This is a genomic window from Lysinibacillus sp. UGB7 (assembly GCF_049058285.1).
Taxonomy (GTDB): domain Bacteria; phylum Bacillota; class Bacilli; order Bacillales_A; family Planococcaceae; genus Lysinibacillus; species Lysinibacillus sphaericus_B.
In genome coordinates, this window is record NZ_JBMGUV010000002.1 from 230,687 (window position 1) to 313,888 (window position 83,202).

Genomic DNA, 83,202 nt, shown 5'->3' on the forward strand with positions numbered 1-83,202 from the left:
TATGATCATTGTAGGCTCCTTATCGGAGGCCTGGGGGAGAAAGTCATTAATGACGATTTCTATTTTTGCAGCATCTGTACTGACGCTAGCACTAGCTTTTTCTCCTAACTTTGAAACGATACTAGTTTTGCGCGTTATACAGGGCGTTGTTTTTGCAGGATTACCTGCGATTGCAATGGCCTATTTAGGAGAAGAAATGGACCCCCAGAGCCTCGGTGTTGCTATGGGTCTCTATATAAGTGGCAACTCAGTAGGTGGACTTAGTGGCCGTGTCATTATTGGTACTTTAACCGACCTTTATAACTGGCAAGTGGGGATGATTGTGCTTGGCATTATTAGCCTTATTATTAGTGTGCTATTCGTATGGATGTTACCGAATTCTACGCATTTTTCGCCACGCCCATTGCAATTTAAAGCATTGACGACATCGCTTATTCAACATGTAAAAGATCCATCGATGCTTTGTCTTTTTGGCATTGGTTTTGTGTTAATGGGGAGCTTTGTCACACTTTATAACTATATTGGTTTTAAATTGATGGCACCGCCGTATAATTTAAGTGCCACAATTGTTGGTTGGATTTTTGTTATTTATTTGGTCGGTACTTTTAGTTCAGCTTGGTTTGGTAGTTTAGCAGATAAATATGGACGACAAAAAATGTTACTATTGGCGATTGCGATTATGTTTGCAGGCGTACTCGTGACATTAAATGGTCTGCTCAGTTTGAAAATTATCGGTATTACAGTATTTACTTTTGGTTTTTTCGCTGCACACTCAATTGCCAGTGGCTGGGTTAGCAAACGTGCCACTCATGATAAAGCACAGGCATCTTCTCTGTATTTATTTTTCTATTATTTTGGCTCTAGTGTAGGGGGCACGGCAGGGGGCATATTCTGGATGCACTACGGTTGGATAGGTGTCATAGCCATGATTACGGTCTTTTTAGTCGTGGCTTGTTTGCTATCGTTTTTATTAAAGACAATCATAGCTAAACAACGTTTGGTTACAGGTCATTAGTGTTTAAATTAAAATCCACTTCAATAGCCTACTGTATTTTTATCTACCTGATTAGCTTACTGTTCCAATTATCGATTGAAGGTACAAGTAAAACGGTTTGGATGAATAGCTTGTATGCCTACCTCTTGTCCTTTTTGGTCTAGTTTTAGGACAATTCCTATTTAAGAAGCTTACTCAAAAACTATTTACAAAGATGATTTATATCCTGTTACTTGTTGTAGGTGTATTCTTACTGGGATAAAGTGTATTAGCGATGTTTTGATTATGCTTTAAGGGTTAAAGTTAAATGAATGTTATAACGAAAAGAAGCATGTCAGACCAAGGATGATCTGACATGCTTTCTTGTGTTTAACCCATAATATTGTAGCCTGCGTCGATGTAGATTGTTTCGCCAGTAACACCACGTGATAGGTGAGATAGCATCACAATTGTCATATCTGCCACTTCGTCTTGCTGAACATTTCGTTTTAATGGTGCTGTTTCTTCGATTTTGTGTAAAATCGTGTTGAATGAAGGCACACCTTTTGCTGCAAGTGTGCGAATCGCTCCTGCAGAAATGGCATTGACACGAATATTGTCTTGACCAATATCAGCAGCTAGGTAGCGCATGGAAGCTTCCAATGCAGCTTTAGCGACACCCATAACGTTATAGCCATCAAGTACTCGTTCAGCACCGAGATAACTCATTGTTACAATTGAACCGCCTTCGGTCATGTATGGATGAGCGGCTTTTGCTGTTGAGATAAGTGAGTAAGCACTTGTATCTTGCGCAAATGCATAGCCATCACGAGTTGTCTCTAAAAAGCGGTTGTGTAAATCTTCTGCATTAGCAAATGCTACAGAGTGTACAATTCCGTGGATAACGCCAACTTTAGCGCCGATTTCATCGAAGGCTGCCTTTGTGCTTTCGTCACTGTTGACATCACATTGAACAATAAAGGCTTCAGGTTGACCAAAATTTTCAAGTTGTTTTTGTAATTTTTTTAATGAACGTTCTTGACGATACGTGAAGATAACATTAGCGCCGACATCAAATAGACGTTTCGCGATTCCCCAAGCAATACTACGATCATTCGCTACGCCCATTACGACGATATTTTTATCTTTTAGCTGTAATAAATTATCCATCATCTATAAGAACCCCTTTGCAAAATAATATCTGTTATTAGTACCAACTACTAAAATCTTATCATACATAAATTATGGTTGCAATAACAATCTGAAAAGAGTGTCTAACTTTATATTACTGGTAGTTCACACAGTAATTTATCCAGACGTTTGCAGAATGCCATAGTATTCAAGTAGAAACGATAAGCGATAGGGTGAATGGTTAAAACGAAGCCGCAATGAGTCATTGTCGATTGGAGATTTCAACAAAAAAATTCACCTCAAATCGTTTGAGATGAACTTTATACAATAGGAGTTGCGTGGATATGGCATAGAACCAAGGAGCACGGTTATAGTTACAATAAAAAGGCACCCGATTAAGGATGCCTTGTGGTACAGGAGCTGAATAAAACTATTCGAATTTTAGCGAATCGCCATCAAATGTTTCATCGGCTACCTTGATAGAATCAGTTGGGCAGCCTTCGAAAGCGTCTTGCATGTCTTCTAGTAGATCTTCTGGAACTTCAGCAGTTCCCATGTTATCATCTAAAATGACGAAGGCAATACCTTCATCATCATAATCATAAATGTCAGGTGCTGCGGCTCCGCATGCGCCACAAGCGATGCATGTATCTTTATCAACAATTGTGTATTTAGCCATTTCTTTCTCTCCTTTTACAATGTTCCTACAAAGCTTCATACTCATTTTAAAGATGTTTATCTTACATTTCAACATAATACTATTAAATTGGAGGAATTTGCTGCAATGTTTCATCAAATTTTATTGCAAATTTTTCAGAAGCTCAATAACGAACGAACCGTTTCAGCAGCCTATCATGTGTTAAGAGGGAAACGTTCTGGCCAGACGATTCAAGACGTTGGACTCTTTCAGCTACATAACTATTTTGGATTACTTCCAAAGTTACCTCGAGCAACATTCGATGAGGCCGTTTCCACGTTTTTGCAATATAGTTGGTTAAATATGCAGGAATCTGGTCACTATTCCATGAAAAAGCTAGGTTTACAGCGTGCAGAGCAGACAACAACTTTTTTGTTTGATGGTTGGCATTACCGAGGCAATGAGCATATGTTTGTTGCTCGACTAGCACTGATTGTACAAAGTTTATCGTATCAACGAGCTGATATACACTCATTTTCTCCTATTAGCAAAGATCCACAGGTACAGGTGTGGGTACGTGCTTTCTTGATCAATCATAACTATCGGTCTGGGCATTTGCAACAACAGCTATTCGAGGAATGTCAACAGGTACTGGCTGTGTTGCCTTTATCTGATCGAAACAAACAGCTAGTTCTCTATCGTTTAAGCGGTGATGGCTTACCAGGCTGGACGTGGCAGCAACTTGCAAGTGATCGCAAGGAAACCGTTTTAGATAGTCAATTAGCATTTATTGAATTGCTACATACACTATTGAATGAAGTACACAAGACCAATCGTTATGTGCTGCTTGGTCAAATAGCAGATGGGTTACGAATTAAAGCGTTGCTGACCGATTCCACGCAACAAACTGCTCATTTATATGAGCAAGGCTATTCGATTGAGCAAATTGTCCAGTTGCGCAATTTAAAACAAAGTACGATAGAGGATCATTTAGTTGAAATAGCTATGAATGAACCGAACTTTTCCATTGGCCCTTTCGTCTCATATGAGGAAGCGGAAAAAGTTTGGCAGGCATCCAAGCAATATCAAACAAAAAAACTAAAGGCATTGCACGAAGTGGTTGAAGGGATGAGCTACTTCCAACTCAGACTTGTCCTTGCGAAGGGAGAAGTATAAATGGAACTAGAACAAACATTAGCGAAATATTTTGGCTATACAACTTTTCGCCCTGGACAAAAGGAAGTAATTGAAGCAATCCTTGCTGGAAAAGATGGGATTGCATTGTTACCAACAGGGATGGGTAAATCACTTTGCTATCAGTTACCAGGATATATGTTGCAGAAGCCGGTTTTAATTGTGTCGCCATTATTATCATTAATGCAAGATCAGGTGGAGCAATTAAAACGTATGGGGGAAAAAAGAGTAGTTGCCTTAAATTCATTTTTATCACTCGACGAAAAACGTTATGCACTGCATTTTTTAGAGCAATATCGTTTTATTTTTACGTCGCCAGAAATGCTACTGCAACAACAGGTTCAAGATAAACTGGCAACAATGGAATTAAGCCTAATTGTGGTCGATGAAGCACACTGTATTTCGCAGTGGGGTTTTGATTTTCGTCCAGATTACTTACGGATTGGTGAATGGTTTTTACAAGAAAAACGTCCGCCAGTGCTAGCATTGTCGGCAACTGCCACGCAAAAAGTTGTCAATGATATTCAAACAACTTTATCGCTAAATGCACCATTTGAATTTATGTATAGTGTGGATCGACCTAGTATTTCTTTGGGGCGTGTCGTATTTGCAGATCGTGCAGATAAAGCAAAGTGGATACTGCAGCATATTAAAGAAACAGCGGGACCGGGTATTTTATACATGTCTTCGCGAAAGCGTGCGGAACAATACAGTGAAGCATTTACACAGGCGGGGATACGTGTGGCTGCTTATCATGCCGGCTATGGGGCAGAGGATCGTCAGTTTATTCAGCAGCAGTTTATTGACGGAGAGCTGGACTGGATTGTGGCTACCAATGCTTTTGGCATGGGAATCAATAAGTCAGATATTCGTCAGGTAATCCATGAAACAATGCCAGCGAATGTCGCCAATTATATGCAAGAGATTGGGCGAGCAGGACGTGATGGTGAGCCTGCACTTGCGATTCTACTGTATTGTGATGGGGACGAAGAGCTTGCTAAATTTGTCGTGACAGGCGATTTACCGTCATCCAGTCATGTAGATCGTTACCAAGAGCTTGTTATGCAGCATGTGCAACCATCGCAAATGCTAAAAAATGGAGAGCTGAGTGAGACGGCCTTTCGGGTACTCGCATACTGGTTACAGCAGGAGTCTGTGGAGCAAGTGAAAGCACGTCTAAATCAATTGGTACTAGAAAAATATCAAGCAGTTGATGAAATGTTAAAAATTACTCAGACAAAAGACTGTATTCGTGCACAGTTAGTCGGGTATTTTGGGCAAAAATTGCAGGAAAAGCCTGAAAACTGTTGTGAAAATTGTGGAATCCATTATGATGAAATCAATAAAGAACGCTTAAAGGAAAAGAAAAAAGTAGAAATGATATCTTGGGAAAGTCGATTAAAACAACTCTTAATGGGCTTTTAGACTATAATTGACGGTCATTTACTTTTTTCGCAAAATTCGTCATAATAGAATGATAGAAAGCGTAGTAAGGTTGGGGGTACGGACGAATGAGTAAAGAAGACTATCGTGATAAAATCGAAGAACATCGTCAATCATTTGAAGAAGAACAACAAGAGCAGCAAAATCTATCCAGAGTTTCAAGAATGACCAAAAATGGAAGCACTAACAAGAAGCCAAAAAATACGAAACGTAAAACGCCGTTAATGACCATTCTTTTAGTAATTTTTATACTAATCCCATTAACGATATTAATCTATTTGGTGAAATTCTATGAACCTGGTAAAACGATTGAGGAAGCCGAAAAAGATTCCATGGATTCTATTGTTGAGATTGACAAGTCGGGAGATGAAGCAAAAGCTTCTGCGGCATCAGATTCAAAGGATAAAGAAGAAAAAGATAATAAAGCAAATGAAGAAGCAAAAGAGCAAGCAAAGAAAGACGCTGAGAAGCTAGCTTCTCAACAAAAGGCTACTGAAGATGCGAAAAAAGCAGAAGAAGCTAAAAAAGCAGAAGAGGCTAAATTAGCACAGCAACAGGCTGAGGCGGCAAGAAAAGCGGAAGCAGCGAAGAAGGCCGAGCAAACACGTAAAGCAGAAGAAGCTGCGGCAAAAGCAAGTACACACACAGTCAAAGCAAATGAAAATCTATATCGTATTGCATTGAATCACTACGGAAATGGTAGTGAAGCAACGCTTGCAAAAATCCGTGCAGCAAACGGCATGACTTCCGACACAGTCATAGTTGGCCAGGTTATTAAACTACCATAAGGAAAACAAGTGTCATTCATTGGCAATGATGTTTTTCTAGTATAAAATAATGGACAAACGTCAACACCAAGTAAGGCTAAGGCGGACGTTTGATTTAGTGAAAAGGCGATTCTTCATAAAACGAATCGTCTTTTTGCTTTCGTTAGGAGGAGTAAGAGATGATTTATATCGGTGTATTTCTTTTAGTAGTCATCGCCTTCCTGCTCTATATGTGGAAGGTTGCGTATGAAAACAATGTTTTACATCATCAACTAGTGTTGAAGGGTAAACAAGAAAATATTCGATTATTTTTTATATCTGATACGCATTTACGAAAAATTAACCGTCAAATGATTGAACAGTTAAATGGCCCATTTGATGCAGTCGTAATCGGTGGGGATTTTGCAGATAGCCGTACACCTATTTCACGTATCCATGAGAACCTCGATTTATTGACACCGCTAGGACCTACCTATTTTGTTTGGGGGAATAATGACAGAGAAGTTGGTGAGCAACAACTCCGTAATATTTTACAACAACATGGCGTGACCATTTTAGCCAATGATGCTATCCTACTTCCCCAGGAAAATCGTTTTTGGTTAAGTGCCATTGAAGATACATCTACAAAAAAATATAGCTTTGATGCAGCATTTGAAAAAGTTGATGAGAAGGATTTAGTGGTCTTTATTTCGCATAACCCTGGTGTCTTTGCCCGTGTACGTGCAAAATATAGAGCAGATTTAATGATGGGTGGTCATTTACATGGTGGTCAAATTAGACTTGGTCCGTATGGTGTGCATCCAAATGGGTCTTATCGCGAGCGTGATGGTGTGATGACACTTGTGAGTAACGGCTATGGGACAACATTACTACCATTTCGCCTTGGCGCAAAACCACAATGTCATATAATTGACATTGAAATTTCGGGTAAATAAACAGCTAAAAAGGTGTGGAAGGCGTATAATGTAGATAATCGTCGATTTATAGAATTACCCACTAACAGCAGATGTATCGCAAATAGGAATGTGCTATGCGGGCAACTGAAGCGTCAGCGAAAAATACGCTGGTGCAATTTTGATAGGAGTGTCAAACAATGCAACAAGTAGATGCAATTATTGTTGGAGGAGGCCCTTGTGGCTTAGCAGCAGCAATATCTTTGCAAAATATTGGTTTACAGCCGATTGTGATTGAAAAAGGAAACATCGTAAATGCGATTTACAATTATCCAACGCATCAAACTTTTTTTAGTACGAGTGAACGTTTAGCCATTGGTGACGTGCCGTTCATTATTGAGGGACGGAAACCAAAACGAAATCAAGCGCTTGTTTATTACCGAGAAGTGGTGCGTTTGAAAAATATTCAAGTGAACCGTTTTGAAGCAGTCGGAAGTGTTGTGAGAAATGGTGAGGAGTTTACAGTAACGACAGATAAAGATGTGTATAAGACACCTTATGTCGTGATTGCAACAGGTTACTATGATCATCCAAACTTTTTGGATATTCCGGGTGAGGAATTACCGAAAGTGTTCCATTACTTTAAAGAGGGACATGAATTTTTCGATACAGATGTCCTTGTTATAGGCGGTAAAAACTCAGCAATAGACGCCGCGTTAGAGTTGAACAAGGCTGGAGCTCGTGTAACAGTGGTTTACAGAGGTAGGGAGTACTCACCTAGCATTAAACCTTGGGTACTACCAGAGTTTGAAGGAATTGTGCGTAACGGAGAGGTCTCAATGCGTTTTAATACAAATGTCAAAGAAATTCGTGACCATGAGGTTGTAGTAGAAGTCAACGGTCATGAAGAAATCTTAAAAAACGATTTTGTTTTTGCCATGACAGGTTATCATCCAGATCATTCTTTTATTAGAGCGATGGGTGTAACCATTGACGAGGAGTCAGGTCGTCCGTTCTGTCAACCTGAAACAATGGAGACGAATATTGAGGGATTGTTCATAGCTGGTGTCATTGCAGCGGGGAATAATGCCAATGAAATCTTCATTGAAAATGGCCGTTTCCATGGTGATTGCATCGCTAAGGCAATCGCCCAAAGAAAATAATAACATGAAGCTGTATAGGCATGAACTGCCTATACAGCTTTCTTTAACTTTATTGATAGCTTAGACGGATAACATGCGTAAAGTGACGGATAAAGTCAGAGAAGTGACGGATAAAACCAGCAAAACGTCGGATAAAACCAGCAAGCAAACACCTATCGACAAGGGGGGGAAAGAATGATTGGGCTATATTGGCTTTTAAGCTACGGGATTGGAAACTTTATGACTGCTTATTTCGTTGGAAAAGGATATGGTGTAAATTTACAGGAAGAAAGAAGCAAAAACTTAGGTGCTCGTAACGCTGGGAGTGTAATTGGTAAGACAGCATTTCTATTGACGTTACTTGGTGATTTAGTAAAAGGTGTCCTTGTCGTTGTGTTGGGACGTTTATGGCACTTTGAAGAGTGGGTAGTTGTAGTGGGGGCGGGCCTTGTAATTGTCGGCCATTTATATCCGGTTTGGCTGAGATTGAATGGCGGCAAAGGGGTGGCCACTTTTATTGGTGTTGGACTTGCATTATCCCCCAATTTATTTGTAATGATGATTGTCGGGACTGCTATGGTGCTTGCTGTAACAAGAAGTCTGACGCTCGGTATGATAGGTGGCTTCATTTTATACGTAGGAGCAATTGTATTGACAGGCAATTTGCTAGTATACATACCGTTGATAATTGCTATAATCTGTATGCTCATTAAGCATTCATCGAATATAAAAGAGTCTTTGGAACGAGGGAAGTGAGTGTATGTATTGGTGTAAAGTAGCGCAAACAGAAGCGGAGTTTGATGCTATTGCGCAGTTGAATTATGAAACTTTTGTTGAGGAAATTCCCCAACATGAGCCGAATGCAAACCGAAGAAAGATTGATCGTTTTCATCATGAAAATACGTATTTAGTAGTTTATAAAGAAATAGAGCTAATCGGTATGCTGGCCTTTCGAGATCAACGTCCATTTTCTATTGATGAGAAAATAGGCGAGGTGGAGCAATATTTACCACAAGATATTTGTAGTAAGCTATGTGAAATTCGCTTGCTTGCCATAAAAAAGCAGTATCGTACAGGACGAGTTCTTCTGAAATTAACACAAGCTTTGAATGCCTTTGCCTATGAAAAAGGCTATTCCGCTGCCGTTATTTCCGGTACGACTCGTGAGGAGAAGTTATATAAGCAAATGGGTTTCACACAATTTGCACCAGCAGTTGGATCGGAGGCTGCAATGTTTTTACCAATGGTATTAACAAGACAACAATTTGAAGCGTCTTTACAGCACAGACTGGCAAAGGCGAGTTATACATTTTATCCTGGGCCAGTGAAGCAGCAAGGAATGATGTTGTATTCGGAGCTATCCCATCGTTCGCAGACCTTTGAAGCGTTGTATGAGCGCATGACAAACAGGCTGCTGCAATTATCAGCGGCCAAATTTGTTGCCACATTCGTAGGTACAGGTACGTTGGCAAATGAAGTCATGCTCGGACAATTAAAGGAACAGCAGCTGGGGCGAGGGCTCATTTTAACGAATGGTGAATTTGGGGAGCGCCTTCGCAAGCAAGCGCAACGCTGGTCATTGGATTTTGATGTCATTGAGCAAGATTGGGGAATGAAGTTTGAAAAACATCACGTAGAATCTTATTTACAAACAAATGCCTATCAATGGTTAGTCGCTGTGCATGGGGAAACTTCTACAGGAACATGTAATGATTTAGAGGTACTCATTCAGTTGACAAAGCGTTATGACGTAAAGTTATGCGTAGATTGTATTAGTTCCTTTGGCGCGATGCCGTTTTCGTTAGAACAATGTTATCTGGCAACAGCCGTGAGTGGTAAAGCGATTGGGGCCCTTAGTGGATTAGCGTTTGTTTTTTCCGAGGAACTTGCGAAGCCTTCTTCGACTTTACCGGCTTATGTAGATTTAGCCAATTATCAGCTAGGCACTGTTCCATTTACATTACCAGCCGTTCTTGTTGGGAATGTCGAATCGGCGTTACAAGCTTATCCAGCGCGTTACGGGCAACTACAGCAACGCTTTGACCGATTGCTGCAGCTACCGTTTATGCACAATCAGTTAGCAACGTCACATTATCCAATGATTATGACGTTGCGTTGCCCAGGGGCTCTAGCATACTTAGCAACTGATTTAAAATTGAATGGCTTGTTTGTTCATGGTGATAGTAAATATTTGCGTCAACGAAATTTAATCCAGCTTTCGGTTATTCAGCCCGATTATGAGGAAGCGATCGTAAAATTGCATGAAATTTTACGCTTTTATGAGCAAATCGTAGTTGCATAAGCTGACGTAAATGTTGAATACATTGTATTTAAAGGAAAAATTCCTTTAGGTTTAGTGGTGCTCCTACTGTATTTAGACCGATTAATAATTTTAATCTTGCCTTTTGCCCGTTTATCCCTGTTGCAAAAAGTGCACCTAAGTCTTCTAACATCTTGCCGCCACCAACGTAGCCATAGACACCTTCTGCAATGCCGTTAAAGCAACGGGATACGAGTACGACTGGTATACCGCGTTCTAATAGACTTTCAATGCCTTTGACAACTGCTGGTGGAACATTGCCTTGACCGAGTCCTTCTAAAACGACACCGTCATATTGACAGGCCAGCACAACATCAAGTAAATCAACTTCCATCCCAGCATATACTTTTAGCATGGCTACTCGTTTTGATAACGAATGGACGTCTACATAATGACGACGAATGGGGGCATGATGAAACAAAATGCGTGTTTTAGTAATGAGGCCAATCGGTCCATATTGTGGTGATTGGAACGTATTGACTGAACTTGTACTCGTTTTCGTTGTATTGACTGCAAGGTGTACTTCGTCATTCATGACAACTAACACACCTTTATCACACGCTTCGTCATCCACTGCGACACGTACAGCTTCAACTAAATTGTAGATTCCATCTGCGCCTATTTCGTTGGACGAACGCATGGCACCTGTTAATACGATAGGGATATGCAAATTCGTCGTTAACTCTAAAAAGTAGGCCGTTTCTTCTAAGGTATCTGTACCATGTGTAATGACTACGCCATCGATTGGGGCAGCTGAAACTTTTTCCATAATTAAGTTACGTAAACTAAGCATTTCGTTTGGCGTAATATGTGGTGACGGGAGGTTAAAGGCCTCCATTTCTATAATGGATGCAAGGGCATCGAGCTTATTACTCTCTTTCATAAGCGGATTTTCTTTGTTTGGCATGACGGCTCCTTCAGCACTCATAGCCATGGAAATTGTCCCGCCAGTATGAATTAGTAAAATTGTTTTTCTCATAAAATAAAATCTCCTTTTTAAAATCTTTTTTGTCATTACATGGTATAATAATTACAGTCTATCTTCACACAGTAGATGTATTTTGTGGCGAATGCGCAGTGTGCCACAGAACACTGAAGGAAGATATAGCCACCGGCAAATGTCACGGATTTTGATAGGAATGAAGGAAGCTAGCCTAAATTCATCGCATCCATGCGAAACGGCCAACTGACCTACATTGGTAAAAGCGCCACGAACTGTGGCTTTACCGAAAAGACCGACATCATGTCGTCCTTCACGTAGGTTAGCACAATCCAATAATCCGAACACAATAAGCCAAGGCAAAATTGATGGTTGAAAGGGGCCGGCATCATGATCATTCTTTTATCAGCTGCCATTGCTCCCGGTCTAGCGCTTTTCAGTTACTTTTATTTGCGCAATCAAATGGCAACGGAGCCAAGAAAAACTTTACTTCAAACGTTTTTATATGGTGCATTTTTAACGTTCCCGATTCTGTTTCTACAGTATGTGCTGACAGAGGAAGGGGTTTTTCGATATGTTTATTTACAAGATGTTCTTTTTTCCAGTGTCGTTGAAGAATTTTTTAAATGGTTCGTTCTATTAATAGCGATTTACAATCATGTGGAATTCGATGATCCCTATGATGGCATTTTATATGGTGCAAGTGTATCTCTTGGTTTTGCGACGATTGAGAATGTTTTATATTTACTATCTTTCGGCCTTGATACTGCATTTATGCGCGCATTATTACCTGTGTCGAGCCATGCGCTCTTCGGTGTGGTAATGGGTTATTACTATGGACGTGCCAAGTTCTTGAAGTTTGCAAAAACAAAAGAAATGATTGCTATGGCGCTTTGTGCACCGGTAGTATTACACATTTTATACAATACAATATTATCATTTAAAGGACACTGGGTATATTTAATGATACCGTTTATGCTTTTTTTATGGTGGTTTGGCCTACGTAAAGTAAAGCTTGCGCATTATCATCTTGTCCAACATCTGCATATGCATAAAAAAATATAAAAGCGTAGAAATTGAAATAGATTTCTGCGCTTTTATATTTTTTTTAGTATAAAATACGTGGATTGCTTCAAGCTATTTAAAAAAGGAGTGATGATAGTGCGTTTATTAAGCATACTTTTTTGCTTGATGTTTGCGGTTAGTATAGTTTCCATTCCGCAAAATGATGCCATTGCGTTTAGCGAACAACAGATTACTCGTGGAGCTTACGGAGATGATGTCATTGAATTACAGGCTAGGCTACAATACTTAGGGTTTTACACAAGTAAAATTGATGGCAAGTTCGGCTACAACACATACTGGGCTTTACGTAATTTCCAAGAGAAATATGGATTACCAGTAGATGGTGTAGCCGGTGCAAAGACGAAAAAAGCGTTAGCAGGTCATTCAGATTATGATGAAAAATGGGTAAAGGCACAGCTAAAAGCAGGCAATCAATTTACCTATTACGGTGGGAAGCCACTTGATCAGCAAGTGAAAAAAAATAATTCTGGCGGAGGTAATACAGCAAGTGGTAAAAATAGCGGTAGTAGCAATAATAATGGTACCGATACGCAAATACCTCCAAAATATACGGAACGTGAATTACAGCTTTTAGCGAATGCAGTGTATGGAGAAGCGAGGGGAGAACCGTATGAAGGACAAGTAGCGGTAGCAGCTGTTATTTTAAACCGACTCGAGAGTCCAGAATTCCCAAATACAATTTCAGGTATAATTTTCCAACCTTTGGCGTTTACAGCTGTTGCTGATGGTCAGATTTGGCTTGAACCGAATCAACGTGCAAAAGAAGCGGTTATCGATGCTATGAACGGTTGGGATCCGTCGGAAAATGCGCTTTATTATTTTAATCCGAAAACAGCAACAAGTAAGTGGATTTGGTCACGACCTCAAATAAAACAGATTGGTGAGCATATTTTCTGTTCATAGATAGGAGGAAAACACAATGAGAACAATGCTCGTTATCTTAACTGCGGCAGTCATTGGCTTAGGTGCGTACAGCATTAATTTGCACGCTGATAAGCAAAGTCTACAACGTACCGTGCATGCGCAGTACACAGAAAAATTAACCGATGCCTCAGAAAAATTATCGTACTTACAAAGAGCTGTTTCGCAGTCCTTATTATTTCAGGATGAACAAGCAATCCATAGTGAGTTGGATTCTGTTTGGCGTCTGAGTTCTGAAGTCCGATCATCCATATCTAATATTCCGATTGGACAAGAGCTTTCGAGCGAGTGGCTTGGTTACTTAGGGAAGCTTGGAGATGAGGCAAGGAAAACGGCCAAAACAGGCGATTATGAGGCATGGCGGGAAAAAATGCCGCAAGTCTCTACAAATTTACAAGCACTATCCGATGAATGGACGACTGCCACGGTCGATTATTATAAACAGGATGGCAAAATGGATGTTTGGTTGAAACAAGTAGACAACAAAAATCCAAATACCTCGTTTGATAATGTGAAAAATACATTAAAGGATTATGGCGAAAAAGACTTCCCTCTGACATTAAGTGAATCGGATTGGCAGAAAAAAATTGAGCTAAAAGCACTGCAAGATTCAGTGATAACAGAAAAAGAAGCATTAGAAAAAGTGAAATATTTATTCCCATTAATTAAAGATGCTACGTTTACAGTAACAAAAAGTAGTGATACTGCTCCGTATCCGTTTTATCATATCCAGTTCCATCAAGGTATTCGTCTTGGATACGTTGATTTAACCGAAAAAGGTGGGCATTTACTGTCCTACTTAGTCGAGCGACCTGTCGGTGAGGCAAAACTTTCACAAGAAGACGTGACGAAAAAAGCTCAAGAGCATTTAAAGAGACTTGGGATGAAAGATGTTGCATTTGTAGAATCCAGAGAAAACCATTTGGCATGGCATGTTACATTTGCCCGTGTTAACCCAAGTGACAAAGCGTTAATTTATGCGGATGGCGTCCAATTAAAAATTGCAAAAGACACTGGCGAATTACTCGGTGCCAATGCGATGGAATATATTCAAGAAGAAAAGATTAAACCGCAAACTGCAAAACCGATTGATTGGAAAACTTTCTTCGATGAAGATGTACAAGTAGAAGAAGTGAAAAATATTTACACGGATAATGGTCAATTCGAACAACGTCTTTGTTATGAAGTAATTGCCGTTAGAAATGGCAAGACGCAGGAAACATTCCGAATTGTCATTGATGCTGAAAATCATAGTGTTTTAAAAGTCGAATATTTAACGTAAAGTCAAGAAAATGCTTCCAGTTCATATAGCAAAAATTTGCATCTCATGCGATAATGAATATATATTTTATGTTCAGGGAGATGCTCATGGAAATAAAAATTGGTACGCAATTACAACTTGAACCTACGTACACAGAGCACGTAGAAAAATTCCGCTGTAAAGTCGTAGAACAAAAAGACAATATTATTTATATCGATTATCCAACGAATGTAGTGACAAAGAAAACTGCTTTTTTGATAGATGGTTCAGAATTTAGAGCAACTTTCCGTACGGAAGACAAACATTCCTTTGCTTTTAATACAGAAGTGATTGGGCGAAAAGCTGGCAATATACCGATGATTATGCTGCACTGCCCAAAAGCAGATGAGTTCATTAAAATTCAACGTCGTGAATATGTACGTGTGGAGACACCTGTTGATGTAGCAGTTCAATTTAAGGATTACAAATATCAACTGGTAACATCGGATATAAGCGCAGGTGGATTAGCACTTATCTTAAAAGGAGAACTAGCCTTTAAAGACGATGATGAAGTAAAGTTAACCATTGTACTACCATTTGCCAATGGGGAAGTTAACTATGTAACGACAGACGCGCTGGTTGTTCGTATTTTCGAAAAAGATGAATTGACGTTTGCAACGATTCAGCTAACGGATACGGATGACGTCGATCAACAACATATTGTCCGTTTTTGCTTTGAACGACAGCTAGTGAATCGACGGAAAGAATTGAATCCATTTGAAGTGTGAATTTTCATGAAAGCCCTCTTCTCAAAGAGGGCTTTTTTTGGTTATTATGATACAATATGGTGGATAGAAAGTAGGGAAGCACAGATGAAAAAAAACATTCAAATTGCGATTGATGGACCCGCAGGCGCTGGCAAAAGTACAATCGCGAAAATTGTTGCAGAATCACTAGGGTTCACATATATCGATACGGGTGCAATGTATCGTGCAGTTACGTATAAAGCGATGCAACAAAACATACATTTAGATGATGAAGCAAAATTAGCAGAAATGTTAGCAGCTAGCACCATTGATTTAAAGCCTTCTCCGCAAGGACAACTTGTCTATTTAGATGGGGAGAACGTGTCAGCAGAAATTCGTTCTAACGAGGTAACATCATCTGTTTCGCAGGTGGCTGCACATGCCAAGGTACGTGAACTGTTAGTGGCGCAACAACAAAAACTTGCAGCAAATGGTGGCGTTGTAATGGATGGACGCGATATTGCTACTCATGTGTTAAAGACAGCTGAACTGAAAATCTTTATGTCTGCAACTGTAGAGGAGCGAGCAAGACGCCGTTTTATAGACAATGAGAAACGGGGTATTGAGTCCTCCATCGAAAAGCTGCAGGAGGAAATCGCTTTGCGCGATAAAATGGACAGTGAACGTGAAGCGTCACCACTTATTCAAGCTGAGGATGCAATATTTTTAGACACGACAGAGCTATCAATTGATGCCGCGGCGCAAGCCATTTTAAAATTAGCACAAGAAAAAATGGCATAAAGCCTAAAATTTCAGACATTTTTTGAATTTAAAGGATTTATTTTTGTCTTTGTCATCAATATCGAATAAAATAGTAAGGGAAGATGCGAAGGAGGGTTACATATGTCTGAAGAAATGAACTATGCAGAACAAACGTTTAACGAAGGTGATATCGTCAAAGGTATTGCAGAGCAAGTTGATGAAAAAGCAGTAACTGTTTCAATTCCAGGTGCACCGTTTGACGGGATCGTACCAATTAGTGAATTATCGAGCTTACACATTGAAAGAGCGTCTGACGCTATCTCTATTGGGGATGAGTTAGAGTTGATGATTACAAAAGTTGAAGATGAAAACTATGTATTATCAAAACGTAAAGTCGATGCCTTAAAAGCGTGGGACACACTTGAACAACAATTTGCTTCAGGGGAAATATTTGAAGCGGAAGTAAAAGATATTGTTAAAGGTGGTCTTGTCGTAGATTTAGGAGTACGTGGCTTCGTTCCGGCATCCCTTGTAGAAGATTATTTTGTTGATGATTTTGAGAGCTATAAAGGTCAAACTTTAAGTTTTAAAATTGTTGAGCTAGATAAAGAAAAAAATCGTTTAATTTTATCTCACCGTGCAGTAGTAGAATCTGAAAAAGCTTCTCAAAAGAAACAAGTCATTAACCAAATTAAAGCTGGTGATGTGTTAGACGGTAAAGTTCAACGCATTGCTTCATTTGGTGCATTCATCGACCTGGGTGGTATTGATGGGCTTGTGCATATTTCACAAGTATCGCATGAGCATGTGAGTGATGTGAGCGAAGTTTTATCGGAAGGACAAGGCGTACGGGTTAAGGTTCTTTCTGTAGACCCAAAAAATGAGCGTATATCGTTATCCATTAAAGATACGCTTCCTGGACCTTGGTCAGATATCGAAGAACGTGCTGCAAAAGGCACAGTATTTGATGGCAGAGTAAAACGCCTCACTTCATTTGGTGCATTTGTGGAAGTTTTACCAGGCGTAGAGGGCTTAGTGCATATTTCGCAAATTGCCCATAAGCATATTAACACGCCGCATGAAGCATTAAAAGAAGGACAAGAGGTACAGGTAAAAGTACTTGACGTGAATGCAGATGAAGGTCGTCTTGCACTAAGCATCAAGGACTTACTGGAAAACCCACAGGCTGAAGAAGTAATCGACTATGAATTACCCGAAGAAAACACAGGGTTCTCTTTCGGTGATGTCATTGGCGATCAACTAAAAAACTTTAAATAACTAATAGCAGCGAGGATACGTTATGTATCCTCGTTTTTTTTATAGAAAAGTTGGAATGACGGATAAAATAGAGGAAGTGACGGATAGAACGGCTGAACTGACGGATAAAACCGCAAAACTGACGGATAGAGCTGACACAACACAGATAAGAATCAAAAATCAAAAATATTGCAGTAAAAAATGCCTAACTAATAGGTAGAACAGTAAAAAGCGGTCCCTTTGATGGATATGATATGATATAATGGCATTTTTCGTGTATAATAGCGAAAGACAAGAAGTTGGAAGGATGAAGTACAGATGACGAAACCAGTAGTAGCCATCGTAGGTCGTCCGAACGTAGGTAAGTCGACGATTTTTAATCGTATCGTTGGAGAACGTGTATCGATCGTGGAAGATATTCCAGGCGTAACACGTGATCGTATTTATAGTTCGGCAGAGTGGTTAACACATGACTTTAATATTATTGATACAGGTGGTATTGAGATTGGAGACGAGCCTTTTTTAGAACAAATTCGTCAACAAGCAGAGATTGCCATTGAAGAAGCGGACGTTATCATTTTTATGACAAATGGTCGTGAAGGTGTAACAGCGGCAGATGAGCAAGTCGCTAAAATTTTATACAAAACGAAAAAGCCAGTCGTATTAGCCGTTAATAAAATTGATAATCCAGACATGCGCGAAATGATTTATGATTTCTATGCACTTGGCTTTGGCGAGCCTTGGCCAATTTCAGGCTCCCACGGTTTGGGCTTAGGGGATTTATTAGATGAGTGCGCGAAGCATTTCCCACAAGAAGATGAAGAACAATATGGAGAAGAAGTCATTAAGTTCTCTTTAATTGGTCGACCAAATGTTGGGAAATCTTCACTAGTAAATGCATTCTTAGGTCAAGATCGCGTGATTGTAAGTGACATCGCTGGGACAACACGAGATGCCATTGACACGCCTTATGAATATGACGAACAGGAATATGTCATTATCGATACAGCAGGGATGCGTAAAAAAGGTAAGGTATATGAAACGACAGAGAAATATTCTGTGTTACGTGCATTGCGTGCAATTGAACGTTCTGATGTTGTTTTAGTTGTTCTAAATGCAGAAGAAGGCATTCAAGAACAAGACAAAAAAATCGCGGGCTACGCACATGAAGCAGGTAAGGCGGTTATTATCGTTGTCAATAAATGGGATGCCATTGAAAAAGACGAAAAAACGATGAATTTCTATACACACCAGATTCGGGAGCATTTCTTATTCTTAGACTATGCACCAATTATTTTCGTATCAGCGAATACGAAACAGCGAGTTCATCAAATTTTACCAATTATCCAACGTGTAAGTGAAAATCATGCAATGCGTATTCAATCATCTATTCTTAATGAGGTAATTGAGGATGCTGTGGCACGTAACCCAGCGCCAACGGATAAAGGGCGTCGTTTACGCCTTTATTACGCAACGCAAGTGGCGATTAAACCGCCAACATTCGTGATCTTTGTAAACGAAACGGAACTAATGCACTTCTCTTATGAACGTTTCTTAGAAAACCGTATTCGTGAAACATTTGATTTTGAAGGAACGCCAATCCGTCTAATCACACGCGCGCGTGCTTAACGAATATTCATACACACAGTACGCCAACCTGACATTATGTAGGGTGGCGTCTTTTTACAAGGAGGGGTTTTTGATGGAACGAGTTTGTGTATTAGGGGCAGGCTCATGGGGCACAGCACTTGCGATGGTACTTGCCGAAAATGGGCATGATACGCTTGTATGGACGCATAGAGCCGATCAGGCAGAAGAAATTAATAAACAGCATACAAATAGAAAATATTTACCAGAAACGGAGCTACCTACGAATTTACATGCTACAAGTCATATTGCAGAGGCGGTAGCGCATTCTAAAACGATTATTGTTGCTGTTCCAACAAAGGCTATTCGAGAAGTATGTGACAAAATGATTGCCACACTTGATAAAAAGGTGCTATTTGTTCATGTTTCAAAAGGCATTGAGCCTGATTCATTGAAACGAATTTCTGAAATTTTGGCTGAGAGCTTACCGGCTGAATTTGTGGAAGAAATAGTAGTGCTCTCTGGACCAAGTCATGCCGAGGAAGTTGTTTTGCATCACCCTACAACGATTACAGCTGCTTGTGCAAATATTGAGGCTGCTGAAAAGGTGCAGGATTTATTTATGAACCAATTTTTCCGTGTCTATACAAATGAAGATGTCATTGGCGTGGAAATGGGTGGCGCCTTGAAAAACGTGATCGCATTAGCTGCAGGTATTACGGATGGCTTAAACTATGGTGACAATGCAAAGGCTGCGCTTATTACGCGTGGACTTGCGGAAATTACGCGACTAGGCGTGAAAATGGGCGGCAATCCATTTACGTTCGCAGGACTTACGGGCATGGGTGATTTAATCGTGACATGTACAAGTGTGCATTCACGAAATTGGCGTGCAGGAAACCTGCTAGGCAAAGGCATGAAGCTTAAAGAAGTGCTAGATCAGATGGGCATGGTGGTTGAAGGTGTACGGACAACAAAGGCAGCCCATCAATTGGCGGAAAAATATGATGTGGCTATGCCGATTTCTACGGAGCTTTATGGTGTGCTTTTTAACGATGTTGAGCCAAAAGTGGCGGTCGATGCGTTAATGATGCGTGTTAAAAAGCGAGAAATCGATGAGCTGACACAATGATCGCAATAGTATTATAAATCAACTTGTCTATTTCGTCTTAAAATGGACACAAATGAGGTGTCTCGGAATTACTTCTGAGGCGCCTTTATGTTGTACTAAACGCCAATTTCCTGGCTTCTCTGCCCCTTTAGCTACAATAAAAAGGTTGTTAAAGTAAGGGACAGTTATTTCATTTTTACGGAAGCGCATAGTATAATATACGTTGATTGTCTCATGACATTGATGAAAGGTGGTTGTTCTGAATGGGTCCGTTAGCACATATGCCAGCACTCGATATAATGTGGGTATCATTTTATTGTATTGGCTTTATGATTATTTCAGTCGGTTTAATTTATTTAAGTAGAAATAAGATTTCAAATGGTTTTTTACGTATCATCGTAAATTTAATCGCATACATACTGTTTGGACTGGGTACATTTTTAATGGTACTTATTGTTGCCACATGGCCAGCTTAACAACAAGGGGGAGTAAATGACATGAAAAAACGAAGTGCCTTTCTTTTGATGGCGATAGCAGCAGTACTACTAGTTGGCTGTGCTTTTCCAGAAGATCAAAAAGTAGCTAACAAAGTACCAGATGTTGACCAACTTGCAGCGGTGCAACGTGCGGTCAATGAGTATCGTGAAGCAACTGGTGGCCTTGTACCTATTAAAAATCGTGATATGGATACAGATATTTATATAAAATATTTAATCGATTTTGAAAAACTTATTCCGAAATATATTGCACAAATTCCGGGCAATGCTTATGAAAAAGGTGGCATTTATCAATATATTATTTGGGATCCTGAAAACACGGCTCAAGTAAAATTAGTAGATTTAAACTCCGCGGAGCGTATGCGAGAGTTAAATATTCGCAAAATCGGCATGAAATATATGCCGATAGAGGGTGCTATTTCTGATAATGTGTATCAAATAAACTTTGGTAAATTAGGCTATGAATCAGAAGTAACCGTGAAAAGTCCCTATTCAGGTGCTGAATTACCAATTTTTATGACTGGTGATGGCGAATTGCATGTTGACTATGCGATTGATTTAAATCAATTATTAAAAGAAGACAAGCCTGATGTACAACCAGGTGATGATATTCGTCAACTTCTTGTCGATAAATATCCGGTGGTACCTGCTTATTCTGTACCATATACAGTAGATGAAAATGGAGAACCGACATTTATGATGGAAGCTTATAAAGCGGACAGGCAAAAAGCGCAGGATGACACAGAGGCGACACAAGAGAAAGAAACAGAATCAAAGTAATGTACAGCTCCTTACACAAATTGTAGGGAGCTTTTTCATATTTATTGGCATGCTCGCATATAGTGAAAAAGCGTAGATAAAGGAGGCAGAAACCTTGAGTGAAGCAGTATTTAAAGAAATTGCAGAGCGCACAAATGGCGATGTTTATATTGGTGTTGTCGGTCCAGTACGTGTAGGTAAATCAACATTTGTAAAAAAAGTAATGGAAGCGGTTGTGTTACCGAATATTGTGGATACTACAGAAAGAATGCGAGCACAGGACGAGCTGCCACAAAGCTCGCCAGGCCCAGTCATCATGACTGCTGAGCCGAAGTTTGTGCCTGCCCAAGCAACACGGATTGCAGTTGGTGAAGATGAAATGACATTCCAAATTCGTTTAGCAGACTGCGTCGGTTATGTAATTGATGGTACAAAGGGCTATGAGGATGAAAACGGTCCAAAATTTGTGCATACACCTTGGCACACAGAACCAATTCCTTTCCAAGAAGCAGCAAAAATTGGTACGGATAAAGTGATACGTGATCATGCGAATATCGGTATTGTTGTGACAACAGACGGTACAGTAAATGGTATTCAACGTCATGCCGCAGAAAAAGCCGAAGAGGAAATCGTAGGGCAGTTAAAGGAAATTGGTAAACCATTTGTCATCTTGTTAAATTGCCAAATGCCAGCACGGGAAGAAACTGTACAGCTTCGTAACGAATTATTTGAACGCTATAATGTGCCCGTAATTGCGATTTCAATCGATCAAATGCGTGCATCAGATATTCAATATATTTTGCAAGAGGCACTTTTCGAATTTCCAATACGTACTATTGAGGTTGAGAAACCAGATTGGTTAGATGTATTAGATGCGTCACACCCGTTAAATGTGGCGCTCATTGATTCGATGGAAGAAGTACTCTCATCAGTGATGAAAATTCGAGATGTGCAACAGGCTTCAGATGCCTTTAAAGCCATTGATTTTATTGATCAAAGTGAAGTGGTACATGTAGATGCTGGGATTGGTACAGCAGTTATTCGCGTATCGTTGCAAGGAGAACTGTATAAAGCAGTTTGCAATGAATGGTTGGATGAGCCGATTGAGACGAAGCGAGATTGGCTACTATTTATTAAAGAAGCTGCTGAAGCAAAAGAAGCTCAAAAACGCTTTAAAGAAGCCATTAATGAAGCAGATAAGAGTGGTTATGGCGTAACTTTACCGATGATGCAGGAATTTGAACCAACAGCACCAGAACTGATTAAACAAAATAATTTCTACGGTGTACGTATGAAGGCAAAAGCGCCATCTTATCATATTATTCGAGTTGATATGGAATCTGAATTTGCACCGCTTATTGGCTCAGAGTTCCATAGTCAACAGTTACTTAAGGATTTAAATCATGCTTATTTACATGATCGTGATGCCCTATGGCAAACACAACTTTTTGGTACACCGCTGCATGAAGTGTTAAAAGAAGGGATACGCTATAAAATGAATGCTGTGCCACCTACAGCTAAAAAACGTATGCGTCAAACAATTGAACGCATGGTAAATGAAGGTGAAAGAGGTTTAGTGACATTTATTTTATAGTGAAAAAAAGGAAAATAAAGCGCAAAAAAATATCTTAGGGCTTTTCGTTTTTATGCGAAAAGTCCTTTTATTTTCGTATTTTGGGTAAAAAAATGCTTTTTTGGTTATAATCATGGATGAATACAGTTGCGTCGCGGTTTTCTATGTGTTACTCTTTTTACAGAATTGATTCATGACCCTTTGAGAGGAGGTGAATGGTGTGAATAAAACAGAATTAGTAAACTCTGTTGCTGAAGCTGCAGGTCTTTCTAAAAAAGACGCTTCTAAAGCAGTTGAAGCTGTATTTGATACAATTCAAGATGCTCTTGCAAAGGGTGACAAAGTACAATTAATCGGTTTTGGTAACTTTGAAGTACGTGAACGTGCGGCTCGTAAAGGTCGTAACCCACAAACAGGTAAAGAAATCGAAATCGCTGCTAGCAAGGTACCTGCTTTCAAACCAGGTAAAGCGCTTAAAGATGCTGTAAAATAATACACGTCTTCAGTTACATAGAGCAGTCTTCATGTAAACGAACATGAAGGCTGCTCTTTTTGATGAGTAGATGTATACATAGAGTGCTACACGTAATTTTTAACTTCTTTCAACAGAAGTCTCCCACCTCTATAGGTGGTGAGATGAATGCGGGTTTAAGTTACTTTTCAGCGGGTGTCTAAACACCTGCTGAAAGAAAAAGCTTCCGGCGGATGTCGCGGAATCGGAAAGGAGTTCTTTGTGCAAGCAAAACCGAATCCGGACGCAATTATGCCGAGGCATAATTGATTGAGATATGTTGATTTTGCTGTGAATCAGGTAAGTCATTTTGCGCTTACCTTTTGGATATGCTACGATGCAAAGAGAAATGTGTAATGTTTTGATATGCAGGAGGGTTTTTACGGATGTCGAATGTTGATTTATTGAAAATAGAACAAGCAGTTAAGATGATTTTAGAAGCGGTCGGTGAAGATGTAAACCGTGAAGGGCTACTTGATACGCCAAAGCGTGTTGCTAAAATGTACGCAGAAATGTTTAGTGGCTTACATGAAGATGCAAAGGATTATTTTAAAACCGTTTTCCATGAAGATCATGAGGAATTAGTACTTGTAAAGGACATTCCATTTTATTCAATGTGCGAGCATCACCTGGTGCCGTTTTACGGAAAAGCACATGTAGCTTACATACCAAACGATGGCATTGTTGCAGGGCTTAGTAAATTAGGGCGTGCAGTAGAGACGATTGCCCGTCGTCCGCAGTTACAGGAGCGTATTACTTCATCTGTGGCAGATACAATTATGGAAATGCTATCGCCACAGGGCGTTTATGTAGTCATTGAAGCAGAACATATGTGCATGACTATGAGAGGACTTAAAAAGCCGGGTTCGAAAACAGTGACTTCTGTGGCGCGTGGCATTTATCAAGAAGATGAAATAAAACGTAGAGAAGTCTTATCATTTATTCAAATGTCTTAAATTGCATGTCTAATTGTGTTATGATGTACTAAGAATTTGTCGGATTTAAGGAGTGTACAGACGATGGCGCAAGATTATATAGTTATACAGGCAGAAGAAGATGGCGTGCATGTGATTGGTTTAACACGTGGGACGGATACAAAATTCCATCATTCTGAAAAATTAGATGCTGGTGAAGTAATGATTGCTCAATTCACTGAGCACACATCTGCTATGAAAATTCGGGGTAAAGCACAAATCCATACAGCACATGGTGTAATCCAGAGTGAAGGGAAAAAGTAACGTCGCTTTGTAAAGATACCTTCTATTCCACGGTAACAAACGCACAGTGTGAGTGTAAATATTACATTTGTGCATGTATTTCTATGGCTGAGTAGGTGGGGCCCGCAAGCTGCGGTCACATATACAATATAACAAAAGTAAAAACGAGTATGTGTTCTTTAATTCGGTTTACGGGCAGTTGGGTTTCCTACCATTTTTTTCTCAGCGTCTCTGTGGTGGGGGTCTTACTGCCCGTTCATGCTGGTAAGCAAAAACTTTTTATTCCGAATCGTTGCTTATGCTATAATGACTCAGTAAGCAAGCGTTGTATCATGCATATGATAAACGTATTCGAAAGTGAAATGGAGTAAGGTCTATGAATGCAACATACATTCAAAATTCAATTGCACAGTTAAAAACAGAGATTTTCATGGATGTTCGTCATAGAACTTTGCAAAAATACACAGGAGTGCCTGTGCTCGATGAAAATCAATTGTTTCACTTGTTAGTTCCCTTTTTGAATGGTGAAGAGTGGCAACAAGAACAAAGAGAAGCGGCAATTACTGTTGGCATTGTGTACGCAGCCCTAGCGGCTCACGATCATATAAAAGAATTAGACGCCACTTCAAAAGAACAGCAGCTAACCGTTTTAGCCGGAGACTTTTATAGTGGTCGTTATTATGAGATTTTGGCGATGTCGGGAAATGTCGCATTGATTCGAAACTTGTCTCAAGGAATTGTATCGCGTTGCGAGCATCAAATTAAAGTATATGAGGCAGAAAAACGTACGGTCGAACAATGGTTTTCCTCAATCAGCAATATAGAATCAGGTTTAATTGCGCAGTTTTTTAAGCTCTATGCGTATAGAGAATATGTACCGATTATGGAAAAGAGCTTATTAATTATACGCTTGGAAAGAGAATTTCTTTCTTACCAGCGTGGACAGGTATCCATAATGAGTAAAGTGCTTGAACAAAGTGCAGAACAGGCAGGCGCGACCTACAACAGCGTTATGCAAGACAAAATTGCGCGTTTAAAAACAGAGTTGTTGCAGTTTTTAGACCAAGCATCATTTTTACAAAGTGATGTGAAACAAGCTCTACAAGCGCGCGTAGAGGCATCTATCGCCTCTACTAACGGATAAGAGGGGTTTTCAAAATGGCTAAATCGAAAGAAGAGCACGTACACGAAGTATTTGAAAGTATTTCGGAAAGCTATGACAAAATGAATGGTGTTATCAGCTTCCAAATGCATGTCGGCTGGCGCAATGATACGATGAAGCGTATGGCTGTTAAACCTGGATCGAAAGCTTTAGATGTTTGCTGTGGTACGGCAGATTGGACAATTGCCTTAGCTGAGGCTGTTGGAGAACAAGGTGAAGTAAAGGGCTTAGATTTCAGTAAAAACATGCTGAAAGTCGGAGAACAAAAGGTAACTGCCTATCCGCAAATTGAGCTTATACAAGGGAATGCAATGGAATTACCGTTCCCGGACAACACATTTGATTATGTGACAATCGGTTTTGGGCTTCGTAATGTACCAGATTATTTACAAGTGTTAAAAGAAATGCAACGTGTTGTGAAACCAGGTGGAATGGTTGTATGTTTAGAAACATCACAATCTGAAATTCCAGGCTATCGACAACTATTCCGATTTTATTTTAAATATATTATGCCGTTATTCGGTAAAATGTTTGCGAAAAGCTATAAAGAATATTCATGGTTACAGGAATCTGCAAATGATTTCCCAGGCATGAAGAAGTTAGCACAAATGTTTGGACAGGCAGGTTTAGAAAAAGTAACGTACAAAGCATACAGTGGCGGCGCTGCGGCAATGCATATGGGCTTAAAAAAAGTACGTTAATGGGGGAAGGTTTTCACGCGTGGAAAAGATGAAGTTAAAACTACTCTATTCCGATTTGAAATCAGATATAGATATCATCGAACAAGAATTAGAAAAAGCGGTGAACTCGTCTTCACATTTGATTAATGATGCTTCTCTCCATTTATTACAAGCTGGTGGCAAACGAATACGACCAATTTTTGTGTTGCTTGGCGCGAAATTTGGCGATTATAATATCGAAAAGATGAAAGATGTGGCTGTGCCTCTAGAGCTCATTCACATGGCGTCACTAGTGCATGATGATGTGATTGATGATTCCGATATGCGAAGAGGACGACCGACTGTCAAATCGCAATGGAATAACAGAGTAGCAATGTACACGGGCGATTTTATTTTTGCGCGTGCACTTGAATATATTACAAAGCTCGAAGACCCACTTGTACATCAAATTTTGGCGCGGACAATGGTGGAAATTTGTAACGGTGAAGTCATTCAAATTGAAGATAAATTTAGGTTGGATCAGGGCTTAAAGGATTATTTTAGACGAATAAAACGAAAAACGGCTTTACTGATTTCTTCTAGTTGTGAGCTTGGTGCAGTGGCAGCAGGCGTTGATGCAAAAACGGTGAGCCATTTAAAACGCTTTGGATATTTTGTTGGCATGAGCTTCCAAATTATCGACGATGTCTTAGATATCATGGCAACCGATAAAGAATTAGGGAAGCCTGCAGGTAGTGATTTATTGCAAGGAAACATTACATTGCCGATTTTATTATTAAAAGATGACCCACAGTTGCAACCTTATTTAGCGAAAGTGTTTGCAGGTACGTTAACAGAGCCGGAACGTCAAAAAATGTTGCACTATGTGCGTAAATCTGATGCTATTGCGCAAGCTAATAAAATGAGCGATAAATATTTAAAAAAAGCATTACAAGAAATAGATGCTTTGCCAAAACACCCCATAAAGAAAAAATTACGTGACATTGCTTTATTCATGGGCAAGCGTAAATTCTAGCTTTTTGTTGTACAAAGGCTCATTTTTTGTTAATATTTATCGGTAGGTGTAAAACCTGTTAGACGAATTTAAGGAGTGTTTTAAACATGGCAATCGAACAAACTTTTTTAATGGTTAAGCCAGATGGCGTAAACCGTCAAGTAGTAGGTGACATCGTTGATCGTTTTGAACGTCGCGGTTTTGAAATGAAAGGCGCTAAATTAATGGTAATTCCACAAGAATTAGCTGAAAAACACTATGCTGAGCATTCTGAGCGTCCATTCTTCGGTGAATTAGTAGAATTCATCACTTCTGGCCCAGTATTCGCTATGGTATGGGAAGGCGAAAACGTTATCAAACTTGCTCGTACAATGATGGGAGCAACTAAACCGGAAGAATCTAATCCAGGTACAATCCGTGGAGACTATGCAACAACTGTTTCTCACAACATCATTCACGGTTCTGATTCACTTGCTTCTGCTGAGCGTGAAATCGGCTTATTCTTCGGTGAAGATTTAGTTTAATTAGCAAATAGATCAAGCAATCTCAATTTTCATTGGGATTGCTTTTTTTATTGTTAAGATGAAGGAGGATAGGATAAAGTTTTGGCGAAGTGGCGGATAGGATTGGAGAAGTGACGGATAGAACAGGAGAAGTGACGGATAAAACAGGCAAAGTGACGGATAAAAGCAGCGAAACCATGGATAGAGATACATATATATATTTGTTAAAAACTTCTTACTCTAGTAAAATAAATGCTATAATATTCTGATAATTGGATATTGTTAAATAGTTTAAGGTGGGGAATATATTTTCTTATATGTAAATACACTTTAACGTATTGTATGAATGCAACTATGGTTTGAGAGAATTGATTTGGTAAAGGGGTTTTTTTATGAGAGAAGTTGTGATTGTAGCAGCTGTTCGAACAGCTATAGGGAGAAGTAAGGGAGCATTAAAAAATGTCCGCGCAGACGATTTAGCAGCAGATGTGTTACAGGAAGTCGTGCAACGTGCGGGTATCGATAAAGGGCAGGTAGAGGACGTCATTTTTGGCTGTGTGACGCAAACTGCCGAACAAGGCGCTAATATTGCGCGCACAGCTTTATTAATGGCAGGCTTCCCGGAGACGGTGCCTGGTGTAACAATTGATCGGCAATGCGGCTCTAGCCAACAGGCAGTGCATTTCGCATCACAAGCTATTTTAGCTGGTGATATGGATATTGTCATTGCTGGTGGTGTGGAAAGCATGACAAGAGTGCCAATGTTTTCGAATATGAAGGACGCTCATAAAGGTAACCGCTTACAAGAAAATTATACAATTATACATCAGGGGCTATCGGCTGAAAGGATGGCTGAAAAATGGCAGCTTTCAAAAGAGCAGTTGAATAACTATGCCTACCAAAGCCATAGACGAGCTCTAGCAGCAATTGAAGCGGGTCATTTCAAACAGGAAATCATGCCTGTTCAGGTAACGCAAGAAGATGGTTCAGTTACATTATTTGCAGTAGATGAAGGACCCCGTGCTGAAACGACGGTCGACATCTTAAAGGGTCTAAAAACTGTCTTTCAAGAGGATGGCATCATCACAGCAGGCAATGCAAGTCAAATGAGTGATGGGGCTTCCGCTGTTGTTGTCATGTCATTAGAAAAGGCACAGGAGCTCGGTATTCGACCACTTGTCAAAATTGTAACGAGAGTTGTAGTAGGCTCTGATCCGACACTTATGCTAACAGGCCCTATTGAAGCCACGAGACGTGCACTTGAGCGCTCTGGACTGACAATAGAAGATATCGATACGTATGAGGTGAATGAAGCTTTTGCACCGGTGCCATTAGCTTGGCTGCATGAAATTGGAGCAAATCCAACTAAATTAAATCCTGATGGTGGCGCCATTGCCTTGGGACATCCACTAGGCGCAACTGGCACAAAGTTATTGACGACGATGCTGTACCGGATGGAACGTGAGAATTTGCGTTACGGTTTACTAGCAATTTGCGAAGGTATGGGCATGGCAAATGCCACAATTATTGAAAAATTGTAAAGGAGTTGTGTCACATGAAATGTCATGAGGTAGTAGCGGTTGTAACAGGTGGCGCGTCAGGCTTAGGTGAAGCAACAGTACGTAAAATTGTAGGAGAGGGTGGCAAGGCTATTATTTTTGATGTCAACGATGAGCGAGGACATGCAATTGTAGAGGAACTAGGTGAAAATGTCCGATATGCACGTGTTGATGTTACGAAAGAGCTAGATATAGCAGCGGGACTAGAGCAAGCACTAGCATCATTTAGCACCATTAATGTCGCTGTAAACTGCGCAGGAATAGCCGATGCGAGTAAAGTACTGTCAAAGCGTGGTGTACATACGCTTGCTTTATTTGAAAAGGTGATAGCAGTTAATTTAATCGGTACATTCAATGTTATTCGTCTTGTAGCTGAAAAAATGCAGCATAACGAGCCAAATGAGGATGGTCAACGCGGTGTAATTATTAATACTGCGTCTGTTGCAGCTTTTGACGGTCAAATTGGACAAGCAGCATATAGTGCGTCCAAGGGTGGTGTAGCGGCGATGACATTGCCGATTGCACGTGAGCTTGCGGAAATTGGCGTACGTGTGATGACCATAGCGCCAGGATTAATAGAGACCCCGATGTTTGGATCGTTACCAGAGCAAGCGAGAACGGCACTTGCTGCAATGACACCGTTTCCTAAGCGCCTAGGCAGGCCATCCGAATATGCAATGCTTGTGGAAAGTATTATTCACAATGGCTTGTTAAATGGTGAAGTGATTCGTCTAGACGGAGCTATTCGCATGCAACCGAAATAGGGTCGTTGCAATATTAAGTAGGAGCATTGAAAAGAATAGGACTTATAAAATCATGAAGAGCTAAAATATTGGTTTGTAGCAGCAAGCAGCCTTGGGCGTTATAAAGTTTATAAACGAAAGGGAGCGATAATATGCATATGATGGACACACCATTATTACTAACGAGTTTTTTGAACCGAGCAGAGCGTTATTTTCATGCAAAGAAAATTTATTCTCGTACAAGCCCTACAACGATACACGAGTTTACTTACAAAGAATATGTAAAACGTACTCGTAAACTAGCGGATGCCCTCACGAAACTTGGGATGGCACGTGGCATGAAAATTGGTACTTTTGCTTGGAATCATCATCGCCATTTAGAGGCTTATTTTGCCGTACCATGTGCTGGTGCCGTTTTGCATATGATTAATATTCGATTGACACCTGAGCATATCGCATATGTCATTAATCATGCAGAGGATGAAATCTTGCTGATTGATGATAATTTAGTTCCACTGCTTGCGCCGATAGCCTCTCAACTTACAACAGTGAAGCATTTTATTGTGATGGGGGATAATGTCGCGTTAGATAGTGTGCCATTACCGAACGCGCGCTCTTATGAGGAATTACTAGCGGAAGCAAGTGATGAATATTCTTTTCCAGAGAATTTAGATGAAAATGCACCTGCTGGCATGTGCTATACAAGTGCAACAACAGGCATGCCAAAAGGTGTAGTCTATACACATCGGAGCATCGTGCTCCATAGTATGACGGCAGGACTCTCTGATAGCATTGGTATCTGTGAAAACGATGTCGTGCTGCCTGTTGTACCAATGTTTCATGCGAATGCATGGGGCTTGCCATTCGCCAGTGTCCTGTTCGGATCGACTCAAGTATTACCAGGACCTATGTTTACACCACAGCTTTTACTCGATTTGTTTGAACAGTATAAAGTGACTTTAACAGCAGGTGTGCCGACAATTTGGCTAGGAGTGTTACAGGAGCAACGTACTAATCCACGTGATTTATCATCGTTGCGCTCAATTGTATGTGGTGGTTCAGCTTCTCCAATGGGACTTGTTCGGGGTTTTGAGGAGGAGCATGGCATTCCGTACTATACAGGCTATGGTATGACGGAGACATCGCCGCTCGTGAGCTTATCGACATATCTATCGCATATGCAAGACTATTCATCGGACGAAAAAATGCATGTGCGAGTGACTCAAGGAATTACAGTGCCTTTTATTGAAACGCGCATTGTCAACGAAAATGGTGAGGTACCTTGGGATGGCAAAACGATGGGGGAAATTACGATAAGAGGCCCGTGGATTGCAGCGGAATATTATAAGGATGAGCGCTCGCAAGAAGCCTTTAAGGACGGCTGGCTTTATACGGGTGATATTGCGGTAATGACACCAGATGGCTATATAAAAATTACTGATCGCACGAAGGATTTAATAAAGAGTGGTGGCGAATGGATTTCATCTGTTGAGCTTGAAAATGCATTGATGTCACATGCCAAGGTATTTGAAGCGGCGGTTATTGCTATTCCGCATGAAAAATGGCTCGAACGACCGTTAGCATGCGTTGTACCGAAACCTGAATTCAAAGATACTATTACAAAAGAGGAACTGCTTGATAGCTTACGTAATCAATTCCATAAAACGTGGATTCCTGATGATGTTGTCTTTTTAGACGAGGTACCAAAAACGTCAGTTGGTAAATTCATGAAGGCCAAGCTTCGGGAGGACTTAAAAGATTTTCGAGTAGAAGTTTAAGTGATTCCGTAGAAGTTTTTCACCATCCAGATGGTCAATGCCTAGTTCACTCGATTTTTTTGCAATACCGCAAAAGTAAGAATAGTATGCGAGGAGTATTCCTTGTGTACTATTTTTTTATATAAGATAAAAATCTGCCTAGACTCCTGCGCATCGTATGTTTGTCGAAAGTAAAACGCCAGTAACAGTAATACAAGAGCACGAGACCTAGCAATGAGCCCCAAGTGAAACAAAGGCTATTCACATCACGTCCAGTGACAATGTATCTAGGCGAAAGCGATGAGTCAGCGGCGCAAAGCCCTCGTGTCCAACAGCCTGTTTCTGACGCTTCGCTTTCGCACATAAAATACTTGTTGCCCTGATGTGGTCGTGCCTTGCCGGTGGAAAGTAGAGTGGAATGTTACCATTCAGGAGGGCGACATATACGGGTTAAAGATAGTCTCTTTTATTAGAGACACGAAAAACGAAACTATTTAAGCATTTTGTCGTATAATTTAATAAAAGATGGAAGGAAGTGGATTCATGAGTATTGCAATGGTAGCCATTGTAGGCGGGGTATTGGTTGCTTTAGCAGGGATATTTACCGATGCACGTACAAGAGGACAAAAAATTAAATTGAAGACAATTGAAAAAGAAGTAGAATTAGAAAAACTAAGATTGGAATCGTATACACAAGAAACTGAAAAAATGAGACTAGAATTAGAACATTCGAAAGTGTTACTATTAGAGGTAAAGCAAAATTTAACGAAGGAACCTTGATTCGGCGTGAAAGACACTATTTCGGTAATGGCCATTTTCCGCTATAATGGTAGTACGACGCTAGAGGGGAAGATGACCGTATGTCTGATTATGAACTATTTGTAGAAGGTATAAAGCGCAAGACAGGAATTGATTTAGCGTTATACAAAGAAGCACAAATGAAAAGACGTTTAACCTCTCTCTATGAGAAAAAGGGGTATCGTAATTTCGTTGATTTTCTTAAGGCACTAGAGCAAGACCGTGATTTAATGAACGAATTTTTAGACCGTATGACGATTAATGTGTCGGAGTTTTATCGTAATGGTAAGCGTTGGGAAGTATTGCAGAAAAAAATATTCCCAAAGCTACTGCAAACAAATAAGCGTTTGAAAATCTGGAGTGCTGCATGTTCGACTGGAGAGGAACCTTATTCATTGGCTATGGTATTGTCTCAGTTAGTCCCGTTATCTCAAATACAAATAACTGCCACTGACTTAGACGAGAACGTCATTCAAAAAGCCAAACTTGGGGTATATCCAGAGCGCTCTTTAGCAGAAGTGCCGAAAGACATTCAAGCAAAGTATTTTGAACAAGAGGGAAACTTCTATCGAGTCAAGGATGACATTAAACGTTGCGTAACATTTAAAAAACATAATTTACTAAAAGATAATTACGATTCGAATTATGATTTAATTGTTTGCCGCAATGTGATGATTTACTTTACAGAAGAAGCGAAAGATCAAATTTACACGAATTTTAGTAAAGCATTGCGTAAGGATGGCATCTTATTCGTTGGATCAACGGAGCAAATTTTTAATCCATCACGGTATGATTTTGAAGTAGAGGATACATTCTTCTATCGAAAAAAATAGTAAATAATATGAAGCGCATTCGTACAATGGACAAGATGAATGTCATGTACATAAATATTGCCAAGCATTAGACATAGATGATCGTACACTTTTCGCTTGTCATAAGCAAAAAGCGTACGATTTTTATTAATCACTACAAAACAATCTTTTTTTATACAAATCGTTCAGAATATTCTCATTTAATATGGTGGTATCATATATTTTAAAGGTGTACATATTGCTAGTGTGAGACAAAATTTGAATGTCATTACACTGAGTCTTAATTGATTGGTTAGACATTTGTAAAAGGACTGTTTTTTTAGAGAATATATGTTATAGTGAAAAATACATACTTTAGCGAGTTGAAGGGAGAAAGCGTTTATGCGTTATTTAACAGCAGGAGAATCACACGGACCCCAATTAACAACCATTATTGAGGGCTTACCGTCACTCTTACCAATTACAGCAGAAAAAATTAATCACGATTTAAAACGTCGCCAAGGAGGTCATGGCCGCGGTCGCCGTATGCAAATCGAAACAGATACAGTAGAAATTGTAGGTGGCGTTCGTCATGGGCAAACACTTGGTTCTCCTGTTGCACTGGTTGTTACAAATGATGACTGGAAGCACTGGACGAAAATTATGGGGGCAGAACCGTTAGCAGAGGATATCAATCCGGATGATGTAAAACGTCAAATTTCACGACCACGCCCAGGACATGCCGATCTAGTAGGAGGCATGAAATACGGACATCGTGATTTGCGAAATATTTTAGAGCGATCTTCAGCACGAGAAACAACAGTCCGTGTGGCAGTCGGAGCTGTTGCAAAAGCATTGTTAAATGAACTAGGTATTTCTATCGTGTCTCATGTAACAGAAATTGTTGGCATTAAAGCAGATACATCATTAGTGGAAGGAAAGTCAGTAGATGAAATTCGTGCCATTGTGGAAGCAGATCCATGTTACTGTGTTGACCCAGTTGCGTCTACGCAAATGGTCGAGGCGATTGACGAAGCGAAAAAGGCAGGCGATTCTATCGGTGGTGTTGTTGAAGTCATCGTAGAAGGTATGCCAGCAGGTGTCGGTTCATATGTTCATTACGACCGTAAACTAGATTCGAAATTAGCTGCGGCTATGCTGTCTATTAATGCTTTTAAAGGTGTTGAGTTTGGGATTGGTTTTGAAATGGCACGTCGTAAAGGTTCGGAAGTTCATGACGAAATCATTTGGTCAGAAGAAGAGGGCTACACGCGTGCTACGAATCGTCTAGGAGGCTTAGAAGGCGGTATGTCTACAGGAATGCCTATCGTTGTGCGGGGTGTCATGAAACCAATACCTACATTATACAAACCATTGCAAAGTGTAGATATCGAAACAAAAGAACCATTTAAAGCAAGTGTAGAACGTTCAGACAGTTGTGCAGTACCAGCAGCATCGGTTGTGGCTGAGCATGTTATTGCCTGGGAAATAGCCAATGCAATTATGGATCAATTCCATGCTGATCAATTGCCACAACTGAAAGCTCAAATCGATGAGCATCGCCGTTACACAAAGGAGTTTTGATATATGCGTGTACCAGTAGCGACAAAATCGCATCAATATGATGTTGTGCTTGGGCATAATTTTTTAACCGAAGCGGTCAAATCATTTGATGACAAGCTGCAACAAGCTGATAAGCTCATTGTTTTTACAGATGAAAACGTGTGGACTGCGCAAGGGGCATATTTCGAGGCGAATTTCCCATATGATTTTGAAGTTTTTGTGCTACCAGGTGGTGAGGCTTGTAAAACCTTCGAACAATATCATGCAGCACAAACTTTCTTACTGGAACAGAAATGTTCACGTAAATCATTTATTTTTGCCTTAGGTGGAGGAGCTGTTGGGGATTTGACAGGCTTTGTTGCTGCGACATATATGCGTGGTGTACCATTTATTCAAATCCCAACGACGATTCTAGCCCATGACTCTGCAGTTGGAGGTAAAACCGCCATTAACCATCCGCTCGGCAAAAACATGATTGGTACCTTTTATCAACCAGAGGGCGTTATTTACGATACAGTTTTTACAGAAACGTTACCTGAGCGTGAGATACGTTCAGGCACAGCAGAGGTCATTAAGCACGCAATGATTTCAAATCCAGCATGGCTACAAGAATTAATGACTGCCGATACAGTTATTCATTTCAATATAAACGATTTAGCCAAGCAGCTAAAGGCTGGTATTGAGGTGAAGGCGAAAATTGTATCAGAAGATGAAACAGAGCAATCCGTGCGTAAATACCTTAATTTAGGTCATACATATGGTCATGCCATTGAGGCTGCTGCAGGTTATGGCAAAGTAGCACATGGTGAAGCCGTGATGATTGGCCTTGTGTACTGCCTGTTATTAAGTGAACGTTATGGAGCGTTAAATCGTGACTTTACCATTTCATTTTTGCATTTTGCGTTGAAAAATGGTTATCCATTTCATGCGGTGAATGACTATTCATTTGAGCATTTAACTGAGTATTTACTAAAAGATAAAAAGGCGGAGTACGGCGTGTTACAATTTGTGCTACTGAAAAAAATTGGGGAGCCGTTTGTGCAGCCAATTGAATTAAGCGAGTGTAAAGAGGTAGATGCCGAACTCCGACAGCTATTAGCGGAGGTGCTTCTATGATTCGTGGACTAAGAGGTGCGATAACAATTGAATCGGATAAACCAGAGCTTGTATGGGATGAGACGGCAAGGTTAGTGCGAGAAGTCGTAGCAGCAAATAATGTTGAGGTAGATGCTATTGCTTCCATCGTAATTTCCACAACGCCAGATATTACATCAGCGTTCCCAGCACGGGCTGTACGATTAATGGAAGGCTGGCAGTATGTGCCGGTGATGTGCATGCATGAAATGGACGTGCCAAATGCTCTGCCATTATGCATCCGTATATTAATACACGCCAATGTAGATGTCGCGCAAAAAGATGTACAACACTTGTATTTAAACGATGCAGTGAAATTAAGACCAGATTTAGCCCAAGCTAAATAATTAGAGGAGATGTTTGAGATGAAATGGAAACAACAATTGGCCGGTATGCAAGCGTATAAGCCAGGTAAACCAATTGAAGAAGTTCAGCGTGAATTCGGCTTACAAGAAGTCGTGAAATTAGCATCAAATGAAAACCCATTTGGTTGCTCACCAAAAGTAACAGCTTATTTACAGGATAACGCAGTTAATCATGCTATCTATCCAGATGGCTATGCACAAAACTTACGTACAACTGTAGCAAATTATCTAGGTGTCAAAGAAACACAGCTTCTTTTTGGAAACGGCTCAGATGATATTATTACGATTCTTACTCGTGCCCTGTTGTATCCAGGTGTGAACACAGTTATGGCTGATCCATCCTTCTCGCAATACTGGCATAATGCTGACATCGAAGGGGCAGAAGTACGAAAAATTCCTTGTATCGAAGGGGCACACGATTTAGATGCTATGGCAGCAGCAATTGATGACAAAACATCAATCGTGTGGGTTTGTAGCCCAAATAACCCAACAGGTGTTGTCATTGCTGACGGTGATTTACGTGCCTTTTTAGCAAAAGTACCAAGCGATGTACTTGTTGTTTTAGATGAAGCGTATATCGAATATGTAACGCATCCGGCTCACAAAAACACACTACCATTAATCGAAGAGTTTCCAAATGTGCTATTAATGCGTACATTTTCAAAAGCCTATGGTCTTGCTTCATTCCGTGTTGGCTATGCAATCGGTCAGTCAGCAGTAATTGCGAAGCTTGACCCAGTACGTGCGCCATTCAATAATACAATTTTAAGCCAAGCTGTAGCGGCGATTGCACTGAGCGATCAAGACTATATTAAAGCTTGTTGTGAAGCAAATGAAAAAGGCAAAAAGCAATACGTTGAATTTTGTGAACAGCATAATTTAACTTACTACCCATCTGATACGAACTTTATTTTCTTTAATACGAATGCTGATAGCGATGTTGTGTTCCAAGAACTGATGAAACGTGGTTTTATTATCCGGAGTGGGAATGCTCTAGGTACACCAGGGTTTATCCGTGTAACAATCGGTACAAAAGCTCAGAACGAAGCATTATTAGGACATCTTGAAGCGGTGTTAAAAGAGCAAGGGGTTTTTGCATGAGTCGCAAAGTACTCGTTATTGGGCTAGGCTTAATTGGAGGCTCGATTGCCCTTGCTCTACAGAAAGCACCAGAAACCCAAATTATAGGCTATGATATGGATGCCAAAACTCGTGAGCATGCAAAGACATTAAAGATAGTGCATGAGGTTGTAACCGATCCGAAAGATGTCGCTGCCGACGTCGATGTCATCATTTTTGGCACGCCCGTCAATGCTACACTTGAGTGGATGGAACAACTCAAATCATGGCCGTTAAAAAATAAAGTAATCGTAACAGATACAGGTAGTACGAAAAAAATGATTATGCAAAAAGCTGGAGAATTACGTGCTCAGGGGATTACGTTTATCGGCGGACACCCAATGGCGGGTTCTCACAAAAGTGGCGTTTTAGCCGCAAAGGCGCATCTTTTCGAAAATGCATATTATATGCTGACGCCACTTGCAGGTGAAGAAATTATTAATATGGCTCAGCTTGAAAGTCTATTAAAATTTACACATGCGAAAGTTGTAAGTGTATCAGCACGTGAACATGATCATATGACAGCTGTTGTAAGTCATTTTCCACATGTCATCGCAGCCTCTCTCGTTCATCAGCTCGGAGAAGAGAATGGAGAGTATCCCATGACACGCTCACTCGCGGCAGGTGGCTTCCGTGATGTGACGCGTATTGCATCGTCTAATCCGATATTGTGGCGTGATATTACACTACAAAATCGTGATGAGCTCATTGCGCAGTTAGAGGGCTGGCAAGCAGAAATGGACCGTGTCAAGGAACTGTTATTAGACGGTAATTCAGACGATATACAAAATTATTTTGCTGTTGCGAAAGACTTGCGTGATGAACTTCCAATTAGTGCAGGTGCTATGTTTACATCCTTTGATTTGTATGTGGATGTTCCTGACTACCCAGGGGTTATTTCTGAGGTGACAGGTATACTGGCTGATGAAGCAATCAGTATTACAAACTTGCGTATCGTGGAATCTCGAGAAGACGTCTTCGGAGTACTTGTCATTAGCTTGCAAAGTGAAAGTGACCGTGAACGTGCTGCAGCTTGTATTCAAAAACGTGCAAACTTTGAAACATATATTTCATAGAAAAAATGCGTTCGCGCTCGTGTCATAGCGCTGAGTGCCTTGATAAAAGAGAAAGCGTCGATGTATCGGCGCTTTCTATCTTCATATGGAGGGAGAAATAGCTATGAGTGAAAAAGTATTACAGTATCATAAACCATCCTTAAAAGGGACATTAACAATTCCAGGTGATAAATCAGTATCACACCGCTCTATCATGTTTGGCTCGATCGCAACTGGAAAAACGACGGTCGATGGCTTTTTACTAGGTGAGGATTGTTTAAGCACAATAGATTGCTTCCGTAAGCTTGGTGTGAAAATTGATGTTGAAGGAACAAATGTAGCAATTGACAGTCCAGGTATTGATGGTTGGCAAGAACCTACAGAGGTATTATACACAGGTAACTCGGGTACAACGACACGCTTAATGCTTGGAATTTTAGCTGGTTCGAATGTCCATACAGTAATGACAGGCGATGCATCTATTGGAAAGCGTCCAATGCGTCGCGTTATTGACCCCTTACGTCAAATGAGTGCGCATATTACAGGAAGAGCTGATGGACAATTCACACCATTAGCCATTCAAGGGACACCGTTACAAGCAATCGACTATAAAATGCCCGTTGCAAGTGCGCAAGTAAAATCAGCTGTTTTGCTTGCTGGTTTACGTGCAGTAGGGACAACAATAGTAAGAGAAACAGAAGTATCACGAGACCATACTGAACGAATGCTGCGTCAATTTGGTGCACAGGTTGATGAGGACAACGGGATTATCTCACTAAAAGGAGGACAAACACTTACAGGTACCCATGTTGCTGTGCCTGGTGATATCTCTTCAGCTGCCTTTTTCTTAGTGGCTGGTGCTACTTGTAAGGATAGTCGTATCGTGTTAGAAAATGTGGGCATCAACCCAACTCGAGACGGTATTATAGAGGTTTTACAGAATATGGGCGCATCTATGGCAGTAATACCACATAAAGATGGTCAATCAGAGCCTACTGCAACGATTACAATTGAAACGTCCAAATTGACAGGAACTACAATTGAAGGTGACATCATTCCAAGACTGATTGATGAAATTCCTATACTTGCGTTATTAGCGACTCAGGCACAAGGTAAAACGATTATTAAGGATGCTGAGGAATTAAAAGTAAAGGAAACCGATCGTATTACAGCTGTAGTGGATGAACTGAAAAAATTAGGGGCTACTATTGAAGCCACAGAGGACGGCATGATTATCGAAGGGCCAACGCCTTTACAAGGGGCAAGTTTAAAAACATATGGTGACCACCGCATCGGTATGATGGGTGCTGTTGCAGCATTAATAAGCGATGGTGTCGTGACATTAGATGATGCACAATGTATAGCAGTGTCTTACCCGGCGTTTTTCGAGCATGTTGAAGCTGTGAAACAATAATCAACACGAGGCTCTCCAATACTTTTTGGGGAGTTTTTTCTTGTTTCGGAAGAGAATGTTTTGTAGCATAAAGGTATTAAGGAAAGAATAGGTGAATGACTGTGAACAATGCGATGACTGAAATAATGCAAGCACTTGAGCAAGGGGATTTAACTTTAATAGATCAACTACTTGAATCGTTTTTAACAAAGGAGCTACCAGAAGAAACTTACGCACTTGCGGAAGTATTTATGCAGTATGGATACATGAAGGAAGCAGACCGTGTACTAGAGCATTTACAATTTTTATTCCCAGAAGAGGCACAGTTAAAAATTGATCGTGCAAATGTCTTAATGGAGCTTGCTGATGAGGACGCAGCGTTAGATTTACTATTAGAAGTAGAAGATACGTCCCCAGAATACCCACAGGCATTATTGGTGTTAGCAGATTACTATCAAATGCAAGGGTTATTTGAAGTGGCAGAAAAGCGCATTAATGAAGCGCTAGCTATTTTACCTGATGAGCCACTTTTACAATTTGCTAAAGCAGAGCTAATGTTTGAAACAGGACGTTTTCTAGAGGCCGCACGTCTTTACGAGGAATTGCATGCACTACAAGAAGAATTTGCTGGTGTAAGTCTCGTTGAGCGACTTGCTGAGGTATATCGTGCAGGGGCTGCTTATGAAACAGCTTTAGACTATTATTTAGCTGCACTTGAAGATGAAGTGAAGCCCGATATATTATTTGGTGCTGCCTATTCAGCGTTCCAATCGCAAAAATATGAAATGGCCATTAAGCAATTAGAGGAGTTAAAAGAATTAGATCCTGATTATTTCTCAGCGTATCTATTGCTTGCGGAAAGCTATGCCATGTCGGAGGACAATACAAAAGCGTATGCGGCTATTAAAGAAGGCTTAAAGCGTGACGAGTACGATAAATCACTTTTCTTATTTGCTGGTAAAATGGCATTGAAAAATGGTCTGACAGATGAAGCCGAAAATTATTTACGTGAGGCGATTGCATTAGATCCTGAATATATGGAGGCGGTGTTAGCGCTGATCTCTGTTTTGACACAGCAAGAACGGTCTGAGGATGTCGTTGAGTTATTTGAAACGTTGCAACAAAATGATTTTGAATGGTCAACATTGTACCCGTTCGCAGCGGATGCATATGCTAATTTAGAATTGTACGACCGTGCATACGAATTTTATCGTTTGGCATATACTGATTTTAAGGAAGACGCAACATTTTTAGAAAAATATGTTTATTTCTTATTAGAAGAAGGCAAGCGTTCAGAAGCAAAAGAGGTACTTGGTCAATTAATACGCGTTCAACCTGGTGAACCAGAGTGGCAAGAAAAGTTAGAAAGCTTAGAATTTGAGTAAAGGAGGGAGTGGGTATGACTGCTTCTGTATCAGTTGTCGATAAAAAAGCATTTGTTCGATGGTTTTTAAAAAATTATCAATTGAAACGTCGTGAGTGTGTATGGATTTTAAACTACTTATTAAGTAATGATGAGTTGTTAAAGCGAATACGATTTGTCGAAGAAGCGCATTATTGTCCTAGAGCAATGGTGATGTCTACAGTTGACTCAACTGGTGTGCCATTTCGTTTTTACAAAGGCAATGTGATGACAGCAGATGCTGAGAAATCTTTCCATGATTTACGCTTACATGAACACGAAGATATGTATATACAATTGAATTTTCCAAATATACCTCCGAGTGCACAATACTTAGCAGTTCTTGAAGAAAACCCTTATATGCCAGAAACACTGATTGTCAGTGAAAAAGATCGTTTACTGGCAGAAGAGCTGCTTTCGAACAGCTTACTCGTATTCCAAGAAGAAAAATTACTCGCACAGATTGATGAAGCCCTGGACCAGGGAGATGAAGAACGCTTTTATGAATTGTCAAATTTGTTACAGGTTTTAAAAGAAACAGCTAATCTGCGCTAAACATTTGCCTCATAGGTAAAAATTGAATGTCCATTATCCACTTCTATATGGTAACATGACAAGTGAATGATTGTTTTCACTTTTTATTGGTTATCCTATTTATGGAGTGGAGAAGGGCATTTTTTATTTCGATTTACCACAGGCACACATATCTCAACAGATGGCGAGCAGAGAGCGGTAGTAGCTCGGTAGTAGCTCTTTCTTAGGGAGCGTGTAAACGTTGATAAAGCCTCTGGCGAATTTTCACTGTAGCTCACTGACCTCCGTTGGTAAAAATGCCACGTCCTGTGGCTTTAATGAAATGACCGACATCCAGTCGGGGCCCTCATGCAAGCTTACACACAATTAAAATCCGGACGCTCTTATGTCAGGGGCTAAGTAAATTAGCAATATGAGGAGGGTTATTAAGATGTATTTTAATGCAAACGATGTGACATCGTTTATGGCACAGAAGGAATTTATCGACACAGCGATTGTACCACTCGTAGCCATCGATTTAACGAATGAAAAAATGAAGCAGAGTGGTGCGGAAGCAGATTTTTTGTTATCGCTCACGGCTTTTATCGAGCAGCAATTTAAAGGCCGTTTGCTTGTCATGCCACCATTTTCTTATAGTACTACGTTGAAAAACGAAGAAATGCCAGTGCAATTAGAGGCACAATTACATAATGCTGGCTTTAAGCATGTGTTCTTCATTACTTGTGACCATTTTTGGACAAATATTGGAGATGTTGTAAATGTCATTTGGTTACCAGCCATTCCGCTAGAATCGATGGATAAAGGCGTGAAAAACTCCATTCTCGAAGATCAATTACGACAAGTAATTCCGTTGTTTTCGACTAAATGGGCACAGATTTAACAATTTGTTTCAATAAATGTTCACATTCTACAGCTTTCCACAGAATGCTATATTGACCAAGCTATGGACTTGATATATCATAGATATGTCCTAGTATTACTATTTGTAAAAGTATGTCCGTTGGACTGACCTTTAAAGTTAGAGGGGGGAAAAGGATGAGTAACAATCGAGTTTCACGTCGTCAATTTCTAAGTTATACACTTACTGGTGTAGGCGGATTTATGGCGGCAGGTATGCTGATGCCGATGGTTCGTTTTGCGTTAGACCCAGTGCTACAAAAACACGCTGGTGGGGATTTCGTCTTAACAGAACAAAAAATCGCTGACATCACTGAAGAGCCTATTAAAGTTGACTTCACATTTGAACAAGTTGACGCATGGTACAAATCTGATGTTACAAACGCTGCATGGGTTTATAAAAGCGGTGATGAAATAATCGCTTTATCACCAGTTTGTAAGCATTTAGGTTGTACAGTAAACTGGGCGGGCGATACAGCACACCCAGATCAATTCTTCTGTCCTTGTCACGCTGGGCGTTACGAGAAAAACGGAAAGAACATTGCAGGTACACCACCTCTAGGTCCGTTGGATGAATTTGAAGTACAAGAAAAAGATGGTTATTTAATGATTGGTCCATCAAGAGCAAATACTCTAGTTTAATTTGTAAGGGGGTACGAATTCAGTGCTAAACAAAATTTATGATTGGGTCGATGAACGATTAGATATTACACCGATTTGGCGTGATATTGCCGACCACGAAGTGCCAGAGCACGTTAACCCTGCACACCATTTTTCAGCATTCGTTTACTGCTTTGGTGGATTAACATTCTTCATCACAGTAATTCAAATTCTTTCTGGTATGTTCTTAACAATGTATTATGTACCAGATATCGAAAATGCTTGGAAATCAGTTTACTATCTACAAAACGAAGTAGCATTCGGTGAAATCGTACGCGGTATGCACCACTGGGGAGCTTCATTAGTTATCGTAATGATGTTCTTACATACACTTCGTGTATTCTTCACGGGTTCATATAAGAAACCTCGTGAGTTAAACTGGATGGTTGGTGTAGGTATTTTTGGTGTAATGATTGGTCTTGGTTTCACAGGCTATTTATTACCATGGGATATGAAAGCATTATTCGCTACTAAAGTAGGTATCGAAATTGCCGCATCTGTACCGTTTATCGGTCAAATGATTAAAGTATTGTTAGCGGGTGACGCAACGATTATCGGTGCACAAACGTTAACACGATTCTTTGCGATTCATGTATTCTTCTTACCTGCAGTATTGTTTGGGTTACTTGCAGCACACTTTATCATGATTCGTCGTCAAGGAATTTCTGGACCGTTGTGATTTACACTTGACGGTTCGATGACTTTTTAAAGGAGGGGACACTATGCATCGCGGAAAAGGAATGAAATTTGTCGGCGATTCTCGTATTAAAGCGAATCACAGAATGCCGAACGTTCCAAAAGATTATTCCGAATACCCAGGTAAAACAGAAGCTTTCTGGCCAAACTTCTTGCTTAAAGAGTGGATGGTCGGTGCTGTTTTCTTAATTGGTTATTTATTGTTAACTGTCGCTCACCCGTCTCCACTTGAGGGACAGGCTGACCCGACAAATACAGCTTATATTCCATTACCGGACTGGTACTTCTTATTCGTGTACCAATTATTAAAATACACATATGCTTCTGGTCCATACAATGTAATCGGAGCAATTGTAATGCCGGGTATTGCGTTCATGGCGCTTTTATTAATGCCGTTCTTAGATACGACACCAGAACGTCGTCCATCTAAACGTCCATTACCAACAGCGTTCATGTTATTAACACTAGCTTCAATGTTCTATTTAACTTGGGAATCAGTTGTAAACCATGACTGGGAAGCATCTAAGAAACAAGGCGAAATTAAAGAAGAAGTTGAAGTTGTTATTGATGAAACACTACCAGGTTTTGCAATCTGGAATGGTGATTCTGGTGAGCAGGCTAAGTCTTGTATTGGCTGTCATGCTGCTGATTTAAGTGGCGGTCCAGCTGCACCATCATTATTAGGTAATACGTTAACAGCTGAAGAGATTGAAGATATCATGAAAAATGGTCGTGGCGGTATGCCAGGTGGCCAATTCCATGGTACTGATGAAGAAGCTAAACAATTAGCTGAATTTATCGCAAGCTTAAAGCCTGTAGAATAACATTAGTTTGAAAGAGTCAGGAAACTGGCTCTTTTTTTCTAGCTTTTTAGCTATTTTTAACGGTGAGAATGGAGTCAAATGGAAACGCGTATCTAAAACCGGAGTTAGTATAGAAAAACCGTATATTCGCATCGACAAACAATTATTTTTTGTCAACAAAGAGGCGTTTACGAGCACCACACGTCAATTCATACATAATATTAAAGAAAAAAAGACATCTTAGTAAAGACGGATAGTAAAGGAGTTTTATTTATGCAAATGACACGTGCAAACATCTGGTATCTCCTTACGCATAAATCATTTTTAATAGTATTACTTATCGTGAATCTATTAGGAACGATCTACGGCTATTATTGGTATGGCTGGCAACTTGCCATCACGGAGCCTATTTTTTATATTTTCGTACCGGACAGTCCGACTGCCAGTTTGTTTTTTTGCTTTGTATTAACGGCATGGATTGTAGGTAAAAGTTGGCCCCTTATGGAAGTATTAGCGCTTGTAACATTGGTGAAATACGGCTTATGGGCGGATGTCATGAACATTTGGACGTTGGTTGAAACAGGTTCTATTGGTTGGCAGGGCTGGATGCTTGTCGGTTCGCATTTTGCGATGGCTGTGCAAGCAGTGCTTTACATTGGGAAGTATGTATTTACATACTGGCATGTTGCCGTAGCAGCTGTATGGACTTTGCATAATGATGTGATCGATTATGTGTTTGGGCAAATGCCCATGTATCGAGATTTAGCAAGTTATACAAACTATATTGGTTATTTTACATTTTGGTTGTCAATTGCCTGTATCCTTCTTGCTATTTTCTCAATGAGGTGGCGCAAATATTTGCCGAATTAGGTAAAAGTCTATAGAATTATAGTATCGAGTTAGAAAGGGGTTAAAAAAATTGTCAATAGGTATGTATATTGTTTATTTTGCGATAATATTGATACTGCCACTGTACGCACAGATGAAAGTAAAGGGCACGTATAAAAAATTCGCAAAGGAACGTACAATGAAGGGACAAACGGGTGCTGAGGTAGCGCGTGCGATTTTAGATGCGAACGGCTTATATGATGTGCGAGTTGTTCCGACGCAAGGTGTGTTATCTGATCACTATAATCCGGCAACCAAAACAGTTGCATTATCGGAAAGTAACTTTCATGAAGCGAGTGTTGCTGGTGCTGCAGTAGCTGCCCACGAGGTAGGTCATGCTATCCAACATAAAGAAGCTTATTCAATGCTTACATTACGTAGTAAGCTTGTGCCAGTGGCGAATATTTCCTCAAATGCTTCTTGGATTTTCGTTATGATTGGTATTTTTGCAAGTAGTTCGAATATGTTGCTTTTAGGGATTGTTTTATTAGGAGCTGGTGTAGTATTCCAATTAGTGACGTTACCAGTAGAGTTTGATGCATCGAAGCGAGCGCTAGTGCAAATGAATTCGCTAGGAATCATTACAAATGAAGAAGAACGCCCAGCACGTAAAGTGTTAAATGCCGCAGCATTAACATATGTTGCCGCAGCAGCAGTAGCTGTATTAGAATTATTACGTTTGATTTTAATCTTTACTGGTATGCGAAGCGACGACTAATAAAAAAACTTGTTATAGTGGTAATGCCATTATAGCGAGTTTTTTTCTTTCAAGCTTGCAGTAAGAGATGTGAAAACTTCAGCTTGCGAAGTAATCGTACCCAATAGATTCTAACGCCAATAAGACGAAAAAAATACCCGCTGAAATTAAGCGGGTATACCTCAAGATGAAAGAGTAGAACGAATTAACAAGGTGGTCGAATTACTGACCGTAAAAGCCTGATTTGTTCAACTAACAATCCGTGGGGAAGAAGAACCCCCCACGGAATGAAGTTTCTCTTTATCCCGCAATAACGGTCAGTAAGCCGGTAAACTGACCGTAAAAGCCCGATTGGTTCAACTAACAATCCGTAGGGAAGAAGAACTCCCCACGGAATGAAGTTTCTCTTTATCCCGCAATAACGGTCAGTAAGCCGGTAAACTGACCGTAAAAGCCTGATTTGTTCAACTAACAATCCGTGGGGAAGAAGAACCCCCCACGGATTGAAGTTTCTCTTTATCCCGCAATAACGGTCAGTAAGCCGGTAAACTGACCGTAAAAGCCCGAATGGTTCAACTAACAATCCGTAGGGAAGAAGAACTCCCCACGGATTGAAGTTTCTCTTTATCCCGCAATAACGGTCAGTAAGCCGGTAAACTGACCGTAAAAGCCCGATTGGTTCAACTAACAATCCGTTGGGAAGAAGAACTCCCCACGGATTGAAGTTTCTCTTTATTGGATTGGTTGTTTTTGGTCGTCGAGTGTGAAGCCTTCTCCTGCAACATCTCGCACTTCCGAAATAGAAACGAAGGCGTGAGGATCTATTTCGTGAATAATAGATTTTAAGCGTACTACCTCATTGCGCCCGACAACACAATATAGCACGTCTTTTGGTTGCTTTGTAAAGTGACCATGGCCTTCTAAGATCGTCACGCCACGTTCCATACGTAGTGCAATTAAATCTGCAATAGCACTAGACTTCTCAGAAATAATTAATGCTCCGCGCGCCGCATATGCCCCGTCCTGTACAAAATCGATGACACGTGCACCGACAAATACTGCGACCAGTGTATACATCATGGAGCGTGCATCTAAAAATGTTAGCCATGACAGTAAAATCACGATAGCATCAAACATAAACATTGTTTTTCCCATACTCCAACCAAAATATTTATGAGCGAGTCGTGCTAAAATATCTACACCGCCAGTTGTACCGCCAAAGCGGAACACTATTCCGAGACCGAGTCCAACAAAGACCCCGGCAAAAAGAGCTACGAGGAATAAATCATCCTCTAAGTGAATTGTGTACTGGTATTTTTGAAAAATTTTTAGGAAAATAGATACAGAAATTGTGCCGATGATGGTATAAATAAATGCTTTTTTTCCGAGTAGACGCCAGCCGAGAATAAACATTGGAATATTCAGTAGTAAATTAAGTAATGCAGGATCCCAACCTAATGTAAAATAAAGCACTAGGGTAATCCCGCTAAAACCGCCTTCACCAAGCTGATTTTGCATATTAAAGTGTACAAAGCCAAAGCTAAAAATTGCAGCTCCGAGCATTATTGCGACAATATTGCGTATTTTGATCTGTTTAAGCATAAGACCTCCTGGAGTTCCAAACAAATGAAGTAGTGGATTCTATTATCTGTCATTTTATTGTTTTTGACAACAATGGTGTAAATTTTATACGATGGAGATAGGAGTGTGATAATCGATGACAGAACAAGTTACAATGCAAGCTTTGCAAAAACGCGTGGATGATTATATTGGGCAATTTAAAGAAGGCTATTTCCCACCATTTGAATTACTGGCACGTTTGACTGAGGAGCTTGGTGAATTATCACGTGAAGTTCAGGATGTTTATGGACAGAAGAAAAAAAAGAGTACGGAAGAAGTAAACAGCATTGAAGAAGAATTAGGCGACTTTTTCTTTGTTTTAGTATGCTTTGCTAATGCACAGGGCATTAATCTAGATGAAGCGCTTCTACGTGTCATACATAAATTTGAAACGAGAGATAAAGGTCGCTGGACAAGAAAGGATGATGAATAATGTCGATACGTGTAGCAATTGCAGGACCGAGAGGAAAAATGGGAGCTGAAGCTGTACATACAGTCATGAAACATGACAAAATGGAATTAGTAGCTGTACTAGATTATAAAGAAATAGGGGCAACACTAGCAGATTTAGATATGTTCCCTGCGAGTTATACAGCACCAATATTTACAGATATGGATGACCTAGTAGAAGTGACTGCACCAGACGTATTAGTGGACTTAACAAATCCACATGCGGTATATCAGCATACAAAAGAGGCATTGAATTTAAATGTACGTCCTGTGATCGGTACAACAGGTTTTACAGATGCGCAACTAGAGGAATTATCAGCACTTGCCAAAGAAAAGGAGTTAGGCTGTATTATTGCACCTAACTTTGCGATTGGTGCCATCCTGATGATGAAATTTGCCAAGGAAGCGGCAAAATACTTACCTGATGTGGAAATTATTGAAATGCACCACGATCAAAAACTAGATGCCCCATCTGGTACTGCTGTTAAAACGGCACAAATGATTCAAGAGGTGCGAACACAAAAAGCGCAAGGTCATCCAGAGGAGTCGGAAACGATTGATGGCGCTAGAGGTGCTGATGTTGATGGTATGCGCATTCACTCTGTTCGTTTACCTGGCTTAGTAGCACACCAGCAAGTATTATTTGGTGGTGACGGGCAACTACTAACCATTCGTCATGACTCATTAAATCGTAATTCCTTCATGTCAGGCGTCGCATTTTGTATAGAGGAAGTCATGAAAATGGATCAGCTTGTTTATGGTTTGGAAAACATCATCTAAAGATTGGATGGAAAATTTATGAAAATCGCACTAATCGCACACGATCGTAAAAAAGATAATTTAGTACAGTTTGCTATTGCTTACAAAGATATTTTACTTGAGCACACGCTATACGCTACTGGTACAACAGGGCAACGTGTTATTGACGCCACAGGTTTAGAGGTAACACGTTTTCGCTCGGGTCCGCTTGGTGGGGACCAACAAATTGGCGCAATGATTGCCAATAATGATATGGACATGGTGATTTTCTTCCGTGATCCATTAACAGCACAACCACATGAGCCAGATGTTTCTGCACTTATTCGTCTTTGTGATGTTTACCAAGTGCCACTGGCAACAAATATGGGTACCGGGGAAATATTACTAAAAGGCCTGCAAGAAGGTTTTGTGGATTGGAGACTGATTCAAGAAAGACGAGACTAAAAGACGTGATTCAGAAAGGATGATAATCGAATGAGAAAGCTTAAAATCGGCATTACCTGTTATCCAACAGTTGGAGGCTCTGGTGTTATCGCAACAGAATTAGGAAAAATGCTAGCAGAGAGAGGACACGAAATTCATTTCATCACCTCGAGCGTACCATTTCGATTGAATAAAATTTATCCAACCGTCTTTTTCCATGAAGTAGAAGTAAACAATTATTCAGTGTTTCAATATTCACCATATGATATTGCATTAGCGAGTAAAATGGCGGACGTGATTAAAGATGAAGGGCTAGATGTGCTACATGTGCATTATGCAATACCACATGCAGTTTGTGCGGTGCTAGCGCGTGAAATGAGTGGTCAAAATATAGGGATCGTGACAACATTGCATGGTACAGATATTTCGGTACTTGGGCAGGATTCTACACTTTCCCAGGCCATCAGATATGGTATTGATAAGTCAGATGTAGTAACGGCAGTATCAGAGGCATTAAAAGAACAAACATACGAACTCATTGATACTGCAAAGCCAATTGAAACGATTTATAACTTCGTTGATGAGCGTGAATACCGACAACTAGACTCAGGAAACTTAAAAGAACAGTTTGGTATTCAAGCTGATGAAAAAGTTATCATTCACGTATCCAACTTCCGTAAAATCAAAAACCTTCCGCATATTGTGGATGCCTTTATGAAGATCCGCACTAACATGAAAGCAAAGCTCTTATTAGTAGGGGATGGCCCTGAAAAACATCGTGTCATGGATCAAGTAAAGGAAAGTCCATATGTCAAGGATGTTTTGTTTTTAGGAAAACAAGAAAACTTAGCTGAATTGTATTCTATTAGTGATCTTAAACTATTACTTTCACAGCAAGAGTCATTTGGACTTGTACTACTAGAAGCGATGGCTTGTGGTGTGCCATGTATCGGTTCGGCTGTTGGTGGAATTCCAGAAGTCATTGATCATGGTGTGGACGGTTACTTAGTGGAATTAGGCGATACGGATACAGTTGCACAATATGCCGTCGATTTATTGAATGATGAAGAAAAATTACAAAATTTCCGTGAAGCTGCCATGCGTGCTGTTAATGGAAAATTCCACTCATCCAAGATTGTTGAGCAGTATGAAAAATTGTACGAGAAGGTTGCGGAAAAAAATCATGCAAAACAATAAGGAATGGCAGGCAGCCTTCTCAGTCATTGAACAATTAGAGAAGGCTGGTTTTGAAGCAGTTGTCGTTGGCGGTGCAGTGCGAGATGCACTGCTTGGTCGACCTGTACATGATGTTGACGTAGCGACAAATGCCTTGCCAGAAGAAGTGAAGACTGTTTTTAAACGAACAGTTGATATTGGTATTCAGCACGGCACAGTGCTTGTCATTGTGCCAGCTGCCCCTGTTGAGGTAACGACTTATCGAACCGATGGAGAATATACCGATCACCGTAGACCTGAAGTAGTGCACTTTGTCCGTTCTCTTGAAGAGGATCTACAGCGCCGTGACTTTACGATGAATGCCATTGCCATGCGTCGTGATGGTTCTCTGGTCGATTATTACGGGGGGCAACTTGATATTGAGAAGGGTGTCATCCGGGCAGTAGGTGAAGCGAAGGTACGCTTTGCTGAGGATGCTCTACGAATGTTACGGGCTGTGCGTTTTTCTGCGCAGCTTGGTTTTTCAATCGAAGAAATCACATTACGAGCAATGCAGGAGAAGGCGGCTGATATTGCTTGGATAGCCAAAGAGCGACTAAAGGCAGAACTAGATAAACTTTGGCTTGGAAAAGATGTCTATAATGGCATAAAGAAGCTCCAGGAAAGCGGTTTGGATGACTATTTACATGGGGATTTCCATGCAGAAAATTGGCGTGGCTTTTGCGTACAGGATAAGTTATTTGGGTGGTCTTATTTTGCCTTCATACAAGGTGAAAATTGGCAAGACGTGTTGCGAAGCTATCGTTTATCGAAAAAAGAAATGGCTTTTGTCAAAGCTGTATTAGCGGCTTGTAAGACGTTAACTAGCGGCTGGACAAATATGGACTATTTCACGTACATGGAAGAAGAGCTTGAAGCTGCTCTTTACTTTGCTGAGTTAAGGCAGCTTGATGTTCCGAAGCCACCATACAGTATTCTTGAGGCACAGACAAAGTTGCCTATTCGGGAGCGACAAGATCTGGTAGTAAATGGCATGGATTTATTAAAATGGTCTGGACAAAAGCGCGGACCATGGATAAAAGAGGCTTTGCAGGCAATGCTTGAAGCAGTCGTTAACGGTGAGCTTCAAAATGACCGACAGCAGATAAAAGAATGGATTGAGCATAAATATGTCCATGAAGGGTGAAAAGCCCTTATAATTATTGACAGCAGGTGACCAAAAAGGATGCTTTTATAAAGGCATTGGACGGGTCACTTGCTTTTTTATATTGAGCATTAAGTTGTGCCAATCTCTTATGGGGGAGTCTTCTAGAAAAAAATGTTCGCGAATGCATTTTGATTCCGCGTGAACGGTCAGTAAGACGCTCACCCTATGTGGAAAGATAAGAGAGCAATCAAGCCGATTGATGTACCTAACAATCAGTGAGGAAAGAAAATTGACACTGATTGAAGTTTCACTTGATGACGGTAGGTAGTCAATTGTTGTAATTTACAGTATGATAAATACAAATAAGTCAACGTTTTCATAGCAATATAAAACTAATAATACACTATACTAAAGGATTGATTTAGCATGAGTATATCCATGAAAGATGAAATTTTAAAAAGATTATTAGTTGCGAACGGTGAGGCCGTTTCGGGGCAAGAGTTAGCGAATTCACTAGGTGTATCGCGTACAGCTATTTGGAAGCATATGCAGACATTGCAGGAAGAAGGTTACATATTTGAAACAGTAAAGAAAAAGGGATATGTGTTAACTGGAGTGCCCAATAGTTTAAGCCCTACACAAATCGAACTGTTTCTAAATACAAAGCGCTTTGGTCGTGAAATTCACCATTTTGATGTGGTCGATTCTACGCAGACTATTGCCCATAAGCTTGCACAGGAAGGCGCCCCAGATGGCACAATTGTTATCGGAGAAGAACAAACAGCAGGGCGTGGTCGTATGGCAAGGTCGTGGGAATCTGCACATGGTACAGGCATTTGGATGACGATTATTGTGCGACCTGACGTGTCACCACAGCAAGCATCTTCATTTACGCTAGTCGTGGCTGTTGCAGTGACAATGGCGATTAAAACATTGTATAAAAATGTGGAGCCCGCTATTAAATGGCCAAATGATTTACTCGTTAACGGTAAAAAATGTACCGGTATTTTAACGGAGATGCAAGCAGAAGCGGATCTTGTTCAAGCATTACTTGTGGGAGTCGGTATCAATGCCAACCAAGTAGCAACGGATTTCTCACCAGATATTTCAGACATTGCGACATCGTTACGTTTGGAAGCGGGAGAAGAGATTAACCGCGCCGCCTTGGTTGCAACGATTTTACAATACTTAGAGCAATTCACAGATCTGTTTGTTAACGAAGGATTTGCTAGTATTAAAGGGCTATGGGAAGAATTGTCGTGCACCATTGGACAACGAATCGAAGTGACAACGATTCGCGAACGCTTTGAGGGTGTTGCTAGTGGCATTACAGAAGATGGTGTGTTACAGCTAACACTGAACGATGGCACAGTTCGAACAATTTATTCTGGGGATATTAAAATTTTGTCATAGGAAAAGCTGCGAGGACGACTTACTTCTCGCAGCTTTTGTTTTAGGGTTTTAACACGCTTTGCTATCGGCGATAATTCGGTTCTATCGACGATTTACCTGCATCTATCAGCGATAAACTCGTTGCTACCAGCGATTTATCTACTTCTATCAGCGATATTGCCGTTGCTATCAGCGATACATGTCATTCAACCGGCGATTTTCAATGTAGTGATAATGCTAAGTCCCCGTGTGAAAGAGAGACACTCAGCTGGTGATCACCTTTAACTAGCTGTGAAACCTTACTGCTTTGCTCCTGACGATCAACCGTAATATCGCCAAAGTCTGTGTTCAATTCATAGCCTAAGTCACTTTTTTTGTTTTGTAAGTTTAGTGTTGTATCACCAAAGCTAGATGTTATCGTTGTTTGGCCGTTTAAAGTACCGTCAATGTCAATATCACCATGCTCGCTTTCCGCAACGAAGCCGTTACTTGTAAATTGCTCAAGCGTCATATCACCAAAAGATTGGGTAATTTCGGTGTTTATGCCATCGATATGCTTAAATCGGATATCGCCGTAATTACTTATTACATTGAGTTGCTGATAGTGCAGGCCACGAAGCGTTGTATCTCCGAAATTACTGTCGACAACAACTTTATTCAACGCCACCTTCTCAGGGACATAAATTTTAATGGATGGTGTTTGATTAACACTAAAGCCAAAGGATAGACGATTTTTTTTCTTACTTTCAGTTTCAACAGTCAGCGTACCGTTTTTTACACTATAGCTAACGTCTGCATCCTCAATCGCATTGACCTCTAACGCATAACTGTCCCCAGAAACGATTTCGACATCTCCATAGTCAGTGAAAACATCGATGCTGGTGAATGCTTCAAGTGTATAAGAATTATTAACAAGCGACTGTTTAGTTGGCACATGAATGCCAGTGTCATCTTTAATAATCGACCATTTACCACCAGAGAGATAACCGATAACGGCTAGTAAAAGCCCTAAAGTGATCATGGTAACAGCAATGAGTTTATGACGAGAAATCATTTACAAGCCCCCCTTGCGCTTTTTTATGACTTTATGGAATAAACCTGCCAATACTTCAACGCAGACAAGTCCGATTTTCTTTACAAAGCGAGTGATGATAGGGAAGAGCAGGACGCCTGAGCCTGTAACGATTAATCCTATACCCATAAAGAGTAATGCTGTAGGCCAATGTTCGGTAAGTACGAAGAAGCCGGAGATAAGCGCCGCAAGGCCACCAAAAAAGATCCCTAATACTGTTGCTACAATGGCTATAACAAAACTGAATACGACTGCGCCTAATGAAATAATAAGTGCTACAGCAGTAGCTAGAATAGGTAATGAAAGTGGCGCTGATAATATTGCAAGAATAATGAGCCAAATAGTTGTCATATTCTTTTTAGTAGAAGCTGGTGTTACATCGAAATCCTTTAATGCAAAATCAGCCAGTATTTGCGATGCAACCTGAGAAGGGGAGCCGAGCTGTAGAATGACTTGCTGTTCGTTTTCCCCTCCTGCTTCATCAAAATATTCTTCATAATAGGCAAGCGCAGCATCTAACTCTTGCGCAGGAAGGCGACGTAACTTGCCGCGTAGCTTTTTCAAATAGCTTGCTCTATCCATTTAATTCCCCTCCTAAAAGTACACAGTCAACCTTTTGTTTATACAACTGCCATTCCTGTAACAGGTCCAATAATCGTATGCGACCTTGCTCGGTAATTTGATAATAGCGCCTATTTCTGCCTTGATAGGGCTGGTCATAAGTTTTTAAATAGTCCGCTTTTTGTAAGCGACGTAATACGGGGTACAGGGTTGATTCTGATATATCCATCACAGATTGAACTTGCTGTGTTAATGAGTAACCGTATGCATCCTCTTTGTCTACAATCGCTAACACACAGGCGTCGAGTAAAGCAGAACCAAGCTGAAATGTCATCTTCCCACCTCACATTCATTTACTTATACATGGTTTTATATTATATGTTGTATAGTATGTGGGTAGTATATGACGTATAACATGGTTTGTCAAATTATGTGAGAATCTGGATGCTCTATAACAATGACTTTGGTGTCAATTAAATTGATTTTAGGCATTATAAAAAAAGGTAGGGCAATTGCTAGAAAATTATATTTGAAGAGAGCGAGGGTTATCTGTTATAGTATGTGCTGAAGGGCAGTATCCTTTTGTGAACGGCACCTTCCAACACGTAAGGCAAATTTTACAACAAATATCTGCCTTGATCTTTTATAGACAGGGACGGAAGAAAACGATGCGTTCATAGATAGTAATTACGTTTAGCCGTAATTAATTAAGGACGAGCACACTACCCTTCTGCCCATTTTTAGGAACAGAGGGGTTTTTCTGTTTTCTTTCTCTAAAAAAGGAGGACTACATGATGAAAACAACATCAGATTTTTTGAAGATGAAAGCAGCCGGTGAAAAAATCGTTATGCTGACAGCGTATGATCACCCAGCTGCAACTTTCGCGGAGCAAGCGGGCGTCGAGATGATTCTAGTAGGAGATTCACTAGGAATGGTCGTGCTAGGCTATGATTCTACGATGCCAGTTACAGTGGCAGATATGGTGCATCATGCAAAAGCTGTACGCCGCGGGGCAAAGAATACGTTTATGGTCGTTGATATGCCGTTTGGCTCGTATCATGGCGATAGTAATGACACATTGAAAACAGCTGTGTCTATGATGCAGGAAACGGGAGCCGATGCATTAAAAGTTGAGGGAGCAGGAGATGTCATACCTGTTATTACGAAACTGACATCCGCTGGTATTCCAGTGGTTGCTCATCTAGGCTTGCTACCACAATCTGCTGGGGTACTTGGGGGCTATAAGGTACAGGGGAAGACAGCTGAGCAAGCAGCAAAGCTTTTGGAAGATGCGAAAAAATGTGAAGCGGCTGGTGCCTGTGCAGTTGTATTAGAGTGTATTCCACATCAGGTGACAGAAATGGTTTCTGAAAGTCTCATTATCCCTACTATAGGTATTGGAGCTGGTGTGGAAGCGGATGGGCAAGTATTAGTGTTCCATGACATGCTGAGCTATGGTTCACACCATGTACCAAAATTTGTGGAACGTTTTGCCGATATGGGCAGTGAGGCAAGTCGAGGAATTGCTGGCTATGTGGATGCTGTGAAGGCAGGCACATTCCCAGCAGCGAAGCATTTCTTTACGATGAAAGAAGATGCATTGGATCAGCTTTATGGAGGCGTTAAGTAAATGAAAGTCTTCACTACTATCACAGCGCTCACAGCAGAAATTCAAGCTGCCAAACAAGGACAAAAAACAATCGGTCTTGTGCCAACGATGGGCTATTTACATGAAGGCCATTTAACATTAGCGAAAGCAGCTCGTGAAGAAAATGATCTAGTAGTTATGAGTATTTTCGTGAATCCGACTCAATTTGGTCCAAATGAAGATTTTGAAAGCTATCCACGTGATTTACCACGTGACATAGCTATGGCAGAGTCTGTAGGCGTGGATATTGTTTTTGCACCGAGTGTTGAAGAAATGTATCCAAATAGCGGGGGGATGCGCATGTATGCAGGTGAACAGGCGACAATACTTTGCGGAGCTAGCCGCCCTGGTCATTTCGACGGTGTTTTGCAGGTCGTAGCAAAGTTATTCCATTTGGCACAGCCAACTCGTGCTTATTTCGGACAAAAAGATGCCCAGCAAGTGGCAATTATCGCTACAATGGTGCGCGACTATAACTTCCCACTGGAGATGCGTGTCGTGCCGATTGTGCGCGAAGAGGACGGTTTAGCAAAATCTTCTCGCAACGTCTATTTAAGTGAGCAAGATCGTCAAGAAGCTCCGGCGATTAACGAAGCATTACTACTGGCACGCGACAACTTTTTAGCAAACAGAGATGCAAATAGTGCCCTAGCAAAAGCGAAATATCACCTTACAGCGCGAATACATGGCAAAATCGATTATATTGAGTTTTTAGCGTACCCTGATTTAACCCCCGTCACTGCTGCCACTGAACAAGTACTTTTGGCGGCTGCTGTGTATATCGGTAGCACCCGTTTAATCGATAACTGTATTTTTAATATGAAAGAAGGCTTATAAAATGTTACGAATGATGATGAATAGCAAAATCCACCGTGCGACTGTTACAGAAGCGGATTTGAACTATGTAGGTTCCATTACAATCGATGAAGATATTTTAGATGCAGTAGGTATGCTAGCAAACGAAAAGGTGCATATCGTAAATAATAACAATGGCGCACGCTTCGAAACGTATATTATTGCAGGTGAGCGTGGGTCAGGAGTGATTTGTGTCAATGGGGCAGCTGCACGACTTGTACAACGGGGAGACATCGTGATTATCATTTCTTATGTCTATGTAGATAATACAGAGGCAAAGGATCATAAGCCAACCGTCGCTATTATGGACGAAGGTAATACCATTAAAGAAATGATCGCCTATGAGCCTGAAGCTACGGTGTTGTAATTAAATTCTTTATAAAATGTGTAATATAATAACAAGTTATTTTTAAGCTGAACTAATTTTTGTATTAGTTCAGCTTTTATGTGTGAGATGTTAAATTATATATTCTTCAACTCCCGGTGCAGGTAAGTTGAACAGGAGATGCTATACGATACACATTATTACCAGTAAGGATGGACTTTTTACAATAGGAGTATATATGTGGCAGGAAGAATGCGGATAGGAGTATTGGAGGCCTATAAAAAAAGGCGTGTCTTTGATTGAGACGGAGGAAGGCGCAGAGATATTAGCCATTGAATATTTAAGAGAATATTCTAGTGAAATTATCAATCCTTAATCACTTCACTAACGGGGCCTTACTTGAAGATCATTGAGCTGTTTAGAAAGTTCTTTTTTTATTCAACTAACGGTGCAGCTTAATGAAAGAAGGAATTTGTAAGAATATATTAAATTTTGGTAATAAGTTGTTCGTGTTTTAAAACACTTATATTAGAAGTAAGGGGAGAAGGGGATCCAACCATCTTCATTCATGGTAGTGAAGCTTCGTGGAAAATATGGAACCTCAAATAGAGCAGTTTATAGAACGTATACAATGAACTAGCTATTAATGCTGCTGGCGATTTTAATAAATGAGGGGGAATTTTTGAGAAGTGCGCCTTCCTATAATTAGTCTATTGTCACTTTGATTTTTAGAGTATATTAATTGGTAAATAAAAATGGCTTGTGATTATCATAGTAATCAACAAGCCGATTTTTATCTAAATTTTATGATAAATCATCAATCTTTCACAATACTTTACTTGATGTTAGTTTATTCAATCAATTCACTTTCTTTGAGTAAATCATAGATTATTGTTTCCTTCGTTTTGTGAATACCTAATTTACCTATTTGTTTTAAGATAAATGGAGCATCTATATCTGTTAATTTTTTTCCGTCCAGTAAGCGAGAGGTTGAAGCTAATAAAGTACGAATATCAAAAGCAGATGCAAATACTTCTGGGACGCCTCGATCAATATTTAATAATTGATAAACAGCTTCCATCGCAGTTCTTACTGAATATTCAGTTGTGAATACTGTGTCTCTTTCTGTTTCACTAAAATTCCCAATGAAGGCTAAGTTAACAGATCCGTTAGGGACAACTAAAGGACGATCACCTAATGCTCTAGGCATGAAGTAAGATGTTATAAAAGGCATATAACATGGAATTGTATTACATGAATTCTGGGCTAAATCTGGTATTTCATCTACAGGTACGCCCATATGGTACAACCACTCTTGTGCTATCTCGATTCCACTACATTCAGTGATACTTTTTTTAATAAAATTACCTGGTTTATTAGATAGTAAACCATAGATCCAAACGACTAATTGATCTTTTGGTTGACTTTTAAAATGAGGTTGTCTGTTCAACGTATAGCTTAGCATCCAATTAGAATCTTTAGCAGATACAATACCACCGGTAACTACCTTCCCAGCATATGGATCTCTTTTGCTGATTTTTTCAATATAAGGAGCAACTCGAGCATCCAATGTAGTGAGTGTTGCTGAAACAAACCAACTTTCTTTCGGAAGATTATCACAGAATTTTTCTGGTCTACCAAATTCAGCATCTTGTGAAGCTATATTTTTCCAAAGGGACCAACTACCACCTAAATCCGCTGTTTTAGGGGCTGGTGTATTATTGTCACCATAAGTTGTACTCTCTGTGATACTTCCATTTGTCACAAAAACCAGTTCATTTTCCGTTAGCTCTATATTTTTTTTCTCACCATTCTGTCTCAGCACCAAAGTTTGAGCTACCTTTTTGTCTCCAACTCTATCAATCAAAACATTCTCTACAACAGTATTGTACTGAAAATCAACATTATTCTTTTCTAAATAGTTAATCATAGGAAGTACTAAAGATTCATATTGGTTATACTTTGTGAATTTCAAAGCAGATAAATCAGGTAATCCACCAATATGATGAATAAAACGTACAATGTAACGACGCATTTCCATTGCAGAATGCCATTTTTCAAAAGCAAACATCGTGGACCAATATAGCCAAAAATTCGATGCAAAGAATTCTTCAGAGAAAACATCCGTAATTTTTTTATCCTCTAATTTCTCTTCAGGAGTAAAAAATAATTTAATCATTTCTTCAGATGATTTATCAGATAATGTAAATTTTCCATCATCCTCAAGTCTTTGTCCTCTTTTTTCAATCAATCTACATTTAGAATAATTAGGATCTTCTTTATTTAACCAATAAAATTCATCTAAAACAGAAGCATTTTCTATTTCCAAAGATGGGATTGAACGAAATAAATCCCATAAGCATTCAAAATGATCTTCCATTTCTCGACCACCACGAATAATAAAACCCCTTGTCGGATTTAGAATACCATCCAGACTACCTCCTGAGATATCTAACTCTTCGAGAATATGAATATTCTCTCCTTTCATTTGGCCATCACGAATTAAAAAACATGCGGCTGAAAGTGAGGCTAGCCCCGAACCAATAAGATACGCTGATTTTTCATCAACACCCTCAGGTTTTTTAGGACGTGCGAAAGCTTCATAATTACCATTACTGTAATACATAATACCGCCTCCATAAATTATTATTCTAATATAGAATATCATAAATTTACATGAAAATGGTAAAACGAGAGAAAAATTAACAAATTATTCAAATTTGAAGTTGAACTGTAGATATACTTATCCTTCTCGTTTGACATAACAATTCATTGCATATTTATAAATTATTTATTGATACCTTTTTCATCAAAGGAATTAGGCAATATCTGAAAATTACATTGTTCTTGTAGCGGTTAACCTGTAACAAACTATAGCACGGGGATTCATTGCGTGATTTCCTTCTATAAAATTAACCACAAGGCTTTCCTAAAAGGGTAAAGTATGCAAAGTTTTGAGGGCAGCTTTGCATAATTATTATAGTGAGAAAATAAAAAGGTCATTCAACATCCGAAATTCACAAGCACAATTGCTTTCTCATAGCATGTCAATCCACTTTATTCATATGTGCAAATTTATTCATTTTTCTTGTGCTTACAAAATCTATTTTTTTATAAAACTATATCAATTCTATTCAAATTTAGTATTTTCGAATAATTTAAACATCATACCCTCTCTCCTTGGAAATCGCTTGATATAAGGCTTTTGGGCGAGTTGAAGTATATATAAAAGAACAAAATTAATATATTTTAAAAAATAATGTTGACAACTATTTAGGGTGGTATGTAGAATAGGACGAGTGATTATGAGAATCATTATCAAGTAAGGCGAACAACCTTATTTTTTTATTGTCAATTGAGAATGCCTCTCATTTTATTAAACATATGTTGTTAGTTAGGATGGTTAACGAATGGAAGCAAGCGCGAAGAGCATGGAACAACAAGAAACGAATATGAAAAAGATTAAGAGCAGACCGCTTATTGCTTCGATTATTTTAATAGCAGGTACGATTTTATTAGCTTTAAGTATGGGAATGTCCATTTCATTTGGGGCAGCGGATATTAGCTTAAAGACTGTCTGGCAAGCTGTTTTTCAATTCGATGATTCACTTACACATCATAGTGTCATTTGGGAGCTTCGTATTCCAAGAGCAATTGGAGGAGTAGTCGCTGGTGCATTTCTAGCGGTATCCGGAGCAATTATGCAAGGTATGACACGAAATCCTCTTGCCTCACCATCTTTAATGGGGATTACAGATGGTGCGGTATTTGGAATTGCAATTACTTATGCATTTTTCCCTAATTCCCCATACATAATGTTTGTTATTGCTTCATTTATGGGTGCAGCATTTGGTGCAAGTATTGTTTATGGTGTGGGTGCGTCCTCACCAGGAGGGCTAACACCCGTGAAGTTAGCGTTAGCTGGAGCAGCAATCAGTGCCTTACTTGGGGCCATCTCATCCAGTATCGCACTTTATTTCAATCTTGCTCAAGAAGTGAGCATGTGGAATGCAGGAGGCGTTTCGGGTGTGAAATGGGTAAGTATTGAGATGTTGCTACCAATTGGACTAGTTTGTCTTGTGATAGCAATTATCATATCGAGATACATTACCATCTTAAGTTTCGGTGAAGAAATTGCGATTGGGCTTGGACAAAATACAACCTTAATTAAATTTATTGGAACCGTACTTGTGCTTGTTTTAACAGGCTCAGCTGTATCTATGGCAGGTTCTGTAGGATTTGTAGGACTTGTTATCCCACATATGACACGTTTTCTCGTTGGATCTGATTATAGATGGGTTATTCCATGTTCAGCGGTATTAGGTGGGTTGTTAATCGAATGTGCAGATATGTTATCTCGCGTTATCAATCCACCATTTGAAACGCCAATTGGTGCAATTACAGCTTTAATTGGAGTTCCATTCTTCCTTTACTTAGCTCGTAAAGAGGGGAGAGGGAAAATATGAAGCAAGGTATCTTAACAAAAAAGAATATGTCAGTAATAGCCATTTTAGTTTGCTTAATTGTGTTTATATTCTTAATTAGCTTAAATACAGGAACGTTTAAAATACCGCCAATAGATGTATTGAAATCGTTAATTGGGTTAGGCGCCGAAGATCAATCTGTCATCTTATTCGAGTTTCGTATGCCTCGAATGGTTATCGCTATTTTAGTTGGTTCAGCGCTAGCAATATCAGGGGCAATCATGCAAGGTTTATCTCGAAATCCACTTGCTGACCCTGGAATTATCGGTATTAATGCTGGTGCTGGATTGACGGTTGTTATTTTCGTCTACTTCTTCTTCGGAAAAGTTGGGACCGGTACGTTAATATCAGTATTCATTCTTCCGTTTTTTGCTTTAGTGGGTGCTTTATTGGCAGCGGTTATTATTTATACACTTGCTTGGAAAAACGGTGTTTCATCAACTCGTTTAATACTTGTTGGAATTGCAGTTGCAGCAGGGTTTGGTGCTGTCAGTTTAATTTTTTCAATGAAAATGACGTCTAATGATTTTCGTTTTGCAACCATTTGGTTAGCAGGGAGTTTATGGGGAACAGATTGGAAATTTGTATTAAGTGCACTTCCATGGATGCTTATATTTTTACCAATTGCATTTCTCAAAGCGCATGTATTAAATGTGATGAATTTAGGAGATGCAGCAGCGGTAGGCCTTGGTGTAAATGTGGAGAAGGAAAGACGTAAATTATTATTTATCGCCGTGTGCTTGGCTGGTGCATCGGTAGCTGTAGCTGGTGGTATTGGATTTATCGGTTTAATGGCACCCCATCTGGCAAGACGCCTTGTTGGGGGAAAACATCAAATCATGTTACCAACAGCAGCATTAATTGGCACTTTGCTATTACTATTTGCAGATTTAATTTCAAGAAGTGTACTAACAACTTCAGAAATACCAGTCGGTTTCGTTATTTCTATTATTGGTGCACCATATTTTATTTATTTACTTATGAGGACAAAATAAAAGGAGTCTTTTTTGATGGTAACTTTAGCAGTTGATTCGGTATCCGTTGGCTATAATGAAGGATTAATTATAGATGGATTATCAGTGGAGATCCCCGAAGGAAAGATTACAACGATTATTGGACCAAATGGTTGTGGGAAATCTACCTTGTTAAAAACAGCGTCTCGTATTTTAAAGGCAAAACGAGGGACTGTTTATCTTGATGGAAAAGCAATTGAGAAACAGTCAACAAAAGAAATTGCAAAGAAAATGGCAATTTTACCCCAGACTGCAGAATTGCCGACTGGTCTTACTGTGTTTGAGCTTATTTCATATGGTCGTTTTCCACACCAAAATGGATTTGGCACGCTGAAAGAAGAAGATTATCGCTATATTCATTGGGCACTTGAAGTGACAGGGATGACAGAGTTTGCAAAGCGTCCAGCAGAAGCTTTATCAGGTGGTCAACGTCAACGAGTATGGATTGCGATGGCACTTGCTCAAGGAACGGACTTACTTGTATTAGACGAGCCGACAACTTACTTAGATATGGCTCACCAGTTAGAAATATTAAAATTATTGAAGAAGTTAAATCAGGAAGAAGGCCGTACAATCGTTATGGTCATTCATGATTTAAATCATGCCTCTCGTTTTTCTGATCATATGGTTGCTTTAAAAGCTGGCAAACTGATTCACCAAGGAACGCCAGACGAAGTAATGACAAGTGAGACACTTCGGAATGTATTTGAAATTGAGGCACTAATTGTTTCATGTCCTGTAAACAGTAAGCCGATCTGTTTAACCTACGATTTAATGATGTTTCATAATTAATCACTGAAAAAAGCATAAGGGGAGGGGCTTCCTCTCTTAAATAGAGAGAGAGGGAGCATTCTAATGGGCGTTGAGCTTCTCATTTTAGCCTGAGATGTTGAACACCCATTAGAATGAAATGGGTCACATACAATTTATCCGGGAGGAACAAAAATATGAAGAAATTTAAACTATCGTTACTAGCAATGGTATTAGTTGTTACATCTATACTATTTGCAGCTTGTTCTTCAGATAAGAAAGAACAAGAAGAAAAAGCAGACGCAAAAGCTGAAGAGCGTACTGTAGTGCATGCTAAAGGGGAAATTAAAATCCCTGCAAATCCAAAGAAAATTGCTGACCTTAGTGGTTCAACAGAAGAATTATTAATCTTTGGAATGAAACCAATCATTACTGCAAATACGTCTCAAGAAGAGATTGATCCACATATTGCAGATAAATTGAAAGATGTTAAACCTGTCGGCTCTGCTTGGGGTGACAAAATTAACATCGAAGCTGTGGCTGCTGCAAAACCAGATTTAATTCTTATAAATAATCGTCAAGAAAAAATCTATGATCAACTATCTAAAATTGCACCTACTGTTATGTTAGAAACTCCATTAGATCAATGGCGTCCTAAGTTTGAGGAATTAGGTAAAATCTTCGATAAAGAAAAAGAAACAGAAGAATGGTTCAAAAATTATGATGACAAAGCAAGTAAGTTACACGATAAAATCGTTGCTAAAACTGGTGATGAGACGTTCATGAAAATGGCTGCATATCCAAATGCATTCCGTGTATACGGTGACTATGGTTACGGTAGCGTAATCTTTAAAGATTTAAAATTACCAGCAGTTCCTGGTACACCAATGGATGAACCATTAGTACAAGTACAAAAAGAAGCTTTAATTGACTACAATCCAGATTACCTATTCGTATTTACAACAGGTGACGGTTCTGAACGCTTAAAAGAATTCCAAGAAGAAACAATTTGGAAAAACATGAACGCTGTTAAGAACAACCGCGTATTTATCATTAATAATGATGCAGTAAATAAAGGATACTTCCCACTTGGAAAAGAAATGATTTTAGACGAAATTGCTGATTTTGTTTTAGAAAAATAATAAAAGCAAGAATCACCTTCGTAATATTGAAGGTGATTCTAACTGTAGACAAACTCAAAAATGGAGTTTGATCTGACCCAAAAAAGTTAGACAAATAATTTAAGCAGCTTCTAAGATCTGAGTCCGATATTGTACTGGACTTAGATCTTTTAATTTTGCCTTCATACGTTTGTGAATATAGACATCCAATTCTTTTTCAAAGTGCACCATACTTTCAAATTCTTGCAGGTAAAGCAACTCAGACTTTAATAAGCCAAAGAAATTTTCCATGACAGCGTTGTCAAACAATTTCTATTTGATATAAACGAATCCATCCCTGAATCATTTATAAGAAACCTTATATAAATCCTGAAGTTCCAAATAACTATGTTTCCCCTCAAGGTAAAGACGAGCAATGCCCAAATACAATATGCTCTTTGTGCCCATTAATGGATAGAGTGGTTTGGCCATCCGTAATCAATAAGAGAGCCGCACTATCAAGATGTATCGTTGATTTTTGAAATAATGATTTGGCTAAATCTTTTATTTCTGTGCAATGTGCCAGCCAATTAGGATTAGAATCAAGCATTTATTTACTCCTTTAGTTTGTTGTGATAAAAGTATACTACGGAATGTCACAGCAAACGGCATAAAAACGACAAGTTCAAAATGAATAACATTTGTAAAAAAGATTAATTATTTATAATAAAGTTTGATTAAAATCATTTCTCCTTTAGATTTCTTAGAGGTGAGATGATTTTTTTATTGGATATTTATGTTAACATCACTTAAAAGAGGCGTAGTTGTACAAAGGAAACCATAAGAAAAGAGCTTCCATTGAAGGAGAAAATGCGAAGCTCAAATGGTTTTATGGTCTATCTCGAACTGGGAGATAGGCCAATTAGGTGTGTAAAGCAATCGAGATTAGTTATCATTGTAGTAATATTAGGCGGGTGAAGCGATAGTAACAGCCTAATACCAGATAATGTCGCCAAAATAAATCTATTACTAATTTGAAATTATATTTTGGACTTCATTGCTATAAAAATTTATACATAGTGAACAAAAAAACTACTTTTTCACTGGTTTTGAACCGTTCTAATGATTCATTTTACATAGATTAACTATCAGGAGTAATCGAATAGTCTTGAAGTTTGTAGAGTTACGTGAGATTATAAGTGAGCGTAACTGTAAACTAAAACTATAGAAGTTAAAGGCAAACTGTTCTGAAAGGGCAGGACGCAAAGCCTAGGGTCTAAAGTTTAGGGATTAATCAAAAGTCCTGCAATCTAAACAATGATCGCCTGGTTACCAAATTTATGGATTAATACATATATAAATCCTTTGGCTATTCTATATTAAATAGAATAGTTTTTGGAGTGTTTAAAACCACCTGGAATGAATTTGGCGAAAAGACGTAGTTGGAAAGGATTAAGAGATTCTTGAAGTTAACAAAAAACTGCACCATTGGTCCTCTTTAGTAACATGGAATAGGGGTAGAACCGAAGACGTATTAACGGGGCTATTAACTATTGTAACGCCCCAACAACTAGAAGATTTATGCCGTAAAGAAGTAGCTTGATTAGAAGAGAAAATTTGGTTTCCTTATCTACCCTACCTACATAATTTTTCGGAATGACATCCATGGGGTGTGTTTCCAGTATCCAGCGGAAGCTGTCAAGTGCGGTCTTTCACTTGAGTGGTTTCACTGGATACAAGACGCTCCGTAAATGGATGCTGTTCTAAAATGGACTTAACTTTTTTGTGTCTAGGATATTGACGTAGATCCAGTTTGCACCTTTTGTATCATTGGGAATAGAAAAATCAGCAAGTGTGTGACCCTCGCCATGTATGAAATGGACATGATGGGAGCGCAAACTCACGTCGATACCGACTAGCATTTGTGACAAACCAATAACTTCCTAAGTTAGGATTAATCAAGATTGTCTCAGACCTGGGTGCCCAGTCGTATCATCGATGTCTGCATCTTTATTAAAAATCAAAGGGAAGAATACCAAAATGAGCTCTACACTCTCTTCTTCACCAACGTCGCAGCTAGTGGTTAGAACTTCCATAATGAACGATGGGTTAGCAGGCTTATCAAGCAGTACACTATTAAGCGCCAACAAAGAGAGAAGGCTATTTTCTGTGTCAACCTTGTCCGTTCCATTGTCTCATGGGCACGGTCTGAGTGAAATAAAAGATGAAATAAAAAAGGACGAAGTACTAAAATAGAGCATCCTCCATCCTCGTCCAAACTATATGAATTTAGGCAACTCAAATAAACAGGTAGCACCTGTGAGCTTTATTAAGACAGGATAAAAATGGATTTTTCCTTTTGGCTCCCTCGGTAAGTTAAACAGGTAAAACATAAAAAGAGTGAGAGAGCCAAAAGGCGACCATCTCCTATAGGAAATCCAACAGATCCTCCAGTTGTCCAGATCAGTGGAAAGAGTTCTTACTACTAATATACAAGGAGTGTAAAATTTAAATGAATAAGAAAAGGATTTCGTTCAAAGCAAAGTTATTAGTTTTCTCTTTATTACTGTCATTAGTACCGATTGTTTTTATTGGAGTTTTAGTTAATAAAATAGTTAGCGAAAAAACCAAGGATGATTATATCAGTTTCAGCGAGAGAGAAATTAAACAGGTGGACAATGGAATTTCTCTATACTTTGAAACGATTAGGGAAAATGTCAAGTTATTAGCTAATGACCATTCCATCCTAAATGCCGATTCAAGTATTACCTCTTATAAAGATGTAGCGGGAGAAGGCTCAATTGATATGACCCCTTCAGAAAATGGGGATAAGGAGAAAGCCATTTTTGATGTGTTTTCTCAATTTAGTAATAGTCATCCTAAAGCCTCTTATGTTTATATAGGTACATCGGATGGAGGTTATGTCCAATATCCCGAGGGGCCAACCCCAGCTGGTTTCGATCCTAGAGACCGTCCTTGGTATACCATGGCTAATGAAAAACCAGGAGAAGTAAAATTAACAAGTGCCTATGAGGCAACGGGTATAGAGGGAATTATAGTAAGTAATGTAGTGTCGATTGAAAAAGATGGAAAACAAACAGGTGTGTTAGGCTTAGATGTAAGTTTGGAAGGCTTAACAGATATTATCAAGGAAATCAGTATAGGTAAAAATGGGTATGTAATTCTCGCGCAAGAAGATGGAACAATCCTTGCACATCCAAAAGATCCTGAATTGAACTTCCAACCAATTTCTAAACTAAACATTCCTTCAATCAAAGATGGCACATTTGAAACTGAACTAGATGGAGAAGACTATGTATTAAACACAATCACTTCAGAAATTGATGGCTGGAAGTATATTGCTGTCATAAAAAAGGACGAAATTTTAAGTACGGCCACTTTCATACGCTCGATGCTTTTCATTATAGGTGGGATTTTTGCTATTCTTGCTGTAGTAGCTTCAATTTTTATGAGTTTACGTATAACGAAGAGAATTAAAAGAATTAGTGATTTGTCTTTAGCGATGTCAAAAGGTGATTTGACTCAACAAGTCACGGTAAAGGTGAATGATGAAATCGGGGATATGGGCGAGAATTTCAATACGATGTCTAACAGTTTAAAAGAAACAATCAAAAAAATTTCGAATGAATCTCAACAATTATCTGCTACATCTGAGGAGCTGGCAGCATCTTCGATCGAGAATCAAAAAGCTTCTAATGAAATATCCGAATCGATCCAACTTGTTGCTACTGGAACAGATGAACAGGATGCCGCTATGAAAAACGCAGTAGGTATTATCAATGAGGTGTTTAAGCATGTGGACGATGTGACAGTGAGCATGGACAATGTGAAAGATTCCATCCATTATTCAACGGAAACTGCTAAACAGGGCGGTGAAGTCGTGGAACAAACGGTAAGTCAGATGAGTGAGATTGATAAAAACGTAAGTTCTTCCGCTGAGAAAATTAGCATGTTAAATGAAAAATCAAATGAAATTAGACAAATAAGCTTAATCATACAGTCCATTTCGGAACAAACGAATTTATTGGCTTTGAATGCTGCAATTGAAGCTGCAAGAGCTGGCGAACATGGAAAGGGATTTGCAGTAGTGGCGGATGAAGTTCGAAAACTCGCAGAGCAATCCAGCAACTCAGCATTGCAGATCAATGAAATTATTCATGATATTGAAAATGGCATTGAAGATTCGATGGGTCTTGTAAATCTAGGGGTAAGCTCGGCAAAAGAAGGAATGAAACTCGTGAATGAAAGCGGGAAAGCATTTGGAGAAATAAAGGACTCCATTATCGCTGGAACAACAAAAATTTCCGAGGTCAGCATAGCAATGGAAAACATGAAGAATCATATAGCTGAAGTGGTAGTTCACATAGAGGCAGTTTCAAAAACGAGTATTGAAGTAAATAATTATTCCCAAAACGTCGCGGCATCCTCCGAAGAAATGAGTGCCTCAATGGAAGAGGTTTCATCGGTTTCTCAAGAGTTAGCTAGAATGTCAGGTGAATTAGAGGAAGCTATCCAGCAATTTAAATTGTAAAAGTATGATTTCTATCAAGCCAATAACCAAAGGAACATGTTGGGTTTAACGGCACATACCTACACAACCTATAATCTTGTTTATAATTTACATTCATATTGTATAAACCATCCCCTGAATGTTTTTATATAATTTTCGGAAGAAAAACTTTTATGTTTAATTGGATTTAGAAATAGGGAGGAAACATCATGTTTAAATTATCAAATCGTGTTATAACCTTGATAGCCCTTATGGTAGTAATGGCCGTGCTTCCATTGGCAAGTGTTTCTGCAGAAGAAACCGAATTTGATCCATTCGAAAAGAGTGTTAGAGAAATTTCGAATGCTTTGGATAACAATCAAATTACTTCTGAGCAGTTGGTTAAGTATTATCTAGAACGTATAAAAGCATATGACAAGCAAGGCCCTACGATTAATTCGTTTACTAACATTAATGAAGAAGCTATAGAGATTGCAAAGCAATTGGACGCAGAGAGACAAAGTAAAGGTACAAGAGGTGTACTACATGGTATTCCAATCGTTGTCAAAGATAATTTTAACGTAAAAGGAATGCCTACAACAGCAGGTTCTGTTGCACTAAAGGAAGCTTACCCTGAAAAAGATGCTTTTACTATTCAGAAACTTAAGGATGCAGGAGCCATTATCATTGGAAAAACAAATATGTCAGAGTTCGCAGCATCATATGGGAGGTTAGGATATAGCTCTTTGGGCGGTTTAACCTTGAACCCTTACAACCTTAAACGTGATGCTTCTGGTTCTAGTAGCGGAACTGCTGCAGCAATCACAGCAAACTTCGGTGTATTTGGATTAGGCACGGATACATCTGGGTCTGTTAGAGGACCATCCTATGTTACGGGTCTAGTCGGGATTAGACCGACGTTAGGTTTAATCAGTCGTGACGGAGTCGTTCCGTCCTCGTTAAATTTCGATACGCCTGGTCCAATGGCTAGATCTGTAGAAGATCTAGCCATTGCATTGAGTTTTATGGCAGGAGTCGATGAAAAGGATGACCAAACATTAGCTGCAAAGGGACATATTGTTGAAGATTATAGTAAGTCTTTAGACAATGCTGCCCTGAAAAATGCAAGAATTGGTGTAGCTGTTGATTTCTTTGGAGATAACGCCGAAGTGGAAACCATTACGAATGAGGCCTTAAAGAAAATGGAAGAAATGGGGACAGAGCTTATCCCGGTATCTTTCTCAGAGACGACACAGTATCTGTGGACGCCCATTATTGGGCCAATTAACGAAGCAAATTTCAAGGTTCAATTGGAGATGTATTTAAAACAGTTCCCAGAAAGTCAGCCAAAAACGCTAGAAGAAATCATCAAAATCAGTGAGTCTCCAGAGGTTTTGAATTCAGCAACGCCAGTAAATCCAGCGGGTTTGGAAGGCCTAAAAACGAATTTGAAACAAGCGGCGTTTAAAGACACACCAGAATACAATCATTTAGTAACACAAGATATACCTAAAGTACGTAATGAAGTGCAATCAATAATGGAAAAGGAAAACTTGGATGCAATTGTTTTTCCAACAATGTCATGTCCTGCATCACCAAGATTCGATAAGGATGACCCGACATATGTATGTGAATCCTATGACACGTATGCCGCGAGTTATGTAGCGACGGCTACAGGATTCCCTGAAATTACTGTTCCTGCCGGTGCTACGAGGGAAGAACTACCTGTTGGGATCTCTTTCTTGGGATTGGCATACAATGAACAATCTCTATTAGATATAGCCTATTCTTTTGAACAAGCAACCAACGCTAGAACGCTACCTAAAACAACGCCTAATTTCAAAATGAATGTAGATGAAAAGCCCAATTTTAAAGATGTAAGTTCATATGTCGATGAAATTAAGTATTTGACAGACAAAGGAATTGTTAAAGGTTATCCAGATGGAACATTTAAACCAAATAATCCAATTACACGTTTACAAGCTATACAATTGATTTTAAAAGAAAAGGGAATTGTCGACTTTTCAGATGTCACCAACCCAGGATTTGTTGATGTATCACCTAGCGATTATGGATATGGGGAGATTGCTAAGGCTGCTGAATTAGGTATCGTCAACGGAAAAGTTAATGCCCAAGGTAAAAGATATTTTGACCCTAACGGAAAACTAATCCGCTCGCAAGGGGCTGCAATCTTAGTGTTAGCCTATGACTTAAAAGGAACTTATCCAACCGATTTTAAGGACGTTCCAAAAGGGAATTGGGCTCATGACTATATTTCTGCGTTGGTAGCGAATAATATTACTAATGGTTATTCCAACGGTGAATTTAAGCCGAATATTAATATATCGCGTCAACATTTTGCCACATTTATGGCCCGATATCTAGATGATCATTTTAAGCCCACGAAGTAAAAGTCGATAGAGAACTTTCTTCAGGAACTATATAGATTACACAAAAATTATAGAAAAGATTTAGGCTTCTTATAAGCAGTCCGAACTTATGAGAAGTCTTTTTTACGTATACCCATTAAACGATGAAAAACTTCGAGCATGTCAATATTTTCAGTACGTCATGGATACTCTTTGTGTACATTCTGTAAGTGCCAAACTCCTCTGACCTTATAGTAGCCACTTGTACTTGAATTTCCTAAAGGTACGCTTAAACTAAAAAATGCATATGGTTCTGGGAAAGATACATTGAGAGTGGCGGTAGGGCCTCCATTTTTTAAGGCACTAAAATCCATTCATCAATTTGACGGCAAAAAAGATGTTAGGGCATGGCTTTTCACAATCGCTAAAAATACATATTTTACTCGATATAATAAACAGCAACGCGAGTTAAATGAGGAAGAGCTGTCAGCGAAAAATGATGTTCAGCTTGTAGATTATTTAGCAAATGAAGAACCGGCACTTATGATTCACCGTTTTTACACGTAATGGATGAGCCTTATTAAAGAGGTTTTTCTCCCTTCGAATATTTGGTGAACTTTCTTTTGAGGCATTTGGTCAGCTATTTGGTAAAAGTGATGGTTGGGCGAGGGTTACGTATTATCGAGCAAAAAAGAAAATAATGGCGTATATGGAGGCGAAACAAGATGAAGGATATTAAATGTGCGGTTAATCAAGACTTGCTGCCGATTGAGAATAAGCCGTCATTATTCAGCCAGTTGAATAAACGATGGAATCGAAAAAATGGCTGCTTATTTCAGGAACGATTTTAACTACTACTGTAATAGGCTTTGCATTATTTTCATTGTTAGCACAAAGCCAATTTCTTACTCAGCAGATTTAAAATTGAAGAAACGGCAGTGGAACGCTTATCTTTAATTATTTTGGAGAAAGTCATGCAGGTTCACATAAGAAACATCCTTTAGAAATTGAAATAGATGGTGAAGTAAAAAATATTAGCTTTATATATTATGTTGAATCAATTGCTAACTCTCCAACTAGAGATAACTTAATAAAATCGGACGGTAAGGTTTTCAAAGCTTCTGATCAATTTGCTTTGCCAGACAGTCAATACACGGACGCTATCTATTATGGAGAATTTGACCTTGACAAAGTAACGAAAGAAAAAAAGCAAACAGGGGAAGCGCTTCTACATCAAATGACGTTGATTTGGGAGAGATAGAGAGGAACTGATTTGTATCAAATATGGCAAGAAAATCAGTAAGAATATGTCACAGTTCGTTTAGTAGGAGATAATCTTTTTAAAGGGATTGCTTTATAATAAATAGCAAAAAGAGAAATTGCGCTGTGCAATTTCTCTTTTTGCTTGAACTGAAATTAATTATAAATCATCCTCGGAAACTTCATTATTATTTCATTGCCATTACCGTTTCCGTTTCCATTTCCGTTACCATTACCGTTTCCATTGCCATTGCCGTTTCCATTGCCATTGCCGTTTCCATTGCCATTGCCGTTACCATTGCCATTACCGTTTCCATTGCCATTACCGTTACCATTGCCATTACCGTTACCATTGCCATTACCATTACCGTTACCATTACCATTACCGTTTCCATTGCCATTACCATTACCGTTACCATTACCATTACCATTACCGTTTCCATTGCCATTACCGTTTCCATTGCCATTACCATTACCATTGCCATTGCCATTGCCATTGCCATTGCCATTGCCATTGCCATTACCGTTTCCGTTTCCGTTTCCATTGCCATTGCCATTACCGTTGCCATTACCATTACCATTACCGTTACCATTACCGTTACCATTGCCATTACCGTTTCCGTTTCCGTTACCATTGCCATTACCGTTGTCATCACCTTGCTTTACAAACACATCAAATGTTAGTGTGTGCTCACCATACGTTACCGTAATCGTCGTATTACCTTGACCTTTTCCTTTTACCACCCCTGCTTTTACAGTAGCTATATTATCATTTGCTACTTGGTAGGTTGCAAGCTTTGTAACATCTTTTTCTGTTGTTTTCCCATCAAAAGTAGTTACTTCAGTAATCTTAACTGTAACTTCCTTACCTATACTAGTTTCAACCTGAGCTTGGTCAATTTCTAGTGTTACTATTGGTATTTCTACAACAGGTGCTTTAACTTTAACATTTACAGCAACTTTATTATCACCAGATGAAATAGTAATGGTAGTCGTGCCCTCACTTACTGCAGTTACTAATCCATTTACTACTGTTGCAATATTTTCATCACCAACAACATAAGTAGCTTTTGAAGTTACGTCTTCCTCTGTTGCATCACCTTCTGCAGGCGTTGACGTTTCTGTTACCGTAAGTTGTGCAGTTTCTCCAGCTGTTAGGTCTAGCTCAGTTGGATTTACAGAAAGTGCTACTACTTCTTTTTCATATATCATTGCTTCACCAACATTCCCGGCAGCGTCTTTAATTATTACTGATACAGCATTAGTTTCTGCTGTTACTGGGAATGTGAAGCTACCGTCTTGATTTAATTCAAAAGCAGCTGGTGCTTGTACTTCACCATTTACCGTCAAAATATAGGAAGCTTTTAATTTATCATTTAAATTGTAATTTAAATCGTATAAATATAACTCTTTATTGTAGTCGATATACTTGTCTGTTATCTGTCCTGTAGCGACACCATCAGCTACTGAACCAGTAATTTCTGGTTTAGTCGTTTTCACGACAATTGGCCCAACATAATCGGAAACTGCTCCTGATGCTGCAAGACCAGTGAAGTCCATTGTATACAGGCCATCTGGAATCTTTGTGGCAGGTTCTGAACCCCATGGTTTATACTGCCCACCAACATTTAGCGTATAAGAGCCTTTTCCTAGCGCAGTACCTGCATGTAGATAACCAATGTAGCCATCTCCGAATTCTCCACCTTCAGGATTCATAATATCCCAAAGCTCGATATAGTTAGTTGTTACATCTCCAGTTAAAGTGAATGAAAGTACAGCTGAGTCTTTCACTCCATCTCCGTTAAAGGATAGGTCTGTTTCTGTAATCTTATAATCTTTAATTTCCGTTACTGCCTCGCCGCCTAAGTCAGCTGCGAATGGTAATGAAATTTCTGTAACTCCACCGCTGATGGAAATATACCCTAGTATTTCAGAGCCGTTTGGTGCCGTAGCTTGTGAAGCAGTTAATGTAATATTTAAAACTTGCTCACCAACTAGATTAAATGTCGGCTGATCTACTGTAACAGTTGCATCACCAAATGTTTTTGTCACATCAATTGATACGTTATAATTGCCGCCGTTCCCTTTAATATCTTTTACTAAAACTTGTTTCGTTACAGAAATATCCTGGTTTTTAAGTGATTGTGGACCGAAAGTAACTGTCCCTTTCAAGTTTTCTGTAACTGCACCAGTTCCATCCAAAATTGCGCTATCAAGTGCATAGGCAAGAATTTCTGGATGAGCTGCTGCATAAGCATTTACACGCCCTGCACCCTGAGAAAACACATCGTATTTTGTTTTATCTAAAACCTGTGCTGTATTAGAAAGCGCCACTTTTACGTCGAACGCGTTCCAACCAGGATTTGCTTGTTTAACTAATGCAACAATACCTGCAATATGCGGTGTTGCCATAGATGTTCCTGTTTTACGACCATAAGCTTCTCCATAATCTGCATCAGGGAAATCTTTTTTATACATTGGAATCGTTGACATAATGTTTGTTCCAGGTGCACTTACATCTGGTTTAATATCAAAGTTTGGTGTAGATGGTCCGCGTGAACTGGAAGAGTTTACATCATCCCCCAGTGTCTTTGTGGAAGAGAATTTACTAAAGCTTACTTTTCCAGTTCCGCCTGCTAATGCAGCGCGCATTGCATTGCCATCTGTTTGGGACATATCAACTGTTGGCAGATAATCAAATGAATCACCAAGGAATGTGCCTGAAATGTTCGGTGCATTCGTTCCGCCAGCAAAGTTATGAATAATTGTTGCGACTGCTCCATTTGCCTTTGCATTCGCAATTTTATCAACGAATGCATTACTGCCACGAGAAATCAATGCAACTTTACCTTCTACATCAATTCCTTCAAAGTCTTTTACTTCGCCGTTTCCAGGAACAGCAACTAGGTCAAATTCTCCTTGAAGCTGTGTTGCTAAATCTTTCCCAAAGGTCGTTCCCATTAATGGGAGCTGTTTTGTTAAGTTGTAGTTGCCAACTGTAACATTCACTTCCCCGTTATACATTGTTTCAGGATTTGTTGTGTTACCAACAGCAATTCCTAAACGAGCGGTTGCAGGAGTACCCATTGTTCCGCGATTTGGACCAGAGTTCCCTGTTGCAATTACTCCGATTGTTCCAGCTATCATTGCATTATTAATAGCAAATGAACCAGCATCCGTTTCAGAGTTAGCTCCCCCGCCAAGTGAAAGGTTGATAACGTCCATTTTTTCTATTACAGCAGTTTCAATTGCTTTAACAATACCAGATGTAGCTCCACTTCCGTATGCCCCAAGAACACGGTAAGCATAAAGGTCTACTTTTGGCGCAATTCCTTTAATACCGAATTCGTTAGCTCCGATTGCTGCAATTGTTCCAGCAACATGTGTACCGTGAGAAGTATAGAACGAGCTTCCTTTTTCATTAAATTCAGGTGTCCCGACTGGACGCTCCGAAGGCAATGTTTCCGATGCATCGTTATCTGCCCGATGCTTCGTGTAAGTCGCTGAATTTGGAATGAAGTTTTTTCCACCTTTATAAATTCCTGCAAACTCAGGGTGATCTGCATCAATACCAGTATCTAATACTGCTACTTTTATTCCTTGTCCTTCAATTCCTTCCTTCCAAAGCTGTTCTATTCCAAGGAAAGAATTACTTGTATTCATTTGAGCTTCTAATTGATCTTCCTTCATAAGTTCCGATGATTTCATCGTATTATCTTCTGATGCGTAAACAATTGCATCAGGTTCGATTAATGTAATTCCTTCTACTGTAAGCAGTTTCGGGAGATCATTTGCTTTCACAGTTGCCGCAAAACCGTTTAAAACAGTATCAAATGTGTATCCTTGAGTCATCTGAACATTTTTAATAGCTAACTCTTTTTTAACTTCTGCTTGTTGTACTTTTACATTGGAACGAACTTCTTTTGCTTGAGCATTAGAGAATTTTTGGCCTTTGACTTGGCTTATTCCTTGCTCTAGTGCAACAGGCTTTTCAGATAAATGAACGATGACTGCAACCTCTTGATTGCCTGATACATTTTGTAAGCTTTCGTGGAGAGTTGGACCATCTTTAGACAAGCTTAGTTGTTCAGCAATAGCCGCCTTTAGTTGAATTATACTTTCGCTTTGACTATCCTGCTTGAATGGTTTCGATTCTTCAGCACTAGCACTCGACAATGGAACCAATAGAGAAAGCACCATAACGAAAACTAGGATACTACTTAAGAACTTCATAAACTTAAAATTTTTCAAATCTCATTTCCTCCTCTTCCTTTAATTGCCACACTTTTCAGATTAGTGTGATATTTCCAATTTATCACAATGGAACTAATTCGAGAATCTAAATATTTAAATGTTCTGAAATATTGATAATTAGTATCAATTTATGAAATATAAATTAAATCTATCTTCCTGGTAATTGAATAAAAAGTAGAACTTTAGAACTGTGAATGACTTACAGTAATTCATTAATTTTTTCAATTAATCCTATCAAGGCAGCAGTTGTAGATACAGTCGGTGGTGACAGTTTAGTTGTCGGGATCAAGTCCCACGGGAGCTTCCATTCTACCCCGGCTACTATCAATCTATAAATTGAATAAAAAATAGTCAACCAGATTTCTCTGGCTGACCTTATAATACGAAAGGGGGCTTTACTTGAAGATCATTGAGCTGCCCAAACAGCTTTTTTTTCTTATTGAGCTAACGGGGCAGGTTAGTTGAAGAGTGTTGTCTAAACTTGTGTTCAACAATCGGGCCATTTAATGGAATAACACTTCTAAATTAAAAATAGGAATTTATGTTAATCTTGATGTGAGTTTGTGAAACAATGTACTTAAGCTAACGGGGCAGTTTAGTTCAATATGCACTACCGTAGTATTTGTGCATTTTTACATATACTGTATAATTTAGAATTGGAATATTTAACTTTGAGTATTTCTAAAGAATTACTTTGGGAGGGGAGAATTTGTTATATTTAGCTTTATTTATTGGTGTCGTTTCAATTGTAATTACGGATAAGCTTACTCAAGCTTTTAAATTATCAAGCATTTGGGGGGGGCTTGGTCAAATCAGTGCGTCACTTGTAATCATAATGGTCGGAAACCTCGAGGTTAATCATATTAGTCTAGGTAATAACTTTGAATTAGGATATTTGACGGTTCCATTTACTTTATTACTTCTTGTAAGTTTTACAAATGTAATGAATATTGAAAAAGTGCAAAATCCTTCAATATTGCTGTTGCCATTCGTTTCTTTAGTTTTTTTCTCAATAGCAGCTTTCGTCATAGGTCATCCATTTGTTTTAATAACGGGGATTTGTTCCAGTTTAACGCTTATGTTTATTCTGCTATACGGCTATTTTACTGGTAAAGTATTTATGGGAAGAACGCTTACTACGTCAATAGGTTTCATAATAGCCGTGCTTTCAATATCCCTCATTAAATCATCTATTGTAACAATTTATATTCCGTTATTTACTTTAGCACTACCATTCACTATATATTATTTAATTCAAGATAAAATTACGAATGTACAATCAATTACAGTTAGCTTTTTAACAGCTATTTTATTTGGTGTATTAATGTACGTAGTTCCTTTTAATATAATATGGTATCTCGTTGTTGGGTTAACGAGTATTTTGGTTATCACGCAATTTTCACGCAAATATCGCTTTATTTAGAAACTAAACTTCTTGTTCAACAATCGGGCGCTTTTCCGTAATAAGGAAAGCGTCTTTATTCATAGAAGGGCCATTTGAATAACAACCTTTTATGATATGTTACCAAACGACGCTTTGGCCACTTTTGTATTATCAACTCTCAAATTCTTCTTATTTATCGTAAAATGAGGGTTTGCGAGGTATTTTTGCTCAAACTTTATTTCAAAGCAACATGAACATTTTGATTTGTGATGATGATAAAGAAATTGTAAGGGCGATTAGCATTTATTTAGAAAATGAGGGATATCAAGTATTCAAAGCTTACAATGGTATAGAGGCAATCGATCTTATTCGAGATCACGTTATTCACCTAATTACTATGGATATTATGATGCCAAAAATGAATGGGATTACGGCGACAATCAAGATTCGGCAAGATAATATGATTCCGTTAATTATGCTTTCTGCTAAGTCGGATGATTATGACAAAATACTCGGATTAAATATCGGAGCAGATGAATATATGGCCAAGCCATTTAATCCATTAGAACTTGTGGCTAGAGTGAAATCGCAGCTAAGAAAGTATACGACATTTGGGAGTCTTGAGGTGAGTAGTTATGTATTGCAAACGGGCGGGCTCATGATTGATGATGAACAGAAAGTCATTACCGTTGATAAACAAGAGGTTCATTTGACACCAGTGCAGTATAAAATTTTAAAGCTTCTCACAGCAAATCCTGGGAGACCGCATTTAGACAAATAAAGGTGAACCTTATCATAAGTAAGTGCAGTTTTATTATGCATCTTTTTGACAAAGTAACGAAAGAAAAAAAACAAACATGGGAAGCGCTTTTACACCAAATGACGTTGTTTTGGGAGAGATAGAGAGGAACTGATTTGTATCAAATATGGCAAGAAAATCAGTAAGTATATGTCACAGTTAGTTAAGTAGGAGATAATCTTTTTAAAGGGATTGCTTTATAATAAATACCAAAAAGAGAAATTGCGCTGTGCAATTTCTCTTTTTGCTTGAACTGAAATTAATTATAAATCATCCTCGGTAACTTCATTATTATTTCATTGCCATTGCCATTGCCATTGCCATTGCCATTACCATTACCGTTACCGTTACCATTGCCATTGCCATTGCCATTGCCATTGCCATTGCCCGTTGCCATTGCCATTGCCATTACCATTACCGTTTCCGTTACCATTGCCGTTACCGTTACCGTTACCGTTACCGTTACCGTTACCGTTACCGTTACCGTTACCGTTACCGTTACCGTTACCGTTACCGTTACCGTTACCGTTACCGTTACCATTACCATTACCATTGCCATTGCCATTGCCATTGCCATTACCATTGCCATTGCCGTTACCATTGCCATTATCGTTGCCATTACCGTTGCCATTACCGTTACCATTACCGTTACCGTTGCCATTGCCATTGCCATTATCGTTGCCATTACCGTTACCGTTGCCATTGCCATTGCCATTGCCATTGCCATTACCGTTACCGTTACCGTTGCCGTTACCGTTGCCGTTGCCGTTACCGTTACCGTTACCGTTACCATTACCATTACCATTACCGTTACCATTACCATTGCCATTGCCATTGCCATTGCCGTTACCATTGCCATTATCGTTGCCATTACCGTTACCATTACCATTGCCATTGCCATTGCCATTGCCATTGCCATTGCCGTTACCATTGCCATTATCGTTGCCATTACCGTTGCCATTACCGTTGCCATTGCCATTGCCATTGCCATTGCCATTGCCATTATCGTTGCCATTACCGTTACCGTTGCCATTGCCATTGCCATTACCGTTGCCATTACCGTTGCCGTTGCCGTTACCGTTACCATTACCATTACCATTACCGTTACCGTTACCATTGCCATTGCCATTGCCATTGCCATTGCCATTGCCATTGCCATTGCCATTGCCATTGCCGTTACCATTGCCATTATCGTTGCCATTACCGTTACCATTACCGTTACCGTTACCGTTGCCATTATCGTTGCCATTACCGTTGCCGTTACCGTTGCCATTACCGTTTCCATTGCCATTATCGTTTCCATTGCCATTACCATTACCGTTGCCATTACCGTTGCCGTTACCGTTGCCATTACCATTACCATTACCGTTGCCATTACCGTTGCCATTACCGTTGCCATTACCGTTGCCATTACCGTTGCCATTACCGTTGCCATTACCGTTGCCATTACCGTTGCCATTACCGTTACCGTTGCCATTACCATGACCATTGCCATTGCCATTGCCATTGCCATTGCCATTGCCATTGCCGTTTCCGTTGCCATTACCATTGCCATTGCCATTGCCATTACCGTTGCCATTACCATTGCCATTACCGTTGCCATTACCATTACCTTGCTTTACAAACACATCAAATGTTAGTGTGTGCTCACCATACGTTCCCGTAATCGTCGTATTACCTTGACTTTTTCCTTTTACCACCCCTGCTTTTACAGTAGCTATTTTATCATTCGCTACTTCGTAGGTTGCAAGCTTTGTAACATTTTGTTGTACTTTTACATTGGAACGAACTTCTTTTGCTCGGGCATTAGAGAATTTTTGGCCTTTGACTTGGCTTATTCCTTGCTCTAGTGCAACAGGCTTTTCAGATAAATGAACGATGACTGCAACCTCTTGATTGCCTGATACATTTTGTAAGCTTTCGTGGAGAGTTGGACCATCTTTAGACAAACTTAGCTGTTCAGCAATATCCGCCTTTAGTTGAATTATACTTTCGCTTTGACTATCCTGCTTGATTGGTTTCGATTCTTCAGCACTAGCACTCGACAATGGAACCAATAGAGAAAGCACCATAACGAAAACTAGGATACTACTTAAGAACTTCATAAACTTAAAATTTTTCAAATCTCATTTCCTCCTATTTCTTTAATTGTCACACTTTTTCAGTTTAGTGTGATATTTCCAATCTATCACAATGGAACTAATTCGAGAATCGGAATATTTAAATATTCTGAAATATTGATAATTAGTATCAATTCATGAAATGTAAATTAAATCTATCTTCCTAGTAATTGAATAAAAAGTAGATCTTTAGAATGATAAATAACTTACAGTAATTTATTAATTTTTTCAATTAATCCTATCAAGGCAGCAGTTGTAGATACAGTCGGTGGTGTAGTTGCTTATAGAAAATTGGGAGGGCAGTAAAAGGAGGGATTGGAAGGATCGGTTTATATGTGATCTGGGAAATTAAAATAACCGGCGATTATTTTTAAAAAACCGCCAGCTAATAGGTTGTGGTGAATCATATCAATAGCGAATAGTGTTATTGTTAATAAATGATACAGGTATATTCTTTCGAATATGCTTATTTTTTTGAGAAAATTAACTACATTATGGTGAACCTAATTAGTTAGAGATTGGTGATTGAGAAAGTTATATATAGCTCTATGTGTAAAAAAAATTTCTAAATTCTTGTAACGTAATCAAATTCTAGGAGTTATATAAGTGAGGGAGGTGAAAAGAGTGGACTTTGATGAGATCTATCGCGAATACTTTCAAGAAGTTTATTTATCAAATCTTTAAGCAACGATGAAAGTATAGCTGAAGAAATTACGCAAGAAGCCTTTTTTAAAGCGATGAAGGCAATTAAAAACTTCGATGGTTCCCTTATTGATTATTTAATAAAATCAGTTGTAAATATTAAAAAAGGCATATTCATTTGGGGAAAA

General features: G+C 39.4%; 77 protein-coding genes, 1 pseudogene and 1 riboswitch (1 of these 79 running past the window's edge). Of the genes and pseudogenes, 64 read left to right on the forward strand and 14 right to left on the reverse strand.

The genetic code is table 11. From position 1 onward, the window contains the following. A protein-coding gene (locus ACOMCU_RS03465; RefSeq protein ID WP_421049465.1) for an MFS transporter crosses the window boundary here: on the forward strand, window positions 1-1,015 show its 3' portion. It extends 191 nt beyond the left edge of the window; the window shows 1,015 of its 1,206 coding nt (coding positions 192-1,206); its start codon lies beyond the left edge, outside the window; its stop codon occupies window positions 1,013-1,015. A 348-nt stretch (window positions 1,016-1,363) separates the two neighbouring features. Here the strand turns inward: ACOMCU_RS03465 and ACOMCU_RS03470 are convergent, their stop codons facing one another. Then, window positions 1,364-2,146, reverse strand: a complete 783-nt coding sequence (locus ACOMCU_RS03470; protein WP_010858780.1) for an enoyl-ACP reductase FabI — start codon at window positions 2,144-2,146, stop codon at window positions 1,364-1,366. 388 nt (window positions 2,147-2,534) lie between these two features. Next, complete coding sequence (locus ACOMCU_RS03475) at window positions 2,535-2,783, reverse strand: ferredoxin (RefSeq protein ID WP_004232564.1); 249 nt, start codon at window positions 2,781-2,783, stop codon at window positions 2,535-2,537. 105 nt (window positions 2,784-2,888) lie between these two features. On the opposite strand from ACOMCU_RS03475, the gene ACOMCU_RS03480 reads away from it, so the two are divergent. The 7 genes from ACOMCU_RS03480 to ACOMCU_RS03510 all read left to right on the forward strand — a co-directional run bounded on the left by ACOMCU_RS03480 (window position 2,889) and on the right by ACOMCU_RS03510 (window position 10,482). Further along, the gene (locus ACOMCU_RS03480; protein WP_010858781.1) at window positions 2,889-3,917 is read left to right on the forward strand and encodes a helix-turn-helix domain-containing protein; all 1,029 of its coding nucleotides are present in this window, start codon (window positions 2,889-2,891) and stop codon (window positions 3,915-3,917) included. Next, complete coding sequence (locus ACOMCU_RS03485) at window positions 3,918-5,360, forward strand: RecQ family ATP-dependent DNA helicase (RefSeq protein WP_010858782.1); 1,443 nt, start codon at window positions 3,918-3,920, stop codon at window positions 5,358-5,360. An 86-nt stretch (window positions 5,361-5,446) separates the two neighbouring features. Then, window positions 5,447-6,166, forward strand: a complete 720-nt coding sequence (locus tag ACOMCU_RS03490) for a LysM peptidoglycan-binding domain-containing protein (RefSeq protein ID WP_010858783.1) — start codon at window positions 5,447-5,449, stop codon at window positions 6,164-6,166. Between the two features lie 158 nt (window positions 6,167-6,324). Beyond that, the gene (locus ACOMCU_RS03495; RefSeq protein ID WP_010858784.1) at window positions 6,325-7,080 is read left to right on the forward strand and encodes a metallophosphoesterase; all 756 of its coding nucleotides are present in this window, start codon (window positions 6,325-6,327) and stop codon (window positions 7,078-7,080) included. A gap of 158 nt (window positions 7,081-7,238) precedes the next feature. Then, on the forward strand, window positions 7,239-8,201 hold the full coding sequence (locus ACOMCU_RS03500) for a YpdA family putative bacillithiol disulfide reductase (protein WP_010858785.1): 963 nt from the start codon (window positions 7,239-7,241) through the stop codon (window positions 8,199-8,201). A gap of 174 nt (window positions 8,202-8,375) precedes the next feature. Continuing rightward, on the forward strand, window positions 8,376-8,936 hold the full coding sequence (locus ACOMCU_RS03505; RefSeq protein WP_010858786.1) for a glycerol-3-phosphate acyltransferase: 561 nt from the start codon (window positions 8,376-8,378) through the stop codon (window positions 8,934-8,936). A gap of 4 nt (window positions 8,937-8,940) precedes the next feature. Then, window positions 8,941-10,482, forward strand: coding sequence for an aminotransferase class V-fold PLP-dependent enzyme (locus ACOMCU_RS03510; RefSeq protein WP_421049466.1), 1,542 nt, complete (start codon window positions 8,941-8,943; stop codon window positions 10,480-10,482). 28 nt (window positions 10,483-10,510) lie between these two features. On the opposite strand, the gene ACOMCU_RS03515 is transcribed toward ACOMCU_RS03510, so the two are convergent. After that, the gene (locus ACOMCU_RS03515; protein WP_421049467.1) at window positions 10,511-11,479 is read right to left on the reverse strand and encodes an asparaginase; all 969 of its coding nucleotides are present in this window, start codon (window positions 11,477-11,479) and stop codon (window positions 10,511-10,513) included. 351 nt (window positions 11,480-11,830) lie between these two features. Between ACOMCU_RS03515 and prsW the strand changes: the two genes are divergently transcribed. From prsW to ACOMCU_RS03700, 37 genes are all read left to right on the forward strand, one after another. Next, window positions 11,831-12,505, forward strand: coding sequence for a glutamic-type intramembrane protease PrsW (prsW, locus tag ACOMCU_RS03520; RefSeq protein ID WP_010858789.1), 675 nt, complete (start codon window positions 11,831-11,833; stop codon window positions 12,503-12,505). Window positions 12,506-12,601: 96 nt separating this feature from the next. After that, on the forward strand, window positions 12,602-13,429 hold the full coding sequence (sleB, locus tag ACOMCU_RS03525) for a spore cortex-lytic enzyme (protein ID WP_010858790.1): 828 nt from the start codon (window positions 12,602-12,604) through the stop codon (window positions 13,427-13,429). A gap of 16 nt (window positions 13,430-13,445) precedes the next feature. Further along, complete coding sequence (locus ACOMCU_RS03530; protein WP_010858791.1) at window positions 13,446-14,729, forward strand: PepSY1/2 domain-containing protein; 1,284 nt, start codon at window positions 13,446-13,448, stop codon at window positions 14,727-14,729. Window positions 14,730-14,815: 86 nt separating this feature from the next. Continuing rightward, a complete protein-coding gene (locus ACOMCU_RS03535) occupies window positions 14,816-15,475 on the forward strand; it encodes a flagellar brake protein (RefSeq protein ID WP_421049468.1) in 660 nt (219 codons plus the stop codon). A gap of 84 nt (window positions 15,476-15,559) precedes the next feature. Then, window positions 15,560-16,234 (forward strand): (d)CMP kinase, encoded by a 675-nt coding sequence (gene cmk, locus ACOMCU_RS03540; RefSeq protein ID WP_421049469.1) that lies wholly within the window; start codon window positions 15,560-15,562, stop codon window positions 16,232-16,234. A gap of 102 nt (window positions 16,235-16,336) precedes the next feature. After that, entirely contained in the window at window positions 16,337-17,473 is a 1,137-nt protein-coding gene (rpsA, locus tag ACOMCU_RS03545) for a 30S ribosomal protein S1 (protein ID WP_010858794.1), read from the forward strand. A 297-nt stretch (window positions 17,474-17,770) separates the two neighbouring features. After that, the gene (gene der / locus ACOMCU_RS03550) at window positions 17,771-19,081 is read left to right on the forward strand and encodes a ribosome biogenesis GTPase Der (RefSeq protein WP_010858796.1); all 1,311 of its coding nucleotides are present in this window, start codon (window positions 17,771-17,773) and stop codon (window positions 19,079-19,081) included. 73 nt (window positions 19,082-19,154) lie between these two features. After that, window positions 19,155-20,171 (forward strand): NAD(P)H-dependent glycerol-3-phosphate dehydrogenase, encoded by a 1,017-nt coding sequence (locus tag ACOMCU_RS03555; protein WP_421049470.1) that lies wholly within the window; start codon window positions 19,155-19,157, stop codon window positions 20,169-20,171. A gap of 242 nt (window positions 20,172-20,413) precedes the next feature. After that, on the forward strand, window positions 20,414-20,626 hold the full coding sequence (locus ACOMCU_RS03560; protein ID WP_010858798.1) for a DUF2768 domain-containing protein: 213 nt from the start codon (window positions 20,414-20,416) through the stop codon (window positions 20,624-20,626). A 21-nt stretch (window positions 20,627-20,647) separates the two neighbouring features. After that, a complete protein-coding gene (locus tag ACOMCU_RS03565; RefSeq protein ID WP_010858799.1) occupies window positions 20,648-21,427 on the forward strand; it encodes a hypothetical protein in 780 nt (259 codons plus the stop codon). 94 nt (window positions 21,428-21,521) lie between these two features. Beyond that, a complete protein-coding gene (spoIVA, locus tag ACOMCU_RS03570) occupies window positions 21,522-23,000 on the forward strand; it encodes a stage IV sporulation protein A (RefSeq protein WP_010858800.1) in 1,479 nt (492 codons plus the stop codon). A gap of 199 nt (window positions 23,001-23,199) precedes the next feature. After that, window positions 23,200-23,472: an HU family DNA-binding protein gene (locus tag ACOMCU_RS03575; protein WP_004232618.1), complete on the forward strand. Its 273-nt coding sequence runs from the start codon at window positions 23,200-23,202 to the stop codon at window positions 23,470-23,472. 404 nt (window positions 23,473-23,876) lie between these two features. Further along, a complete protein-coding gene (folE, locus tag ACOMCU_RS03580) occupies window positions 23,877-24,446 on the forward strand; it encodes a GTP cyclohydrolase I FolE (RefSeq protein ID WP_010858801.1) in 570 nt (189 codons plus the stop codon). Between the two features lie 63 nt (window positions 24,447-24,509). Further along, window positions 24,510-24,728: a trp RNA-binding attenuation protein MtrB gene (mtrB, locus tag ACOMCU_RS03585; protein WP_010858802.1), complete on the forward strand. Its 219-nt coding sequence runs from the start codon at window positions 24,510-24,512 to the stop codon at window positions 24,726-24,728. Window positions 24,729-25,083: 355 nt separating this feature from the next. Then, window positions 25,084-25,851: a heptaprenyl diphosphate synthase component 1 gene (locus tag ACOMCU_RS03590; RefSeq protein WP_010858803.1), complete on the forward strand. Its 768-nt coding sequence runs from the start codon at window positions 25,084-25,086 to the stop codon at window positions 25,849-25,851. 14 nt (window positions 25,852-25,865) lie between these two features. Then, a complete protein-coding gene (locus tag ACOMCU_RS03595) occupies window positions 25,866-26,570 on the forward strand; it encodes a demethylmenaquinone methyltransferase (RefSeq protein WP_010858804.1) in 705 nt (234 codons plus the stop codon). 19 nt (window positions 26,571-26,589) lie between these two features. Then, entirely contained in the window at window positions 26,590-27,564 is a 975-nt protein-coding gene (gene hepT / locus ACOMCU_RS03600; RefSeq protein ID WP_036130023.1) for a heptaprenyl diphosphate synthase component II, read from the forward strand. Between the two features lie 86 nt (window positions 27,565-27,650). Next, window positions 27,651-28,067, forward strand: a complete 417-nt coding sequence (ndk, locus tag ACOMCU_RS03605) for a nucleoside-diphosphate kinase (protein WP_010858806.1) — start codon at window positions 27,651-27,653, stop codon at window positions 28,065-28,067. 371 nt (window positions 28,068-28,438) lie between these two features. After that, complete coding sequence (locus tag ACOMCU_RS03610; protein WP_421049471.1) at window positions 28,439-29,587, forward strand: thiolase family protein; 1,149 nt, start codon at window positions 28,439-28,441, stop codon at window positions 29,585-29,587. Between the two features lie 14 nt (window positions 29,588-29,601). Continuing rightward, a complete protein-coding gene (locus ACOMCU_RS03615) occupies window positions 29,602-30,369 on the forward strand; it encodes a 3-hydroxyacyl-CoA dehydrogenase (protein WP_010858808.1) in 768 nt (255 codons plus the stop codon). 131 nt (window positions 30,370-30,500) lie between these two features. Continuing rightward, window positions 30,501-32,126 carry a long-chain fatty acid--CoA ligase gene (locus ACOMCU_RS03620; protein WP_421049472.1) on the forward strand — a complete coding sequence of 542 codons (1,626 nt, stop codon included), beginning with the start codon at window positions 30,501-30,503 and terminating at the stop codon, window positions 32,124-32,126. A gap of 522 nt (window positions 32,127-32,648) precedes the next feature. Beyond that, window positions 32,649-32,885 (forward strand): hypothetical protein, encoded by a 237-nt coding sequence (locus tag ACOMCU_RS03625; protein WP_421049473.1) that lies wholly within the window; start codon window positions 32,649-32,651, stop codon window positions 32,883-32,885. An 80-nt stretch (window positions 32,886-32,965) separates the two neighbouring features. After that, window positions 32,966-33,736, forward strand: coding sequence for a CheR family methyltransferase (locus ACOMCU_RS03630; RefSeq protein ID WP_010858811.1), 771 nt, complete (start codon window positions 32,966-32,968; stop codon window positions 33,734-33,736). 360 nt (window positions 33,737-34,096) lie between these two features. Then, a complete protein-coding gene (gene aroC, locus ACOMCU_RS03635) occupies window positions 34,097-35,278 on the forward strand; it encodes a chorismate synthase (RefSeq protein ID WP_010858812.1) in 1,182 nt (393 codons plus the stop codon). Window positions 35,279-35,281: 3 nt separating this feature from the next. After that, window positions 35,282-36,373: a 3-dehydroquinate synthase gene (gene aroB, locus ACOMCU_RS03640; RefSeq protein WP_010858813.1), complete on the forward strand. Its 1,092-nt coding sequence runs from the start codon at window positions 35,282-35,284 to the stop codon at window positions 36,371-36,373. After that, window positions 36,370-36,738 carry a chorismate mutase gene (aroH, locus tag ACOMCU_RS03645; RefSeq protein WP_010858814.1) on the forward strand — a complete coding sequence of 123 codons (369 nt, stop codon included), beginning with the start codon at window positions 36,370-36,372 and terminating at the stop codon, window positions 36,736-36,738. The genes aroB and aroH overlap by 4 nt, the downstream gene beginning before the upstream one ends. 18 nt (window positions 36,739-36,756) lie before the next feature. Then, window positions 36,757-37,857, forward strand: coding sequence for a histidinol-phosphate transaminase (gene hisC, locus ACOMCU_RS03650; RefSeq protein WP_421049474.1), 1,101 nt, complete (start codon window positions 36,757-36,759; stop codon window positions 37,855-37,857). Continuing rightward, the gene (locus tag ACOMCU_RS03655) at window positions 37,854-38,951 is read left to right on the forward strand and encodes a prephenate dehydrogenase (protein WP_010858816.1); all 1,098 of its coding nucleotides are present in this window, start codon (window positions 37,854-37,856) and stop codon (window positions 38,949-38,951) included. The genes hisC and ACOMCU_RS03655 overlap by 4 nt, the downstream gene beginning before the upstream one ends. A 103-nt stretch (window positions 38,952-39,054) precedes the next feature. After that, window positions 39,055-40,344: a 3-phosphoshikimate 1-carboxyvinyltransferase gene (gene aroA / locus ACOMCU_RS03660; protein WP_421049475.1), complete on the forward strand. Its 1,290-nt coding sequence runs from the start codon at window positions 39,055-39,057 to the stop codon at window positions 40,342-40,344. A gap of 95 nt (window positions 40,345-40,439) precedes the next feature. Further along, entirely contained in the window at window positions 40,440-41,708 is a 1,269-nt protein-coding gene (locus ACOMCU_RS03665; protein ID WP_010858818.1) for a tetratricopeptide repeat protein, read from the forward strand. Window positions 41,709-41,722: 14 nt separating this feature from the next. Continuing rightward, window positions 41,723-42,280, forward strand: coding sequence for a ReoY family proteolytic degradation factor (locus ACOMCU_RS03670; RefSeq protein WP_010858819.1), 558 nt, complete (start codon window positions 41,723-41,725; stop codon window positions 42,278-42,280). A 409-nt stretch (window positions 42,281-42,689) separates the two neighbouring features. Next, window positions 42,690-43,139, forward strand: coding sequence for a DUF2487 family protein (locus tag ACOMCU_RS03675; protein ID WP_010858820.1), 450 nt, complete (start codon window positions 42,690-42,692; stop codon window positions 43,137-43,139). Window positions 43,140-43,294: 155 nt separating this feature from the next. After that, window positions 43,295-43,798: a ubiquinol-cytochrome c reductase iron-sulfur subunit gene (locus ACOMCU_RS03680; RefSeq protein ID WP_010858821.1), complete on the forward strand. Its 504-nt coding sequence runs from the start codon at window positions 43,295-43,297 to the stop codon at window positions 43,796-43,798. 22 nt (window positions 43,799-43,820) lie between these two features. Further along, window positions 43,821-44,495, forward strand: a complete 675-nt coding sequence (gene qcrB / locus ACOMCU_RS03685) for a menaquinol-cytochrome c reductase cytochrome b subunit (protein WP_010858822.1) — start codon at window positions 43,821-43,823, stop codon at window positions 44,493-44,495. A gap of 43 nt (window positions 44,496-44,538) precedes the next feature. Continuing rightward, on the forward strand, window positions 44,539-45,336 hold the full coding sequence (locus ACOMCU_RS03690) for a menaquinol-cytochrome c reductase cytochrome b/c subunit (RefSeq protein ID WP_010858823.1): 798 nt from the start codon (window positions 44,539-44,541) through the stop codon (window positions 45,334-45,336). A 252-nt stretch (window positions 45,337-45,588) separates the two neighbouring features. After that, on the forward strand, window positions 45,589-46,185 hold the full coding sequence (locus tag ACOMCU_RS03695; RefSeq protein WP_010858825.1) for a DUF1405 domain-containing protein: 597 nt from the start codon (window positions 45,589-45,591) through the stop codon (window positions 46,183-46,185). 61 nt (window positions 46,186-46,246) lie between these two features. Next, the gene (locus ACOMCU_RS03700; RefSeq protein WP_080647717.1) at window positions 46,247-46,921 is read left to right on the forward strand and encodes a zinc metallopeptidase; all 675 of its coding nucleotides are present in this window, start codon (window positions 46,247-46,249) and stop codon (window positions 46,919-46,921) included. A 711-nt stretch (window positions 46,922-47,632) separates the two neighbouring features. Here ACOMCU_RS03700 and ACOMCU_RS03705 read toward each other — a convergent pair. Next, window positions 47,633-48,502, reverse strand: coding sequence for a YitT family protein (locus ACOMCU_RS03705; RefSeq protein WP_421049476.1), 870 nt, complete (start codon window positions 48,500-48,502; stop codon window positions 47,633-47,635). A 115-nt stretch (window positions 48,503-48,617) separates the two neighbouring features. Here ACOMCU_RS03705 and ACOMCU_RS03710 point away from each other — a divergent pair, with 115 nt between their 5' ends. The 6 genes from ACOMCU_RS03710 to ACOMCU_RS03735 all read left to right on the forward strand — a co-directional run bounded on the left by ACOMCU_RS03710 (window position 48,618) and on the right by ACOMCU_RS03735 (window position 53,888). Then, window positions 48,618-48,953 (forward strand): nucleotide pyrophosphohydrolase, encoded by a 336-nt coding sequence (locus tag ACOMCU_RS03710; RefSeq protein WP_010858828.1) that lies wholly within the window; start codon window positions 48,618-48,620, stop codon window positions 48,951-48,953. Next, entirely contained in the window at window positions 48,953-49,750 is a 798-nt protein-coding gene (dapB, locus tag ACOMCU_RS03715; protein ID WP_421049477.1) for a 4-hydroxy-tetrahydrodipicolinate reductase, read from the forward strand. The genes ACOMCU_RS03710 and dapB overlap by 1 nt, the downstream gene beginning before the upstream one ends. Window positions 49,751-49,768: 18 nt before the next feature. Then, entirely contained in the window at window positions 49,769-50,173 is a 405-nt protein-coding gene (mgsA, locus tag ACOMCU_RS03720; RefSeq protein WP_010858830.1) for a methylglyoxal synthase, read from the forward strand. A 30-nt stretch (window positions 50,174-50,203) separates the two neighbouring features. Beyond that, the gene (bshA, locus tag ACOMCU_RS03725; protein ID WP_010858831.1) at window positions 50,204-51,349 is read left to right on the forward strand and encodes an N-acetyl-alpha-D-glucosaminyl L-malate synthase BshA; all 1,146 of its coding nucleotides are present in this window, start codon (window positions 50,204-50,206) and stop codon (window positions 51,347-51,349) included. Beyond that, on the forward strand, window positions 51,336-52,514 hold the full coding sequence (locus ACOMCU_RS03730; protein ID WP_421049478.1) for a CCA tRNA nucleotidyltransferase: 1,179 nt from the start codon (window positions 51,336-51,338) through the stop codon (window positions 52,512-52,514). Before bshA ends, ACOMCU_RS03730 begins: the two co-directional genes overlap by 14 nt. 387 nt (window positions 52,515-52,901) lie before the next feature. Next, window positions 52,902-53,888, forward strand: coding sequence for a biotin--[acetyl-CoA-carboxylase] ligase (locus tag ACOMCU_RS03735; protein WP_421049479.1), 987 nt, complete (start codon window positions 52,902-52,904; stop codon window positions 53,886-53,888). A 199-nt stretch (window positions 53,889-54,087) separates the two neighbouring features. Here ACOMCU_RS03735 and ACOMCU_RS03740 read toward each other — a convergent pair whose 3' ends face one another. Genes ACOMCU_RS03740 through ACOMCU_RS03750 form a run of 3 tightly spaced genes read right to left on the reverse strand, consistent with a single transcriptional unit; the run spans window position 54,088 to window position 55,834 of the window. Further along, entirely contained in the window at window positions 54,088-54,921 is an 834-nt protein-coding gene (locus tag ACOMCU_RS03740; protein WP_010858834.1) for a DUF4097 family beta strand repeat-containing protein, read from the reverse strand. Then, a complete protein-coding gene (locus tag ACOMCU_RS03745) occupies window positions 54,922-55,521 on the reverse strand; it encodes a DUF1700 domain-containing protein (RefSeq protein WP_010858835.1) in 600 nt (199 codons plus the stop codon). Further along, on the reverse strand, window positions 55,514-55,834 hold the full coding sequence (locus ACOMCU_RS03750) for a PadR family transcriptional regulator (RefSeq protein ID WP_010858836.1): 321 nt from the start codon (window positions 55,832-55,834) through the stop codon (window positions 55,514-55,516). The genes ACOMCU_RS03745 and ACOMCU_RS03750 overlap by 8 nt, the downstream gene beginning before the upstream one ends. Window positions 55,835-56,294: 460 nt before the next feature. Between ACOMCU_RS03750 and panB the strand changes: the two genes are divergently transcribed. From panB to panD, 3 genes are read left to right on the forward strand one after another with little or no spacing between them, the layout of a single operon-like run. Next, complete coding sequence (panB, locus tag ACOMCU_RS03755) at window positions 56,295-57,131, forward strand: 3-methyl-2-oxobutanoate hydroxymethyltransferase (RefSeq protein WP_421049493.1); 837 nt, start codon at window positions 56,295-56,297, stop codon at window positions 57,129-57,131. Then, window positions 57,132-57,986, forward strand: coding sequence for a pantoate--beta-alanine ligase (panC, locus tag ACOMCU_RS03760; RefSeq protein WP_421049480.1), 855 nt, complete (start codon window positions 57,132-57,134; stop codon window positions 57,984-57,986). It begins immediately after the preceding gene. 1 nt (window position 57,987) lies between these two features. Continuing rightward, complete coding sequence (gene panD, locus ACOMCU_RS03765; protein WP_010858839.1) at window positions 57,988-58,371, forward strand: aspartate 1-decarboxylase; 384 nt, start codon at window positions 57,988-57,990, stop codon at window positions 58,369-58,371. 808 nt (window positions 58,372-59,179) lie between these two features. Here the strand turns inward: panD and ACOMCU_RS03770 are convergent. Then, entirely contained in the window at window positions 59,180-60,955 is a 1,776-nt protein-coding gene (locus ACOMCU_RS03770) for an oleate hydratase (protein WP_421049481.1), read from the reverse strand. Between the two features lie 784 nt (window positions 60,956-61,739). On the opposite strand from ACOMCU_RS03770, the gene ACOMCU_RS03775 reads away from it, so the two are divergent. From ACOMCU_RS03775 to ACOMCU_RS03790, 4 genes are all read left to right on the forward strand, one after another. Further along, a complete protein-coding gene (locus tag ACOMCU_RS03775; protein ID WP_010858841.1) occupies window positions 61,740-62,795 on the forward strand; it encodes a FecCD family ABC transporter permease in 1,056 nt (351 codons plus the stop codon). Beyond that, entirely contained in the window at window positions 62,792-63,808 is a 1,017-nt protein-coding gene (locus ACOMCU_RS03780) for a FecCD family ABC transporter permease (RefSeq protein ID WP_421049482.1), read from the forward strand. Before ACOMCU_RS03775 ends, ACOMCU_RS03780 begins: the two co-directional genes overlap by 4 nt. Before the next feature lie 15 nt (window positions 63,809-63,823). Next, window positions 63,824-64,618, forward strand: coding sequence for an ABC transporter ATP-binding protein (locus tag ACOMCU_RS03785; protein WP_010858843.1), 795 nt, complete (start codon window positions 63,824-63,826; stop codon window positions 64,616-64,618). Window positions 64,619-64,773: 155 nt separating this feature from the next. Continuing rightward, window positions 64,774-65,718 carry an ABC transporter substrate-binding protein gene (locus tag ACOMCU_RS03790; protein WP_010858844.1) on the forward strand — a complete coding sequence of 315 codons (945 nt, stop codon included), beginning with the start codon at window positions 64,774-64,776 and terminating at the stop codon, window positions 65,716-65,718. A gap of 99 nt (window positions 65,719-65,817) precedes the next feature. Here the strand turns inward: ACOMCU_RS03790 and ACOMCU_RS03795 are convergent. The 3 genes and pseudogenes from ACOMCU_RS03795 to ACOMCU_RS03805 all read right to left on the reverse strand — a co-directional run. Next, a pseudogene (locus tag ACOMCU_RS03795) lies at window positions 65,818-66,000 on the reverse strand (IS3 family transposase); the annotation flags it as partial. A gap of 94 nt (window positions 66,001-66,094) precedes the next feature. After that, window positions 66,095-66,286, reverse strand: a complete 192-nt coding sequence (locus tag ACOMCU_RS03800) for a hypothetical protein (protein ID WP_421049483.1) — start codon at window positions 66,284-66,286, stop codon at window positions 66,095-66,097. Window positions 66,287-66,902: 616 nt separating this feature from the next. Further along, a riboswitch (cyclic di-GMP riboswitch) is annotated at window positions 66,903-67,013 on the forward strand. A gap of 426 nt (window positions 67,014-67,439) precedes the next feature. Next, entirely contained in the window at window positions 67,440-67,607 is a 168-nt protein-coding gene (locus ACOMCU_RS03805; protein ID WP_010858847.1) for a hypothetical protein, read from the reverse strand. 581 nt (window positions 67,608-68,188) lie between these two features. Here ACOMCU_RS03805 and ACOMCU_RS03810 point away from each other — a divergent pair. The 3 genes from ACOMCU_RS03810 to ACOMCU_RS03820 all read left to right on the forward strand — a co-directional run bounded on the left by ACOMCU_RS03810 (window position 68,189) and on the right by ACOMCU_RS03820 (window position 73,122). Next, window positions 68,189-70,228: a methyl-accepting chemotaxis protein gene (locus tag ACOMCU_RS03810; RefSeq protein WP_010858848.1), complete on the forward strand. Its 2,040-nt coding sequence runs from the start codon at window positions 68,189-68,191 to the stop codon at window positions 70,226-70,228. 188 nt (window positions 70,229-70,416) lie between these two features. Continuing rightward, window positions 70,417-72,597 carry an amidase family protein gene (locus ACOMCU_RS03815; protein WP_010858849.1) on the forward strand — a complete coding sequence of 727 codons (2,181 nt, stop codon included), beginning with the start codon at window positions 70,417-70,419 and terminating at the stop codon, window positions 72,595-72,597. Between the two features lie 291 nt (window positions 72,598-72,888). Continuing rightward, on the forward strand, window positions 72,889-73,122 hold the full coding sequence (locus tag ACOMCU_RS03820; protein WP_010858850.1) for a sigma factor: 234 nt from the start codon (window positions 72,889-72,891) through the stop codon (window positions 73,120-73,122). Between the two features lie 849 nt (window positions 73,123-73,971). On the opposite strand, the gene ACOMCU_RS03825 is transcribed toward ACOMCU_RS03820, so the two are convergent. Then, entirely contained in the window at window positions 73,972-78,066 is a 4,095-nt protein-coding gene (locus ACOMCU_RS03825) for a S8 family serine peptidase (protein ID WP_421049484.1), read from the reverse strand. A gap of 712 nt (window positions 78,067-78,778) precedes the next feature. On the opposite strand from ACOMCU_RS03825, the gene ACOMCU_RS03830 reads away from it, so the two are divergent. Together ACOMCU_RS03830 and ACOMCU_RS03835 are read left to right on the forward strand one after the other, a co-directional pair. Next, window positions 78,779-79,492: a UDP-N-acetylmuramyl pentapeptide phosphotransferase gene (locus tag ACOMCU_RS03830; protein WP_421049485.1), complete on the forward strand. Its 714-nt coding sequence runs from the start codon at window positions 78,779-78,781 to the stop codon at window positions 79,490-79,492. Window positions 79,493-79,664: 172 nt separating this feature from the next. Beyond that, the gene (locus ACOMCU_RS03835) at window positions 79,665-80,234 is read left to right on the forward strand and encodes a response regulator transcription factor (RefSeq protein WP_421049486.1); all 570 of its coding nucleotides are present in this window, start codon (window positions 79,665-79,667) and stop codon (window positions 80,232-80,234) included. A 277-nt stretch (window positions 80,235-80,511) separates the two neighbouring features. Here ACOMCU_RS03835 and ACOMCU_RS03840 read toward each other — a convergent pair whose 3' ends face one another. Together ACOMCU_RS03840 and ACOMCU_RS03845 are read right to left on the reverse strand one after the other, a co-directional pair. Continuing rightward, window positions 80,512-80,655, reverse strand: coding sequence for a hypothetical protein (locus ACOMCU_RS03840; protein ID WP_421049487.1), 144 nt, complete (start codon window positions 80,653-80,655; stop codon window positions 80,512-80,514). Continuing rightward, the gene (locus ACOMCU_RS03845; protein WP_421049488.1) at window positions 80,600-82,375 is read right to left on the reverse strand and encodes a hypothetical protein; all 1,776 of its coding nucleotides are present in this window, start codon (window positions 82,373-82,375) and stop codon (window positions 80,600-80,602) included. Before ACOMCU_RS03845 ends, ACOMCU_RS03840 begins: the two co-directional genes overlap by 56 nt. A gap of 707 nt (window positions 82,376-83,082) precedes the next feature. Between ACOMCU_RS03845 and ACOMCU_RS03850 the strand changes: the two genes are divergently transcribed. Next, window positions 83,083-83,202 (forward strand): hypothetical protein (locus ACOMCU_RS03850; protein ID WP_421049494.1); only part of this gene is annotated, 120 nt, incomplete at its 3' end.

Coding starts and splice junctions, on each gene's coding strand:
- ACOMCU_RS03470 (WP_010858780.1), bottom strand. CDS start 2,146: ATGATGGATAATTTATTACAGCTAAAAGATAAAAATATCGTCGTAATG.
- ACOMCU_RS03475 (WP_004232564.1), bottom strand. CDS start 2,783: ATGGCTAAATACACAATTGTTGATAAAGATACATGCATCGCTTGTGGC.
- ACOMCU_RS03480 (WP_010858781.1), top strand. CDS start 2,889: ATGTTTCATCAAATTTTATTGCAAATTTTTCAGAAGCTCAATAACGAA.
- ACOMCU_RS03485 (WP_010858782.1), top strand. CDS start 3,918: ATGGAACTAGAACAAACATTAGCGAAATATTTTGGCTATACAACTTTT.
- ACOMCU_RS03490 (WP_010858783.1), top strand. CDS start 5,447: ATGAGTAAAGAAGACTATCGTGATAAAATCGAAGAACATCGTCAATCA.
- ACOMCU_RS03495 (WP_010858784.1), top strand. CDS start 6,325: ATGATTTATATCGGTGTATTTCTTTTAGTAGTCATCGCCTTCCTGCTC.
- ACOMCU_RS03500 (WP_010858785.1), top strand. CDS start 7,239: ATGCAACAAGTAGATGCAATTATTGTTGGAGGAGGCCCTTGTGGCTTA.
- ACOMCU_RS03505 (WP_010858786.1), top strand. CDS start 8,376: ATGATTGGGCTATATTGGCTTTTAAGCTACGGGATTGGAAACTTTATG.
- ACOMCU_RS03510 (WP_421049466.1), top strand. CDS start 8,941: ATGTATTGGTGTAAAGTAGCGCAAACAGAAGCGGAGTTTGATGCTATT.
- ACOMCU_RS03515 (WP_421049467.1), bottom strand. CDS start 11,479: ATGAGAAAAACAATTTTACTAATTCATACTGGCGGGACAATTTCCATG.
- prsW (WP_010858789.1), top strand. CDS start 11,831: ATGATCATTCTTTTATCAGCTGCCATTGCTCCCGGTCTAGCGCTTTTC.
- ACOMCU_RS03530 (WP_010858791.1), top strand. CDS start 13,446: ATGAGAACAATGCTCGTTATCTTAACTGCGGCAGTCATTGGCTTAGGT.
- ACOMCU_RS03535 (WP_421049468.1), top strand. CDS start 14,816: ATGGAAATAAAAATTGGTACGCAATTACAACTTGAACCTACGTACACA.
- cmk (WP_421049469.1), top strand. CDS start 15,560: ATGAAAAAAAACATTCAAATTGCGATTGATGGACCCGCAGGCGCTGGC.
- rpsA (WP_010858794.1), top strand. CDS start 16,337: ATGTCTGAAGAAATGAACTATGCAGAACAAACGTTTAACGAAGGTGAT.
- der (WP_010858796.1), top strand. CDS start 17,771: ATGACGAAACCAGTAGTAGCCATCGTAGGTCGTCCGAACGTAGGTAAG.
- ACOMCU_RS03555 (WP_421049470.1), top strand. CDS start 19,155: ATGGAACGAGTTTGTGTATTAGGGGCAGGCTCATGGGGCACAGCACTT.
- ACOMCU_RS03560 (WP_010858798.1), top strand. CDS start 20,414: ATGGGTCCGTTAGCACATATGCCAGCACTCGATATAATGTGGGTATCA.
- ACOMCU_RS03565 (WP_010858799.1), top strand. CDS start 20,648: ATGAAAAAACGAAGTGCCTTTCTTTTGATGGCGATAGCAGCAGTACTA.
- folE (WP_010858801.1), top strand. CDS start 23,877: ATGTCGAATGTTGATTTATTGAAAATAGAACAAGCAGTTAAGATGATT.
- mtrB (WP_010858802.1), top strand. CDS start 24,510: ATGGCGCAAGATTATATAGTTATACAGGCAGAAGAAGATGGCGTGCAT.
- ACOMCU_RS03590 (WP_010858803.1), top strand. CDS start 25,084: ATGAATGCAACATACATTCAAAATTCAATTGCACAGTTAAAAACAGAG.
- ACOMCU_RS03595 (WP_010858804.1), top strand. CDS start 25,866: ATGGCTAAATCGAAAGAAGAGCACGTACACGAAGTATTTGAAAGTATT.
- ndk (WP_010858806.1), top strand. CDS start 27,651: ATGGCAATCGAACAAACTTTTTTAATGGTTAAGCCAGATGGCGTAAAC.
- ACOMCU_RS03610 (WP_421049471.1), top strand. CDS start 28,439: ATGAGAGAAGTTGTGATTGTAGCAGCTGTTCGAACAGCTATAGGGAGA.
- ACOMCU_RS03615 (WP_010858808.1), top strand. CDS start 29,602: ATGAAATGTCATGAGGTAGTAGCGGTTGTAACAGGTGGCGCGTCAGGC.
- ACOMCU_RS03620 (WP_421049472.1), top strand. CDS start 30,501: ATGCATATGATGGACACACCATTATTACTAACGAGTTTTTTGAACCGA.
- ACOMCU_RS03625 (WP_421049473.1), top strand. CDS start 32,649: ATGAGTATTGCAATGGTAGCCATTGTAGGCGGGGTATTGGTTGCTTTA.
- ACOMCU_RS03630 (WP_010858811.1), top strand. CDS start 32,966: ATGTCTGATTATGAACTATTTGTAGAAGGTATAAAGCGCAAGACAGGA.
- aroC (WP_010858812.1), top strand. CDS start 34,097: ATGCGTTATTTAACAGCAGGAGAATCACACGGACCCCAATTAACAACC.
- aroB (WP_010858813.1), top strand. CDS start 35,282: ATGCGTGTACCAGTAGCGACAAAATCGCATCAATATGATGTTGTGCTT.
- aroH (WP_010858814.1), top strand. CDS start 36,370: ATGATTCGTGGACTAAGAGGTGCGATAACAATTGAATCGGATAAACCA.
- hisC (WP_421049474.1), top strand. CDS start 36,757: ATGAAATGGAAACAACAATTGGCCGGTATGCAAGCGTATAAGCCAGGT.
- ACOMCU_RS03655 (WP_010858816.1), top strand. CDS start 37,854: ATGAGTCGCAAAGTACTCGTTATTGGGCTAGGCTTAATTGGAGGCTCG.
- aroA (WP_421049475.1), top strand. CDS start 39,055: ATGAGTGAAAAAGTATTACAGTATCATAAACCATCCTTAAAAGGGACA.
- ACOMCU_RS03665 (WP_010858818.1), top strand. CDS start 40,440: ATGACTGTGAACAATGCGATGACTGAAATAATGCAAGCACTTGAGCAA.
- ACOMCU_RS03670 (WP_010858819.1), top strand. CDS start 41,723: ATGACTGCTTCTGTATCAGTTGTCGATAAAAAAGCATTTGTTCGATGG.
- ACOMCU_RS03675 (WP_010858820.1), top strand. CDS start 42,690: ATGTATTTTAATGCAAACGATGTGACATCGTTTATGGCACAGAAGGAA.
- ACOMCU_RS03680 (WP_010858821.1), top strand. CDS start 43,295: ATGAGTAACAATCGAGTTTCACGTCGTCAATTTCTAAGTTATACACTT.
- ACOMCU_RS03690 (WP_010858823.1), top strand. CDS start 44,539: ATGCATCGCGGAAAAGGAATGAAATTTGTCGGCGATTCTCGTATTAAA.
- ACOMCU_RS03695 (WP_010858825.1), top strand. CDS start 45,589: ATGCAAATGACACGTGCAAACATCTGGTATCTCCTTACGCATAAATCA.
- ACOMCU_RS03700 (WP_080647717.1), top strand. CDS start 46,247: ATGTATATTGTTTATTTTGCGATAATATTGATACTGCCACTGTACGCA.
- ACOMCU_RS03705 (WP_421049476.1), bottom strand. CDS start 48,502: ATGCTTAAACAGATCAAAATACGCAATATTGTCGCAATAATGCTCGGA.
- ACOMCU_RS03710 (WP_010858828.1), top strand. CDS start 48,618: ATGACAGAACAAGTTACAATGCAAGCTTTGCAAAAACGCGTGGATGAT.
- dapB (WP_421049477.1), top strand. CDS start 48,953: ATGTCGATACGTGTAGCAATTGCAGGACCGAGAGGAAAAATGGGAGCT.
- mgsA (WP_010858830.1), top strand. CDS start 49,769: ATGAAAATCGCACTAATCGCACACGATCGTAAAAAAGATAATTTAGTA.
- bshA (WP_010858831.1), top strand. CDS start 50,204: ATGAGAAAGCTTAAAATCGGCATTACCTGTTATCCAACAGTTGGAGGC.
- ACOMCU_RS03730 (WP_421049478.1), top strand. CDS start 51,336: ATGCAAAACAATAAGGAATGGCAGGCAGCCTTCTCAGTCATTGAACAA.
- ACOMCU_RS03735 (WP_421049479.1), top strand. CDS start 52,902: ATGAGTATATCCATGAAAGATGAAATTTTAAAAAGATTATTAGTTGCG.
- ACOMCU_RS03740 (WP_010858834.1), bottom strand. CDS start 54,921: ATGATTTCTCGTCATAAACTCATTGCTGTTACCATGATCACTTTAGGG.
- ACOMCU_RS03745 (WP_010858835.1), bottom strand. CDS start 55,521: ATGGATAGAGCAAGCTATTTGAAAAAGCTACGCGGCAAGTTACGTCGC.
- ACOMCU_RS03750 (WP_010858836.1), bottom strand. CDS start 55,834: ATGACATTTCAGCTTGGTTCTGCTTTACTCGACGCCTGTGTGTTAGCG.
- panB (WP_421049493.1), top strand. CDS start 56,295: ATGAAAACAACATCAGATTTTTTGAAGATGAAAGCAGCCGGTGAAAAA.
- panC (WP_421049480.1), top strand. CDS start 57,132: ATGAAAGTCTTCACTACTATCACAGCGCTCACAGCAGAAATTCAAGCT.
- panD (WP_010858839.1), top strand. CDS start 57,988: ATGTTACGAATGATGATGAATAGCAAAATCCACCGTGCGACTGTTACA.
- ACOMCU_RS03770 (WP_421049481.1), bottom strand. CDS start 60,955: ATGTATTACAGTAATGGTAATTATGAAGCTTTCGCACGTCCTAAAAAA.
- ACOMCU_RS03775 (WP_010858841.1), top strand. CDS start 61,740: ATGGAAGCAAGCGCGAAGAGCATGGAACAACAAGAAACGAATATGAAA.
- ACOMCU_RS03780 (WP_421049482.1), top strand. CDS start 62,792: ATGAAGCAAGGTATCTTAACAAAAAAGAATATGTCAGTAATAGCCATT.
- ACOMCU_RS03785 (WP_010858843.1), top strand. CDS start 63,824: ATGGTAACTTTAGCAGTTGATTCGGTATCCGTTGGCTATAATGAAGGA.
- ACOMCU_RS03790 (WP_010858844.1), top strand. CDS start 64,774: ATGAAGAAATTTAAACTATCGTTACTAGCAATGGTATTAGTTGTTACA.
- ACOMCU_RS03800 (WP_421049483.1), bottom strand. CDS start 66,286: ATGCTTGATTCTAATCCTAATTGGCTGGCACATTGCACAGAAATAAAA.
- ACOMCU_RS03810 (WP_010858848.1), top strand. CDS start 68,189: ATGAATAAGAAAAGGATTTCGTTCAAAGCAAAGTTATTAGTTTTCTCT.
- ACOMCU_RS03815 (WP_010858849.1), top strand. CDS start 70,417: ATGTTTAAATTATCAAATCGTGTTATAACCTTGATAGCCCTTATGGTA.
- ACOMCU_RS03840 (WP_421049487.1), bottom strand. CDS start 80,655: ATGGCAATGGCAACGGGCAATGGCAATGGCAATGGCAATGGCAATGGC.